This is a genomic window from Streptomyces sp. NPDC034049 (genome assembly GCF_055575575.1).
In genome coordinates, this window is sequence record NZ_JBVISJ010000019.1 from 1 (window position 1) to 112642 (window position 112642).

Below are 112642 nucleotides of genomic sequence, written 5' to 3' on the forward strand. Positions count from 1 at the left end.
ACCGCATCGGGATGCGTCACCGCACGCGGATCCCGGGCGGTGGCATACACCCTGCCCGCACCCCGCGCGAACAGCTCCTCCACCAAAGCCCTGCCAATCCCCCGGCTGCCACCGGTGACGAACACACTCGCGCCCTTCAGAGCGGTCATGACTACCTCCACACACCTCAGAAACCGACCGGTTTCCACCACAGTAAACCGATCGGTTTCCACAGCGCAAGTCGGCAGAAGGGGAGATCGCGTGGGCTGATGTCGGGTGCCGTTCCGCGGGGGAGCGGACGTGCTCACTTCTCGGAGTCGGACCAGGTCGCCACAAGTGCTCGCCGATCCCGAAAGCGAGGGCCGGGGACCATCTCCCGCGTGGGTTCACCGTTGAGCCAGCACACCTGCTCCGGGGCTCCGTCGCCCGTGTCGAACAGGCAGCACACTCCTCCGCTGTCCGCGGTCAGGTCGGTGAACACCTTCCTGATGGTGGCCGAGCGCGCGAACAGGCGGCTCATCGCCGACGTCGCCGCCCAGCAGTCCACCGACGCGTAGCCGGGGTGCGCGGAGGACGCGAACCGGATCGTCGCGTAGATGTATCCGATCTGGAGACGTCCGTCCGCCTGGGGTTCGAGCCCGTGCGTCTGCGCGTACTCACGCAGTGCGTCGTCGGCGTCGAACATGAGGGACGTGTCGAGCTCGACCGTGCCGCTGGTGGAGCAGTCCACCGGCTCGCTCCTGAAGTCGGACGTGAACGGGAGGGCGAGCCGGTCACCGCCGGGGAGGGTGATCTCGAGCGGCTGCACGGCGCGGGCCGGTGGCGCCAGCCCGGCCAGATTGATCAGCGCCCTGGCGACGTTCCGAGGACGCAGATACATCTCGTAGCTGTAGATCAGCCCCATGTCTCCCCCTGTCCGCGTGCGAACCGCACCCTCTCACGTCGCGGGGGTCAGCCCACGGCGACGGGGACCCGCTCGTCGGAGGCGTCATCCGAGGCGTCGTCGGAGGCGTCGTCGGACGTGCCGTGCGAGGCGCCGGCGGCGGGCACGTCGGTCTCCTTGATGCCGAACCGGTCGTAGAAGCGCGCCAGTGGTTCCGGTGCCCACCAGGCAGCCCTGCCCAGCAGTCGCATGACGGCCGTTCCCAGCAGGATGCGCACGATCAGTACGTCCGTCAGGACCGCGAACACCATGCCGACGCCGAACAGCTTGATGGTCAGCACACTGCTCGTCCCGATCGCCGCGAGCGGCACGCACATCAGCACCGCGGCGCTCACGACGAGGCGGCCGATGGACCCGAGCCCGGTCGCCACGGCCTCGGTGCTGTCGCCCAGGTGGTCGTACTGCTCCCGCATCCGGGACACCAGGAACACCTCGTAGTCCATGGAGAGCCCGAAGATCAGGGCGAACAGCGTGATCGGCATGTTGGGCTCGATGTTGCCCGTCGGATCGAAGCCGAGCAGGTGGTGCAGATGGCCGTCCTGGAAGACCCAGACCAGCATGCCGAAGGTCGCGGACAGCGACAGCAGGTTCATCGCTATCGCCTTGAGCGGCAGCAGCACCGAGCCGAACGCGAGGAACAGCAGGATGTACGTCATCACCGCGATGTAGAGCAGCATCCACGGCAGGGTCTCGCCGAGGGCGTCCAGGGTGTCGCTGTAGACCGCCGACTCGCCGCCGAAGTACGCCCGGGCGCCCGGCGGTTCGGGAACGTCCTTGAGCCGCTTCACCAGATCGCGCGCATGGGTCGAGACGGCCTCGCCCTCGAAGGTGACCGACTCGCGAGCCGTGTCGCCCTCGACCCCCGTGATCCTGGCGCTCGTCGCGCCCTCCGTCGCGCCGAGCCGCTCGGCGTACGCCCGCAGCGCCGCCCCCTGTTCCTTCGAGGTGCCGTCGGACTTCAGCACGAGCAGTGAGTCGATCGACTTCACGGCGTCGCTGTCGAAGTCCTTCTCCATGGTGGTGAAGACCTGGCGGCCCTCGGAACTGCTCGGCAGCTGCTGGGCGTTGATGGAACCGAACTCGATCCTGGAGAACGGCAGGGCGAGGACCAGCAGCAGCCCCACCGCGCCCACGACCACGAATCCCCGCCGTCGCATCAGGCCGTGCCCGAAGCGGGACCAGGAACCCGCGCCCGCCGACGCCGGGCGCACGGTCTTCCTGCGGCGGCGCAGTGGGAGGGCGTTGACCTTCGGGCCCAGGACGGCGAGCACCGCGGGCAGCGCGACCAGGGAGAAGAGCACGGACAGCAGGACCGCGGCCACACCGCCGTACGACATCGACTTCAGGAACGTCGACGGGAAGAGAGTCAGGCCGGCCAGCGCCACCGCGACCGTGACGCCGGAGATCACCACGGTGCGCCCGGCCGTGGCGAGCGTGCGCGAGAGCGCCTCCTCGCCCGTGTGCCCGCGCTCCAGCTCCTCGCGGTAGCGGCTCACGATCAGCAGGCCGTAGTCGATGGCGACCGCGAGCCCCAGGATCGTGACCAGGCGCATGGCGAACACGGAGACGTCGGTGATGTTCGAGATGAGCCGCAGGACGGCCATCGAGCCCGCGATGGAGAGCACACCGACGACGAGCGGGAGGGAGGCCGCGGCCAGACCGCCGAACACGAGCAGCAGGAGCACGAAGAGGACGGGGGCCGAGAACATCTCGGCGGCTCTCAGGTCGTGTTCGATCTTCTGTCCGGCCTGATAGCCGGTCGGTACCGTTCCGCCCTGGAGGGTCTCCAGACCCGGCGCGGGGATCTTGTCCTTGATCGCCTTGTACGCGTCCTCCTTGGCCTTCTCGCTGCCTCCGTGGAGGTTCAGGGCGACGTAGGTGGCGTGGCGGTCGTGGCTGACCTGCGCCGGCATCTTCGTCGTCCAGAAGTCCAGGTAGCCGGTCACCTCCGACTCCGGCAGGGACTCCAGCTGCCGGACGACCGCCTGCCGGAAGGACGGGTCGTCGACGGTTCGGTCGTCGTCCCGGTAGACGATCAGGGCGTCCGGTGTCCGCTGCGGGAACGCCTTCTCGGCGAGCTGGGCCGCGCGCACGCTGTCCGAGCCGGGGTCCTAAAAGCCGAGCGGGGTCAGGGAGCCGAAGACTCCGGCACCGTAGGCGCCGGACAGGACGGCGAACAGCATGGTCAGGCCGCGGCCAGGGCCGGCCCCGGCTCATCCAGGGTCGGCTCGGTAGGCGGGGCCCATCGGCTGCCGGCGCCACGAGTCGGCGAGCACACCGGCGTCGAAGGGGGCGAATCCGGTGTCGTGCACGAGGCGCATGGCCACGCGCCGTGCCGCAGCGGAGGCGTCCGGTCGGCTCGCCGCCCCGCTCCGCCGGCGCTCCCGGCGGGTGGCCCGGGGTGGCCCGAGGTGGCTCGGGGCGGCGCGCGACTCGGACTTGCGTGCGGAAACTGGTCAGTTTACGGTGGTGAAACTGATCAGTTTCTTGTCGTCGAGGCGGGCGAGTCCCGACCCCGCCCCCCTCGTGAGGAGCACAGATGACTGCCGCGCGCGACGCCGAGGGACGGCTGCCGAGTCCCAGGCTCCCGGCGAAGCTGGCCGCCCACCCGTCGGTGCAGGCCGTACTCGCCTGGCGCGGAGCCGGTGACGCGGCGCGACCCCCGGCGGTGATCGACGCGGCCTGGCTGCGCGAGCTGTGCCTGGCGGCCGGCGCGGACGACGCGGCCGCGGTGAGCCTGGACCACCCCGACCTGGCGGGCGAGCGCGCGTACGCGCAGTCGGCGCTGCCCGGCACCCGCACCCTGATCGCGATGGCGGTCCGGATGAACCGCGACAACTGCCGCTCCCCGGCCCGCAGCGTGGCCAACCAGGAGTTCCACCAGGCCGACGAACAGGCCAACCATGCCGCGCGGGGCGTCACCCGGGCGCTCCAGGACGCCGGGTACCGCGCACTCAATCCGTCCGTCGGCTTCCCCCAGGAGATGGACCGCTTCCCCCGCGAGCGGATCTGGGTGGTGGCGCACAAGACGGTCGCGGTGGCCGCCGGGCTCGGCGTGATGGGACTGCACCGCAACGTCATCCATCCGAAGTTCGGCAGCTTCGTCCTGCTGGTCACCGTCCTGGTGGACGCGGAGGTGAGCGAGTACGGCAAGCCGCTGGACTACAACCCCTGCATCGACTGCAAGTTGTGCGTCGCCGCCTGCCCGGTCGGCGCCATCACCAAGGACGGCGCTTTCGACGGCCTGGCCTGCACCACGCACAACTACCGCGAGTTCATGAGCGGGTTCACCGACTGGGCGCAGACCGTGGCCGACAGCGAGGACGCCGCCGACTACCGCTCCCGGGTCACCGACTCCGAGAGCGCCTCCATGTGGCAGAGCCTCAGCTCGCCTCCCGGCTACAAGTCCGGCTACTGCCTTGCCGTCTGTCCTGCGGGGGAGGACGTCCTGGGCCCGTACCTGGACGACCGCAAGTCGTTCATGGACACCGTGCTGCGACCGCTCCAGGACAAGAAGGAAACGCTGTACGTCCTGCCTGGGTCGCACGCGCAGGAGTACGCCCGGCGCCGATTCCCCCACAAGCCCGTCAAGGAAGTCACCGGAGGCTGGCAGCCCCCGGCGAAGCGATCCGCGTCCACCGAGCGAGAGCAACGTACGTCATGACTGACATTCACCCCTTCCGCGTCCTGCGCGCCCGACCTCTGTGGATCGCCAACGGCGTCATCACGGGCGTACTCGCGCTGCTGTTCGCCGTGTTCTACGTCGGCGCCAACATCGATCCGGCCGGCCATCTGAGCAAGCTGCCGGTCGGCCTGGTCAACGCCGACAAGGGGGCCGCCGTCGGTGGCGAGCAGGTCAATCTGGGGGCGCGGATCACCGAGTCGATCGAGAAGTCCGACGCGGGGGACGGCAAGGTCGACTGGAAGGTGATGAACGAGAAGGAGATGAAGGAGGAACTCGGCGAGGGCAAGCTGTTCGGCGCGCTCGTCGTCCCCGCCCACTTCACCTCGTCCGTCGCCGCCCTGACGAGCGCCACGAGCGCCGGGGACACCGCGAACGCCGCGAACGCCGCGAGCACCACGAACGCCGGGACTCCGGCCCGTCCGACGCTGACGGTGGTCACCAACCAGTCGGCCGGCAGTCTGGGCTCCGGCCTGGCCCGGACGGTGACCACCCGGGCGGCCGAGAACGCCTCGCTCCAGGTCGGCAGGCAGCTGACCGCCCAGATCGGGCCCGCGCAGGCGGAGTTGCCCCCCGCGGCACGCGTCCTGCTCGCCGACCCGGCCGCCGTCACCGTCGAGGACGGGCATCCGCTCGACCCGCACAGCGGCCTGGGCCTGACGGCGTTCTACTACGCGCTCACCCTCGTCGTCGTCGGCATGCTCTCCGCCAACGTCATCAGCGGCCAGGTCGATCACGCCCTCGGCTACACCCACAACGACATGGGGCCGCTGCGCCTGCACCGCCCGCTGATCGGGGCGACCCGGGTACAGACCCTCGCCATCGGCAGCACCCTCATGGCCGCCCTGTCCCTGCTGATGGGCACCCTGGTCATGGCCGGCGCGGTCGGCATCATGGGCATGGACGCCTCCCATCTGCCGCTGCTGTGGCTGTACTCGGTGTGCGCCATCGCGGTCTCCGGGATCGGCGCGCTCAGTCTCCTCGCGGTGTTCGGGACGCCCGGGATGCTGGTGGCCACGCTGGTCTTCATCGGGATGGCGGTGCCGACGGCAGGAGCCACCACCCCCATCGAGGCGCTGCCCGGCTTCTACCGTTTCCTCGCCGAGTTCGAGCCGCTGAGGCAGATCACCGGTGGCATCCGCTCGATCCTCTACTACGACGCGCAGGGCGACGCGGGTCTGACCCGGGGCTGGCTCATGATGGGCGTCGGCCTCGTGGCGGCCGTGCTGTTCGGCTTCGGCGTGCTGGGCTGGTACGACCGCAAGGGCCTGCACCGCATCCCGGTCGAGACGGCACCCGAGAAGCCGGCGGTCCCGGCCTGACGGAAGCCGCCCTCCGTGCCTGGGTGCGCGTGGCCACCGCCGACACCTGTGAAACCGATCGGTTTCCTTTTGCTTCTCCTTGGGTTAATCTCGTGCTATGACCACCGAAGTGAAGCAAACCCCCAGGGAGCGGCTGCTGGAGGCGGCGGCCACGCTCACCTATAGAGACGGCGTCGGCATCGGCGTCGAGGCGCTCTGCAAGGCGGCGGGAGTGTCCAAGCGCTCCATGTACCAGCTGTTCGAGAGTAAGGACGAACTGCTCGCGGCGAGCCTGGAGCGGCGCACCACCACCTATGTGGCGGCACTCGTGCCCGCGGCGGACGACGGCCGCTCGCCCCGAGAACGGATCCTGCATGTCTTCGAGCGACTGGAATCGCAGTCGGGTGCGCCCGAGTTCTACGGCTGCCCCTATCTGGCCGCGCAGATCGAACTGAAGGACCAGAGTCACCCCGCGAGCCGGGTCGCCCACGGGGTCAAGGAGAACCTGACCGCCTTCTTCCGTGCCGAGGCCGAGCGCGGCGGGGCGGGCGACCCCGACCTGGTGGCCCGGCAGCTCAGCCTGGTCTTCGACGGCGCCAATGCCCGTGCGGGAATCGGGGCGGACAGGCTCTCGGGCCTCGTCGCGCCCACGGTGACCACCCTGCTCGACGCCGCGGCAGTGCGGTGACGTACCGCCCGTCGGCTCCGGGGCGTTCCGAGGCCCGCTTCCCGGCGCGTTGCTCCCGTTTGTGAAGTCCGTTTCGCTGCCTGCGCCTGCCCGCACTTGCCTGCGGAAACCGATCGGTTTCCACGTTGTGCGGGAGTACGTGATGACGGCAGATCGACCGACGGCACTCGTGACGGGTGCGTCGTCCGGCATCGGGAGGGAGACCGCTCGTGCGCTGGTCGCGGCGGGGTTCGACGTGGTCGGCACGAGTCGGGACACCACGCGCGTCACCCCGCTCGCCGGTGTGACGTTCCTCGACCTCGACGTGGCCGACGACGCCTCGGTCGCCGGAGTGGTCCAGGAGGTGAGGGAGCGGTTCGGCCGGATCGACGTCCTGGTCAACAACGCCGGCGTCGGCTCGACGGGAGCCGCGGAGGAGACCCCCGTCGAGCAGGCCAGGGCCGTCTTCGACACCAATGTCTTCGGGGTCATGCGGATGGTGACGGCGGTCCTGCCGTACATGCGTGCCCAGAAGCGCGGCCGCATCATCAACATCTCGTCCGTGCTCGGCTTCATGCCCCAGCCGTACATGGCGGTCTACGCCGCTTCCAAGCACGCGATCGAGGGCTACTCCGAATCCCTGGACCACGAGATCCGCGAGCACGGCGTCCGGTCGCTCCTCGTCGAACCCGCTTACACCAGAACCGGATTCGAGGCCAACAGCGCGAAGCCGGACCTGCCCCTGCACGCCTACGCGCAGCAGCGGCAGACCGTCGACCGCGTGATGGCGGAGGCGATCAGGGACGGTGACGCGCCGGCCGTCGTCGCCGAGGCGATCGTCGCCGCGGCGACCGACCCCAGGCCGAAACTGCGCTACACCGCCGGCCCCACGGCCGGACGCGTGAGCACCCTGCGCCGCCTCGCTCCCGCCCGCGCCTTCGACAGGCAGATCCGCAAGATCAACCGCCTGGCGGGCTGACCCGCGTCCAGCAGCCGGCGGCCGCCTGAGGAGCCGATCGACGACGGCTGTCACGGAGTGGAACGGGACCGGGCACAGGGTGCCTCGGCGGACGGCCGGGGTCACTCGCGGACGGCGGCGGTGACCCCCCGTCCACTCAGCCGACGACCGCCGCGCGCACGCACAGCACGTCCGGCAGGTGCGACAGCAGCTGTCGCCAGCTGTCGCCGTCGTCGGCCGACGCGTACACCTCGCCGTTGCGGTTGCCGAAGTAGACACCCGCCGGGGCCGCGTCGTCCGTGCACATCGCGTCGCGCAGCACCGTGCCGTAGTGGTCCTCCGACGGCAGGCCCGCCGTCAGCGGCTCCCAGCTCTTGCCCGCGTCCGCCGTGCGGAAGACCCGGCAGCGGTGGTCGGCCGGAACGCGGTCCGCGTCGGCGTTGATCGGGAAGACGTAGGCGGTGTCCCCGCGATGCGGATGGGCGACGGCGGCGAAACCGAAGGTGGAGGGCAGGCCGGCGCCGATGTCCTCCCAGTGCGCTCCCGCGTCGTCGCTGCGGTACACGCCCCAGTGGTTCTGGAGGTACAGCCGGTCGGGGGTCGTCGCGTCCCGGGTCACCTTGTGCACGCACTGGCCGAACTCCGGGTCGGGGTCCGGCAGGAACACCGCCGACACACCGGAGTTGGACGGCGACCAGCTCGCCCCGCCGTCCTCGGTGCGGAACACCCCGGCGGCGGAGACGGCCACGGTCATCACGCGCGCGTCGCGTCGGTCGGTGAGGATGGTGTGCAGGCCCTCACCGCCGCCGCCCGGGGCCCACCTGTCGCGCGTCGGGTGCTCCCACAGCGGCCGGACCAGCTCGAAGGTCTCGCCCCGGTCCTCGGAGCGGTACAACGCGGCCGGTTCGGTGCCCGCGTACACCACGTCCGGTTCGGCGGCCGACGGGTGCAGCTGCCACACCCGCTCCAGCGAGGCCCCGGTGTCCTTGGGGAACTTGACCGCGGGCCGGGCGGGTTCGGTCCAGGTGCGGCCGAGGTCGTCCGAGTGGAACACGGAGGGGCCCCAGTGGGCGCTGTCGCCGCCGACCAGCAGCCGGGGAGTCTCCGAACGGGTGTCGATGGCGACCGCGTAGATCGCCTGCGCGTTGAAGTACGGCGTCTCGTCGAACTCCCAGGCGCCTCCCCGCCGCCGCCCGATGAACAGCCCCTTGCGTGTGCCCACGGTGAGCAGTACCTCAGCCATCCCGGCCACCTCCCGGACATCGTCGTCCCAGTCACCGGCCAGTCTGCACCTCACCACTGACAGTCACCCCTAAGAACGGCTCCGCCGCAGGTCAGCCGGTGTGTGAGCGGCTTAGGGGCGGGCCCGGTCCGACCGGGCCGGGCGAGGGTGACCCACATCGCATGAGCAGGGAGGGGGCCGCCACCGTATGGGAGAGCGGTCCGGCAGTCCTGCGTGTGCGAGGGAGGGTGCCCCCGATGGTGGCATTCCGTGGTCCGAAGGTGTGGCTGTGGCGATGGCGGCGCAACCCGCTCAGACGGCGCGGCGACCGGCTGGAGTCCTGGGTCCTGCTCGTCGCCTGGACGCTGACGCTGTTCGGCGGTGTGGCCGCGGGGCTCATGGCCGCCGACTCCGTCGAGTCCGGTCTCGCCCGGCAGCGCGCCGAGTGGCGCCAGGTCGGCGCGGTCCTCACCGAGGACGCGCCCGAACCGGCGGGCACGAGCGGTACGGGCACGGAGAAGGTGTGGGCGAAGGTCCGCTGGACCGCGCCGGACGGCTCCGTGCGCGAGGGACAGGCCCGGGTCGATCCCGCCAGCCTGATGGGAGCGCGGGTCACCGTCTGGACGGACGCCGGGGGCCTGCTGGTCACCAAGCCCGCCAGCGAGTCCCAGGCCCGGCTGCGCGCCGCGCTCGTGGGCGGCCTCGCGGGTCTGTTCGCGGCGGCCGTGCCGTTCGTGGGCGGCCGACTCGTGCGCGGCCGCATGGAACGGCGGCGGATGGACCAGTGGGACGAGGAGTGGGAGCGGATCGGCCCCCTGTGGGAGCGCAAGATCTGGTGAGACGGAGCGGGCGCGCGGGACGGTGAGCGTCCCGCGCGTGACGGCCGGCGGCCGGACGAGGCCCGTGGGGGGAGGCTCCGTCCGGCCGCCGGGGGACTCACCTGCGGGTGACGAGCGGTGTCACCGGTAGGTGATGTCCGAGGTGGCGTACTTGCAGTTGGTGCTGTCGGGGCCCGTACCGACGGCGGTGTTGTTGTTGTACTTCTGGCACGGGATCACCTTGCGGCCGCTGTCGTTGAGGATCGTGATGCCCCGCAGGGTCGCCACGTCGCCCCGGTTGACGTTGATGCCGACCAGGCGCGCGGTGGTGCCCGTCCCCGTCACCTCGATGTTGCTGAGGTTCACCTTGCGGGTGTACTGCGTGGAGCAGTCGCCGCAGGAGCGGTACAGCGTCTTGAAGTCGCTGACCGCGAAGTTGGAGATGTTCAGGGTGCCGGGTCCGTTGTGCTGGAAGACCTTGTCGGCCGCCTTCTTGGCACCGCCGCCGGTCACCGTGTACGTGGAGCCGCCACGGAAGGTCGCCGCGTCCTCGCCGACGTCCTCCCACCAGACGTTCTGCAGGGTGCAGTTGCCCTCGCAGTGGATGCCGTCGGCGCCGGGCGCGCCGATGATGACGTTCTTCAGCGTCGCGCCGGCCGCGAGCTTGAAGATCGGGTCCTGGCCTTCCTCCTGGCCGTCGCCGGCCAACGCGCCGCTGCCGTAGTAGCGCACCATGCCGCCGTCCCGGGTGCCGGACACCGAGATGGTGGAGGACACCGGCTGACTGCCGTTGGCGGACGGCCAGGTCGCGGCGTTCGCCGGCGTGGCTCCACTGGTCATGATCATGCCAAACGAGAGGCTGAACGCGGCGAACGTGCCGGTCAGCGCGCGCGTGCGGGCACGCGGACGTGCTGCAGAAGTCATGTCCCGATTCCTTCTGTTGTCCGAGCGGATGGGGGGTTGGCGGTTCTCAGAGCTTCCCGGCGCCCGCTCCCGAGGTCACCGACGCGACGACCGAGGAGGCGGACTGGGCGGTGTAGCCGTAGGGCGGGGTGGTGAAGCTCCCCACCCGGGAGATCTCGGTGGCGGCCCCACCGAGGTCGTTGCCGCGCAGATTCGCGTAGCCGTCCACGTCACTGCTGCGGTTCGTGGTGACCGCGACTCCCGTGTTGCGGAAGACGTTGTTCTCCACGAGCATCTGGGCGCCCATGCGCGCGTGGCAGGCGGTCTCCGCGCCGTCCACGTAGTTGTTGTAGAAGTGCCCGGTGCCGAAGCGCAGGCTGGGGATGCGCGAGTGCACGTTGCTGAAGTGGTTGTGGTGGTACGTCACCTTCAGGTGCCCGGTGTCCTCGGAGGCGTTCTTGTCACTGTGGCCGACGAGCGAGCCCTTGAAGTGCTCCTTGAAGGTGTTCCAGGACACCGTCACGTTGTCCGAGCCGTGGTTGATGTCCAGCAGGCCGTCGTAGTGGTCCTTGTCGTGGGTGCGGTCCGCCGAGAAGGAGTTGTGGTCGATCCACACCTTCGTGGACTCCTGGACGGTGATCCCGTCTGCGGGCGCGACCGGCTTGCTGATGTTCAGGTTGCGGACGACGACATTGGTCTCCTCCTTGATCCGCAGACCGCCGCCGGTGAACCCGGACGACGAACCCACGCCCAGGACCGTCGTGTTGGAGCCGATGTCGACCTGACCGCTCAGCGAGATCAGGCCGTTCACACGGACGACCTTGGCCGCGTTGCCGGTGACGGCGCTCTGGAAGGCGGCCAGTGTGGAGACCGTGACGGCGGAGGCGCTGCCGCCGCCGGTGGTCCCGGCGCCGTAGCCGATCGGCGAGGTCTCCGCCGCGCCGGCCGAGGGCGGCACGGCCAGGGTGGCGGCCGTCATCAGGGCGGCCGCGGCCGCCACCAGGACTGATCTTTGCGCGTGTGTACGTGGGGGGACGGTACGCATGCGGGTGCGTCCCTTCAGGGAGAGCTGGCGGAACATATACGTGAACTGCATTTACTGTTCTGATCGTCGTAAGCGAGTGGGGAAGCTCGACTCGACGATCGGTTCACATCGCTGAACGGAACGTAGGGGGCAAGCGCTTTCTAGTCAACGCTTTGCGCAAAAGAGATCGGTCGTGCCTGGTGAGGGCGGTCGGTCATGTGCGGGGAGTTGGCCCGGTGGCGCCGCGGGCAAGGAGTGAGCGAATTCTTTCGACGTGTGGGAGCGCTTCCGCGGCTTCCATGTCCATGTCACGATGCCCTTCCCGTCGCCCTGGCCCGGTTCCCCACCCGTCGCACCCGCCCCCGTCACAGGAAGGCACCACGACGTGACCCTCACCCCCCACGACCGCCCGCGCGGACCGCGGCGTCCGGCGCTCGTCGCGCTGCTGGGAGCGCTCGTGGCGTTGCTCGCGGCCACGCTGCTCACCGCGCCCACGGCCGCCGCGGCGCCCACCGAGTCCGAAGCCGCTCCCCGCGCGGCGCTCACCGAGATCACCGGCTTCGGCCCCAACCCCAGCAACCTGCAGATGTACCTCTACGTACCGGACAGTGTCACCGCGAACCCGGCGATCGTGGTCGCCGTGCACTACTGCACCGGCTCGGGGCCGGCGATGTACAACGGCACGGAGTACGCCTCGCTGGCCGACCGCTACGGGTTCATCGTCGTGTACCCGTCCGTCACCCGGAGCAGCAAGTGCTTCGACGTCGCCTCCCCGCAGGCCCTGACCCGCGGTGGCGGCAGTGACCCCGTGGGCATCAAGTCCATGGTCGACTGGACCGTCCGCACCTACGACGCCGACACCGACCGGATCTTCGCCACCGGTATCTCCTCCGGCGCGATGATGACCAACGTCCTCCTCGGCGACTACCCCGACGTGTTCGCCGCCGGCGCCGCCTTCGCGGGCGTGCCGTTCGCCTGCTTCGCCACCACCAACGGCTCCGAGTGGAACAGCGACTGCGCGAACGGCACGATCATCCGTACCCCGCAGGCGTGGGGCGACCTCGTCCGCGGTGCCTACCCGGGCTACACCGGGCCCCGGCCGCGCATGCAGGTCTGGCACGGCACCACGGACGACGTGCTGCGCTACCCCAACTTCGGCGAGGAGATCAAGCAGTGGACCGATGTGCACGGTGTCGGCCAGACACCGGCCGCCACCGACTCGCCCCAGTCCAACTGGACCCGCACCCGCTACGGCGGCACCGGTGACCGTGCCCCCGTCGAGGCGATCAGCCTCCAGGGCACCGGCCACAACCTCTACGCCTGGGGCATGGGCGAGCGCGTCCTCACCTTCTTCGGTCTCAATGGCTCCGGCCCCGCGCCCCAGCCGCCGGCCGGCCCCTGCAAGGTGACCGTCACCACCAACGCGTGGAGCACCGGGCTGACCGCCTCGGTGACCCTCACCAACACCGGCACCACGGCGGTCAACGGCTGGAAGCTGGGCTTCACCCTGCCCTCCGGACAGACCGTCACCAACGGCTGGGGCGCGACGTACAGTCCGGCGAGCGGCGCCGTGACCGCGACCAACGCCACGTACAACGCCGCGATCGCACCCGGCGCGAGCGTCAGCATCGGCTACCAGGCCACCCACACCGGCAACAGCGCGGCACCCGCGTCGTACACGCTCAACGGGACGGCGTGCACCACCGGTTGACGCCGCCCACCGACGGGACGGGTGGCTCGGGCGCCGACACCGCGAACCGAGCCACCCGCCGCCCGCCCCGACGGCCCGCCATCCGGGCGCCCACCGCCCGTGCGTGTCGGGATCACGTGGTCCGGACGGTGTGATCCGTGCGGGGCGTCCGGATGGCGTGGCCCGTACGGGCGTCGAGGCGGCCTGATCCGTACGGGGCGTCGGACGGCCTGATCCGTACGGCGTGGTCCGGACGGTCCGTGTGTCGTCCCGGTCCGCGCGGTCTCGGCCCGCCCCCGTTCCCTTCCGAAGAGAGGCACCGTTCCTTGCACCCGATCGACAGTCCCCGGCCCGCCCCGCCGAACGGCAGGGCGCCGCTCGCGACCGTGCTCGCCGTCTGTGTGCTCGCCCTGGCCCTCGTGGTGGCCTCGTCCGCCCTGGTCGCGCTGGTCCGGAGCCCGCAGCGGACGGGTGGGACCGGCACCGGTGACACGGCGACGGCGGCCCGGCACTGGGTGAACACCTGGTCCGCGATGCCGCAGCTCACCGAGCCGGGCAACATGCCACCGCCGCCGTTCACCGGGGACCGGGCCGTGCTGGTCGACACCACCCTGCGGCAGACCGTGCGCGTCACCACCGGCGGCGACCGCGTCCGGCTGCGCTTCTCCAACGCCTTCGGCGGTGTCGCGCTGCCACTGACCTCCGTGACCGTGGCGCTGCCGCTGGGCGGCCGGGCGGGGGTCGGCGCGATCGAACCCGGCTCGTCGCGTCCGGTCACCTTCAGCGGGAGCGGATCCACCACCGTTCCGGTGGGCGCCCAGGTCGTGTCCGACCCGCTGGACTTCACGCTGCGGCCGGGCACCAACCTGACCGTGACGGCGTATCTGGCGGAGGGGCAGGCTTCTCTCGCCCTCACCTCGCACCCCGGTTCCCGCACCACCTCGTACCTGGCGCACGGCGACCACACCGAGGACGCGGACCTGCCCGGCGCGACCCCGACCAACCACTGGTACCTGCTCAGCGACGTCGAGGTGCTGTCCCGGCCCGCCACGACCGCCGTCGCCGTCCTCGGCGACTCGCTCACCGACGGCCGGGGCTCCACCACCAACGGCAACGACCGCTGGCCCGACCAGCTCTTCGACCGGCTCCAACGGCAGCCCGGCACCCGGCACATCGCCGTGGTCAACCAGGCGGCCGGCGGCAACCGTGTCCTCAACGACGGCCTCGGGCCCAACGCCCTCGCCCGGCTGGACCGCGACGTCCTGGCCCACAGCGCCGTCGAGCAACTGATCGTGTTCGAGGGCGTCAACGACCTGGGCACCGCGGCGGCCACCCCCGCCGCCCAGCAGCGCGTGACCGCCGACCTCGTCGCCGCCTACGAGCAGATCGCCGTCCGCGCCCATGCCCGCGGCATCCGCGTGTACGGCGCGACCCTGCTGCCCTTCGGCGGCAACACCCCCTACGACGACACCGACGGACACCGCGAGGCCGCCCGGCAGGCCGTCAACACCTGGATCCGCACCAGCGGCACCTTCGACGCCGTCCTCGACTTCGACCGCGCGGTCCGTGACCCCGCCGACCCCAGCCGTCTCCTCCCGGGTCTCCACGATGGCGACTGGCTGCACCTCAACCCGGAGGGTTACCGGATCCTGGCCGCGGCGGTCCCGGCCCGTCTGCTCCGGCGCGGCTGACCGGTACGGGCGCGCACACCCGTACCGGGGCCCGACTCCGCCTGGACCGTGCGGTGGTACGGCCACCTGATCAACCGTCAACTCGTCGGGTACCGGTTACCGGGTGCCGTTCATCGAAGGCGAGCGCGCTGGACGCGACCGGCTGCCGGTCGTGAGCGTCCGCGCCGCGCCGTGGGAGACCCTGCGGGCCAACCGGATACGTGAGGTTCTCAGGGTCGATGCCCTGGATCTGCTAATGCCTCGGGGCCTTCTTCGGCTTCTTCCTCTGGGCGTCGTCCACCTGGGTCTGCTGGGTATCGGTGATGACCGATACCACTTCGATGGCTGCGGGTGCGGCGAGGGCGCCGCAGAGCGCGAAGCCGCACACGGCTATGGCGGTGCGCTTACGAACGGCGACTTGCATGGTGCATTACCTGATTTGAATTGAATTGCACCTTCTCTCCCACACTTCTCCTCGTCCCAGGTGACGTCAAGAGGCGGTGTCTCTCGGACAAGGTCGTATGCGTGGAGGGGCTTCCAAGTTGAAGGCTGAACCACCTAGAGGGCCTCTTCCCGGGGCTCCTGAGCACCCTCGTCGACGCCGCCGGCCGGGAGGCCTTCCGCCTCGGCGTCGGCTGAACCGGCCTTCGCCGGGCGGTGGTTGAAGAGCAGGTTCAGCGTGATCGCCGTCAGGCAGCCCGCGCTGATGCCGCTGTTCATCACCGTCCGGAACCACTCCGGGAACTCCGCGTAGACCGACGGCACCCCGACCGGCAGCAGCCCCACCGCCACCGAGACGGCCACGACCGTCAGGTTGTCGTTGCCCCTGAACTCCACCCGGGCCAGCGTGCGCAGGCCGCTCGCGGCGACGGTGCCGAACATGACCAGCCCCGCGCCGCCGAGCACCGGTGCCGGGATCGCGGCCACCACGGCGCCGAGCTTCGGCAGCAGGCCCAGCAGGACGAGGATCCCGCCCGCCGCCGCGACGACCCAGCGGCTGCGCACCCGGGTCATCCCGACCAGGCCGACGTTCTGCGCGTACGCCGTGTACGGGAAGGTGTTGAAGACCCCGCCGAGGACCGTGGAGAAGCCGTCCGCGCGCAGCCCGTCGGCGAGCGACCGGGGCTTCACCTCGCGGCCGGTCAGCTCGCCCACCGCGATCAGGTCACCGGTGGTCTCGGTCATCGTCACCAGCGCCACCACCAGCATGGACAGGATCGCGGAGAGCTGGAACACGGGCGCCCCGAAGTGGAACGGCGTGCTGACGCCCAGCCAGCCCGCGTCCCGCACCGCGCCGAAGTCCGTGAATCCCAGCGGGACGGCGACCGCGAGCCCCACGACGATGCCGACCAGCACCGCGATCCGGCTGAGGAACACCGGGGCGAACCGCTGCACGCCGACCACGACGAGCAGCACGAACGCCGCCAGCGCGAGATTCCGCGGCGCGCCGAAGTCCGACGCGCCCACCCCGCCGGCCGCCCAGTTGCCGGCCACCGGCAGCAACGAGAGGCCGATGATCAGGATGACGGTGCCGGTGACGAGCGGCGGGAAGAAGCGGAGGAGTCTGCCGAACACCGGGGCCAACAGCATGATCGCCAGGCCGGCCACGATCACCGAGCCGTAGATCGCGGGGAGGCCGCCGCCCTCGGTCCCGATCAGCACCATGGGGGACACGGCCGCGAACGTACAGCCCTGCATGATCGGGAGCCGTACGCCGAAGCGCCACACACCGACGCACTGGACCAGGGTGGCTATGCCGCACACGAGCAGGTCGGCGGTGATCAGATACGCCAGGTCCGCGGGTGGCAGCCGCAGCGCGCCGCCGACGATGAGGGGCACGGCGACCGCGCCCGCGTACATCGCGAGCACGTGCTGGAGGCCGAAGGCGAGGAGGTGGCGGATGGGGGGTACGTCGTCCACGGGGTGGGTGGGGGTGGTGGATGCCATGGGCGAGACCTTAGGGGACTTGAACAGTTTGTTGATTTCAGGGGTGTTGCCGGTACGGGATGCGAGGCGCGGGCCGATGGGGCCGATCGCGCACCTTCCCCGCGACGGGGGGCGAAGGTGCTGCGCCGTCGGGGTGCCGCATGCACCCGGCACGCGTGGCTGTACGCAGAGAATGTGATCATGCGTTTACGTTGCATGGGTGCTGGAAGCATCCTTTCTCAATCTCTCCGACCGCCACTGGCAGGACGGCGCGGTGTCCGTGCGGCCCGCGTGGGAAGTGCAGGAGCACGACGGCGCCACGGCCTGGTACAACGCCTGGCTCTCCTTCCCGGACGGCGCGGGGGTCGAGGTCCTCGCCGTGGTCTGCGGGGGCCGGCTGTCGCTGGAGGACGTACGCGCCCAGCCGCCGCTGTCCCTGGACGACCTGGCCGAGCTCGCCGACTGGATCGAGGGGCCGCTGTTCGCGGCCTGCGGCACCAAGCTCGACCTGGTCGAGGGGGAGCCGGAGACCTCGTCCGGGTCCGGGCGGCGGGCCCGGCCCGCATGGCCACGCGGTGAGGAGGGGCGGCGGCTGGTGGCCGAGGAGTATCTCGCCGCGCAGCGGTGCGGCCACGACCCGGTACTCGCCGTGATGTGCGCGACCGGGCACAGCCGCCGCAAGGCGCTCCGGCTGATCGCCGGGGCGCGTGACGAGGGCCTCCTCGGCCCCCGCCACGCCCGCCGCTGAGCCCGGGAGCCGGTTGCTCGGGGAACGAGGTCGGCTACTGCGTCAGGTCGCGCATCCGGCTGATCTCCGTGGTCTGCTGCGCGATCACGTCGTCGGCCATCTCCTCGATGAGGATGTTGTTGCCCTGCGCCTTCACGTCCGTGGCCATGGTGATCGCCCCTTCGTGATGGGTGATCATCAGCTTCAGGAACAACCGGTCGAACTTCTCCCCGTCGAGCGTGCCGAGTTCCTTCAGCTGCGCCGCCGTCGCCATGCCGGGCATCTTCCCGTGATCGTGCGAAGTGCCCCGCTTGTCGGCGTCGTTGGTCTCAAGCCAGCCCTCCATGGCCTCGATCTCGGGCTTCTGGGCGGCCGAGATGCGCTCGGCGATCCGCTTCACCTGGGTCGACTCGGCGTGGTCGGGGGCGAGTTCGGTCATCTCCAGGGCCTGGGTGTGGTGCTGGATCATCATGCGCGCGTAGTCGAAGTCCGCTGAATTCGGCGAGTCGTCCTCCGCTCGCTGCTTCTCGACTTCTTCCGGCGAGAGGGTTTGAGCGGCCTCACCGGGTTTTCCGGGCGCGATCACCGCGGGCCCGCTCGCCTTGCCCGAACCGCCGTCGGGCGCCGCCTCGGACCCCGAGTCGCAGCCCGCGAGCACCAGCAGAGCGACCGTCAGCGAGGCCGTGACCAGCGGCGCGCGGGTGGTGCGGCGAACGAGCACAGTGACCTCCTGGGACACAGCAACGGGCGTACACCTCGTGAGTGTTGACGAACGTTCCTAACACGCTTTCACATGGGGGTGATCAAATTTGTTCGTTACAAGTACATTGCCGTCTGTTGATCTGTGCATGATGAAGACGATACTGCGGTGGTGCTCGAACCGTTCAACCGCGAACGGCCACAAGGGAGGACACAGTGACCCTGTTGAACAACCTTCGGACGCGGCGCAGACGTCTGGGGGTCGCCGCGACTGCGGCCGGACTCCTGGCCGCGTTGCTCACCGCCGGACCGGCGGCCGCGACCCCCGACCCCGGGGACTCGCCCGCGGTGCGGGAGAAGGTCTCCAAGAGCGATGCCGCCGAGGCACGCGAGGCGATAGCCGCCGGTGAGATCCCCGGCCAGGACGAGATCGTCCATTCCGCCAACATCCAGCATCTGGCCAACATCCCCAAGGAGGCGCTGCCGGGCACCAACTCGGACCTCGCCTTCCAGGGCAGGTACGCCTTCGCCGGCAACTACGACGGCTTCCGCGTCTTCGACATCAGCAACCCGAAGGCGCCGAAGACGGTCGCCCAGGTCCTCTGCCCCGGCTCGCAGAACGACATCTCCGTCTCCGGGGACCTGCTCTTCCTGTCCACCGACTCCTCGCGCAGCGACAACTCCTGCAACAGCACCACGCAGCCCGCGACCGAGAAGTCGTCGTGGGAGGGCGTCAAGATCTTCGACATCAGCGACAAGGCGAACCCGAAGTACGTCGCCGCCGTGGAGACGGCCTGCGGCTCGCACACCCACACCCTGGTGCCCGAGCGCAGGAACGTCTACGTCTACGTCTCCTCGTACTCGCCGAACGCCACGTTCCCCGACTGCCAGCCGCCGCACGACGGCATCTCGATCATCAAGGTGCCCCGCAAGTCCCCGGAGAAGGCGGCCGTGGTGGGCTTCCCGGTCCTGTTCCCCGGTGAGGGCCCGGACGGTGGCGGCAACCCGGGTTCGCCCACGAACCCCGGCGTCTCCAAGACCACCGGCTGCCACGACATCACGGTGCTGCCGTCGAAGGACCTGGCCGCCGGTGCGTGCATGGGCGACGGCATCCTGTTCTCCATCAAGGACCCGGAGAACCCGAAGGTCATCGACCAGGTCCAGGACAACGTGAACTTCGCGTTCTGGCACTCGGCCACCTTCAACCAGAAGGCGAACAAGGTCGTCTTCACCGACGAGTTGGGCGGCGGCGGCGCGGCCACCTGCAACGCCGCGATCGGACCGGACCGCGGCGCCGACGGCATCTACGACATCGTCGGCAAGGGCGACAAGCGCAAGCTCGTCTTCAAGAGCTACTACAAGATCCCCCGTCACCAGGCCGACACCGAGAACTGCGTCGCCCACAACGGCTCGCTGATCCCGGTCAAGGGCAAGGACATCATGGTCCAGGCGTGGTACCAGGGCGGTGTCTCCGTCTGGGACTTCACCGACTCCGCCGAGCCCAAGGAGATCGCCTACTTCGAGCGCGGTCCGATCTCCACCACCACCCTGGTGGGCGGCGGCACCTGGTCGGCGTACTACTACAACGGCCACATCTACTCGAACGACATGGTGAAGGGCTTCGACGTCCTGAAGATCAACGACCGGCGGACGGACCCGGCCAAGTGGGTTCACCAGCGTGAACTCAATGTGCAGACGCAGCCGGACTACTTCGACTTCGACTGGTAGAGCCGGCGCGACACCGTCAAGTCACCCGTCCCGCCGGACCCTTCGGGGACCGGCGGGACACCGCGTTCCCCGGCGCTCTCATCGACCGGCGCGCCCGGCGGGGACATCCTGTAACTCCCGCGTCGACCGACGATCGGCGAACTATACTCAGCGCTCCCGGGCGGCCGACCCTGTCTGTGCCCGCCCGGCCGTCTGTTCGTCCCGGGCCGCACGGGGGACGGTCCGGGACGGACGTCCGGCGGCGACGAACGACCCACCGTCGCACGGGCCCTGGGCCCACGGCCCGCTCGGCGAGCGGCTGCCGAGCCGACGCCGGCTCAGTCCAACAGATCCAGCACGGGCCGCAGTCCGTCCGGCCGCTGCGCGACGGGCAGATGGTCCACGAAGTGCACCCCGCACCCCAGCGCCGCCGCACCGCCGTCGGCCCGCCGGTCGTCGCCGACCATCAGGGTGTCCCGCGCGTCGACACCGAGCGCCAGGCAGGCGAGCGCGAACAGCCGCCGGTCCGGCTTCTGCACACCGTGCTCGTACGACAGCGTGTACCCGTCGACGTACGGGGCGAGGCCGTGCGCGCGGAACACCGGCCGCAGGTCCCAGCCGATGTTGCTCACCACACCGACGGCCACCCCGCGGTGCCGCAGGGCCGCGAGCACGTCGACGGCGTCCGGGTAGGGCCTCCACGCCGCCGGTGTCATATGGCGGTCGTACAGCGCGTCATGGAGTGCGGGCGCGGGGAGCGCCACCCGACGGGAGAGCCCGGTGAAGGCCGCCCGGTGCTCCTCGGCGCTCCGGTCCCGCAGCGCCCACAGGCCGGCCAGGTCGCCCGTCGGCGCCTCCACCGGGACGGCGCCGCCCGGCAGGGCCCCGGCCCGCTCCAGTGCCGCGGCCGCCCGGACCAACTCCGGCTCCGGCATGGTCAGCGAGCAGTCGGCGAGGGTGGCGCGGAGCCAGGACTCGGTGGACTCCACGCGGAACAGGGTCCCGGAGAAGTCGAACAGCACTGCCTTGACCGTCATGCCGTCGATCCTTCGTGGCCGCGCGTATCCGGTCAAGTACGCCTCGGCGCACCCCACTTCTCGTACGCGAGCACCGCCAGCGCGATCGTCAGACCGCCCAGCAGCCAGCCGGCCAGCACGTCCGAGGCCCAGTGCACGCCCAGCCAGATCCGGGTCAGCCCGACGCCCACGACGGAGACGGCCGTCACCGCCACCGCCGCGCGGACGACGACACGACCGGCGCCGTACAGGTGGAGCAGCCACACCAGCAGCCCGAGGACCACCGCGGCCGTCATGGCGTGGCCCGACGGGTACGCGGCGTAGTGGGCGGAGTCGACGGGGTCGGGCCACGCGGGCCGTTCCCGTCCGACGGCGGCCTTCAGCGCCTGCTGCAGCGCGGTGCCCGCGGCGCAGGTGACCGCCAGCCAGAGGGCGAGCCACCACTCCCGGTGGCGCCACACCAGCCAGATCGCGACGGCCGCCACCAGCAGACGCATCGTCACCGGGTCCCAGACCCAGTCCGTCAGGATGCGGAACGCGTGGGTGAGGCCCGGGGCGTCGACGGCCCAGCGGTGTGTGGTGTTCGCGATGCTCTCGTCCAGCGACATGAGCGGCGCCCATGAGATCGCGACCAGGACGAGCAGCAGGACGGAGGGCGCCGCGAAGGCCGCGACGGCGCGGACGGTGCGGGTGGTCGACGGCCGGTGGGGCGGCGAGTCGACGGTGGGGGTGTGCATACAGCGATCCTGGCCGACTCCCGGGCCCTCAGGCCAATGCCGAGGCGTGAGATCACTGTCACGCGCCGCGACCGGATCGAAGCCGTCGCGCCGCACGTTGTCCTTGGGCTTGTCTTGGTCCCTTCTTTGCCATGTCACGACCTACCGAGTGCCCGCAACGCGGGAACGAAAGCCACCAACAGCGGTACGACCGGTACCAGGGCGCCGTACGCGGTCAGCCGCAGCCGGTGTGCCGGGGTGAGGCGATCCGGCGGCGCGAGCAGCCGGTCGACCCGCTGCGGCACATGGTCCTCAGGGGTCGGGCAGGGACCGAACACCCCCCGGTCCTCGTTGAGGCCGACGAGGGCGAGGGCGATGGTGAGGCGGCCGTGGCGACGGGAGGCGGTGTCGTCGGCGGCGAGTTCGACCAGCCGGTGCATCTCGTCGCGGAACGCGGCGAACACCGGAACGCGGGGGAACCCGCCCGCGAGCGCCGCCGAACAGTGCAGCAACCAGTGGTGCCGCGCCCGCGCGTGCCCCTGCTCATGTGCGACCACCGCGTCCACCTGCCGCCCCTTCAGTCGGCGCAACGCGGCCGTGGTGATGACCAGTCGGGGTGTGGGGCCGGGCAGCCACCAGGCGTCCGGCCGCTCGCCCTCGACCACCACCAACCGGTCGCCGTCCGGCTCCTCACCGGGCAACAGGGGGGCGCGCAGGCGGAGTTCGGCATGGCGGCGACGGTGCTGCCGCCGGGCCCGCAGGATCTCGCGGGCCAGCATCGTCCCGGTCCACAGCCCGCCGCACGCGAGTGCCACGGCGGTGGCCACGGCCCAGGAGCCCCCGCCGTCCAGCGCGTACGCCTCCACGACCCCCTGCGGCGCGGGCGCGAACACCCGCCCGCGCACCACCGTCCAGGCCGCCGCCGCGCTCAGCGCCATCGACAGCGCACAGCACAGCAGCACCGCCGCCACCACGCACTGCCACACCCACAGGGCGACCACCGGTTCACGGTCCGGCCAGTCGGCGCGGGCCAGCAGTCGCGGGGCGACGACGGCGGTCAGGGCGCCGAGCAGCAACAACGCCGTGGGGACCATCATGAGGCGCAGCCTATGAGCGCGCCGGTGCACGGCGACACGGGCCGAGCCACCGAAGTGACACAGACCACGACCGGGCGCCGCCCGTGGCGGTTCAGACCGTCAGCAGCATGGCGAACATGCCGATGCCCATGGACAGCCGGCAGGCCCGCGCCAGCTCCGGCCGGTCGCCCCAGCCCGTCGCGCCCCCGGCGCGGATCCCCGTCCCCGCAGCGGCCGGTGCGGGCATGAGCCGGAGCCCCGCCCACATCACGTACCCGGCGAAGTACACCAGCAGCGCCCCCGTCACCGGCGGCAGTCCCGCGGCGCCGTGGCCGCCGCCCGGCGCGGCGGCCATGACCGCGGCCATGTAGACCATCGCCAGCGCGCCCACCAGATGGTGCAGATGGTGCGCGCTCGCGCGGGCCGCCCACAGCGCGCGCACCGCGGCCGCGCCGAACACCAGCGCGTAGCAGAGCCAGGCCCAGCGCGGCGGGGTCAGGGCCACGGCGGGCACGGCCATCGCCGCCATGCCGAACCCCATCAGCGCCTCGCCGCCCGCGGAACGCCGCTGTTCCTCCACGGCGCTGCGCATCCGCAGCAGGCAGTACCCCCCGGTCACCGCGCACAGCGCGACCAGCAGCCAGCCGGCCGAAACCGGTCCGTGCACCGCGCACCTCCCCGTTCGACTTCCCGTTCGACGACGTCGGTCGTGCTGAGAGTGAGGTCGGACAGTCGGACAGGGCATGCCCGGGTCCGATGGAGCGCATACGAGCGCAAGGGTGTACGCGGGGGAGCGTGCGGGAGTGCGTCGCGCGGGAGTGCGGGGCCACGCGGGAGTGCGGGGCCACGCGGGCGGCATATCGTTCACGAGTAAAACACCTGCTAAGGTTCCTGTATGCGCAGCGTCCCACGCCCCCGTGCCCACCGGCTCCCGCTCGCCGGTGTCCTCCGGGTGAACCGCCCCTCCGAGATCTGGTTCAAGCCCGCGCTCAGCGTGGTCGTCGCGACGGCACCGCCGAGCCTGACGCTGCTGGCCCTCGACCGCCTCGACCTGGCCATGTACACGATGGCCGGCTCCCTGTGCGCGCTCTACGCCCACCACCGCCCCTACGCGGCCCGCGCCCTGACCCTCGCCCGGGTTGTGCTCGGCATGGTCGCCGGACTGGCGGTCGCCCTCGTCACCGCCTCGCTCACCACGAACGCGGTGGCGCTGGTGACCGTGGGTGCGCTCCTCGCCGCCGCGCAGAAGGCCCTGTGCGACGCGAGCCGGATCGGGCCGCCCGCCAACGTCGTCCTCACCTTCGTCACCTCGGCGGCTCTCTTCGCCCCCCAGAGCCTTGCCCAGGTCCCCGGCCACCTCGCCGTGACCGCCGTCGCGGGCGCCTGGGCCTGGCTCGTCTGCATGGCCCCCGGTCTGCCGCGCCCGTACGGCCCGGAGCGCCGCGCCACCGCCCAGGCGCTGCGCGCGGTGGCCGCCCACGTCGAGGAACCCGAGCGCCCCGGCTCCCGCATGACCGCGGCGGGCGCCGTGCACACCGCCTGGCAGACCCTGCTCACCGCCGGGCCCCGCACCGAGCCCCGCCGCGCCCTCGCGGCGCTCCTGGTCCGCGCCGACACCGCACTCGCCGCGCCCGCCGAGGCGCACCCCGACCGACTGCGGGCGCTCGCGGGGGACGCGCTCGCCGTCGCCCACCTCCGGCGCGCCGCCGCCCCGGCGGGCGCGGCCGACGCACCGCACGACGCGGAACGCCCCCACACGGGCCGCCGGCGCTCCTCCTGGACCGCACGCCCCTCCTGGAACCCGCACGCCCTGCTCACCCCCGTCGCCGTGCGCACCGCCCTCGGGTGCGCCCTCGCCGGATACGCCTCCCTCGCCCTCGGAGTCGGCCGCCCCTACTGGGCCCTGGTCACCGCCGCCTCGCTCTACCAGGCGAACCTCACCCTCACCTGGAGCCGGGGCGTCCAGCGCGTCGTCGGCAACCTCGTCGGGGTGCTGGCCTTCGCCGCCCTGGTCCCGCTCGCCCACCTCGGCCCGGCCGCGCTCGTCCTGTGCTGCCTGGCGCTCGCCTTCGGCGCCGAGGCCCTCATCAGCCGCAACTACTGGCTCGGTACCGTCTGCGTCACCCCCATGGCCCTCCTCGTCACCGAGTTCGTCCGCCTCGCGAACCCCGGCGAGCTGATCACCGACCGGCTCCTGGACACCCTCGTGGGCGCTCTCGTCGGTCTCCTCGCGGCGGTGGTCGTCATGGACCGGCGCGCCGGCGACCGGGTCGCCCACGCCCTCGCCGCCGTGGAGCGCGCGCATGCGCACACGCTCCGTACGGCCGCCGACCCGGACGCCGCCCCCGGCGCGCTGCCCGCCGCCCGCCGCGCCCTGTCCGCCGCACTCGTCGAACTGCGCGCCGTCACCGACACCGCGAGCGGCGAATGGTGGCAACGCGCGCTGCCGACGGAGCGGGTGACACACGTCGAGCGGGCCGGACACCGTACGCTCGCGGCGACGGTACGACAGCACGGGTTCCAGGCAGCGGAGGGCGCACGGGCATGACGGCAGGCAACGGGCGGGCGGGGACGGGCAGTGGCGCGGCTCTCGGGGACACGGTCGCCAAGGTGGTGCGCCAGTGGCAGACGGTGCACCCCGGTCTCGATACCGCCCCGATGGAGATCATCGGCCGGGTCAACCGCTGTGCCGCCCTCCTCCAGCAGGCCGAGGACGCGCCCCTGCGCCACGCCGGGCTCACCCGCCCCGAGTTCGACGTCCTCGGCACCCTGCGCCGCACGGGCCACGAGCTGACGCCCAGTGAGATCGCCCGGGAGACCTTCGCCTCCGGCGCCGCCGTCACCAAACGACTCAAGCTGCTGACCGAGCGCGGTCTCGTCGAGCGTCGGGGAGACGCCCGTGACCGACGCGTCGCCCATGTCCGTCTCACCGACACCGGCCGCGACCTGGTGGACAGCGTCATGCCGGAGCAACTGGCGTACGAGGAGACTGTGCTCTCCGGGGTGGAAACCGGCGACCGGCGTGAACTCGCCGTGCTGCTGGGCGAGTTGCTGATCCAGCTGGAGGGCCGTCTGGGGCTGCCGCGGGCCTGAGGCGAACGTTCGCCCGGGCGAGGGGACTTCGGGCGGGAACCCATGGCGTCCCCCACGGGCCCGCGATGCCGCGCACCGTCCACCGGGATGTGACCGCTCAGATTCCCGGCCGGTAGCGCAGCGGATGGTCCGCCGGAATCTCCACCAGTACGATCTCCGTGCCGTCCGGGTCGGCGATCCACATCTCGACCAGCCCCCAGGGCTCCTTCACCGGCGGACGCCGCACCTCCACCCCGGCCGCCACAAGTTCCGTGTGCGCCGCCGTCACGTCCGCGACCTGCAGCCACAGCTTCAGCGCGGGCGACGGCGGCGTCGGCGAGCGGCCGGCGACCTCCAGGAAACCGCCGCCGAGGAAGTAGACGACACCCCGGTGCTCGCCCGTACCGAACTCCCGGTAGACGGGGAGTCCGAGCTGCTCGCCGTAGAAGACACGGGAGCGTTCCGGGTCGGTGGGGCGAAGGAGGGTGCGGCTGCTCAGTACGTGGATCATGCGATCGAGGGTAGGCGCTCAGCCGGGCGCGGGGGTCGTTACCCTCTTCGGTGTCCGATCCCTGCGGAGAGCTACCAGGAGCAGCCCGTGGACACCGCCGCCACCGACCTGACCTTCCGTGACGCCACCGACGCCGACGTGGACGTCCTCGTCGCGCTGATCGAGTCGGCGTACCGAGGGGACTCCAGCCGGACCGGGTGGACCACGGAGGCGGACATCCTCGAAGGGCAGCGGACCGATCCCGAGGGTGTCCTGGCGGTCATCAAGGCCCCCGACAGCCGGCTGCTCACGGTCGAGCGGGAGGGCGCGGTCGTCGCCTGCTGCCAGCTCGAACACCGCGGCGCGCACGCCTACTTCGGGATGTTCGCGGTGAGCCCGGCCCTCCAGGGCGGGGGCCTCGGCAAGGTGATCATCGCCGAGGCCGAGCGGATCGCGCGCGCGTCCTGGGGTGTGGGGGAGATGCACATGACCGTGATCTCCGTACGGGACGACCTCATCGCCTGGTACGAGCGGCGGGGCTACCGCCGTACGGGACGGATGACCCCCTTCCCGTACGGCGACGAGCGATTCGGCATCCCGCAGCGGGACGACCTGCGGTTCGAGCTGCTGGTGAAGGAGCTGGCGTAGCGGCAGGGCGTGGGGATCAGGCGGTGAAGCGGCCCGTGCGTTTGATGTCCGGGTAGTCGGTCGTCGCGCCGTCCAGCTGGAGGGCGCGGACCAGGCGCAGATGGTCCTGGGTGTTCACCACCCAGCCGATGATCCGCAGATTCGCCTTGCGGGCCTTCTCGACGACCTCCAGCGTCAGCCGCCGGATGTTCAGCACCAGGGTGGTGGCGCCCACCGCCACCGCCCGGTCCACGACGTCGGTGCCGTAGCGGCTGGCGACCAGCGCGGTGCGCACGCCCGGCACGAGACGGGCGATCTCGGCGACCGCCTCGTCGTGGAAGGACAGCACCTCGACCCGTCCCACCAGGTCGCGCCGGTGCATGATCTCGGCGAGGGCGTGGGCCGCCGCCGTGTCCTTGATCTCGGCCTGGAGCGGTGCCCGTACCGCGTCCAGGACCTCCTCGAAGGTGGGCACCCGCTCGCCGCGGCCCGCGTCCAGGGCGCGCAGCTCGGCGAGGGTCTTGTCGGCGATCGGGCCCGTGCCGTCCGTCGTCCGGTCCACATCCGCGTCGTGCATGACGACGAGCGCGCCGTCCTTGCTCAGATGCAGATCGAGTTCGATGACGTCGAGGCCCGCGCGATCGGCGGCCACGAAGGAACGGAGGGTGTTCTCGGGTTCGACACCCATGACTCCGCGGTGACCGATGGTGAGGAAGTTCAAGGTGGACTCGCTTCCGTCGACGGCGGCTCGGCCCGCGTGACCGGGGGAGGGGCGGCACGCGGCTGGGGCGCAGCGTAGTCCTCCCGACGTGCGATGCATCCGCGTGTGCACGGGGCCTTTCGGGGCGTGTCACCCCGTGCCACGTCGGAGAACAGGACCCTTTCCGCACCTGGCCGCACCGATCAGGTCATCCCTGAGTGGGCGAGTCCGGCGCGCGTTGACCCCGGGTGCCGTGCGCGCGGAGAGCGCGGCGCACGAAGTGTGATCTATGACGCGTGTGACAGGAGATTCAGCGGTTAGGTGCCGGGAGTGGCGGGAAGATTTCCGGCTGAGCCGCTCAAGATCGGTCTTGCGGTGGGGAACCCTCGCTACATACGGTGTCCTTACGAAAGGTTCTCCCGTGGAGGATGGGGTCATGACGGAAATTCTTGTGCAGACGGGTGCGGAGGGCGTTGTTCCTTCGGTCAGTAGGGTGGTGGAGCACCCGGCTTGGCCCGTGCTCAAGGACGCCGTGGAGCGGATCCGGCCATGGCAGTCGAAGGACGGCTCCATCGACCTCGACGCGGAGGGGGCCCCCGCTCCGGCCGCCGCCGAGCAGGCCGTGCGGGAGATCGTCGGTGCCGTCGAGGCGCTGTCCCCGCTGCTGCCGCACGACGCCGCCTACCACGAGGCGCTGGTCGGGGACCTCGGGCGCTGGGCCGACGACGGCTTCGGGGTGCCCGACTTCCTCGACTCGCTGCTGGCCTTCCAGCCCGCCGCGAACCGCGCGGACGGCCTGCAACACCTGGTCGTCTTCCCGATGTACACGCAGAACGGCAACCCCGACCGCAACCTCGAGGCGGTCGTGCTGCGCATGGTCTGGCCCGACTGGCTGGCGGAGCTGGAGCGCACCCGCTACGACAACCCGCTGTTCTGCGGCATCAAGTTCGAGGACTTCACGGCCGGTTACGACACCAACTCCGCCGTCCTCTTCCCGGAGACGATCGCCGTGCGCGAGGCGCCGGAACGATTCTCCTGGGGTGGCATCTTCTGCGACCGCGAGGCCGCCCGGTTCCGCCGGGTGACCGACGCCGCCGTCGACATCCTCGGCCTGGAGCTGCCCGAGGACATCGCCGCGATGGTCCACGACCAGAAGCGCTGCGAGGAGGCCTTCGTCCTGTGGGACATGGTCCACGACCGCACCCATAGCCACGGCGACCTGCCCTTCGACCCCTTCATGATCAAGCAGCGCCAGCCGTTCTGGATGTACGGCCTGGAGGAGCTGCGCTGCGACCTCACCGCCTTCAAGGAGGCCGTGAAGCTGGAGGCCGACGGCGTCCCGCAGGCCCGTGACGTGCAGTACGCCGTGCTCTTCGACCGTATGTTCCGCTTCCCTGTCACCGGCGAGCGGGTCCGCAACTACGACGGTCTCGGCGGCCAGCTCCTCTTCGCCTACCTCCACAAGCACGACGTCGTCCGCTGGACGGACAACAAGCTGCACATCGACTGGCAGCGCGCCCCGCAGGTCACCAACCAGCTCTGCGCCGACATCGAGCAGCTCTACCGCGAGGGCATCGACCGCCCGAAGCTCGTCCACTGGTTCGCCGGCTACGAGCTGGTCTCCACCTACCTCGCCCCGCACCCCGGCTCCCGCTGGGCCAAGGGCCCGGACGCCCTGGATCTGACGCAGCCGCCGCGGAAACTCGTCGACGACGTGCTTCCGGACGAGTTTCCGCTCAGCATGTTCTATGAGGCGCTCGCCAAGAAGCTGAAGACCGTGATCGCCTCCACCAAGGGCATCACGGCGGCGGACACCGAGCGGATCGCCGCGTGACCGCCCGGCTCGCAGACGTCACAGTCGCTGCCCAGGAGGCGAAGACCATGCAGAACGGCAACGGTGCACTGAGCGGCGCGGTGATCGCGGTGGCCGGCGCGGGCGGACCCGCCGGCCGGGCGGCCCTGCTGCGGCTGGCCGACGCGGGGGCGATCGTCGTCGGCTCCGACAACGACCCCGAGCGGCTCTCCGAGGCCGTGGACGCGGCCCGCTACGCGCACGGTGGCGCCACCGTCGTCGGCGACACGGTCGACCTCCTGGACCTGCAGTCGACCCGGGACTGGGCCACCCGCATCGAGAAGGACTTCGGCCGGGTCGACGGCCTCGTCCACCTCGTCGGCGGCTGGCGCGGCAGCGAGACCTTCACCCGGACCAGCCTCGACGACTGGGACTTCCTGGAGATGCTGCTGATCCGCACCGTGCAGCACACCTCCCTGGCCTTCCACGAGGCCCTTCAGCGCAGCGAGCGCGGCCGGTACGTCCTGATCAGCGCGGCCGGCGCCAGCAAGCCCACCGCCGGCAACGCGGCGTACGCCGCCGCCAAGGCCGCCGCCGAGGCGTGGACGCTCGCCGCGGCCGACTACTTCCGCAAGGCGGGCGGGCCCGAAGGGCCGACCTCCGCGGCTGCGATCCTGGTGGTGAAGGCATTGGTGCACGACGCGATGCGCGCCGACCGCCCCAACGCGAAGTTCGCGGGTTTCACCGACGTCAAGGAGCTGGCCGAGGCCATCGCCGGGGTCTGGGACAAGCCCGCCGCCGAAGTGAACGGACACCGTCTGTGGCTGACCGACAAGCCGTGAACCCTCCGAAGACCGACGCCCGACGCCATCACGACCCGGAGATCCGCGGCTTCGCCAGCGACAACTACGCGGGGGTCCACCCCGAGGTGCTCGCCGCCCTGGCCCTGGCCAACGGCGGGCACCAGGTCGCCTACGGCGAGGACGACTACACCGAGAACCTCCAGCGGATCGTCCGCAGCCACTTCGGCGCCACCGCCGAGGCGTTCCCCGTCTTCAACGGCACGGGTGCCAACGTCGTCGCGCTCCAGGCGGTCACCGACCGCTGGGGCGCGGTGATCTGCGCCGAGAGCGCGCACATCCACGTCGACGAGTGCGGGGCGCCCGAGCGGGTCGGCGGACTGAAGCTGCTCACCGTGCCCACTCCCGACGGCAAGCTCACCCCGGAGCTGATCGACCGGCAGGCGTACGGCTGGGACGACGAGCACCGCGCCATGCCGCAGGTCGTCTCGATCACCCAGAGCACCGAACTCGGCACCCTCTACACGCCCGAGGAGATCCGCGCGATCTGCGACCACGCCCACGCGCACGGCATGAAGGTGCACCTGGACGGCTCCCGGATAGCGAACGCCGCCGCCTCCCTGGACGTGCCGATGCGGACGTTCACCAACGCGGCCGGCGTCGACCTGCTCTCGCTGGGCGGCACCAAGAACGGCGCGATGTTCGGCGAGGCGGTCGTCGTCATCAACCAGGACGCCGTCCGCCGGATGAGGCATCTGCGCAAGCTGTCCATGCAGCTCGCCTCCAAGATGCGTTTCGTGTCGGTGCAGTTGGAGGCCCTGCTGTCGAAGGACCTCTGGCTGCGCAACGCCCGGCACTCCAACGAGATGGCGCAACGGCTCGCCGAGGGCGTCCGCGCGGTCCACGGCGTCGAGATCCTGTACCCGGTGCAGGCCAACGCCGTCTTCGCCCGCCTCCCGCACGACGTGAGCGAACGCCTCCAGAAGCGCTTCCGGTTCTACTTCTGGGACGAGGCGGCCGGCGACGTCCGCTGGATGTGCTCCTTCGACACCACGGAGGAGGACGTGGACGGCTTCGTCGCGGCGCTCAAGGAGGAGATGGCGCGCTGACGCACTGACCATGCCTGCATAAATATACGGTCACCTGAAAAGTCATTGACTCTCGGGTGATCGTTTTCCTATGCTCCGCAGGCATGGAGCTGATCCAGCAAACCCCTGACCTGTCCGCCTATCTCCAGGCCGACGAGGTCATCGACCATGACCATCCGCAGGTGCGGCTGACGGCCGCGCACCTCGCCGAGCAGGTGGCGGACTCGTATGGCTATGCGCAAGCGGCGTACGAGTACGTGCGCGACGCCATCCCGCACTCCCAGGACGTCGGCGATCCGCGCGTCACCTGGCGGGCGTCCGACGTCCTCGCGCGCCGCACCGGGATCTGCTACGCCAAGGCCCACGCGCTCGCCGCGCTGCTGCGTGCCGAGGACATCCCGACCGCGCTCTGCTACCAGCGGCTGGCGTCCGACGACGGGGACGGACACGTCGTCCACGGGCTGGTCGCCGTGCGCTTCAACGGGGCCTGGCACCGCCAGGACCCCCGGGGGAACAAGCCGGGGGTGGACGCCCGTTTCTCACTGACCGGGGAACGGCTGGCCTGGGTGCCCGACCCGGCCGCGGGCGAGGCGGACTATCCGACGCTCCACGCCGCACCGCACCCGGCCGTGATCGGCGCCCTCCGGGCGGCCCGGGACAGGCCGCACCTGTGGAGGACGCTGCCCGCGGCGCTGTAGGACCGGGTCAGCGGGCCTCGGCCTCGCGGACCTGTTCCGGGGTCGGGGCCGTGCCGCCGAGGTGGGCCGGCATCCACCAGGTGTCGTCCGGGCCCTTGGGGCGGACCGGGTAGGCGCGCTGGGCCGCCTCCAGCAACTCCTGCACGCGCTCGCGGAGTTGGCGGGTGATGGCGCCCGCGTACTTGTCCTTGGAGGCCTCTATCGCCTCGCCGACCCGGATGGTGATCGGGATGTGGCTGCGCTTGAAGTTGCGCGGGTGGCCCTTGGTCCACAGCCGCTGCGTACCCCACACGGCCATCGGGATCAGCGGGACACCGGCCTCCTGCGCCAGCCGCGCGGCACCCGACTTGAAGCTCTTCAGCGTGAACGACTGCGAGATGGTGGCCTCGGGGAAGACGCCGATGATCTCGCCGGAGCGCAGCGAGTCCAGCGCGTGCGTGTAGGCCGCCTCACCCTGCTTGCGGTCCACCGGGATGTGCCGCATGTTGCGCATCAGCGGACCGGAGACCTTGTGCCGGAACACCGACTCCTTGGCCATGAAACGCACCAGGCGCTTCTGCGGCAGTGCCGCCAGGCCGTCGAAGATGAAGTCCAGGTAGCCGATGTGATTGCTCACCAGCACCGCGCCGCCCGAGCGCGGAATGTTTTCCGTCCCCTTGAGATCGATCTTCAGGTCCCAGACCTTGAACAGGGTTTGGGCGAGACCGATCGCGGGGCGGTAGACAAGCTCTGCCATGGGCGGAGTGGACCCTTCTCTCTGCCTGGGAATGGGTCTCCCGGCGGGAAGTTACGCAGCCGTAGGTTTACGGCATCTCGCAGATCGTGCCCCAAGAACGCACGAGTAGCCAGTCTTGGTGCCGGCCAGGGGCGAGATTCTCGTCACGTCGGACACGCGATCGACCCCCGAACGTTCACCCCGAGGTCACCGGGCCCGTACGGTCACCCGCCGGACCAGCACATACATCTCGCATCCCAGGCAGTACCCGAACGCCGCGTTCAGGAAGGCCGCGGCGAGCGCGGCGCCGGTCGCCACGAGGCCCAGCCACCCGGGCCCCACCGTGAACCCGACCAGGCCCACCAGCGCGAAGACCAGCCCGACCGCCTGCGCGAACCGCGGCGGCTCCGGCGGCTCGAACTCCGTCGGCGGGCCGAGGCGCGGCCGGACGAGCGTGCGGAACACCCAGCCGTACGGCGACCGCCCCACCCCGCCCGCCGCGCCCAGCGCGAACGCGAACGTCTGCCAGGCCAGCAGCCAGGCGCTGCCGGTGATCAGCGCGACCGCCAGCACCACGGTCGTCACGGCCGCCCCGAAGCGGGGTCCCCTCACATCGATGTCCATGCGTCAAGCATTCCGCAAGCCAATCTCCGTGGGGAGTGGGGAATCTTTGCGGTCTCGTGAACGCTGAAGCACGCTGTGACCGGACTTGTGGTGTGTGGGCTGGTGCTCGCGGCGGCGAGCGCCTACGGAGTGCTGCATCGGCGGCGGAGCGGGAGAGTCAGGGTGCGCGGGCGGGACGGCGACAAGCGGGTCGGCGCGGCGGAGTTGGGGGAGGGGCTCGGCGAACGGGCCACGCTGGTGCAGTTCTCCAGCGCCTTCTGCGCTCCCTGCCGGGCGACCCGCAGGGTCCTCGCCGACGTGGCCGGAATGGTTCCGGGCGTCGCCCATGTGGAGATCGACGCCGAGGAACACCTGGACCTCGTGCGCCGGCTCGACATCCTCAAGACGCCGACCGTGCTCGTGCTCGACGCCGACGGCCGGATCGTGCGCAGGGCAACCGGTCAGCCGCGCAAGGCGGATGTGATCGCCGCACTGGGCGAGGCCGTGTGACGCCGCATTCCGGAACGCACTTGACTGTACGCGTCACCCATCGTCAGCCTGGCCGTATGTCCCGAGAACTCCTTCTCCTCCCGCGCGACGACATGCCCAGGGCGTTCCCGGCCCGTACGGCCGGTGCGCGCTGTCCGGGTCCGTGAGCAGCCACGCACGAGTCCGTCGACCCCAGCAGAAGGACAGTTCCATGACGGCCACCTCCGGCCTCGGTTCGCCCCAGCTCGCCTCCCCCGATCTCCTGCGCTCGGTCTTCCGCCGCCATGCCGCCGGTGTGGCGGTGATCACGGCCCGGGGAGCGGCCGGCCCGGTGGGCTTCACCGCCACCTCGCTCAGCTCGGTCTCCGCCGACCCCCCACTGCTCTCGTTCGGCATCGGCACCGGCGCCTCCAGCTGGCCGGCGGTCTCCGAGGCGGAGCACATCGGCGTGCACATACTCGGGGAGCACCAGCGGGAGCTGGCGGCCACCTTCGCCCGCAGCGGCGCCGACCGGTTCGGGGCGCCCACCGGATGGCGTAGCGGTCCGGAGGGAGTTCCCGTGCTCGACGACGTGCTCGCCTGGCTGGTCTGCCAGGTGGTGGCACGCGTCCCGGCCGGGGAGCACCGCATCGTCCTCGCCGAGGTCGTCGTGGGGGACCCCTCGGGTGCCGGCCGGCCGCTGCTGTACCACCAGGGCCGCTTCAACGGTCTGCGAGACTGATTCCCGCCCGATTACGCAGGGTTGCCTAACTCACAGTTCAAAGCGCTTGCTTAGCGGGCACGCAATGCGGGAACGTAGACGTCGTACTGGCGAGTAATATTTCGATCGGAGCGCGGGTCGCCCCGGTCGGGATCGGCCGCTTCAGGCGCCTATGCTGCCTGGAAGAAGGCAGCCCAGAAATGACGATGCAGTAGGAGAGCCGGCGTGAGCTTGAGGATCGTTGTCACTGTGAAGTACGTGCCCGACGCCACTGGCGACCGGCACTTCGCCGATGACCTGACCGTCGACCGTGACGACGTGGACGGTCTGCTCTCCGAGCTGGACGAGTACGCGGTGGAGCAGGCGCTGCAGATCGCCGACGAGGCCGACGACGCCGAGATCACCGTGCTGACCGTGGGTCCGGAGGACGCCAAGGACGCGCTGCGCAAGGCGCTGTCGATGGGTGCGGACAAGGCGATCCACGTCGAGGACGACGATGTGCACGGCACCGACGCGATCGGTACCTCGCTGGTGCTGGCGAAGGCGATCGAGAAGGCCGGCTACGACCTGGTGATCTCCGGTATGGCCTCCACCGACGGCACGATGGGTGTCGTCCCGGCGCTGCTGGCGGAGCGTCTGGGTGTGCCGCAGGTGACGCTGCTGTCCGAGGTCTCCGTCGAGGACGGCGTCGTCACGGGCCGCCGTGACGGTGACGCGGCGAGCGAGCAGCTTCAGGCGTCGCTTCCGGCGGTGGTGTCGGTGACCGACCAGTCGGGCGAGGCGCGTTACCCCTCCTTCAAGGGCATCATGGCGGCGAAGAAGAAGCCGGTTCAGTCCTGGGACCTGTCCGACCTGGACATCGAGGCCGAGGAAGTCGGTCTGGAGGGCGCCTGGACGGCTGTCGACTCCGCGGCCGCGCGCCCGGCGCGTACCGCCGGCACGATCGTCAAGGACGAGGGCGAGGGCGGCAAGCAGCTCGCTGAGTTCCTCGCGGGCCAGAAGTTCATCTAAAGGCCCCCTCTCTTACCGCCCCGTACGCCTTCGCAATCCGCAGGAGAGCAATCCCATGGCTGAAGTTCTCGTCTACGTCGACCACGTGGACGGTGCCGTCCGCAAGCCCACGCTGGAGCTGCTGACGCTGGCCCGCCGTATCGGTGAGCCCGTCGCCGTCGCGCTCGGTGCCGGCGCCGGTGACACCGCCGCCGCGCTCGCCGAGCACGGCGCCGTCAAGGTCCTCACCCACGACGCCGCCGAGTACGCCGACTACCTGGTCGTGCCGAAGGTCGACGCGCTGCAGGCCGCCGTCGCAGCCGTCTCCCCGGCCGCCGTGCTGGTCCCCTCCTCCGCCGAGGGCAAGGAGATCGCCGCCCGTCTGGCGCTGCGCATCGGCTCCGGCATCATCACCGACGCCGTCGACCTCGAGGCCGGCGACGAGGGTCCGGTCGCGACGCAGTCGGTGTTCGCCGCCTCCTTCACCACCAAGTCCCGTGTCTCCAAGGGCACTCCGGTCATCACGGTCAAGCCCAACTCGGCAGCCGTCGAGGCCGCCCCGGCCGCCGGCAGCGTCGAGGCGCTGGAGGTCACCTTCGGTGCGCTGGCCACCGGCACCAAGGTCACCGGCCGCACCCCGCGTGAGTCGACCGGGCGTCCGGAGCTGACCGAGGCCGCGATCGTGGTCTCCGGTGGCCGCGGTGTCAACGGCACCGAGAACTTCGCCATCATCGAGGCGCTCGCCGACTCCCTCGGCGCGGCTGTCGGCGCCTCGCGCGCCGCGGTGGACGCCGGCTGGTACCCGCACACCAACCAGGTCGGCCAGACCGGCAAGAGCGTCTCCCCGCAGCTCTACATCGCCAACGGCATCTCCGGCGCCATCCAGCACCGCGCCGGCATGCAGACCTCGAAGACCATCGTGGCCGTCAACAAGGACGCCGAGGCCCCGATCTTCGACCTCGTCGACTACGGCGTCGTCGGCGACCTCTTCGACGTCGTCCCCCAGCTCACCGAGGAGATCAAGACCCGCAAGGGCTGAGCCTTCACGAGCCCGCCGAGGCCCCCACGACCGTCCGCGCGGTCGTGGGGGCCTCGGCTCATCCCAGGGTCAACGAGGCCTGCACCGGCAGATGGTCGCTCGGGTACATCCCGTCCATCGAGAAGGTGTTCATCGCCGCCCAGTGCGTGGTGACCCCGGGCGAGGTGAGGATCCAGTCGATGCGTCTGCCGTCGGGCTTGGGCGCCCGGTAGCCGTGATAGGTCCCGTACGCCTCGGTGCGCGAGGCGGCCGCGTCCCAGGCGTCCACGAGGCCGTTGCCCAGCATCAGGTCGTAGACCCTGTTGTCGTGGGCGGCGGCGTTGAAGTCGCCGGTGACGACGACCGGCGCCGCGCGGTCCCAGCCGGCGATCGTCTCGCCGATCAGCCCCGCCGAGCGCTCCCGGGCGTACTGGCTGACGCTGTCCAGATGGGTGTTCAGGACGTAGAACTCCCGGCCCCCGTCGGCGAGATCGGCGAACTTCACCCAGGTCACCATGCGCAGCCAGTCTGCGCCCCAGGTGTTGGAGGCGATCGTGTACGGGGTGTCGGACAGCCAGAAGTGGTCGAACTCGATCGGGTCGAGTCTGCGGGTGTCGTAGAAGATCGCCATGAACTCGTCCTTGCTGCCGCCGCCCCGGCCGGTGCCGATCCAGTCGTAGTGCGCGCCCAGATCCCGCTCGATCATGCGCAACTGCTGGTAGAGCCCCTCCTGGGTGCCGATGACATGCGGCCGTTCGCGACGCAGCAGCTCCCGCATGACCGGCCGACGCACGGCCCAGCGCGGTGTGCTGTCGACGACGGTCGCGAAGCGCACGTTGAACGTCATCACGTTCAGCGCGCCCCCGTACTCACCCGCGGACGCCGGCTGTGACGAGCCCGCCGTCGTCAGCAGTGGCACGGCGATGGCGGCGGCCGCCGCGGACCTGAGTCCTTGGCGACGCGTCACTCCGACCTCGTTCGGCACGCGATCTCCTCCCCTTGCGAGTCACCATGAAGCTTGCCTACTGATACGGAAGAAGACGCCGGATCTGCGGTGACCAGGCCACGTGCTTGGGGAATCCCACGTCCGAGAGGTGTTGACCGGGGTGAAGATCGACAGTTAGCTTCGTTATACGGATTGTTGATTCCGTACTGCGGAATACGGAGGGTGTGGAATGGGGCAGGGCCGACAGGAGAACGTGGCGACGAGTCTCGCGGGCGCCGTCAGCGAGGAGATCAGCGCCTCCCTCGCCCCCGTCGACGCGGAACTGGAGCGGCGCTACCCGGGCGACCCCGGCACCCGCCAGCCCGTGCACACCGTCTACGTCCCCGGCGACCACTTCGCCGCCGACACCCTGCGCACCTGGGGCGACCGGGCCCTCGCCGCCCTCGACGAGCACGCCCCCGACGCGGCCTCCTTCGCCGCCGTCCTCGGCCTCGGCGACGACCTCGCCGAACCCGTGTACGACCGCGTCCGCGCCAAGCTGGAGCGCGAGCCGATCGAGGACCTCCGCGTCGACTTCGAGGACGGCTACGGCGCCCGCCCCGACGCCGAGGAGGACGAGGCCGCCGCCCGCGCCGCCCGGCTGATCGCCCGGGCCTACGCCGACGGCACGGCCGCCCCGTACATGGGCATCCGCATGAAGTGCATGGAGGCGCCCGTGCGCGACCGGGGCATCCGCACCCTCGACATCTTCCTCACGGGTCTGACGGAGGCCGGCGGTCTGCCCGACGGGCTGGTCCTGACCCTGCCCAAGGTCACGTACGCCGAGCAGGTCACCGCCATGGTCCGGCTCCTGGAGGCCTTCGAGAAGGCGCGCGGCCTGGAGCCCGGCCGGATCGGCTTCGAGATCCAGATCGAGACCAGCCAGTCCATCCTCGCCGCCGACGGCACCGCCACCGTCGCCCGGATGATCGGAGCCGCCGAGGGCCGCGCCACCGGCCTGCACTACGGCACCTTCGACTACAGCGCCTGCCTGGGCGTCTCCGCCGCCCACCAGGCCAGCGACCACCCGGCCGCCGACCACGCCAAGGCGATCATGCAGGTCGCCGCGGCCGGCACCGGCGTACGCGTCTCGGACGGCTCGACGAACGTCCTGCCCGTCGGCCCGACCACCCAGGTCCACGACGCCTGGAGGCTGCACTACGGCCTCACCCGCCGCGCCCTCGCCCGCGCCTACTACCAGGGCTGGGACATGCACCCCGGCCACATCCCGACCCGCTACGCGGCCGTCTTCGCCTTCTACCGCGAGGGGTACGCCCAGGCCGCCGCCCGTCTGTCCCGGTACGCCGACCGCGCGGGCGGCGACGTGATGGACGAGCCCGCGACCGCAAAGGCCCTCGCCGGCTATCTGCTGCGCGGCCTGGACTGCGGCGCCCTCGACATCGACGAGGTCTCCGGGGCGAGCGGACTGACCCGCGCCGGCCTGGAGGGCTTCGCGGCGCCGAGGCGGGCGGATCTGACGGTCTCCGGCCGGTAGGGGCCGGTACGGGCGGGTACGGACGGGTGGGCCGGCGGCGGGGTGCGTAGCGGTCCTGTGACAGCCGCCGCCGACGGTCCGAAGCGCCCCCGACCACCGCTTAGGCTTACGCCCGTTCATCGGTGTGTCACAGGAACGGGGCGCGGGTGTCTTCGGGGGCGAACGGACAGACGGACGGTGCCGGGCGGATCCTCGCCGGTCGGTACCGGATCGTGGAGCAGCTCGGACGCGGCGGCATGGGCGTCGTCTGGCGGGCCGTGGACGAGGTGCTCCACCGCGAGGTCGCCCTCAAGGAGTTGCGCACCTACACGGACGCGGGCGCGCCCGAACTGGCCGACCTGGGGCTGCGCATGCAGCGCGAGGCCCGGGCCGCCGCCCGCGTCCGGCACCCCGGGGTCGTGGCCGTGCACGACGTGGCCGAGGTCGACGGGCGCCCGCTGATCGTCATGGAGCTGGTCGACGGCCCGTCCCTGGACGACGTGCTGAACGACCGGGGCCTGCTCGACCCGCGCGAGGCCGCCGCGATCGGCGCCAAGGTGATGGACGCCCTCGCCGCCGCCCACCGGGTCGGTGTGCTGCACCGCGACGTCAAGCCCGGCAACATCCTCCTGGACCGCACGGGCCGCGTCGTCCTCACCGACTTCGGCATCGCCACCATGGAGAACCCGGGCGACGGCTCCGCCACCCACCTCACCCGCAGCGGCGAACTCGTCGGCTCCCTCGACTACCTGGCCCCCGAACGAGCCCAGGGCAACGACCCCGGCCCCGCCTCCGACGTCTGGGCCCTCGGCGCCACCCTGTACGCGGCCGTGGAAGGCTCGTCCCCGTTCCGGCGTACGTCCACCTGGTCCACGCTCACCGCGATCGTGAGCGACGCGCTGCCCGAACCGCGGCGGGCGGGACCCCTCGGTCCGGTCCTGCGGCAACTGATGGACAAGCGCCCGGAGTTCCGTCCGGACGCGGACCGGGCCCGCGAGCTGCTGGAGGCCGTGGCCGCCGGGGACCCGCTCGGCTCCCCGACGACGGCGACGGCCGGCGGTCCGGCGCCGCAGCCGAGGGCGGAGACCGAACGCAGCCTTCCCTCGGTGCCGCCCGGCTTCGGGCCGGCGACGGCGGGCGGAGGCTTCGACGGCACGGGCGCGGGGGCCGCGTTCGGCGGGACGGGTGCGACCCCCGGTTTCGGGCCGCCGCAGCCGCTCCCGGGGCCCGGTACGGGGGCGTCCGCGACGGTCGGCGGGCTCGGTGCGGCCGCCCCGCAGCCGCCCGTACCCGCCTCCGGCGCCGCCACCACCGTGTCCTCGACCGGCGGCGGGCGTCCGCGCAAGGGCCGCGCCCTGCTCGCCGCCGTGGCCGTCACCGTCGTGCTCGCGGCCACGGGCGTCACGGTCGCCCTGCTGAACGGAGACGACGGCAAGCAGACAGGTGCCCGGTCCTCCGCCGACGACGGGTCGAGCGGTGGCACGCCCTCACCGGGCCGCAGCCGGGGCACGGTCGACCTCACCGACGACTCCTCCCCGAAGGAGAAGGACGACAAGAAGTCCGCGAGCCCCGGCGAGCGGACAGAGAAGGACGAGAAGGACGACGAGAAGCAGCCCGAGGCCTCCACCACGCCGTCGAAGAACGCGAGCGGCGGCACGACCGGCGGCGGCACGGGAGGCTCCGACACCTCCGGCGGCACCACCACCGGCGGGGGCACGACCGGGGGCGGGACCACCGAGGAACCGGTCTGCCACCCCATCGGCGGCGGCAAGTACAACTGCACGGTCTGGACCACCGCCAAGTCCTACACGGCCGCGGGCACCGAGGTCGGCGTCCTCAACCAGGGCACCAACTACTTCTACTGCCAGGCGAACCTGGGCCGCCGGGAGACCTCCGGCGAGTGGACCAACGTCTGGTGGGCCAAGACCGACGACGACAGCGGCAACACCGACGTCTACGTCAGCGACGTCTACATCCAGGGCGGCGACAACGACGCCCCGGTGCCCGGCCTTCCCGTCTGCTGAGGCCGGGGCCCGGCCTTCCCGCCCTGGGGTCGCGCCCTGCCGTCACGGCCGGCCCCGGGCCCCCGGATGCGGCCGTACGTAACCCTCCAGACCCGACACCGTGGTCCACCGCCGCGCGGCGAACAACTCCCTGCCCCGGGCGCACAGTTCCCGGTTGCCGCGCGCCCGGGCGGAGAACTCGTCGGGCGTGGTGCCGAACAGTTCGCGCAACTCGGCTGACTCGGCGAGGAGTTCGGTGAGCAGCGGGCGCTGACGGCCGGGGTGGGGGCGAGGGTCGGGGCCGCCGTCGCGCAGCACGCCCCAGCGGTTGACGTAGATCCAGGCGTGGTCGAGGACCTGACCCGACTCCAGCTCGACGGGGAAGTCGGCGGCGGGCAGGGCGGCCCGCTGGAAGTTGCCGGTCGGCGAGTCGACGCCCTCGCTGGCGTCGACCACGGCGAGCTGGACCTCGTCGAGCCAGGTGAGGAACAGGTCGGCGGTGGAGCCGGGGGAGTGGTACGGCGACGCCGAGAGGTAGCCGAGCAGGCTCACATGGGCGGAGACGCCGATCCCGATGCCCGTGACCCTGGCCCTGACCATGGGGATCCGGCACTCGACGCCGCGCTCAGCCATCTTGTGGACCAGCTGCGCCGGGCAGGCGTTGGAGCCGACGGAGAGCACGGGCGAGCGGTCCTCGAAGACGAGCGTGTCCAGGGGCAGCAGCCGGTTGCCGTCCAGCAGGGCGGACTCGGAGGGCCACGCGCCGGGGTAGCTCAGCGGCTCCTCGCGCGGCGCGACGGCCAGGCCGAGGGCTTCGAGGGTACGGGGGTCGGGGGCGTCCAAGGGTCAGTCCGCGGGCGGGAGTTCGCCCGAGCCGCGGGCGATCAGCCGGGTCGGCAGCTCGATGCGCTCGGGGGTGACGAGGGAGCCGTCCAACTGCTGGAAGAGGCGTTCGGCGGCGGTACGGCCGAGCCGGGCGGGGTCCTGGGCGACGACGGTGATGCCCGGCCGGAGCAGATCGGCCAGCTCGAAGTCGTCGAAACCGACGAGGGCGACCGCACGCGGGTGCTCGGCGAGGACCCGTACGACCGTGACCGTCACCCGGTTGTTGCCCGCGAAGACCGCCGTGACGGGGTCCGGGCCCGACAGCATGTCCTCGGCCGCCCTGCGGACCCGCTCGGGATCGGTGACGCCCAGCGACATCCACGCGTCCTCGACGGGTATGCCCGCGTCCTCCATGGCCGCCCGGTAGCCGCGCAGCCGCTCGGCGGCGGTGTGGATGCGGGGCATGTCGCCGATGAAACCGATCCGGCGGTGGCCGTGGACGATGAGGTGGGCGACACCGTCACGGGCTCCGCCGAAGCTGTCCGAGAGCACCACGTCGGCGTCGATCCGTCCGGCGGGACGGTCCACGAACACCGTGGCGACCCCCGCCCTGATCTCGGGCTCCAGATACCGGTGGTCGTCACCGGCCGGAATGATCACCAGCCCGTCCACGCGGCGGGCGCACAGCGCCAGCGCCAACTCCTGCTCGCGGTCCGGGTCCTCCGCGCTGGAGCCGTTGATCAGCAGTGAGCCGTGGGCGCGGGAGACCTCCTCCACCGCCCGGCTGAGCGGGCCGTAGAACGGGTCGGCGAGGTCCTCCAGGACCAGGCCGATGCTCGCCGTACGGCCCTTGCGCAGCACCCGCGCGCTGTCGTTGCGCCGGAAGCCGAGCGCCTCGATCGCCTCCTGGACCCGGCGCTCGGTGTCCGGGGTGACGCCCGGCTCGCCGTTCACCACCCGCGAGACCGTCTTCAGGCCCACCCCGGCCCGGGCGGCGACGTCCTTCATCGTGGGACGGTTGCCGTAGCGGTTCTCGGGGCGGCGGGCGAAGCCGGCGGCGGTCTCGGGCACGGTGCGGTGTCCTGTCCTGTCGTCCATGAACGCGGTCGGGGTCGGGGTCGCGGTAGCGGGTGCTGTGGGTGGTGCGGGGTGTGTGCTGTGGGGAAATGCTGCGACTGTTGAGGATGTGCCGTCGAGCATAGAGCCTGGACAACGTTGTCACAGCCGGGAGAGACTGTCTGTCGCATTCTCCGGCCGGCGCCCCCCACCAGGCGAGCGTCGTGCTGCCGGTTTCCGGTCGGAGATCCGGGTGTCGCGGGATTCGGGCGCCCGGTAGGAGACTCGCAGCGGGAGAACTGACACTGATGCAGACCGACCTCGTGGCCGCGCTCGACATAGGCGGCACCAAGATCGCCGGGGCGCTGGTGGACGGCCACGGCCGGATCCTGGTGCGCGCGCAGCGCCCGACGCCCGCGCGGGAGGACGGGGAGACCGTGATGCGGGCCGTCGAGGAGGTGTTCGGCGAACTGGGCGCCGACCCGCTGTGGAGCGGGGCCACGGCCGTCGGGATCGGCAGCGCGGGGCCGGTGGACGCCTCCGCCGGCACGGTGAGCCCGGTGAACATCCACGGCTGGCGCGGCTTTCCCCTCGTCGAGCGGGTCCGGGCCGTGACCGGCGGTCTGCCCGTCGATCTGATAGGCGACGGCGTGGCCATCACGGCGGCCGAGCACTGGCAGGGCGCCGCGCGCGGCCATGACAACGCGCTGTGCATGGTCGTGTCGACGGGCGTCGGCGGTGGCCTCGTCCTCGGCGGGAGGCTGCACGCGGGGCCCACCGGGAACGCCGGACACATCGGCCACATCAGTGTCGACCTCGACGGGGACGCGTGCCCGTGCGGTGCCCGCGGCTGTGTCGAGCGCATCGCCAGTGGGCCCAACATCGCCCGCCGCGCCCTGGAGAACGGCTGGCGGCCCGGGTCCGACGGGGACACCTCCGCGGCGGCGGTCGCCGCCGCCGCGCGGTCCGGTGACCCGATCGCCGTGGCCTCCTTCGAACGCGCCGCGCAGGCCCTCGCGGCCGGGATCGCGGCGACCGCCACCCTCGTGGAGATCGACCTCGCGGTCATCGGCGGCGGCGTCGCGAACGCCGGCGACGTCCTCTTCGCCCCCCTCCGCACCGCCCTCAAGAACTACGCCACGCTCTCCTTCGTCCAGGACCTGACCGTCGCCGCCGCCGAAATGGGCACCGACGCGGGCCTGGTCGGGGCGGCCGCGGCGGCGCTGAGGGGGCGGGGCTGACGACAGGGCGGGGCCGAGGAGGCGGGGGCTGACGGGTGGGGGCGCCTGTGGGATGACGCGGCGGCGGGGCGGCGGGGCGTGCCGTACCGCCCTCGCCGCGCCGCCCTCGCTCCGGCGCGGCTCACGTTCGGCCGCTTCGGGCCGTGCCGCTTCGGGCCGGACCGGGGCGTCGGTCGTGCCGCGTGCCGGTTGTGGCGTGGGTGTGGGAGGGCGGTCCGCTCGTCGAGGGCCGTGAAAACCGGGCGTGACCCCCGAGGGGCTTCCGCAGTTGAGGGGGGCATGAAGAAGCGCAGCATGCTCGCCATCGCCTCCCTCGCCACCGGTTTCGTCGTCGCGGCCATCACGCCGTCGCACGGGCTCGAAGCCGCCGACGCCCTCGGGAAGGCCGACGGACTGAGCAAACTGGATGTCGAGGGCACGCTCGGCGAGGTCGGCAAGACGGTCGCCAGCGACAGCCTGGCGGTCGACGACGACGCCCTGGGGGGCCTGGCGGACCAGGAGGGCAAGAGCGGCAAGAGCGGCAAGAGCGGCAAGGAAGGCTGACGGCCTCGTGGCGTGAGGCGGACTCTCGGTCCGTCCTCCCGCCTGCCACCGACGGCGGGCCCCATTCCGTGGGGGCCCGCCGTCGGCGTATTTCGGCTCCTCATCAGCGGCTGGTTTCCGTGGCGGAGTGGAGGGCAAGCCTCAGGGGGCCAACAGAAGAGGGGGAACCGTGATCGTCTGGATCAACGGTGCGTTCGGTGCGGGGAAGACCACCACCGCACGGGAACTGATCGAACTGATCCCGAACAGCACGCTCTTCGACCCCGAGGTCATCGGCGGCGCACTGACACACATGCTGCCGGCCAAACGCCTCGCCGAGGTCGGCGACTTCCAGGACCTGCCGAGCTGGCGACGGCTGGTGGTGGACACCGCCGCCGCGCTGCTCGCCGAGCTGGGCGGCACCCTCGTGGTCCCCATGACCCTGCTCCGCCAGGAGTACCGCGACGAGATCTTCGGCGGCCTCGCCTCCCGCCGCATCCCCGTACGGCATCTGCTCCTGGCCCCGGCCGAAACGATACTGCGCGAGCGAATAGCCGAGCGGGAGATTCCGCCCGACCTCCCCGACGGCGAGATGCGGCTGCGTCAATGGGCGTACGACCACATCGCGCCGTACCGCGCGGCGCTGAGCGGCTGGCTCACCACGGACGCCCACCTCGTCGACACCGGTGCCCTCACCCCGTACGAGACCGCGCGGCGTATCGCCGACGCCGTGGCCACCGACGGCGTACCCGTGTGCGACATCGTGCAGACCCCCGAGCCGACCGCCGAGACGGTCGCCGCGGGGGTCCTGTTGTTCGACGAGGAGGACCGGGTCCTGCTCGTCGATCCGACCTACAAGCCCGGGTGGGAGTTCCCCGGAGGGGTCGTCGAGCCCGGGGAGGCACCGGCGCGGGCGGGTGTGCGGGAGGTGCTGGAGGAGATCGGGATACGGCTCGGTGAGGTGCCCCGGCTGCTGGTCGTCGACTGGGAGGCGCCGGTGTCGCCGCGGTACGGCGGGCTGCGGCTGCTGTTCGACGGGGGCCGGCTGGACGTCACCGGTGCGCAGCGGCCCGTGCTGCCCGGGCCCGAGCTGCGTGACTGGAGGTTCGTCACGGAGGAGGAGGCCGCGGATCTGCTGCCGCCGGTGCGGTACGAGCGGTTGCGGTGGGCGTTGCGGGCTCGGGAGCGGGGCGCCGCGCTGTACCTGGAGGCCGGGGTTCCTGTGTAGGGGGTGACTCTTCGCGCCGCCGCCGTTTCGGGGTCGGTTGTGAGGCGGGTGCGGGTGGGCTGTGATTGCCCGCGCAGTTCCCCGCGCCCCTTTCGGGGCGCGGGTTCGCTCAGCTGCTTGCGTAGTTCCGCAGGAACAACGCCTCCGTCACCGACATGCGCTCCAACTCCTCCGGGGACACGCTCTCGTTGACCGCGTGGATCCGGGCCTCGGGCTCGCTGAGGCCGATGAGGAGGATCTCGGCCTCGGGGTAGAGCGCGGCGAGGGCGTTGCAGAGGGGGATGGAGCCGCCGTGGCCCGCGTACTGCATCTCCTGGCCCGGATAGGCGACGGCCATCGCCGCGGCCATCGCCTCGTACGCCGGGCTGGAGGTGTCGGCGCGGAACGCCTGCCCGTGGCCGATGAGTTCGCAGCTCACCCGCGCGCCCCACGGGGTGTGCGCCACGACGTGGGCCTCGAGCAGCTTGATCGCCTGCTGGACGTCCACGCCCGGCGGGACGCGCAGCCCGATCAGGGCGCGGGCGCTCGCCTGGATCGACGGGGTCGCGCCGACCACGGGCGGGGCGTCGATGCCCAGCACGGTGGCGGCGGGACGGGCCCAGATGCGGTCGGCGACCGTGTCGGCGCCGACGAGTTCCACCCCGTCGAGCACCTTGGCGTCCTCGCGGAACTGGGCGTCTGCGTACTGCAGGCCGTCCCACGTCCCGTCACTCGCGAGTCCGTCGACGGTCGTCGTACCGTCCTCGTCGCGCAGGGAGTCCAGGACGCGGATCAGCGCGGCCAGCGCGTCGGGGGCCGCGCCGCCGAACTGGCCCGAGTGCAGATTGCCTTCGAGGGCGTCGACCCGCACCCGCATGAGGATCATGCCGCGCAGGGAGGAGGTGACCGTGGGCAGGCCCACGCGGAAGTTGCCCGCGTCGCCGATGACGACGGTGTCGGCGGCGAGCAGGTCGGGGTGCGCCTCGGCGTACTGCTGGAGGCCGCCGGTGCCCATCTCCTCGGAGCCCTCGACGATCACCTTGACGGTGACCGGCACCCCACCGTTCGCCTTGAGGGCCCGCAGTGCCAGCAGGTGCATGATCACGCCGCCCTTGCAGTCGGCCGCGCCCCGCCCGTACCAGCGGCCGTCGCGCTCGGTCAGCTCGAACGGCGGCGACCCCCACGCGGCCTCGTCGAGCGGCGGCTGGACGTCGTAGTGGGCGTACAGGAGGACCGTCTTCGCGCCCTCGGGTCCCGGGAGGCAGCCGTACACGGACTGCGTGCCGTCGGGGGTGTCCAGCAGGGCCACGTCCTCGAAGCCCTCGGCGCGCAGCGCGTCGGCGATCCAGCGCGCGGCGCCCTCGCTCTCGCTCCTCGGGAACTGGTCGAAGTCCGCCACCGACTTGAAGGCCACCAGTTCGGTGAGCTCCTCCTTCGCCCGGGGAAGCAGCGAGGCGACGGTCTCGGCGACCGGGTTCGACGGCATGGGCACGCTCCTGGTGGGTGCGACGTTGTCCTTCTGGGTACGGGGTCGCACACGCCTCTGCCCGGTGTGTCGGTGTAGGGCGCATGCGCTGCCGATCCTCCCACAGCGGACTCGGAAGGGCCCTGGCCGTCACCCGCCGTAGGATGCGTGGGACAGGTGCGGCAGGCGGCTGGATCGGGAGCAGTAGACCATCGTGAGCAGCGAGAACTCTTCGGCGGACGACGAGCAGCGGGTGTGGGACGTCGTCGTGGTGGGCGCGGGCCCCGCAGGGGCTTCGGCCGCCTACGCGGCGGCGGTCGCGGGACGCAGCGTCCTGCTGCTGGAGAAGGCGGAGCTGCCGCGCTACAAGACGTGCGGCGGCGGCATCATCGGCCCCTCGCGCGACGCGCTGCCGCCCGGCTTCGAACTGCCCTTCAAGGACCGGGTGCACGCGGTCACCTTCTCCCTCGACGGCCGCTACGCCCGGACGCGCAAGTCGAAACAGATGCTGTTCGGGCTGATCAACCGGCCCGAGTTCGACCAGCAACTCGTCGAGCACGCGCAGAAGGCGGGCGCCGAACTGCGCACCGGCGTCACGGTCACCCGCGTCGAGCAGCACGGCTCGGCGGTGCCCGACCGGCGTACGGTCGCCGTCGTCCTCCAGGGCGGGGAGACGCTGTTCGCGCGGGCGGTCGTCGGCGCGGACGGCAGCGCCAGCCGCATAGGGGCGCATGTCGGGGTGAAGCTCGAACAGGTCGACCTCGGCCTGGAGGCGGAGATCCCCGTCCCGGAGACGGTCGCCGAGGACTGGAAGGGGCGCGTCCTCATCGACTGGGGCCCCATGCCCGGCAGTTACGGGTGGGTGTTCCCCAAGGGCGACACGCTCACCGTGGGGGTCATCTCCGCGCGCGGCGAAGGCGCCGCCACCAAGCGGTACCTGGAGGACTTCATCGGGCGGCTCGGCCTCGCCGGCTTCGAACCGAGCGTCTCCTCCGGGCACTTGACGCGCTGCCGTGCCGACGACTCGCCACTCTCCCGGGGCCGGGTGCTGGTCTGCGGGGACGCGGCAGGCCTGTTGGAGCCGTGGACCCGGGAGGGCATCTCCTTCGCGCTGCGCTCGGGGCGGCTCGCGGGGGAGTGGGCGGTGCGGATCGCCGAGGCGCACGACGCGGTGGACACCCGCCGCCAGGCCCTGAACTACGCGTTCGCCGTGAAGGCGGGGCTCGGGGTCGAGATGAGCGTCGGCAAGCGGCTGCTCATCGCCTTCGAGCGGCGGCCGGGGCTCTTCCACGCGGCGCTCACCGGATTCCGGCCCGCCTGGCGGGCCTTCGTGGACATCACGCGCGGGTCGACCTCCCTGGGCGAGATCGTCCGCAACCACCCGATCGCCCAGCGCGCGCTGACCGCGTTCGACAAGTAGGCGCGCGCCTTCGGTGAACAGGCCCTCGCCTTCGGCGAGGAGGCCCGCGCCGCTGCCGGCACCCCGCCGGTCACCGCTGGACGGTGATCCGGAAGACGGGGTGCTTCGGTGCGGCGGCGAGCAGTTCGGCGTCGGTGGAGTCGGCGGTGATGTCGAAGAACCGGCCCACCTCCCAGCCCCACTTCTTCAGGTAGGTGCGCAGCACGACGGGCTTCTCCTCGTCGGGCAGCTCGACCGCCGTGAACTCCTGCACCCGGCGGCCCACCCGCAGCCGTCCACCGCCCGCCGCCCGCATGTTGCGCACCCACTCGGAGTGGCCGCGCGCCGAGACCAGGTAGGGACCGCCCTCGAACGGCAGCGGGTTGACCGGCAGCCGACGCCATTCGCCGCTGCGGCGGCCGCGCACCGAGAGTTCGGCCGTGCCGAGGAGGCTGACGCCCCGCCGGGCGAGCCAGCCGACGAAGCCGTTGAACACGCGGTCGACGGGGTTGGTCCTGATGTAGTGCGACGACGACATGGGGTTCCTCCCGTGGGTGGGGGAGCGCGGCTTGGCGCGATCCCTTCAGAGAGCGGTGCTCTCGTTCGTGAGCAGTCTGCATGAGAACGGTGCTCCATGGCAAGAGCAGTGCTCTCGTTTGTGTGCAGTGCTCTGCCTCTGTGGCACACTGCTGGAATGAGCACCGCACGAGGGGTTCGCGCCCGCGCCCGGATCGAGGTCACCGCCGCCATCAAGGACGAGGCACGCAGACAGCTCGCCGCCGAGGGCGCCGCCAAGCTGTCGCTGCGGGCCGTGGCACGTGAGCTCGGCATGGTCTCCTCCGCGCTCTACCGCTACTTCCCGAGCCGGGACGACCTGCTCACCGCGCTGATCATCGACGCGTTCGACTCGCTGGGGGAGGCGGCCGAGGCCGCGCATGCGAGGGCCGCCGGGGAGAGCCCGGCCGGGCAGTGGGTCGCGGTGTGCGAGGGGGTGCGGGAGTGGGCGCTGGCGCGACCGCACGAGTACGCGTTGATCTACGGCTCTCCCGTGCCGGGGTACACCGCGCCCGACGCGACGGTGCCGGCAGCCTCCCGGGCGGGGTTGGTGCTCGTTCGGATCGTGCGAGAGGCGCATCGGGCCGACGGGGTGACCGGGTGGGAGCTGCCGGCCGAGCTGCGGCCCGAGGCCCTGCGGATGGCCGAGGACTTCGCGCCCGATCTGCCGCCGGAGGCGGTCGCGGGACTGGTCGCGGCGTGGGCCCAGTTGTTCGGACTGGTCAACTTCGAGGTGTTCGGGCAGTTCAACAGGGTGGTCGAGAACCGCGAGGTGTTCTTCCGCCACGCAGCGCACGGGCTCGCCCACCACGTGGGACTGACGGGCGTACTTCGCGGGGAGTAGCCGGGACCACCTCGCTCGGCCGACGTCGTGCCCGGTGGGCGGCGTCTAGCGTGGCCGGTATGGCGGCGCAGGGTGTGGACACGGCCGGCCTCGGGTCGGCACGGCGACGGTGGTACGGGGGCGGGCCCCCGTGGTGGAACCGGGCGGACGGCGACGAGACGCGCTCCCGCCTGCCATGGCGCTCCACCCTCGCGCTCACCGTCGTCGTCATGGTCGGCTCCGCCGCGGCCGCCGAGCTCCAGCAGGGCGAACGCGCCGCGCTCGACCCCTTCGCGCACGTCCTGCTGCTGCTGGGCACCGTGATGCTGCTGTGGCGGTGGCGGCACCCGGTGCTCGTCGCGTTCGGGACGGCCGCGACCGCCATGGTGTACCTGGGCGCCGGGTATCCGTACGGGCCGGTGTTCCTCACCGTGGCCGTCGGCTGCTTCAGCGCGATCGTGGCCGGGCACCGCCGGGCCGCCTGGACGGCGATGGGCGCGCTCTGGGCCGGGCACGTCCTGGTGGCGCACCGGCTGTACCGGTGGCTGCCGCCCGACGGGGACGACGCCGCGAGCTGGGGACAGGAGATCGTCGTCGTGGCCTGGGGCGTGGCGATCGTCGCGCTCTCCGAGCTGGCCCGGACCCGGCGCGAGCAGTGGGTCCGGGAGCGGGCCGAACGCGTCCGGGCCGCCCGGCGGCGGGCCGACGAGGAACGGCTGCGGATCGCCCGTGAACTGCACGACGTCCTCGCCCACAGCATCTCGGTGATCAACGTCCAGGCGGGCGTGGGGCTGGCGCTCCTCGACTCCGACCCGGAGCAGGCCCGCACCGCCCTCGGCACCATCAAGGCGGCGAGCAAGGAGGCCCTGGGGGAGGTCCGCCAGGTGCTCGACACGCTCCGGACACCCGGCGACGCCCCGCGCGCCCCGGCCCCGGGCCTCGACCGGCTCACCGAACTCGTCGAGCAGGCGGCCGGCGCGGGCCTGACCGTCGCGGTCGAGGGCGAGCGGCCGGACCTGCCGCCGGGCACCGATCTCGCCGCCTTCCGCATCGTCCAGGAGGCCCTCACCAACGTCGTACGGCACTCGGGATCGCGGCATGCGCGGGTGGTCCTCGACCTCGACCGTGACCGTCGCGCACTGCGGCTGCGGATCGACGACGACGGGCCCGCGACCTCCGCGGAGGCGGGCGGCGGTGGCAACGGACTCGTCGGGATGCGGGAGCGGGCCGCCGCGCTCGGTGGCACGATCGAGGCGGGCCCGCGCGCCGACGGGGGGTTCCGGGTGCTCGCCGTACTGCCGGTGCGGGCGTCCCGTGAGGTCGAGGAGGACCGGTGATCCGCGTACTGCTGGCCGACGACCAGGCTCTGGTGAGGGCCGGGTTCAGGGCGTTGCTCGACGCGCAGCCCGACATCGAGGTGGCCGGGGAGGCCGCCGACGGCGAGGAGGCACTGCGCGGCGTGCGTGAACTGCGCCCCGACGTCGTCCTGATGGACATCCGCATGCCCCTGCTCGACGGGCTCGCCGCGACGCGGCGCATCACCGACGCCCCCGGCCTCGCCGGGGTGAAGGTCGTCATGCTGACCACCTTCGAACTCGACGAGTACGTCTTCGAGGCCATCCGTTCCGGCGCGTCCGGGTTCCTGGTCAAGGACACCGAACCCGAGGAACTCGTGCGCGCGGTACGGGCGGTGGTCGAGGGCGACGCGCTGCTGTCGCCCGGTGTGACCCGGCGGCTGATCGCCGAGTTCGCCGCCCGCTCCAAGGAGCCCTCGGCCCTCTCCTCGCTCGACGGACTGACCGAGCGGGAACGGGAGGTGATGGCTCTGGTCGGTATCGGTCTCACCAACGAGGAGATCGCCCGCCGGCTCGTCGTCAGTCCGCTCACGGCCAAGACGCACGTCAGCCGCACGATGGTGAAGCTGGGCGCCCGCGACCGCGCCCAACTCGTCGTCCTCGCCTACGAGTCCGGGTTGGTGCGGCCGGGCTGGCTGGGCTGAGCCGCTGCCGGTTCGCCGGGCGGCTCGGGAGCCTGCCGACCCGCTCGCAGGGCACGCCTGAAGCGGGTCAGCACGATCGAGACGACCACGACGAACACCACCACGGTGGTGGAGGCCGCGAGGTGGCGGAGCAGGTCCGCCCGGCCGCGCAGGGAGCCGACGACGTCCGGTAGGAACTCGGTCACGCCGAAATAGGCCGCGCCCGCCATCGCCGCCCCCGCGAAGAGCGCGAACCCGATCTCCGTCGTCATCGCGTCCCGTTCGGCCTGCGTCCGTCTCCCCATGGACCGAGTGTGGGGGCGTAGGGCCTCTCGGACAAGAAGGACGGCGCGCCCGCCGGCCCCGTCTCAGATGCCCGAGGTCTCCCGCCACAGCTCGGCGAGGGCGGGGTCGCCGGTGACGGCGGGGAACGGGAGCCGGTTCCACAGGGCCAGGTACAACTGGGGCGCCGGGCCCGTGATCTCGCAGTCGGCGTCCGGAGCCTGTGCCGGGTCCGCGCGTTCCGCCGCCGGGGGTTCGGCCGACAGCCGTACGGTCCAGGCGGCGTCCGTGTCGGTCGCGCGGACCCGCAGGACACGTGGCGTCGCGGTGCGCACCCGGCTTCTGGGGCGGGAGTGGAAGCCGAGCAGCAGTTCGTCGATGCCGTCGACGGCGAAGTCAGGGGCGAAGTCAGGGGCGAAGTCAGGGGCGAAATCCGAGGCGAGGCCCGTGGTGAGGGTGCCGGACGCGGCGCCGAGCGCGGACTCCGCGTCGGCGCGGTGCACGGCCGTCTCGTGGGCCTGGCGGCGGGCCCAGAAGGCCCGGGGGGAGGGGGCGGGCAAAAAGCTCCAGCAGTCGAGGTCGGCGGGGGCGGCGCGCAGGGTGTCGAGGAGGCGCCGGTGACCGTCCTCGAACCAGGTCAGCAGGGCGTCACCGTCCAGTTCTTCCGGCACGTCCGCGGGCGGCCGGGGCGAGCGGTGTCCCTCGGCGACGAAGGCCGTGGCCCAGCGGTGCACCGCTCCCGTGTGGCGTACCAGGTCTCGCACCCGCCACGACGGACAGGTCGGCACCTCGGCGTCCGTACCGGCCTTCCTGGCGGCCGTGGCGAGCAGCCGGCCTTCCTCGTCCAGGGCTCTGATGTGCTCAGCGATCTCCATGGGAAGAGTCTGCCGGACAGGGCGTGCCGGGGGCGCCCGTACGGGCGGACGCATCCGGCCGACCCGAGCGCCGTACGCGGATACGCCCGCGCCCGCCCCGGTCGGGCGGGCGCTCCGGGCGCGGCGAAGCCACCGGTGGCGTCAGGGGGCCGCGCGGATCCGGTCGGGGCGGCGCGCGCCGGCCCCCGGTTCCCCCGCGGCCAGCCACTCGGCGACGCTGTGGGCGATCGGCTGGCCGGTGTCCATCTCCACGAACCCGAACTGACCGGACTGGTTGCACTCCAGGAACCACCACGTCCCGTCCGCGTCCTCCGCGAAGTCGAAGGCACCGTAGGCGAGTTCGGCGTCCCGCAGATAGGCGCGCACCGCGGCGGCGGTGCGTGCCGGGACCTCCACCGGCTGCCAGGGCGCGGTGGAGGGGGCGAAGCGGACATCGACCTCGTCGGGGTGCGCGTCCGGGGCGACCGCCTTGCGGGCGGCCAGCATGCGGTCACCGACGGCGGTGAGCCGGATGTCCGCCGCCTTGGCGATCCGGCGCTGCAGCAGCGTCGGCCCGAAGGCCACGGCGGTGAAGTCGGTGCCGGGCGCGACACGGCTCGTGGGGACCGTGCGGGCCGGCTCCTGCGGATGGGTGCCGGAGACCGGCTTCACCACCAGATCCGGGAAGCGCTCGGCGAACTCCCGGGCGGCCTGCGGGAACGTGGTGATGAGCGTGGCCGGTACGGGGAGCCCGCAGCGTTGGGCGTGCCGGAGCTGCCACGGCTTGTGGCGGGCCCGCCGGGCCGCGTCCGGGTCGTTCATCCAGCGGGCGCCCGTGCCGCGCAGCATGCCGTACAGCGCCTGCGAGGACTCCTCGGTCAGCCAGGCGGACGGCTCGCCCACGCGGCTGGCCGGAATCCCCGGCCGCCGCAGCCACACGGAGCGCAGTCCGCTCATGCTCACCAGGCGCCCGCCGGCGGACAGGTGGCCGCGGAAGGCACCGTGGACGTACTCCCCGGAGAGAGACACCCCGCCGGGCAGGTCGGCGGGGTCCAGGCGGACCACCGGGACACCGGTCCTGTTCAGTTGAGCCACCACCAGGTCCGCCGTCACATCCTGTTCACTGGTGAGGATCAGCACCGTCATCGTCGCCGGTCCGCGTTCAGTCGTCGAAATGGGTCTTCGAACCGGCGGTGGACGTCGTCGCCCCCAATTCCCGCATAAGGCCCTGGTCGTGAGCGGCTATCCGACCATCGGCGAGCACGTTCAACTGCAGCCCGGAGTCGTAGGTGTACGGAGCGCTGAACTCCAACTGCTCAGCGGAGCGAGCGTAGTTGAGCACGAACAGTCGCATCGTTTCTCCTTGTTCGGGACCATCCGGAAAAACGGATGGTGACGCTCCGGCCGCACTCTGTTCGGCCGGGTCGCAGTGTCTCCAGGGAGTTATACGAATCGAACGACTGATTGGTTGCCTCATGTTCTCGGAGGGCTGACTTCCTGCACCGCGAGGGGTCAAGAGGCAACGGTGAGTGGTCATTTGGCGGCTGAGTGACGGGTGGCGAAGGCGATGACGGAGGCGAACGCGGCGAGTACCGCGACGCTGGTGAGCGCGGTGGGCAGGGAGAACCACTCGGCCATGAAACCGATCGCGGGCGGGCCGAGGAGCATGCCGAGATAGCCGAGTGTGGAGGCGGTCGCGACACCGCCCGGACCGGCCAGGGCGCCGGCCCGTTCGATGGCCACCGGGAAGATGTTGGCGAGGCCGAGACCGGTGATCGCGAAGCCGAGCAGGGTCGCCCAGACCGAGGGGGCGAGGGAGCCGAGCAGCATGCCGGCCGTCGCGGTGGCCCCGCCGGCCACGAGCACCGTGGTCCTGCCCAGGCGTTCGAGCAGGGTCGTTCCGGTCAGCCGGCCGACCGTCATGGCGAGCGCGAAACACGAGTAACCGATCGCCGCGATGCCGGGTGAGGCGTCCAGGTCCGCCTCCAGGTGCAGGGCGCCCCAGTCGGCCAGCGCCCCCTCGCCGTACGCCGTGCAGCCGGCGATCAGGCCGAGGACGACCACCAGAGCGCGTGTACGGCTGTCCAGGCGGCCGGGTGCGGGTGCGGTTGCGGGGCCGGAGGTGGGCGCGGGGGCGGAATCGGGGTCGGCGTCGGTGGCGGCGGGGGATCGCGGGCCGCCGGTCTCCGGGGTGGGCCCGGGGGCGCGGTCGAGGGGCGGCGGGGGTCCGTGGCGCAGCAGGGCGGGCGCGGCGAGGGCGGTCACCAGGAGGCCGATCAAGGTGATGCCGAGCAGATGGCGGGTCGGGGAGAGCGAGCCCGCGACGAGGCTGCCGAGCCCCGCCCCGACCATGCCGCCGAGGCTGAACGCGGCATGGAAACCGGGCATGATGGGCCGCCCCAGCGCGGCGACCAGGTCCACCGCGGCGCTGTTGAAGGCGACGTTGATCCCGCCGAAGGCCGCGCCGAACACCAGGAGTACCGCGCCCAGGGCGAGCGCGGAGTGGGTGAGCGGCGGCAGGGCCACGCTGAGGCACAGCAGCACGGCGCAGGCGACCGTCACCGGGTGGCTGCCGAAGCGGCGGCAGAGGCGGCCGGTGAGCATCATCGTGACCACCGCTCCGGCGGACACACCCAGCAGGGCGAGCCCCAGGGCGCCGGGCGAGGCGCCGGTCTGCTCCTTGATCGCGGGGATCCTGACCACCCAGCCGGCGAAGACGAAGCCGTCGAGGGCGAAGAAGGCGGTGATGGCGATACGGAGGGTTCGGAGGTGCGAGGGGTCGGCGGGGTGGCCCGGCACGACGGTGTGCGATCGGGTTTTGTTTATTCGCGGCACAAAACCAGGCTAAGTGGGGGCCGAGGCGGGGGCAAGGTTCCGCCGCTCGGGGCGGGAGCCGCAGGTGGCGGGAGTCGCAGGTGGGGGGAGGGCAGCCGTCACGCAGGGCCGACGGCTGGACTCGCGGCGCGCGGCGCGGGGCGGCGGCTCCCGCGTGAGAAGCCCGGATCTGGGGGCGCCCTGTCGTTCGAGACGCGCCGAGGCCGACCGGCGTCCTGTCGTTCGAGAGGCGCCGAGGCGGGCCGGCGTCCTGCCGTACGAGAGCCCGGCGCCGGGCCGTGCCATGCCGGCTCGTGGGGAGGCGTGGGGACTCGACCGGGCGCATGCCCTGCGCCGTGCGGGCGAATGCCCGGCCATGACTCCCGTCGACGTCGGCGGACGCGCCGTCATGGTCGTGTGGCGCCGCCATGGCCGGTGGTGCCGCCATGGCCGGTGGCGTCGCCCCCGCGGCGTCCAGGCCCCCTGCCCGAGGAGAGATCGATGCCCCGTCTTCGCCCGTCGCCCGTCGCCCGTCGCCCGTCGCCCGTCGCCCGTCGCCCGTCGCCCGTCGTCGCGGCGGTCACCGCCGCCGTCGCCCTGCTCGCCGCGGCACCCCCGCCGGACGGCGAACCGACCGTGTCCCGTCCGCGTGTCGTCGCCCACTTCGACGTCACCCGGGGCCAGACACCGGAGAACATCGCCCTCGAACCCGACGGCTCCGCCGACCTGACCTTCTCTGCCGCCCGCCAGGTCGTCCACATCACCAAGCAGGGGCACACCCGTGTCCTCGCCACCCCGCCCGCCGAGCCGAACCCGCAGCTCCAACTCGGACCGGCAGACGCCGCTGCGCGTCCCCGCCCGCCGGGACGGCTCGGCGGGCAGGATCAGACCAGGGCGACGGGACTCGGCGGAGTCGACGACTTCGCCTTCGCCGGGCACGGCGACACCGTTCTCGCCGCCCTGATCTTCAGCAACGAGGTCGCCCTCGTCCGCCCGGACGGCACCCACACCGTCGTCCTCACCCAGGACGACGGACTCTCCAACCGTTCCTGTGGGCTGAGCGGGAGTGAGTCCGTTCAGCCGTGCGCCCCGAACGGTCTTGGGCGAGCTGGCCCCCGGCGTACTCGACCCCGGGTGGCGACACGCATCCTGTGCGTGGTCCTGGCCCGGGAGGCCGGTTCCCTACGCGACCTGGCCAGGTGGACACGGCCAGAGGCGACGGGGAGGCCCTGCTCCATCCTCTGGTGGAACAGGGCCTCCGCACGCTGACGCCGTACCCGGTGTCCCAGGTCGCACAATCGCGCTAATCCAAACAGCCCAACGCACCGCAAGCCCGAAAGCCGACCCTCGCACGATCGAGCTAATTCGACCTCGCACCCACTCCATGCCGAGCAGCTCCAACCCCACCTCCGTGGTCGTACGCCACCGGACGGCCTACGTCCCGAGCGGCGCCTTCTTCACCCTGCGGGACCCGAACCTGCTGCTCGCCCGGCTCGACGGCCGTCACGCTCAGTGATCGTCCGCGTCGAATTCGATCAACGTTCCTGACGGCTTTCCGACGACCGGAGTCGGGAATTCGCCAAGGGCGCCGGTATTCAAAAGCGATCGCCCGAGCGCGGCCTCTGTGATTTACGGCACAGTTCCGGGATGTCCGGCCCCGATGAACTGGAACCGGCAATTCGCCGGTGTTTTCGTCGAACGACCGCGGGCGGTGGGGCGAATCGCTCCGCCGCCCCGCTGGGCCCGGCTTCGGTGAATTGGCGAAGGTCACCAATTCACCGAGGCCGGGGCCCGGTGGGGAACGGCCCCGCGACCCGGGCCGGTTGATTCAGTAGGCCGCCCGGAACGTCCGCAGCCGCAGGGAGTTGCCGACGACGAAGACCGAGGAGAAGGCCATGGCGGCCCCCGCGATCATCGGATTGAGCAGGCCGGCCGCCGCGAGCGGCAGGGCGGCCACGTTGTAGGCGAAGGCCCAGAACAGGTTGGACCGGATCGTGCCGAGGGTGCGGCGGGCGAGACGGACGGCGTCGGCCGCCGCGCGCAGATCTCCTCGTACGAGAGTCAGGTCTCCGGCCTCGATGGCGGCGTCCGTGCCCGTGCCCATGGCCAGCCCCAGGTCGGCCTGGGCCAGGGCCGCCGCGTCGTTGACACCGTCACCGACCATCGCCACCGAACGCCCCTCGGCCTGCAGCCGCTCGACGACGGCGACCTTGTGCTGCGGCAGCACCTCCGCGATCACGTCCTCGGCCGCGATCCCGACCTCGCGGGCGACGGACTCGGCCACGGCCCGGTTGTCGCCGGTCAGCAGGATCGGGGTGAGACCGAGCGCGCGCAGCCGTACGATCGCCTCGGCGCTGGTCTCCTTCACCGCGTCGGCGACTTCGAGGACGGCGCGGGCCTCGCCGTCCCAGGCGACCACGACGGCCGTGCGGCCGGCCGCCTCGGCCCGGTCCCGCGCCCGCCGCAGGTCCGCCGACAGTTCCATGGCCCGGTCGGCGAGGAGCCGTTCGCGGCCGACGAGCACCGCGTGACCGTCCACGACACCCCACACGCCGAGACCGGGCACGTTCGCGAAGTCCTCCGGTGCGGGCAGCGAGCCGAGCCGGGCCAGGGCACCCTCGGCGACGGCACGGGCGACCGGGTGCTCGGAGGCGTGCTCCAACGCGCCTGCCAGGCGCAGCACTTCGGTCTCGTCGGTGCCGTCGGCGGGACGCACGGCCAGCAGGGTCATCCGGCCGGTGGTGACGGTGCCGGTCTTGTCGAGGACGACGGTGTCGACCGCGCGCGTGGACTCCAGCACCTCCGGGCCCTTGATCAGGATGCCCAGCTGGGCGCCGCGCCCGGTGCCGACCAGCAGTGCGGTCGGCGTGGCGAGCCCCAGGGCGCAGGGGCAGGCGATGATCAGGACGGCGACCGCCGCGGTGAACGCGGCCGTGAGCCCGGCGCCGTTGCCGAGCCAGAAGCCGAGGGTGCCGAGGGCGAGGGCGATCACGATCGGCACGAACACGGCGGAGATCCGGTCCGCGAGCCGCTGGGCGGACGCCTTGCCGTTCTGCGCGTCCTCCACCAGCTGTGCCATCCGGGCCAGTTGGGTGTCGGCGCCGATCCTGGTGGCCTCGACGACGAGACGCCCGCCCGCGTTCACGGTGGCGCCGGTGACCGTGTCGCCGACCGTGACCTCCACGGGCACGGACTCGCCGGTCAGCATGGACGCGTCCACGGCGGACGAGCCCTCGACGACGGCCCCGTCGGTGGCGAACTTCTCGCCGGGACGCACCAGGAAGCGGTCGCCGACCCGCAACTCGGCGACGGGAACCGTGCGTTCGCCGCCCGCCTCAGGGAGCACGGTGACGTCCTTCGCGCCCAGCTCCAGCAGTGCCCGCAGGGCCGCGCCCGCCTTCCGCTTGGAGCGTGCCTCGAAGTAGCGCCCGGCGAGGATGAAGGCGGTCACCCCGGCCGCCGCCTCCAGATAGATCGAGCCGGCGCCGTCACCCCGGACGACGGTCAGCTCGAAGGGGTGCGTCATGCCCGGCGTGCCCGCCGTGCCGAGGAACAGCGCCCACAGCGACCAGCCGAACGCGGCCAGGGTGCCGATGGAGATGAGCGTGTCCATGGTGGCGGCGCCGTGCCGGGCGTTCGTCCAGGCGGCGCGGTGGAAGGGCCACCCCGCGTACGTCACCACGGGCGCCGCAAGCGTCAGGGACAGCCACTGCCAGTACTGGAACTGCAGCGCGGGGATCATGGCCATCGCGACGACGGGGACGGCCAGGACCACGGCGGTGGTCAGGCGCTGCCGGAGCGGCCGCAGCTCGTCGTCCGCCGCCTCGTCGGAACCGTCGGAACCGTCGGAACCGTCGGAACCGTCGGGGCCGTCGGGCACGGCCCGGGCGGGCGGGGTGGGCGGAGCGGGCTCGCGTGCCGTGTAGCCGGTCGCCTCCACGGTGGCGATCAGGTCCCGCACCGAGACCTCGTCGGTGTAGCTGACCTTGGCCTTCTCGGTGGCGTAGTTGACCGTCGCGGTGACGCCCTCCATGCGGTTCAGCTTCTTCTCGACGCGGGCGGCACAGGAGGCGCAGGTCATACCGCCGATGGCCAGCTCCACCTCCGCGGCGGTTCCGGTTCCGGTCCTGGTGACGGTCATGGCTGCTCCCTCGTCGATCGTTCGCGGCGATCTTCACGGATACAGGGCGGGGGTATCCTTGCGCACTACTGCCTGTATACCCCTCGGGGGTACCTATGGCAAGTCGTTCGCAGTGCTTGACTAGATACCCCCTGGGGGTATGGTGAGCTGTATGAAGACCCGGACCGCGAAGGAGACGGCCATGAACACCGGACTGAGGATCACCGCGTTCGCCGCCGCGCTGGCCGCGACGTTCGGCGCCGCCTACGGCGTGGGCAAGGGCGTCGAACCCGTCGTCGCGTCGGACACCTCCGGCAGCGAGCCCGCGCGCCACGACGACCACACCGAGGAGCCACCGGACCCCGACAAGGACTCCGGCGCACACGCGTCCGCCCCGGCCGGCGGACTGCAGATCTCCGAGGGCGGCTACACCCTCGACCTGCGCACCCCGAGCGTCACCGCCGGAGACCGCGCCGACCTGCGCTTCGTCATCCGGGACGCGCGGGGACGCGCCGTCACCGCCTACCAGCGCGAGCACGACAAGGAACTCCACCTCATCCTCGCCTCACGCGACCTGCTCACCTACCGCCATCTGCACCCCACCCGTGCCGCCGACGGCACCTGGAGCACCCCCGTCGACCTGCCCGAGGCAGGCGATTACCGCGTCTTCGCCGACTTCACCCCCGCCGGTGAGGACGCCGAGAACCTCACCCTCGGCGCCGACCTCGCGGCCTCGGGGACGTACAAGCCGCACAAGCTCCCGGCACCGGACACCACCGCCGAGGTCAACGGCTACGACGTCGAACTGGACGGCGGCCTGCGCCCGGGCGCCGCGAGTGAACTGAAACTGAAGGTCTCCCGCGACGGCAGGCCCGTCACCGACCTCCAGCCCTACCTGGGCGCGTACGGCCACCTGGTCGCCCTGCGCTCCGGCGACCTCGCCTACCTGCACGTCCATCCGAACGGCGAGCCCGGCGACGGCACGACCGAGCCCGGCCCGGACATCTCCTTCACGGCCACCGCCCCCAGCGCCGGCACCTACCGTCTCTTCCTCGACTTCAAGCACGACGGCAAGGTCCACACGGCGACGTTCACGGTCCATGCCGGGGAGGCGGCGCCGGGCCAGGCGGAGGAGCCGCCGGCCGAGCACACGCACTGACGGCGGCAGTCGGGCACTCAGCCGGCGCCCGTCACGACCGGCGGCCGCCGCTCGCCGACCCGCGTCGCCCGCTCGAAGGCGTACCCGGCCTTCAGCACCGACCAGTCCCGCCGGTGCGGGCCGACGAGCTGCAGCCCGACGGGCAGTCCCTCCGGAGTGAACCCGGCCGGGACGGACAGGGCGGGACAGCCCGTGACGGAGATCAGATACGCCGAGCGCATCCAGTCGAGATAGGTCTCCATCGGCGTGCCGTCCACGACCGTCGGGTAGGCCAGGTCGATGTCGAAGGGCGCGACCTGGCTGACCGGCAGCAGCAACAGGTCGTACCGCTCGAAGAACTCGCGGACCCGGTGGAAGAGCGCGCCGTGCAGTACCTGGGCCCGCCCGAGGTCGGGGCCGCCGAGCCTGCGGCCCTCCTCGATGTTCCAGACGACGTCCGGGGCCAGGAGGTCGCGGTGCTCGTCCAGCAGCGCCCCGTAGGACAGCTCCACCTGCCAGGCGCGCTGGGCGAGGAACACCTCGTCCGCGCCGCCGAGGTCCGGGCAGGCCTCCTCGACCTCGCAGCCCAGCGCGGCGAACACCTCCGGCGCCTGCCGCAGCGCCTCCCGCACCTCCGGGTCGACGGGCACGGCCCCACCGAGGTCGGGCGAGAAGGCGACCCGCAACCCCCGCAGATCGCCGTCGAGCTGCCAGGCGAAGGTGGAGCCGGGTGTCTGCAGGGAGCGCGGATCGCGCGGATCGGGGCCCGCCAGCACCGACAGGGTCAGCGCGACGTCCGCCACGGTCCGGGCCATCGGCCCCTTCACCGACAGCTGCCCCCAGGGCGCCTTGTCGGGCCAGGACGGCACCCGGCCCGGCGACGGGCGCAACCCGACCACGTTGTTGAAGGAGGCGGGGTTGCGCAGCGAGCCGCCGGTGTCGCTGCCGTCGGCGACGGGCTGCATCCCGCACGCCAGGGCCGCCGCCGCCCCACCACTGCTGCCACCCGCGCTGCGGGAGAGGTCGTAGGGGTTGCGGGTGGCGCCGAAGACGGGGTTGACGGTGTGCGAACCCAGGCCCAGTTCGGGGACGTTGGTCTTCCCGAGTGTGATCGCGCCCGCCTTCCGCAGCCGCTCGACGACCAGATGGTCACGGTCGGGCACCCGCTCGGCGAAGACCGGTGAACCGGACGTCGTCCGGATGCCGGCCGTGTCGTGCAGGTCCTTGTGGGCGACCGGCAGCCCGTGCAGCGGACCGACGGGCTCCCCGGCCGCCATCCGGTCGTCCGCCGCGGCCGCCTGCTCCAGCGCCCGGTCGGCGACCAGCGTCACGATCGCGTTCACCGCCGGATCGACGCGTTCGATCCGCTCCAGATGGGCCGTCATCACCTCCCGCGCCGAGATCTCGCGCCGTGCCAGGGCGACGGCGAGTTCGTACGCGGTCCGAAAGCACAGGTCGTCCGACGGGTCCGCGTCGCCCGTCGGGTTCACGGGGTACTTGGCGGGCCGGTCGACGAGTTGACGCACGAGGTGGTTCACGCCCCTCCCAGGGACTCCTTGAGCTGGACGACCGCGAGCACTCCGAAGAGCACGAAGGAACCGCCCAGCAGCGTGTTCGAGATGGTCCGGTTGCGCAGCGCCGGTGCCACGCACCGGCGGTTGAGCAGCACCAGCAGCGCGCCGGAGAGCAACGGCAGGATCAGTGAGCCGACGGCCGCGTAGGTGAGCACCAGGGGCACCGGCCGGCCCAGGAAGACGACGGCGACCGAGGTGGCGGCGCAGTACAGGAGGAACAGCCGGAACGGGCGGCCGTTCTGCGCGATGTGCGGCTCCGCCTCGGCGTCCGGGACGCCGCGCAGCGTCCGCAACGAGTCGGCCAGCAGGTAGCACAGACCGTTGAAGCCACCGACCAGCGCGCTCAGCGTCACCAGGAAGAAGGTGCTCAGGAACAGCACCCGGGCCACCGACCCCAGGTCGGCGCCGAGCGGATCGGCGAGCGCGGCCAGCCCGTCGCCGCCGGTGATGCTGCTGCCCGTGCCGTACAGCAGGCCCGTGCCCACCACCGTCGTGCACAGCACGAACAGCAGGGTGACGCCGTAACTCACCGCCGAGTCCGTACGCATCAGCCGCAGCCGGCTCCGGCCCGCCCAGCCCTTCTCCCGCACCCAGTAGCCGTACGAGGCGATGCCGGCCGTGCCGCCCACGCCGCCGACGAGCGCCAGCACCGTCACCACGTCGCCCTCCGGCAGCCTCGGGCGCAGGGTGCCGAGCAGGCCGGACAGATCGTCGGCCCTGGCGAGGGTGATCACCGCCAGGACGGCCATGCCGAGGAACTTGGCGATCATGAAGACGCTCATCACCCGCTCGAACACCGCGTACCGCCCGAGGTGCACGATCGCCGCCGCCGCGAGCGCGACGGCGACGGCCACGGGCCTGACGGGCAGCGCGGGGAAGAGCGTGGACAGTGCCAGGGACGCCACCGAGCCGAGCGCCGCCCCGTACAGCAGCCCGATGACCAGGACGAAGAGCATGAACGCCGCCGGGAGCCAGCGGGCGGCCGACTTCAGGCCGGCGATCACGGTCTGCCCGGTGGCCAGGTACAGCCGTCCCACCGCCTCGGTGAGCGCGTACTTCAGGATGACGCCGATGACGAGGGCCCACATCAGCGCCATCCCGTACCCGGCCGAGCCCGCGAGCGACGTCACCATGTCCCCGGCACCCACACTGGCGGCCGCCAGCACCAGCCCGGGGCCCAGGAGAGCCGGCCGGCCCCGCCGCGCACCCGACGGGCGGAGCGGCACCGGCGTGGCGGTGCCGGCGGCCGGAGGACGCGGGGGACTGCCGGGAGTCACGGTCACGTCGACCATCTCCGTAGATCGGGGAGTCACGGGGGTCATGGGGGCGTGCGGCTCGAGCGGGCGGAGGGGGACGGGGGCGCGGTCGGCACGGCGGGGAGACCGTGCGGGACCGTGCGATTCATCTTCACGGCAGGCTGGGCCACGGCGACGGAAGGGAACAAGAAGCCCTGCGGAGTTGACGGAATCCGCCATACTCTGGGGCCGATGGACGCACAGCGGACCGGCCCCGTGACGGATTCACTGGACCGGCGCATCATCAGCGCGCTGCAGATCGACGGCCGGGCCGCCTGGCACCGCATCGCGGCGGCCCTCGGCGAGCCCGAACGCACCGTCGTCCGCCGCGGCACCCGCCTCCTGGAGTCCGGCCTCGTACGGATCGGGGCGATGGCGATGCGCGGCCGCAGTGTGGTGGTCGGCGTCCGCTGCTCCCCCGGCCGCGCCCGGATCACCGCCACCGCGCTGGCCCGCAGGCCCGACTGCGTGTTCGCCCACGTCCTCACCGGCACCCCGGACTGTCTCGCGGAACTGCGCTGGCCCCGGGAACGGCTGGCGGGACTGGTGCTGGACGAACTCGCCGGTCTGCCGGGCGTGGAGGAGACCCGCACGCTGCCCGTCCTGCGCCACGTCCGCACCATCCGGGAGTGGCACGCGGGCCTCCTCACCGAGGCCGAGATCGCCGCCCTGAAGGGCTCCGACCATGCCGACGCCGGGTCGGCCCCGGTCACCGATCCGCTGCCGGCCGGCGAGACACCCCCCGAACTCTCGCGCGCCGACCGCCTGTTGCTGCACGCCCTCGCCGACGACGGGCGCCGCACCTACGACGAACTCGCGCGTGTCTCGGGCGTGTCGGAGGCCACGGCGCGTCGACGCCTCGGCGCGCTGCGGCGCGAGGGCAAGGTCCGCATCCGTGCCGTGATCGAGCCCGCGGTGCTCGGACTGCCCGTCGAGGCCGTCCTCTGGGTGCGCACCCCACCGGCCCGGGTCGACACCGTGACCGCTGCCCTCGCCGAGTCCGCCCACGTCCGCTACGCCAGCTTCGTCACCGGTGCACGCCAACTCCTCGTCCTCACCGCGTTCCCCGACGAGAACGCCCTGCACGACTTCGTCACCCGCTCCCCATGGCTCCCCGACGTGGCCTCGATCGACGTCTCCCTCGTCCTCACCACCCTGAAGCGCGGAGGTATGCCGGCGCCCTGGCTCCAGGACTGACCGGCACCCCGCCGACTCGGGCCGGCGGCCCTCAGACGGCGACGACCCGCACTCCGGTCTCCTCGAACCGCCGCACCGTCTCGGGTGTGGCGGCCGCGTCCGTGACCAGCGTGTCCACCGCCTCCGTCGCGCAGATCCAGGCGAAGGCCCGCCGGCCCAGCTTGCTGGAGTCGGCCGCGACGACGACCCGCTCGGCCCGCTCGCACAGCAGCCGGTTGACGGCGGCCTCCGCCTCGTCGTGCGCGGCGGCGCCGTGCGTGACGTCGAGCGCGACGACACCGAGCACGGCCACGTCCAGGGTGATCCGGTCCAGCACCCCGTCGGCGAGCGGACCGACCAGCTCGTACGACTGGGCGCGTGCCACCCCGCCCGTCACCACGATCTTGAACTGGGGGCGCACCGCCAGCTCGCTCGCGATGTTCAGCGCGTTCGTGACGACCGTCAGCGCGGGCGCGCCGGAGGCCAGATCCTCCCGCACGGCCAGCGCCCGAGCCACCTCCGTGGTCGTCGTGCCGCCGGTCAGCCCCACCGCCTCGCCGGGCGCGACGAGCTCCGCCACCGCCGTCGCGATGCGCTGCTTCTCCGTGGCCCGGCGAGCCGTCTTGTAGCGCAGCGGCAGCTCGTACGAGACACCGTGCACGACCGCCCCGCCCCGGGTGCGGACGAGCATCTGCTGTTCCGCGAGCCGGTCGAGGTCACGCCGGATCGTCGCGGCGGACACCCCCAGCTCGACCGCCACCTCCTCGACGTCCAGCCGACCCCGTTCGACGAGCAGTTCGAGCAGGGTCTGCCAGCGTTCGTCGCGGGACATCGGTCTCCTCGTGCTTGAAGATGCGCGAAAGGTGACTCTATCTTGCAGGAATAAGCATGATCCTTGCGTATCCCGGGGAGGGTTCCCGCATGACCCACGTCGAGGACGAGCTGAACAGCCAGCCCGCGTGCTGGGCCCGCGTCGCCGCCGCCGTGCCGGAGCACGCCGGGGTCCTGCCGAGGCCGGGGGAGCGGGTGGCGCTCGTCGGCTGCGGAACGTCGTACTTCATGGCGCTGGCCGCCGCCGGCCTGCGCGAGCGGGCCGGGCAGGGGGAGACCGACGCCTTCGCGGCCTCGGAGTTCCCCCATGGGCGCGCCTACGACCGGGTCGTCGCCCTCACCCGCTCCGGTACCACCACCGAGGTGCTGGACCTGCTGGGCGCGCTGCGCGGCCGTACCCGGACGACGGCGATCACCGCCGACCCGGACACCCCCGTCATGACGGCCGCGGACGACCTCGTGGTGCTGGACTTCGCCGACGAGAAGTCCGTCGTCCAGACGCGCTTCGCCACCACCGCCCTCACCCTCCTGAGCGCCCACCTCGGTCTGCCCCCCGAGACCGCCGTCGCCGACGCGCGCGCCGCGTTGGAGGCGCCCCTGCCCGAAGGGCTCGTCGCGAGCACCCAGTTCACCTTTCTCGGCCGTGGCTGGACCGTGGGCCTCGCCCAGGAGGCCGCACTGAAGATGCGCGAGGCCGCCCTGGCGTGGAGCGAGGCCTATCCGGCGATGGAGTACCGGCACGGTCCGATCAGCGTCACCACCCGGGGCACGGCGACCTGGATGCTCGGCGAGGCACCGGAAGGTCTGGCCGAGCAGGTACGGGAGACCGGCGCGACCTGGGTGCCCGGCCTGCTCCACCCGCTCGCCGAACTGGTCCGCGCCCAGCGCCTCGCCGTCGCCGTGGCCGCCGCCCGCGGCCTCGACCCCGACCGCCCCCGCCACCTGACACGCTCGGTGATCCTCGACGCCGACGACCGCCGAACCGCCCCGAGCCACGACGACCGCTGAAGCAGGAGGAGCCGTGCCCCTCACGACGACCGGTGCGCTGATCACCGAGGCCGCCGCCGCGCGCTCCGCCGTGGCCGCCTTCAACGTCATCACCCTGGAACACGTCGAGGCGATCGTCGCCGGCGCCGAGGCCGCCGCCGCGCCGGTGGTCCTCCAGGTCAGCGAGAACGCCGTCGGGTACCACGACGGGGACCTGCTTCCGCTGGCCCGCGCCGCGTCCGCCGCCGCCGAGGGGGCCGGTGTGCCCGTCGCGCTCCACCTCGACCACATCCGCGACGACGACCTGCTGCGCCGGGCGGCCGACGCCGGCTTCAGCTCCGTGATGTACGACGCCTCGCGCCTGCCCTACCTGGACAACCTCGCCGCGACCCACGCCGCCGTTCAGTGGGCGCACGGCCAAGGGCTGTGGATCGAGGCCGAGTTGGGGCAGGTCGGCGGCAAGGACGGCGCGCCTGTGCTCGACGCGCACGCGCCCGGCGCCCGTACCGACCCCGAGGAGGCACGGGCCTTCGTGGCGGACTCGGGCGTGGACGCGCTCGCCGTCGCCATCGGCAGCTCCCACGCGATGACCACCCGCACCGCCGCCCTCGACCACGTCCTGCTGAAGCGGCTGGCGGCCGCCCTGGACGTCCCCCTCGTCCTGCACGGCTCCTCCGGAGTGCCGGACGACGAACTGCGCGCGGCCGTGGCGGGCGGCGTCGCCAAGGTCAACATCGGCACCGCGCTCAACATCGCCCTGACCGGCGCGGTCCGGGAGCACCTCGCCGCCCGCCCCGACGCGGTGGACCCGCGCACCTATCTCGCGGCCGGCCGGACGGCGATGGCGGGGACGGTGGCCCGGCTGATCGGCGTCCTGCGCGCGGAAGAGCCCCTTCCGCCCCCGTAGGAGGCCCGTACGCGCCCGTCCCCCGTGGGTATGTGACCGTCTCGCCGAGCACGGCCCCCGGGAGCGGAGTGTGACGCCCGTCACTGATACGTTTCGGTCATGCGGGAGACGGAGATCCACCTCGGTGAGCCGCCGTACGTCGCCCTCATCGGCGTCGGCGTGCACGGCGTCGCGAGCCGCACGGACGTGTTCCGGCTGCCGGAGCTGTGGCAGCTGCACCTCTACCAGTACGAGGCCGAACTGACCGTCGACGGCACCACCCACACCATCCGCCCCGGCCGGGTCAGCCTCGTCCCGCCCGGCACCACCGTCCGCTACCGCTACCGGGGCCGCTCCGAACACCTCTTCGCCCATCTGCGCATCGCCCCGTCCGGACCGCCCCGCACGGTTCCGGTGGTCCAGGACACCGGCCCCGAACTGCCCGCGCTCACCGGCCTGTTGCTCCAGGCGGTGGCCGCCGCGCCCAGCGAGCCGGACCGCACCCGGGCCGAACTGTGGACCGCCCTGTGGCGGGTGGCCCAGCTGACCCCGCCGGTCGCGGCCGCCCCTGGACCGCACCCGGCGGTCACCGCCGCCATCGCCCACATCGAGGCCCACCTGGCCGCACCCCTCACCATCCCGGAGGTGGCGCGCGTGGCCGGCGTCTCCCACAACCATCTGACCCGGCTGTTCCACACCGAGACCGGTGGCACGGTCGTCGCCTACATCCGGCGCCGCAGACTCGAACGCGCCCACCATCTGCTCCGCGCCACGACCCTCTCCATCCCCGCCGTGGCCGCCTCCGTCGGCATCCCCGACCTCCAGGCCTTCAACAAGGCCTGCCGCCGGGAACTGGGCGCCTCCCCGCGCGCCCTGCGCGGGGCCGGCCTCCCGGCCGGCGTCGCTAACTCCGCCTGACCGCCCTCAGCACCACGAACTTGGCGTCGCTCGCGACGAGTTCGCTGTTGCCGAAGATCCGCCGCAGCGTCACGTGATAGCCGAGATGACGGTTCCCGACCACCCACAGCTCACCACCGGGCCGCAACGCCCGCCGCGCGCCGGTGAACATCCGCCGCGCCGTGGCGTCGGTCGTCGCCTGGTGGGAGTGGAACGGCGGATTGTTCAGGACGAGATCGACGCTCCCGGGCGCGAACCCCTCCAGCCCGTCACCGACCCGGAACTCGGCCGCACCGGCCGCCGTCCCGCGCGCCGCTCCACCGTCCGTCCCGTCGGCCGCCGGGCGGTTCGCGCGGTACGTGGCCTCCGCCGACGCCACCGCCTGGTACGACTCGTCGACGAACACCACCTCGGCGTCCGGATCGGCCAGCGCGACCGCCGTGCCGACCACGCCGTTGCCGCACCCCAGATCGACGACCCGCCCGCCGCGCGGGACCTTCGGCAGCTGCCGCAGGAAGAACCGGGTCCCGATGTCGAGCCGGTCGGCACAGAACACGCCCGCGTGGTTGACGACGGTCCGACCGGCCGCCACGCCGATGTCGTCCGGCAGCCGGTAGGTGTACGGCCACGGATCGTCCCCCCTGGCCTTGAGGGTCCCCGCGTCCGGGGTGCAGTGGATCAGCCGTGCCTTCTGCCGGGCGAGCGAGGTGCGGGTCGGGCCGAGGATCCGCTCGAAGAGCCTCAGCGTCGAGGTGTGGATCTCCTTGACCATCCCGGTGCCGATCACGACCGTGCCCTCGTGCACGGCGGGCGCGACCCGGTGCAGCTGGTCCTCCAGGAGCGCGAGGCTCTTGGGGACCCGCACCAGGAGTACGTCGACACGGTCCGGGGGTGTGTCCCGGGTGGTGAGCAGCCGTACGGTGCCCGCCTCGACGCCGTTGCGCTCCAGGTTGGCCCGCGTCGCCTCCCGGCTCAGGAAGGAGTCGGTGATCTGCGTCGGCCGGTGCGCGGCGAGCGCGGTGGTCAGCGCGCCCCAGCGGTCCCCGACGACCACGAGCGTCCCGTCCAGCGGTGTCCCGCTCTCCGCGAGGTGGCGCAGCAGATACACGTCGGACGCGTCCCAGGCGCGCAGCAGGTCACGGGGGTCCTCGGGAAAACGGGTCAGGGCGTACTCGCCCCCGGGCACGGTCATACGGTCGCTCATCGTGCGCCCAGGCTAACCGAGCACGGCCCCGCCCCCGTCCGCAGAGCGGCCGCGCGGGACGGGTCCCCCGCGGACACCGGGCCGCCGTGCGGGACGATGGGGTCATGGACGCCGAGCTGTTCCCCCGGGACCGGACGGAGATCGCGCCCGGCGCGGTCCACGTACCGGACTGGCTGGACGCGGAGCGGCAGCGACAGCTCCTGGACGCCTGTCGTGCGTGGGCGAGGCCCCCCGCCGGGCTCCGCACGGTCCGCACCCCGGGCGGCGGCACGATGACCGCCCGGCAGGTCTGCCTCGGCCGGCACTGGTACCCGTACGCCTACGCCCGCACCGCCGTCGACGGCGACGGCGCGCCCGTGAAGCCGTTCCCGCACTGGCTGGGGGAGCTGGGCCGGCGCGCGGTCGCGGACACCCTCGGCGCGGAGGCGGCGGCCGCCCCGTACGACATCGCCCTCGTCAACTTCTACGACGGCGACGCGCGCATGGGGATGCACCGCGACGCCGACGAGAAGTCGGACGCGCCGGTGGTGTCGCTGAGCCTCGGCGACAGCTGTGTCTTCCGCTTCGGCAACACACGGACCCGGACGCGGCCGTACACGGACGTGGAGCTGCGCAGTGGTGATCTCTTCGTGTTCGGCGGCCCGGCACGCTCCGCCCACCACGGGGTGCCCCGGGTGCACCCGGGGACCGCGCCGCCCTGGCTGGGGCTGACCGGGCGGCTGAACATCACCCTGCGGGTCGGCGGCTTCGACGACGGCTGAGGCCCCTCGTGCGGGGTTCGGCACCGAGCGGATCATGGGAGACTCGCCCTCATGGACGGGAAGGCGGCCCCCAAGGCGGCGGGCGAAGGGACGACGGCGCGGGCTCGGCTGGACCGGGGGAGGGGCGCGCTCGGTCCGGCGCTGGAACTGGTGCACACCGGCCGCGCGCCGACGAGGGCCGTGCTCACCGCCGAACTGGGCGTCACCCGCGCCACGGCCGGTGCCGTGGCCGCCGAACTGGAGGCGCTGGGGCTGATCCGGGTCGACGCGCACCCGGGGGCAGCCGCCGGCTCCCAGGGCCGGCCCTCCCACCGCCTGGACGTCGCCGAGGAGGGACCCGTCGCGCTCGCCGCCCAGGTGCACTCCGACGGCTGGCGGGCCGCGCTGGTCGGGTTGGGCGGGCGGATCGTCGCCACCACGCCCGCCTGCGAGATCGTGGACGCCGACCCGGCGAAGGTGCTCGGCTCGGTCGTCGACGCGGGCGCCGAGCTGCTGGCGCGGACCGGGCGGCGGTGTGTCGGGTCGGGCCTGGCCGTGCCGTCGGCCGTCGCCGAACCGGCGGGGCTGGCGCTGAACCCGCTGCACCTGGCCTGGCCCGCCGGGGCGCCGGTCCGGGAGATCTTCGCCGAGCGGGTCCGCGCGGTCGGGATCGCGGGGCCGGCCTTCGCGGCGAACGACGTCAACCTCGCCGCCCTCGCCGAGCACCGGCACGGCGCCGGGCGCGGCTCCCGCGATCTGCTGTGCGTGGCGACCGGCCACCGGGGTGTCGGTGGCGCGCTGGTCCTCGACGGGCGGCTGCACATGGGCAGTTCGGGCCTGGCCCTGGAGGTCGGCCATCTGACCGTGAACCCCGAGGGCCGCCCCTGCCACTGCGGCAGCCGCGGCTGTCTCGACGTCGAGGCCGACCCGCGGGCCTTCCTCGCCGCAGTGGGCCGCGACCCGGGTCCCGAGGGTTCGCTGCTGCAACAGGCGAACGAACTGATCCGCACCCAGTACGACGACCCGGGCGTCCGCACCGCCGCCGAGGCCATCATCGACCGCCTCGGCCTCGGGCTCGCGGGCCTGGTGAACATCCTCAACCCGGACCGCATCATCCTCGGCGGTATGCACCGCGCCCTGCTCGACGCCGACCCCGACCGGCTGCGGGCCGTCGTCGCCGATCGCGGTCTGTGGGGCCGGCAGAGCGGGGTCGCCCCGATCCTGGCCTGCACGCTGGACCACAACAGCCTGGTGGGAGCGGCCGAGCTGGCCTGGCAGCCGGTGCTCGACGACCCGCTGGGCGCGCTGGCCTGACAAGGCTCACCCGGTCCGGGAACCCCGCAGCATGATCGCGCGGGACACCAGGAACGTCACCGGGATCGCCGCCCCCGACACCAGCAGGGGCGCGAACCGGTTGCCCGCGTGCAGCACGTCCACGACGACGTACACACCCGCCGTCGTGACCAGGAAATTGGTGGCGTTCGTCAGCGGGAACAGCAGGAATTTACGCCAGGTCGGACGGATGCGATAAGTGAAGCGCGCGTTCAGGAAAAACGAGCCCGTCATACTCAGGGCGAACGCGAGAATATGCGCGGCGAGATAAGGAAGCACCTGGAGGAACAACAGGTAAAGGCCGTAATACACCCCGGTGTTGACCGCTCCGACCAGGGCGAAATTGATGAGCTGTCCCGATATGCGCCGCTCCGGCGCCGGGCGTGCCGCGGGGCGCGGCTCGGTACGCGTCGCCGTCCCCATCAGCGCATGAGGTCCTTCGTCGTGCCGCACGCGGCGTGCCCCTCCGTCCGTTCCGCATTGGTCGCCTGCACCAGGAAGTGCGGGCGGCCCTTCACCTCGTAGTAGATCCGGCCGGTGTACTCCCCGATCACCCCGAGCATGATCATCTGTACTCCGGCGAGGGCGGTGACGGCCATGACGATGGTGACATAGCCCGGTGTCTCCACGCCGTTGACGAGTGCGTCGCCCACGATCCAGGCCGTGTGGAGCCCCGCGCACACCAGCAGGCACAGACCGAGGTGGAGGGCGGCCCGCAGCGGACGGTTGTTGGAGGAGAGGAGCTCGTCCAGCCCGTAGTCGAGCAGCGACCGGAAACTCCAGGAGCTGCGGCCGTGTTGGCGCACGGCGTTCTCGTACTCGAAGGTCGTACCGGGGAAACCGACCCAGGCGAAGAGCCCCTTGGAGAAGCGATTGTACTCCGTCAGGTCCAGGACCGCGTCGACGACCCGGCGCGACAGCAGCCTGAAGTCCCCGACACCGTAGATGAGTTCCACGTCGACGAGCCGGTTGACCAGTCGGTAGTACAGGCGGGCGGTGGCCGTGCGCAGCAGGCCGTCGCCGGTCCGGGTGCGGCGGGCGACGACCTGGTCGTAGCCCTGTTCGCGCAGGTCGACCATGCGGCGGATCAGTTCCGGCGGGTGCTGCAGGTCGGCGTCCATGACGATCACGGCGTCGCCCGAGGCGTGCCGCAGACCCGCGAGCAGCGCCGCCTCCTTGCCGAAGTTGCGGCTGAACGACACGTACCGGACGCGTGCGTCGAACTCCGCCGGCTGCTTCAGGACGGCGGGCGTACGGTCCCGGCTGCCGTCGTCGACGTACACGAACTCCATGTCGTGGCCGAGCGGCAGCAGTTCCTCCGCGACCTTTCGCTGGAGACCAGTGAAAACACGGTGGGACAAGGCCGGGCGGGCCCGGTAGTGCGTCACAACAACACCAACTCGCGCGGCCTTCTCCACGTCCCCGACCGCTGGAACCGGCATTGCCGGTACTCGTCAGCCTTGGCGCCGACGCCGCCGCAGAACACCAACGGTGCCGCTAAGGGCCACAAACAGAGAGCCGCCCACCACCCAAGGCAGGTTCGAGGTGACAGATGCCGCGGGGTGGTGCTCGAAGACAATCCGCGACACTGCTTCCCCGAGCAGCCCGCCTGTCAGCGTGACCCCCCAGATCATCAGAAGGATCGTCCAACCGTTCCGGGCACGCATCCAGTCATTCTTGCGGTCATCATGTGCCCAGCGTCCCATCGGTCACAAGCCAGCCCGCTGAAAGGCGAAGAACGCCGGTACCAAGATCACGACGCCCCACCCGCAATCGAGCACAACCTCGTAAGGTTCGCCGTCGGCTCGTTCTGTCGTCTCGGCCGCGAGTTCGGAGCGTTCCTGGCTTACCGCGCCAGCGGGTCCGCAGTAGGCCGCCATGGGCGGCACAGGGCGAGGAAGCAGCCCGACGCGGCCAGCGCGAGGCCGAGGACCGATGTGGCCATGGGGAGGGCTGTGCCCTGGCCACCGAGACCGGCCAGGGCCGGTGCGAGGGCGCCCATGAGGAACTGGGTGGTGCCCAGCAGTGCGGAGGCGCTGCCCGCCGCATGCGGGGCGCGCTGGAGGCACAGGGCCGTGGTGGTGGGCAGGATCATGCCGACGGGGCAGGCCGTGAAGAACAGCGCGGTGGCGATCCAGGGCAGACCTGCGTGTGTGGTGGTGACCAGGAGGAGCAGGGCGGTGCCGGCGGCTCCGAGCACGGCCAGGCCCGTTGCCAAAACGCGGTGCGAGGGGAAGCGGCCGAGCAGCAGCTTGCCGTTGAGCTGGCCCGTGGTGACCATGCCGATCGAGTTGAGGGCGAAGAGCAGGCTGTAGGTCTGCGGGGAGGCGCCGTAGATGCGTTGCAGGGTGAAGGACGAGCCGGCGATGTAGGCGAACAGGGCGGCGAAGCCGAGGCTTCCGGTGAGCAGGTAGCCGGTGAAGCGGCGGTCGCGGAGCAGGTCGCGCATGGTGCGCAAGGTGGTGGTCAGCCCGCCGTGCCGTCGATGCGTGGTCGGCAGGGTCTCGGTGAGCAGGGTGGCCGCGGCGGCGAGGATGGCGAGGCCCAGCAGGGTGAGGGTGACGAAGACGCCGCGCCATGAGGTGAGGCGCAGCAGTTGGGCGCCGAGCACGGGGGCGAGAACCGGTGCCGTGCCGGAGACCAGCATCAGCGAGGACAACAGGCGGGCGGCGGCGAGCCCGTCATACAGGTCGCGCACGACGGCCCGGGCGATGACGATGCCCGCTGCGCCGGCCAGCCCCTGGACCAGGCGCATGCCGATGAGCACCGCCGGATCCGGGGCGAGGGCACACACGGCGCTCGCCACGACGTACACCGTCAGCCCCGCGAGCAGGGGCCGCCGTCGGCCCAGGGTGTCGCTGAGCGGGCCGAGGACCAACTGACCGACCGCTATGCCGATCATGAACGCGGTCAGGGTGAGCTGGGTGACGGCCTGTGAGACGTACAGGTCTGCGCTGACCTGGGGGAGGGCCGGCAGGTAGAGGTCGATGGTGAGCGGACCGAGTGCGGTCAGGGAGCCCAGGACCAGGACGAGTGACAGACGGCGGGGCGCCGGAAGGCGGGGCGCGTCTTCCGAGATGGCGGCGCCGGCCTGAGGGGTTTCGGGCATGTCCGTTTCCAGGGCTTCGGGGGCGAGTGGAGCGTGCGCGTCAGCGATCGAAGTGCGCGACGAGGAGGTTGGGGTCCTTGTTCGTGAGGTAGGCGGCGCTGGGCACGTACACCGTGTGGCCGTGGACGGCGACGGACGTGGGGGTCTGCAGGCCGTCGGCCGCGGTGAGCACGGTGGTGTGGGTGCCGTCGGGGCGGACCAGGTCGACCTGGTTGTCATTACGGGCGGCGAGGAGGGTGTCGCCGTGGCCGGTGAACGCGAAGTCGTCGATGGACGGCATACCGGTGGCGCGGACCTGGACCGGGCCGGCCGTTCCGCGGGCATTGACGGGGATGCGCAGGACGGTGCCCTTGTCGAGGTTGGTGGCCCAGACGGCCCCGTGGTGCAGCTTGATGCCGTTGGCACCGGCGAAGGCGCTCGGCTCAAGGGCCTCGTCCTCGGCCCACACGACGGCCTTGCCTCCTCGTACGGGAACGCGGTAGATGACGCCGTGCACGGAGTCGGTGACGTACAGCCTGCCGGTGCGCTGGTCCAGGGCGAGGCCGTTGGGCAGGCCGTCGGCGGGCAGGGCGGCGATGCGGTGCGGGCGGCCGCCGGGGCGGATGGCCCAGATGCCGGTGAGGTCGGCGGTGCCGGTGGCGTAGGTGACGTAGAGGGTGCTGTCGTCCGCGCGGGCGATGCCGCCGATGAACGCCTTGCCCAGGTTGGGTGTGCTCGCCTTGGCCGGGGCCGGGAGTGTGGCCAGGACGTGGGCCCGGCCGCCGGGAGCGACCCGGACGACCTGCCGGGCGAAGGAGAAGGTCAGATACGCCGTTCCGGCGCGGTCGACGTTGATGTTCTCGGGCTGCTGCGAGGCCGCCAGGTCGAAGTGGTTGGCGATGCGGGGCGTCGAGACGGGTGGGGTCGCCGCGGTGGCGGTGGTCGCGGAGGTCAGCAGGGCCGTGGCGGCAGCGAGCGTGGTCAGGGAGGCGCGGAGGCGCATGGGGTGGTGCTCCTGGTGGGATCGGTGACGGTTCACTGCCGGCCCGTGGGGGTTGCGGGCTGGCAGCGGGCTACGAGGGGGCCGTGCCCGCGTGGCTCAGGGGGCGACGATCTTGATCGTGCTGGCCCAGCCGTGGCCGCCTTCTCGGGTCTGAAGGGCCATGTGCAGCAGCTGGAAGCCCTCCAGCTCGCGGGCGTGTTTGAGCGCGCCGACGTCGACCGGGTTCAGCCCGCCGGAGGTGACCAGATCGGCGACCTGCTTGCGGGCGGCCTCGTCGTCGCCGGCGATGAAGACGTCGAGCGGAGTTCCGTTCACCTCTCCGGCGACCAGGGTGGTGGCGAACGTGGTGTTGAACGCCTTCACGACCCGGGTGCCCGGCGCGACGGCCTCGGCGATCTCCTCAGCGGCGGAGGTGCCCGGGGCGACGACGAGCGCGTCGAGGGAGGCGTCGACGGGGTTGCTGATGTCGATCAGCACCTTGCCGCTCAGCCGTGCTCCGTAGGACGCGGCGAGTTGCTTGGCGGCGCCGAAGGAGACCGCGAGGACCACGATGTCCGCGGCATGCACGGCGGATTCGTCGCCGGCACCGATCCGGTCGCCGCCGTGATCCTGCCCGCGCAGCTCGTCGACGAGTTCTTCGGCCTTGCCGGGGTCCTTGGCGGTGATGGTGACCGTGTGGCCGCCCATCAGGGCGCGGGTTGAGATGCCGCGGGCCATGTTGCCCGCACCCACGATGGCGATCTGCATGGTGTTGTGGTCCTTCCTTGCGAGGTGCTTGGCCGCTAATGGGCGTGGACTCGCACCACGTTGAATGGCAGCTTCGGGTTGGCGATCTGGAACTGGAAGTTGACGACCAGCAGGTCACGCCCGTCGAACGCCGCCGTGGAGGGGCTGTGCATGCCGTGTCCGTGGACTGTGCGCACGAGCTTGGCCCGGGTGTAGTCGTGGCTCAGCTTCAGGACGCTGATCTGGCCCTCGGGGTGGTCGAGTTCGGTGACGGCGGTGAGAGTGTGGCCCCGCAGCAGCAGACCGTCGCCTGAGACGCCCTTGGCGCCGCCGAGGTCGATCGGGCGGACCTGGTGGGTGCGGAGGTCGATGCGGTAGAAGGCGTAGTCGTTGTAGTCGGCGAGCAGGACGTAGCGGCCGTTCTCGGTGACCACCAGGCCGTTGCCGTTGAAACCGTCGTTGTAGACCATCGGGGAACGGCTGAGGTCCACGCCCACGCGCAGGGGTTGCTGCACGGTCCCGCTCGTGAGCTGCGCGGCGGTGATGTGCCAGAGCGCGGGGTGGATGGAGTCGGAGATGTAGGCGTCGCCGTTGGGGGCGAGGGCCACGTCGTTGAGGAAGACGTCGCTGCGGCCGGTGCCGAACACGTGCAGCAGGGCGCGGGTGCGGGTGTCGTAGACGAAGACCTTGCCGGTGGCCCCGCCGGCGACGATGAGCCGCCCCGCGCGGTCGGTCTTCATCCCGGCGACGGAGACGCGCCCGTCCTGTCCGCCGGGCAGGAACACCTGGGTCGCGTTCTGGTGGACGTCGCCGCGGTAGATGGTGCCGTCGCTGGTGCTGCCGACGTAGAAGTAGGGCGTGCCGTGCTGGCGGGCGATGCCCTCGGGATAGGTCCTGTCGCCGGGGATCGTGTAGCTGGTGGGCAGGTGACCTCGGTGGTGCGGGACGGTGGTGTGGGAGAGGTCGGCGCCGGGGGCGGCGAGGGCCTGGGGGGCGCCGCCCAGGACGAGAAGCGAGGCCACGGCGACGGCTGCGGCGCGGGTACGGCGAAGACGAAGTGACATGACAAGTCTTCCTGAGGGGCGGGAGTTGCGGGGGAGTCGGAGGCTCAGTGACCGGTGCCGAACAGGGACCGGTTGGCGATGTCGATGATGAACGGGCCGACATGGGCGGGGTAGCGGTCCACGATCGCCTTCTTGTACGCCTCGCCGTCGTCGCCGAGCAGTTCGCGGGCGTCGGCGAGGTACTGGCGGATCCCGGCGTAGACCTCCGGCCCGGCGGGCAGGCCGTGGCCCGCGAGGACGGTGTCGTAGCCGGACTCGGCGGCCAGCGCGTCGACGGCCTGCTGCCAGCCGGTGATGTCGTTGTTGCCCAGGTAGAGGTGGACGTCGTGGTAGACGAGGTCCTGGGCGACCAGGACGCCCTGGTCGGGCAGCTTGACGAGGAGTTGGTCCGCGGCCTCACCGCCGGAGACGGCCTCGAAGACGAACGGGACGCCGTCGATGACCTCGGTGCCCGGGGTGATGTCCACACTGGAGGCCAGGTCGGTGGCCGGGACGGCCAGGCCGCTCGGCAGCTGGGCGGCGGGGCGCGCGGCGACCTGCTCGCGCACCTGGGGCAGCACATGGACCGGGACGCCGAAGCGGTCGGCGCCGTTGTAGTGGTCGGGGTGGGCGTGGGTGATGATCAGGCGGTCCAGTGGCTTGCCCAGGCCCTTGGCGTAGGCGACGGCCTCGTCGGCGTAGGCGGGGTTCAGCTGGGCGTCGATCACGACGATCCGGGCCGGGGTCTCGATCAGCTGCGTGGTGGCGTGGAAGGTGTCCGCCGGGGACATGTAGCTGTGGACGCGGACCGCGCCCTTGTCGAGGACCGTGACCGTGCCGTTCATGGGAAGACTCCTTGCGGTGGAGGCGGCCTTGCGTCGCCTTGACGACCTCCACTCTCGCCGCGAAACCGCAGGCAGACGAGATACGCTGAAGACCCTGCATGGTAAATCGAGGACATCTGGAGACTGTGATGGTTCCCCCGGGCCTGTACGGCGGTGATCCCTCCCGGGGAGGTGCGATCCCCCGGCTCGACTTCAATCCGCCCGAGGAGCGCGTCCCCGGCTTCGAGATCGTCGACCTGGCGACCCTGCACGAACGGCGCCGACGACGAAACAGCCGGCCCGACGCGGTCCATCGTGTGGACTTCCACACCCTGACCCTGATCACCGAGGGCAGCGGAGAGCACGCGATCGACTTCGTGACCCATCCCTGCCGCCCAGGAACACTGATGTGGATCCGGCCCGGGCAGGTCCAGTGCTTCGCCGACCCCGGAACCACCAACGGCACGCACCTCCTCTTCACGCCCGCCTTTCCGCCGCGCTTCAGCAGCGCCGAGAGGCTGGTGAACGAGTGGTACGGCCCCGTGTGCTGGCAACTGGGCACCGACCCTTCGTACGCCGTCCTGTCCGCTCTGCTGGGCCAGCTGCGCGCCGAGTACGATCGCGCCGCGCAGGCCGTGTCGGCGGAGATCCTCCAACTCCTGCTGGCCACCGTGCTGTTGCAGATCGACCGGCTACCCCACCCCGACGGCGGCACCGACCCCCACGCCGGCGGCGAGGTGTACGCCCGCTTCCGCGCCGAACTGGAACACTCCTACGCCACCACCCGCCGCGCCGCCGACTACGCCCACCGCCTCGGCTACACCGTCAAGACCCTCACTCGCGCCTGCGCGGCCGCCACCGGACAGCCCGTCAAACAGGTCATCGACGGCCGCGTCGCCCTGGAGGCCAGGCGGCTGCTCGCGCACACCGACGAGCCGGTGGCGACCATCGCCCGGCGCCTGGGCTTCCCCGAGCCCACCAACTTCGGCAAGTTCTTCACCCGTCACACCGGTGCGACCCCCGGCGCGTTCAGGGTCGCCCACCAGGGCCGGTAGCCAAGTCGGCAGACCCGCCGCCCAGCCGGTGCGGCATGATCGGTGGCCGGGGTGGAAGCAGAAATGGGAAGGGGCGTCAGGACCGTGGACGAGCATGCGGAGATCTCGACATCGAGCGACGCCGCGAACAACGCACTGATCCTGGCCTTCGGGCGCTTGCAAGGGGCCGCGAACCGGCTGGAGTACATCCTGGGGCGGGCCTTGGAGCTGGAGTGCGGTATCAGCCATCTGATGTTCGAGGTGCTGCTCATCCTGGGCCGGGCGGGGGACCCCGGGTCGTCCATGCGGGCCGTCGCCCAGGAGCAGGTCCTCACGACAGGTGGCGCCACGCGTCTGGTGGACCGTATGGAGGCGGCCGGCCTGGTCGAACGCGTCGAGGATCCAGCTGACCGGCGCGGAAGGCTGGTGCGCCTGACGCCGCTCGGGGAGGAGACCACGGTCTTCGCGTCCCGGATCCATGTGGAGAACATCAGGCGCTACTTCCTGGCGCCCCTGCCCGCCGAGGACCGGGACCGGTTCGCCGAGAACCTGCGCATCCTGAGTCACAGCGCACGGGACACACTGCCCCGGCTTCCCTGAGGCTGCGCGGCCCGTTCCCGGTGGGCCGCTTCCACTCGCGCCGCTGGACCGGCGACGGCCTCGACACCACGGCACTCCATCGACCTGACCTGTGTCCCTGCGACCGGGCGGACCTCAACCCCGCCGGGGGCGCCCCTGGCGCTGCCGCCCGCGGTACAGGAACAGTGGGCCGCGCGTGCCGCCCACAGTGTTCGTGTTCCCTCCGGGCACTCCCCGCACCTGTCGCATGCCGACGAGGTAGCCGACGTTCTCGTCAAGGCCGTCGCGCGGGCCTCGTCCAACAGGTCCTAGCGTCCGCACGGCTGGCTCCTGGCGTTCACCCACGCCAGGAGCCAGCCTTTCGTCACGAGACCGACAGCGCTGTGTGCTGACCACTCCGGAGCACGAACGGCGGCTGCGGGACCTCGTCCTGGCCGAGACCGGCAGCCTCGGAGTCCGCCGCGTCACCGCCACCCGCACCACGCTGCCGCGCGGCTTCGAGACCGCCGACGCCGACGGACATCCGGTACGGATCAAACTCGGTCCCATAGTGCCAAGCCCGAGCACGAGGACGTCGTGGCCGCCGCCAAGGAACTCGGCCTGCCGCTGCGGGCCGTCGCTGCCCGCGCCCTGCGCCTGCGCCTGACCGGCGACCGCCGCCCCCAACGACAGCACGAGGAGTTGGGTGAGTGACGACACCGTGGAGCAGAGTCTCCTGAACCGTATGCGGACCATCGGACCGGTCGCCGTCGCCTATTCCGGCGCTGTCGACTCCGCCCCTCGTCCTGGCCGCCGCCGTACGCGCCCTCGGCCCGGAACGCGTCCTTGCCCTCACAGCCGTGTCGGAGGGCCTGGCGGCTGGTGAACTGCCACGCGCCCGACGGCTCGCCGCCGACGTCGGGGTCACCCACCTGACGCCGCTCACCGGCGGACTGGGCCGTCCCGGATACCGGGCCAACGGCCGCGACCGCTGCTACTTCTGCAAGTCCGAGGTCCTGGACACCATCACCACCCTCGCCCACCATCGCGGCTTCCGCTACCACCGGGAGACAGACGCCGAGCGCGATTGTTGAACGATGCTACGATTCTGGCTGCCAGGTGCTGCGGCATTCGGACAGTGAGGGGAAAGCCCGTGACCAGCGACGAGGACTACCGAGCACCGGCCTCCTTGGAGGTCGTGCGTGCCTGCGCCGTCCGAGCCAAGCAGGGTGGTATCGCTCTCATGGGTGCCTCGGACGCTGAGATCGACTCGGCGCTGCGTGGCATGGCGGAGCGTCTGGGATCGGCGCAGTCGGCTCTTATGGCCGCCAACGAGAAGGACCTCGCGGCTGCCGTCTCCGCAGGTATGTCGCCCGCGTTGCAGGATCGCTTGCGACTGACCTCAGCGCGGTTGGAGGCCATGGCAGCGGAGCTGCGCACGCTGGCGGACACCGCGCACGAGCCGAGGGACAGGGTCGTGGAGGTGCGCCCGGACGGCCTCACGCTGCTGGAGCGCAGGCGTCCGGTCGGGGTCATCGGCGCCAACTTCGAGGCTCGTCCGAACGTCACGCTCGACATCGCCTCCCAGCTCCTCAAGTCACGCAACGCGGGTGTGCTGCGCACCGGATCGGCTGCGCTCGGCTCGTCCCGGGCCCTGGTGGATCTGGTGATCGTGCCGGCGCTCGCCGAGGCGGGGCTGGATCCGGACGCCATCCAGCTGGTGCCCAGCGAAGACCGCTCGGCGGCTTACGCGCTGGTGGCCCTGCCCGGGCTCATCCCGCTGGTCATCCTGCGCGGGAGCGGTGACAGCACCCGCGACCTCGGCCGTGAAGGCGCACGTCACGGTGTGCGGACCCTCGCCCATGCCGACGGCGGCGGCGTGTTGTACGTGGACTCGGCCGCCACCGAGGAAACCGCGCACCAGCTGATCATCGACAGTCTCGACCGCCTGGGCGTGTGCAACCGCCTCAATCTGCTGCTCATCGACCGGCCTGTGTATGAAGAGCGGCTGCCGGGCATTCTTCAGCTCCTGCACCGCCTGGGCATCGCCGCTTCGCTTCCCCCGCACACCCATCCGCGCGGATACGAGTGGTCACTCGACTCGGAGCGTGCGGCAACCGTGACGATCGATGCCGCCGACGGCCCGTCGGACGCGGCGCGGATTGCGAACGAGGAGACGTCTGGGCTGGCCGCTGCCATCGTGACCGACGACCAGGCCGCCGCAACCCGGTTCATCGATGCTTACGGCGGCTCCGGGGTCTTCTGGAATTCCCCCACGCGACTTCTCGACGGCTTCAAGCTGCTGCGACTGCCGGAGACCGGTATCAACATCGACCGGGTGCCCGGTCCGCGTGGGCCGGTGAGCTTCCGCGATCTGTACTTGCGGCAGTACGTGGTCGTGCCCAGCGCAGAGACTCTCGGCTAAAACCCCGGCTGAGGGTTCGTCGGGTCTATCGGGTTTCCCGTCCTTCTCATGCCCGGGCGTCCTGCCCAGTGGTGCCCGCGTCCTGGTCCAGGGATACCGGCCGCTGACGTCGTAGTGCCTCGGCCAGCGTCTGGTGTCCGGACTGCTCGGCGTGCGCGACTCGCTCGCTGGGCAGGGCGCGCTGCCACCACTCGCCGGCTGCGGTGTCGGCCGAGGCGCGCAGTTCGACCAGCACGGCGCCGAGACGACGTCGGGAGGCGTTCAGCGCGCTGGGCACGGGATCCGGCTCGGCGAGGAGGGCCGCCGTGTGTTCGCGGGCGTGCTCGGCGGCGGTGAGCGCATGCTCGAGGCGGTCGCCTGCGCGCCGGTTGGTGACTGCCAGGGCTGCGGCGAAGCCGACGAGCGTGCCGACGAGAGTGTCCGTGATCCGTCCGGTGATCAGTTGAACGGAGTCCTGGATCGAGGCGAACTCGGTGATGAGCAGGGCCATCGGGGTGACGCAGACGGTATGGAGCCAGTAGTTGGGGCCGATCAGTGCTGCGGCGGCGAAGCAGAAGGTGAGGAAGCACAGCACGAGGGTCGCCGGATGTAGGTGGGCGAACGGGACGATCGCGGCGAAGGCGAGGACGCCGATGAGGTTGCCGACGACCCGCTCAACTGCTCGTCGCCGGGTGAGCGTGAGGTTGGCCTGGTACAGGGAGGCAGCGGTGACGATGGCCCAGTACGGGCGCCCGATCCCGAGGGCGAGGGAGGCGTATCCGGCAAGCGCGCAGCCGATCGCGGTGCGCACCGCGATGGGGGCGAGCATGTGCCGGCTCCACCACGCCGCCCGGGGCGACGCGGTCATCTCGGCGTCGACGCCGAGGACTTCCTCGACGTCCGGCACCGGGTGGCCGATGCGCGGAACCGGGCCCGAGCCGAGCAGCTTGCGTGCCCACGCCTGCAGACGCTCCGGGTCCGCGTCCCCGGGGGCGGTGACGGCGGCCTCGGCGCAGGCGACGAGCCGTATGAGGGAGCGGCGTGTGAGGTCGCTTCGGGCGTCGGCGGCCAGCAGGCATTGCCAGGCGGCCTGCACAGCTGCGGCAGCGGCAGCGCGGGCCTTGGCCTGGACCTCGGCTGTGCCGCTCGCGGCGGCGTACGCGGCGGCCATGTCGAGTGCGTGGGCGGTGGCGCGACGCTCGGGTCCGTGAGGGCGCAGCAGGCCGGGGGCCATGCAGACCAGCCAGGCCCAGACACCCCCCAGCAGGGCCAGCCCGATATGGCCGGGGACCTGAGCGGGAGTCTGAGGCAGGAACAGAGTGGTCGAGCTGATGAAAGTGAGGACCACACTCGCGGGCGGGCCGATGCGGGTGGCGTCGCAGACGGCCTTCTGTACGGCGGCCATGAGAGCGCCGACAGCGACCAGGACAGCTGCGTTGGTGGTGAGCGCCGCAGTGAGCAGCGCGACGGCGAGGCCACCGACCATGCCGAGCACCACCCAAGCCAGGGCCCGATACCGGGCAGCGTAGGGGCGGTTGTGGCAGTACAGCGCGGACATGGCGCCGGCCACCGGGTACATCGCCAGGTCGAGCCTGCCCAGCACGAGCAGAGACAGAGCAGGCAGGGCGGTAGCGGCGAGCACGCTCAGCGCGGGCTTGAACCAGATGTGGGAGGGCGGGCCGAACCGCAGTATCCCGGGGAGGGCCAGGCGGCGCAGGGCCGCACTCGTACTCATCGATTCTCTCCGTGAGATTCACCGTCACCCGTAACGGGGTTCGGCGCTCGGGGGTGTCGTGCCGCGCGGTGAATGTGAGCCGAGACGGGGGGCGAACACCGCCGACTGTGAGCCTTCGCGCCGGGGGAAGCACCAAGAGCGGAACAATTCGCAGACGGTGGCGCACGAGCACGACCCGGCGGGCGAGGGCGTCCGCGGCAGAGAGGCGTCCCTCGACCGACGGGTCGGTCGTCGAGCGGAGGCGTTATCGCCCGGCAGAGGCCAGAGCGCGCTCCGCGATCCGGCTGGCGGCTGCCAGGGTGGTCATCCCCTCTTCGGTACTCCGCCGCAGGATCTCAGCGGTCGTCGACTGAATCGACCTCAGCCGGTCCCGGGACTGCTCGGGGCTCAGGTGGTGCAGTTCGACCCCGGTCCCGTACATCACTCCGCCGGCGTTGGCCACGAAGTCAGGGGCCCAGACGATTCCTGCCTTGGCGAGATCGGCGGCCACCTCGTCGGTGGCCAGCTGATTGTTGGCCGAGCCGACCACTGCGCGGCAGCGCAGCGCGGCCGCCAGCTCACTGGTGAACACTCCGCCCAATGCACACGGCGCCAGGATCTCCGTCTCCAGTGTGTAGGCGCCGTCGAGTTCCACCCACTGCGCCCCAGCCCTCTCCGCGGCTGCGCGACGGGTGAGATCGATGTCAGTTGCCCTGACCTGGGCCCCTGCGGCCACCAGGCGCCGGGTGAGTTCCTCCCCCACGGCCCCGAAGCCGACGACCACGACGTCCCGGCCGTGCAGATCGGCGGCACCCCACAGATGCTCGGCAGTGGCCAGCATCGCGTGCTCCACGCCCGCAGCCGTGCCGAACGTCGTGGCACCCAGTCCGTTCTCGGTGGTCGAGTAGCCGCCGACGTACGGTGTGCGACGACGGATGCGGAGCATGTCGGCGGTGCTGCTGCCGACGTCCGGCGCCACGTGGTACGCGCCGCCGAGTTCGTGCACCACTTCGGCCAGGTCCAGCAGCAGCCCGTCGCGCAGCGCCTCGTCCAGCTGCTGCGGGCCGCCGGGAAGCAGCGGTACGACAGCCTTGCCACCGCCCGTGCCGTTGCCGACGGCGGCGGCCTTGTACGTCATGCCCCGGCTCAGCCGAAGGCAGTCGACGAACGCGTCGCCCGGGGACGCGTAGCGGGTTATGCGTACACCGCCCACCGCGGGCCCAAGGCGGGTCGAGTGGACCGCGATGATCACAGGAAGACCGGTCCGGCGGCCTGACCGGACCACCACCTGCTCGTGATCGAGAGTTGCTTCCAGAGCTGCAGCTGACATGGAAAACCTCCATAGGTGGGCGCGACGGCTGACTTAAGGTACCTTAAGTCAGCGTCCTCGTAGAGTGGAGTGGTGACGTCATCCCTGATTGGCCTGCTGGCCGACCGCGACAGCTGGCGGTCCGAGCGCTGTTCCGCCGCTCGTGCCCTGGAGGTGCTCGGCACCCCGGCGAACCTGCTGGTGCTGCGCGAGGCGTTCTACGGCACGACGTACTTCCAGGACTTCGTGCGGGAAACCCCGCTCAGCGAGCCCGCGATGTCCAAGCGGCTCAAAGAACTCGTGGACGTCGGGCTCCTGACCCGGGTGCCTTACCAGGAAGCCGGCCAGCGCACACGGCACCGCTACGAACTCACCCCGCCCGGCGAAGAGCTCATGGTCGCCTTCTTCGCCCTCATGGAGTGGGGCGACCGGCATGCCGCCCCCGACGGCGGTCCGGTACGCCTGCGGCACCGGGAATGCGGGGCACCCGTTCACCCACGGCTTTCCTGCGCCGAGGGCCACATCCTGCCGCCGGGCGAGGTCGAAGTGGTCGCGGCACCCACCCTGCTGAGCACCGTGGCAGCCGACGACTGACCGATGCCACGAGCACCCTGCCCCCTGCCGCCAGCTATCTGTCCTGGTCAGGGCCAGTCGATGCGAGCCACCGTCGCCGGTGAAGGGGGCAAGAACCGGCATTGAGGTCGGGCGGCCCCGGGTGTGGGGTGCCTTTGATCCTCGGGTGTGGCAGTACCCGAACCACGCTGGCACCTGCGGACAACTGTCGGTGCAGCAGTCGGTTTTCCATCATCGACTGGTGCAGGGCGCCGATTTCCATCATCGACTGGTGCAGGGCGCCGACCAGCGCCTCTACGTCACCTTTGAGCTGGGTGATCTCTTCGACGTCCGCGGCCCGTAGTTCCTTCAGCCGCCGGACCTGCTGGCGCAGGCGTTTCTCGCTGTCGGGTGTCTGTCCGCGGGCGCGGACCTTGTCGTAGAAGTCGTTCTTCAGGTCGGTGTGGCGCTGAGTGAGCGCGTTGCGGGGGACTTGGGCCTCGAGAGCGAGGGCGACGATGGTCAGTGTGCCGTTGGAGTGCTCGGGGTGGTGACCGTACGCATCAGGACCGGGTTCGCCGGCACGTACTCGCGCTGTACCGCCCACTCATACAGCCGCGCGAGCGCGGCCAGTCCCCGGTTCCACCGCGCCCCGCGACCCCACAGGAAATCGAAGAACAGGCAGTAGTCGTCCGTGTAGTTGCGCTGAACAGACACCCTGTCCACCGCCACTTGGCGATCTGTCGGCACCCAGAACGTACGCCAAGCCAACACTCATCCACCCCTGCTCGATCCGCTCCAACACGCCGATCCAACAGGGAAGACGACCCGCCCGAGCAGCAGCAGACCGCCCAGCGCGCCGACGGCGGCGAGCAGGGCGAGCGGCAGGGGGAGGCACGGGTGGTCCGCTCACTGCCGCTCGCAACCACGATCACCAGCGCGAGCAGCACCCCCGCGCGCCCAGCGCGCGCGGGCCCGGAACGCCGTACGACAGGGTGTGCCGGGCGGCGATCACCAGCAGCGCGCAGAGCACGAAGGCCTGACGGTAGGAGCTGCCCTGCGGGGTGGCGAAGGCGTGCCAGAGCAGATGCGTCGGCCCCCACTGCATCGACAGGGCCACTGCCACGACCAGCAGCGTCCACCCGGCGCGCACCCGTGTCGGGGCCGCCCGGTGGAAGGGCAGGGCGAGCGCCGGCAGCAGCGCGGTGGTGCCCACGAAGACGGCCGGTTTCGACGGCCCCCTTTTTCGGTTCGCCGAATTGGAGGCCCGTGGCTCGTTGATTCCTAATGCCGTTCGTCAAGCCGCGGGGTATGCACGAGGCGGGGGCAAGGAGGTGTCGGAGCGCGGTAGTGTCCGTTTCTCCGACTGGGGAGGGCTCATGGCGACCAAGTGGAGCTTGACGATCGACTGCGCGTACCCGGGGAAGCTGGCCGCGTTCTGGGCGCTGGCGCTGGGCTATGCGGAGAAGCCCGCGCCCGCAGGGTTCGGGAGCTGGGAGGAGTGGTTCTCACATCATGAGGTTCCGGAGGACGAGTGGGATGACGGGGCGTACCTCTCGGATCCGGACGGCGCAGGCCCCACCTTGTCCTTCTTGAAGGTGCCGGAGCCGAAGGTGGTAAAGAACCGGCTGCACATTGACGTGCAAGTCGGTGGCGGCCGCGAAACACCGTGGGAGGTGCGCTGGCCGCGCGTGGTCGAAGCGGTGGAGCGGTTGACTGCCGCGGGCGCGACCGTGGTCCGCGAGGACGAGTTGCAGGGCAGGCCGGATCACGTGGTGATGGCAGACCCGGAAGGTAACGAGTTTTGCCTGGTCTGACGGGGGCCGTCAGACTGGCTGGCCCGCGTGCAGCGGGTCGCGTTCTTTCCTACACGCGGCAGCCCTTGCCAGTGGAGCTGGCTCGTAGCACCGGCGGTCGCGCAGGAGGGCCCACAGGACATTGACGTGCCGACGAGCGAGGGCCAGAACGGCCTGGGTATGGCGCTTGCCTTCGGCGCGTTTGCGATCGTAGAAACGACGGGATTCCTCGCAGTGGCGGATGCTGAACAATGCCGAGGTGTAGAAGACCCGTTGGAGTCGGCGGTTGTATCGCTGCGGGCGCCGCAGGTTCCCGCTGATCTTCCCGGAGTCCCGTGGTGCTGGGGCGACACCGCCGAAGCCAGCGAGCCGGTCGGGAGTGCCGAAGGCGCTCATGTCGCCGCCGGTGGCGGCCAGGAACTCGGCGCCGAGGATGATGCCCAGACCCGGCATGCTGGTGATCACGTCGAAGTGGTGGTGCTCGCGAAAACGGGCCTCGATGAGCTTGTCGATCTCGGCAACCTGCTGGTTGAGGTCCATCACCTCCTTCGCCAGGGTGTGCACCATCCGGGCGGTCAGCTTCTCGCCCGGCAGGCTGGTGTGCTGGCGCTCGGCGGCCTCGAAGGCACTCTCGGCCAGCTGGTCGGCGCGGTGGACCTTTCGGTTGCGGAGCCACGTCTCCAGCCTCTTGCGGCCGATCCGGCGGAAGGCAGCCGGCGTTTGATAGCCGGTCAGCAAGACGAGCGGGCCGGTGTTGGTGACGTCGAGCGCACGCTCCAGGTGAGGTGAGCACGGAGCCGGTTGATGGTGCGGGTGCGGTCGGCGACCAGGTCCATGCGCCGACCGGTGGGGATCTTCAGATCGATGACAGTCTCGTCGCCAGCCCGTAAAGGATGCAGATCACGGCGGATACGAGCCTGATCGGCAATAACAGCGGCGTCCTTGGCGTCGGTCTTGCCTTCGCCGCGGTAGCCCTCGGATGCACGGTGAATGGCCCGGCCGGAGAGATGGAGGGCCGACTGATCGTGGTTGAGGAGGATCGCGATCGCGAGGGCGGCTCCGCCGTCGGCCAGGTCGATGCCCCAGGTCACGTTGTCGCCCAGGGCGGCCAGGACGTCGGTGAGGAGTTGGAGGAGTTCGGGTTCGTCGTTGGCGACGCGTCGCGACAGCAGCCGGCGGCCGCTCTCGTCGATGGCCACACAGTGGTGATGGGTCTTACCTGCGTCGATGCCGGCCCAGATCGCGGCCGTGTGGTGCCTCCGTGCGGTGGGGTGCTGGTGCCTCCCGACGGACGACCTCGCTGTCGATTCCCTACGGAGCGATCATTGAAGGTTGTGCCGCCCACTGGAAATGAAAGCGCCAATTCCGAATGGCGCGGGAGAAGGCGAAGAGTCAACTGCCGGGGTGGTACGGAAGTCGACCTCAGGGTGATCGGAAGGTGAACCCCGCCGTCAGGCTCCACAGGGCCGCCACATGAGGTCGCCGCAGATCCGCCCTGCGCACGCACAGCCCGATCGGGAACGGCGCCGGCGGGTGCTCGGTGGGGATCACCGTGAGCCGGTCGCGGACGGCGCTGTGGTCGAGGACCAGCCGGGGGACCACCCCCGTGCCGCAGCCCAGTGCGACGAGGGCCAGCAGCGCCTCGTGGCCCTCCGGTTCGGCCGCCGGGTCGGGACAGACGCCGTGGGAGCGGAACCAACGGTCGGCGGCGTCACGGACCAGGCCCCGGTGGGGGAGGACGAAGGGGCCGTCGAGCCCGGGGTCCGGGCGTTCGCGGGCGGTGACGAACACCAGGTCCGTGGTGGCCACCGTCCGGCTGACCAGCGACTCCGGCAGCCGTGCCGGGACGCCCGCCACCGCCACGTCCGCCTCGCCCTCGTCCAGCCGGGCCAGCGCGGCCGCCGCGTCACCGGTGCGCAGATCGATGCGGACCTGGGGGTGGGCCGCACGCAACGGCGCCAGCAGCGTGGGCAGCAGCGCCTGACACGCGGTCACAGTCGCGAACACGGCCAGCCGCCCGGTGAGTTCGGCCGGGTCCGGATGCTCCTCGCGGTAGGCCTGCCACAGCTCCAGGGCCTCGGAGGCATAGGCACGGAAGCGGTGCCCCTCGGCCGTCAGGGCCACGCCCCGGGGCCCGCGGTCGAGCAGTCGATGCCCCAGCTCAGCCTCCAGCCGCTGCACCGTCCGCGTCAGGGTCGCGGGGCTGACATGACAGTCCAGGCTGGTCCGGCCGAAGTTCAGCGTCCCGGCCAGATGGAGAAACAGCCGCAGGTCGCGGTGATCGTCCCGCATGGTTGCCCACCAGGGCCTTTCTGATCCTGCAACGCTCCGCTGCAAAGGTTGCGCTTGTCGCAACGCTCGCCCGGACCCTACAACTCCTCCATGACCACCACCTCCACGTCCACCGCCGCCTCCACCGTCTTCGCCCTCGAACCCCTGGACATGCCCGGCGGCACCGAGACCGTCCTGCGCGGCGGCCGCCATCTCTTCCCGCTGCTCCCCGAGGCCTTCGCCGGGGTGCGTCGCATCGGGGTCGTCGGCTGGGGACCGCAGGGCCGGGCCCAGGCCCGCAACCTGCGCGACTCCCTCGCCGGCACCGGCATCACGGTCGCCGTCGGACTGCGGCCCGGCTCCGCCTCGGCGGCCGACGCCCGTGCCCACGGCTTCACCGAGGCGGACGGCACCCTCGGCGACTGGCTCGCCGTCACCGCCGAGAGCGACCTCGTCATCCTCCTGATCGCCGACGCGGCCCTCGCCGCCCACCACCGGGAGATCTTCGCCGCCCTGAAGCCCGGCGCCACCATCGGTCTCTCCCACGGCTTCCTCCTCGGCCATCTCCGGGAGACCGGCGGCGACTTCCCGCCCGGCCACGGTGTCATCGCCGTCTGCCCGAAGGGGATGGGCGACTCGGTCCGCCGCCTCTACGAACAGGGCGCCGAGATCAACGGCGCCGGGATCAACAGCAGTTACGCCGTCCACGCCGACCCCGACGGCCACGCCACCGACCGTGCTCTCGCCTGGTCGGTCGCCCTCGGCTCCCCGTACACCTTCCGCACCACTCTGCGCGGCGAGTACCTCTCCGACATCGTCGGCGAGCGCGCCATCCTGCTCGGCGCGGTCCACGGCATCGTCGAGAGCCTCCACACCCGCCACCGGCTCGCCGGTGACGACGAGGTGACCGCGTACGAGCGGTCCTGCGAGAACATCACCGGTCCGATCGCCCGCACCGTCTCCCGCGCCGGACTCCGCGCGGTCCGTGAGGAACTGGACGCGGCGGGGCGGGACGTCTTCGACCGCGCCTACACGGCCACCTACGCACCCGCCCGTGAGATCGTCGCGGAGATCTACGACGAGGTCGCCGACGGCACCGAACTGCGCAGCGTCGTCCTGGCCGAACGCCGTCTGGGCGCCCGCCCGATGAGCGGCATCGGCGGCTCGCCGATGTGGTCGGTCAGCGCCCGTGCGCACGCCCGCCGGGGCGCCCGCGACCTGCCCGTCGACCCGTTCGCGGCGGGGGTCTTCGTCGCCACCATGACCGCGCAGATCGACGAGTTCGTCGAGCGCGGTCACCCCTGGTCGGAGATCGTCAACGAGTCCGTCATCGAGGCCGTCGACTCCCTCCTGCCCTACATGCACGCCCGGGACGTCGCGTACATGGTCGACAACTGCTCCCGCACGGCACGCCTCGGCGCCCGCCGTTGGGGCCCCCGTTTCCAGGCCGCGTACGAGCAGATCGCCTACCCGGCCGCCGAACGCCCGGCCGACCGGGAGCTGTTGGCGTCCTTCGCCGCCCACCCCGTGCACGAGGCCCTGGCAGCGGCGGCGAAGCTGCGGCCGCCGGTGGACATCTCGGTGGGCTGACCCCGCGGGCGTTCGTCCGGGGCGGGCCCGGTGGGAGGGTCACCGCCCGGTCAGCCTGCGACGGCGGACCGGGCGGGAGCGTGTTCGGACCTGCGCCCGCGCGCGGCGGGCCTGCGTCCGGTGTCGTACGGCTGTGCGGTGTCGAGCGTCAGGCCGGTGTCGTACGGCGAGATCTTCGGTACCGCGGCCGAGGAGGCGGGCAGGGTGAACCACACGACCTTCCCGGTCTCGCCGTGCGGCCGCACACCCCAGCTCTCGCTGACCGCGGCGACCATCGCGAGCCCTCGGCCGCAGGTGGCGAAGGGGTCCGCGTCCTGGACGACCGGGAGACGGGGGTCGTGGTCGTGCACCGAGACCGTGAGCCGGCCGAGGAGCAACTCCATCTCCACGGTGCACAGCTTGTCCGGTTCCGCGTGCCGGTGGACGTTGGACAGCAGCTCGGTCACCCCGAGTGCGGCCCGCTCTATCAAGGGATCCAGATGCCAGTAGCGCAATTGCGCAGATACGATTCTGCGGACCTGGCCGATCCGCGACGGCAGGGCTTGGAGCTCCACCGTGCAGTGCCTGCTTTGCTGGCTGATCACGGCTGCGACTCCCCGAAGTTGAGTCCGGAAGAAGATCGGAGTACGGATCCAGCGAGGTGGCTGGGCGAAAAACGCCGCCTGCTGTGGTGCGGCCGCCTACGACTGCCGCCTGTGGGCGGAGGCCGGAGCCGCCGCCTGCTCGTGGGGTGGCTGTCGGCGACCGCCGCCCGCTGACGTGGCCGGCGGGCTGGTTCGCAGCGTTATCGCCGGTAAACCCAGAGTGACGTGAGACCAGAGTGACCCAGGGGGCCCGGTCCCGCAACTCGCGGTTCGTCAGCCGCCGCGACCGGCCGCCCTGCGCACCGCCTCTATGAACCGCCGCGCGGAGGGTGGACCGGGCTTCCCCGGAGCGGGGTCGTGCTCGTTCAGTGTGAGCGTGTAACGGGTGCCGTTGACATCGGCCAACGCCCGGTCGTCGTTGGCGAACCAGGGCCTGGAGGCCCGGACCGCCTGGACCGGCGCGCTGTCGATCTCGCTGCCGTAACTGGTGAGCAACTGCAGGCGGCCGTCCTCGATCCGGACCTGCCCCGCCCGGGTGAGCTGCCGCAACCTCTTCCCGATCCGCACGCCCGTGGCCGTGAACTCCGGCTCGGCCATGTACCCCGCCCCCCTAGTGCGCTTCGGCTGTGCCTGTCGTCTGATCCGTCGCGGACCGTGATCCAGTGTGCCCGAGGTCGCCTCCCCCTGGACGGCCCCGGCGGCGTCGACTCGGCCCGTGCCGTGAAGTCTGCCCGTCCCCCGCGTCGAGCACCAGTGCGCACGGTGGACCGGGGGCGGGGTTCCGGCGCATGCGCGGCATGCGCCCCCCATGCGCCCCGCGCATCCTCGCCACAGGAGAGTCTTTGAGGGGCCCAAAGGCATGTTTATGCAGGTGAGAAGCGTGCGGAAGGTGTCTATCATCGGGACGTCCGACGCCGCGATCCGCCGTCGGCGCGATGCGTGAGGAGCACGCCGTGAGCACCGCCCACCCCACCCGTCCTGGCGCCACCCTCGACGTCGATCACAGCGACACCGAGTACCGCCGCTGGCTCAAGGAAGCCGTGCGCAAGGTCCAGGCCGACGCCAACCGCTCCGCGGACACCCATCTGCTGCGCTTCCCGCTGCCCGAGAGCTGGGGCATCGACCTGTATCTGAAGGACGAGTCGACCCATCCGACCGGCAGTCTGAAGCACCGTCTGGCCCGCTCCCTCTTCCTCTACGGCCTGTGCAACGGCTGGATCCGGCCGGACCGCCCCGTCATCGAGGCCTCCAGCGGTTCCACGGCCGTCTCCGAGGCGTATTTCGCCAAGCTGATCGGCGTCCCCTTCATCGCCGTCATGCCCCGCACGACCAGTGCCGAGAAGATCCGCCTGATCGAGTTCCACGGCGGCAGCTGCCACTTCGTCGACGACTCACGGAAGATGTACGAGGAGTCGGCCCGGCTGGCGGTGGAGACCGGCGGCCACTACATGGATCAGTTCACCTACGCCGAGCGGGCCACGGACTGGCGCGGCAACAACAACATCGCCGAGTCCGTCTTCCGCCAACTCCGCCTGGAGCGCTTCCCCGAGCCGGCCTGGATCGTCGCCACCGCCGGCACCGGCGGCACCTCCGCGACCATCGCCCGCTACGTCCACTACATGCAGTACGACACCCGTATCTGTGTCGCCGACCCGGAGAACTCCTGCTTCTTCGAGGGCTGGACCACCGGCGACCCCGACGTCACCTGCGACTGCGGCTCCCGCATCGAGGGCATCGGCCGCCCCCGTATGGAGCCCAGCTTCGTCCCCGGGGCCGTCGACCGGATGATGAAGGTCCCGGACGCCGCCAGCGTCGCCGCCGTCAGAGCCCTGGAGAAGGCGATCGGCCGCAAGGCCGGCGGCTCCACCGGCACGGGCCTGTGGAGCGCCCTCAAGATCGTCGCCGAGCTGGTCGCCGAGGGACGCCAGGGCAGCGTGGTCACCCTGCTGTGCGACCCGGGCGACCGCTACCTCGACAAGTACTACTCGGACGAGTGGCTGAGCCGACAGGGCCTGGACATCGAGCCGTACGCGGCGGCGATCGAGAGGCTGCTGACGACGGGCGAGTGGACGGACTGAGAGCGCGTTCCCACCGCTGGGCTCCGCAGCGTCCCTTCAGGGGCGCGGGGAACTGCGCGACCAGCCACAATCAACCCGCAGCCGAAAGCCGTCCCCGCACACAACGGCGCTCAGTCGTCCGAGCCGTCGTCGAAGTCTTCCCCCGCCACCACCAACCGCCGCAGATGCTCGGAGATCTCGGCCCGCGCCTGCGCGGGCAACCCCGCGTCGGTCACCAACGTGTCCACCTGCTCCAGCGCGGCGAACGAACTCAGACCCACCGTCCCCCACTTGGTGTGGTCGGCCACCACCACGACCCGTCGCGCCGACTGCACGAGGCGCCGGTTCGTCTCGGCCTCCGCCAGGTTCGGCGTGGACAGACCCGCCTCGACCGATATCCCGTGCACACCCAGGAAGAGCACATCGAAGTGGAGCGCCGCGATCGCCTGGTCGGCCACCGGCCCCACCAGCGAGTCGGACGGCGTCCGCACCCCACCGGTGAGCACGACGGTCGCCGCACCCTGCCGGGGGCCCGTCGTGCGCTGAGCGGCATGGAAGACGTCGGCGACCCGCACCGAGTTGGTGACCACGGTCAGATCCGGCACGTCCACGAGACGGTGCGCCAGCGCGTACGTCGTCGTACCGCCCGACAGCGCGATCGCCGAGCCCGGCGCCACCAGCTCGGCGGCCGCCCGCGCGATGTCCTCCTTGGCGGTCAGCTCCAGCCCGGACTTCGCCTCGAAACCCGGCTCGTGCGTGCTCGCCTCGGCCACCGGCACCGCGCCGCCGTGCACCTTCTCCACCGCGCCCTGCCGGGCCAGCGCGTCCAGATCGCGACGCACGGTCATGTCCGACACGCCGAGTTTGCGCGTCAGCTCGTTGACCCGGACCCCGCCCCGTCGTCGTACCTCGTCGAGGATCAGGGCTCGGCGCTGCTCCGCGAGGAGGTTCTGGTTCTCACTCACGCTCGCTCCGGTCCTCTTGCCCCATCACGCCCGACACGCCTTCCTACCCCCTCCGACAAGGACATTCCCCCGTCCCCGGTCCCGGGGACGCCCCATATTCGCACGCCCCGCCACCGGCGACGCCATTCCCCGCACAGTCGCGCGCACGTCACGCTCCGTTCCTCGCGCCCGCCACTATCACACGGATCGCGGAGATTCGGTGATCACAGGTGTATGACGTCCGATCAGGGGCGATCATCTCTGCCTGCACATCACATCTGCCTTGCGGCACGTCTCGGGGGAAGCGGAACAGTGGATCGTGCGAGGGAACATACGACACATACGGAACCCAGGGAACAGCCGGCGCCGCGCGACGGCGGCCCGCCCCCTGATTCCGGCCGTACCACGACCGACGCGCCCGCCCTCGAACTCCTGGTCCATGGCGTCGGCGGCACCACCCCCGAACGTATGCTCGATGATCCGCGTACGGTCCGTGTCACCGGCGACGACACCGCCGCGGTCTTCCGGCGCATCGACGACGCCGACGCGGAGAAGCGTCCAGCCGACTACCGGGGCAAGCCCGTCCCCGAGGCCTACGTCTGGTGCAACCTCACGTCCGGGAACAGCTCGCGCGCCCTGTGGCTGTTGCTGCTGCCGTTCATGGTCGTCAACCTCGCGCACTGGATGCGTCCCCCCGCCCGCGGTCGCCGCGGCACGGTACGTCTCTACGGACTCCTCGTCCGCCTGGCCGGACTGACCCTGACCGTGCTGCTCGTCGCGGCGGCCTGCGAGGTCGCGCTCGACCTGACCGCCTGGCAGTGCGCCGGCGCACGCGCGTGCGCGGAGGCGCACACCTGGCTCGGTTTCCTCTCCCCGGCCGTCTCCGACGGCGGCTGGTGGAGCCAGCCCGGCCGCCGCCTCGCCGTGGCGGCCGTGGTGCCCACCGCGCTGACCGGCCTCCTGTGGTACCTCTCCCACCGCACCTGGAGCGAGTACGAGTCCCAGCGCCCCATGGACCGCGACGACGGCCGTTCCGACGACGGGCGTCCCGACGACGAGAAGGCGACACCCGATGCACCCGGCGCATCCAGCGTTGGCGCATCCGGCAGTGGTGCCGCGTCGCGCCACGCGCCCGACGTCGAGGACACGGCCCGTGTCGCCCTCGGCCGGCCCGGCTTCTGGTACGGCCGTCGGCTCGTCGCCAGGCTCCGCGCCGCCCACGCGGCGGCCGGGTTCCTCACCGCCGCGGCGGCCGTCGGCACCTCGGCGGCCCGCCACGACCGCCGGGCGGGCGGACCGGCCCTCCTGGAGCTCCTGGGCTGGCTGCTGAACTCCGCCCTCGTGCTGCTGGCGGTGACCGTGGTCTGGGTGGTCTGCCGCCGAGGCCGCAGCGAGCGCCGCCTCGACAAGGGCCTCGACGAGAACCTGGTCCGCCGCCTGCCCGCCTGCGCCATCGCCGTGCTCGTCCTGGCCGTGGTGTACGCGGGGTGGTCGCGCCCCGGCTGGCGGTCGACGGGCCGGCTCCCCGGCGACCTGACCTTCGGCGGGATCACCCTGGTGCAGGGCCTGCTCGTGGTCGCGCTCGGTGTGGTCGCCCACATCCTCCACCGCTCCCGCCCCGACTCACGCACGGCCATGTACGGTCTGGCCGGCCCCGCCGTCGCGATGCTCGCCTGCGCCCTCGGGGGCGTGATGTCCGCCGGTGTCGCCCAGCGGGTCGCCGACTGGTTGGGCGGCACCGACGACGCCCTCTCCGGCCCGCCCGTCCTCCTGACCTGGCAGGCCTCCGTCATCCCGCCCCTCCTCCTGGTCCTCCTCGGGCTCCTCGGCTGGCTCACCCGCCGCACCTTGGCGCTGCGCCGGGTGGAGACGGAGGCGGTGGAGCGGGAGTACGGCCTGGTGGGAGAACGGCCGCAGGAGCAGGACAGGAGACCGCCGGGCCCGGACGAGGAGCCGGAGCGGGACAGCGTGCCGCCGGACGAGGAGCGCGAGGCGCAGGACGTCGGGCGTACCCGCCGTATCGCGCGGACCCGTGCCATGGCGGCCCTCACCGACCGGGCGCCCCGCATCGTCGCCGTCACCTCCACCGTGACGCTGCTGCTCGGTGCCGCCGCCCTCACCGGCGCCCTGGTGACGGGCGAGACTCCGGCGCGGGCGGCGCAGGGCTCCTACGGCTTCGTCGAGGGAGCCGCCCAGACCGCGCAGGCGCTGGGGTCCTGGCTGATCGGCGTGGGCTTCCTGCTGTTCGTCACCTGGGGCCGACGGGCCTACAAGGACGCCTCCGCGCGGCGCACGATCGGCATCCTCTGGGACGTGGGCACCTTCTGGCCCCGCGCCGCACACCCGTTCGCACCGCCCTGCTACGCCGAGCGGGCCGTCCCCGACCTGACCTGGCGCATGGCCACCTGGACCCGCACCACCGGCGGCCGGCTCGTCCTCTCCGGCCACTCCCAGGGCAGCGTCCTCGCGGCGGCCGCCGCCTGGCAGCTGACCCCGTCGGTCCGCAGCCGCGTCGCGCTGCTCACCTACGGCTCACCGCTGGAGCGGCTGTACGGCCGCTGGTTCCCCGCCCACTTCGGCCCCGAGCCGCTCGCCGCCCTGCACCACGAGGTCGACTGCTGGCGCAATCTGTACCGCCGCACCGATCCCATCGGCGGCCCCGTACGGCTGACGAGCCGGCACGGACCGCAGGTCGACGCCGAGCCCTTCAGTGACCCCCTCGCCTACGGCCGCACCGGCGCCCACCCCCTGCCCGCCCCGATCCTCGGCCACTCCGACTACCAGGCGGACCCGGCCTTCGTGGCCGAACGCAGACACCTGCTGGACCGGCTCGGCACCGAGCTGCCGGGCCCTCGGGCCGCGCCCTAGTCCGGACACGTGACATCCCGCGCGGGGCGCTCGCCCGTGGTCAGGAACGCGGTCACGGCGCGGTCGCCGCAGGCGTTGCCCGTGCCCAGGTAGACGCCGTGCCCGCCCCGTTCGACCGTGACGAGCCGCGCCCGGTCACCGAAGGCGCGACGCATCCGCAACGCGCCGACGTACGGGGTGGCCGGGTCGCGCCGGTTCTGGACCATCAGGATGTTGGACGGGCCCCGGTCGGTGAGCCTGGTCGGCTTGTCGGCGGGGGTGTCCTTCCAGAAGGCGCAGGGGAAGACGTTCCCCGGCAGGCCGGCTGTGAGCGGATAGCGCGCCCGGTTCGCGGCCACCGCCCGCTCGTACCCGGCCACCGACCGCGGCCAGCGCACGTCGTTGCAGATCACGGCCATCGTGACGGCTGCGTCCTCGTCGCCGAGCGGCCCGGCGACCTCCGGCGGCAGCACCGGGGGCGCGCCCGGCGTCATGGCCGCCCGCATCAGCCCCGCCAGCCGGGGGAAGGCGGCGTCGTTGTAGAGGGAGTCGTACATGACCTGCCTCAGCAGATTGCCGCTGAGCGGCACGCCCGGTGTCGTCGACTCCCTCGGCGCGCGGTCCAGCTCCGCCGCCAGGGAGAGGAACAGCGGCCGGATCTCCTCGGCCCGCCGGGCGAGCCGGAGGCCGTCCCGGTCCCGGGCCGGGTCGGCGGCCCACGCCGCGAAGTCCGGGAACCGGTCCTCCGCGCCGACCGCCATGTTCGCCACCCAGGCCCGCTCCACCCGCCGGGGATCGGGGTCGTCGTTGCTGTCCAGCACCCAGCGGTCGGTGCGCTCCGGGTACTTCTGCGCGTACACGGCACCGACGTAGGACCCGTACGAGATGCCGTACGCCGACAGCTTCTCCTCGCCCAGGGCCTGCCGCAGACGGTCGATGTCGCGTACCTCGTTGGCGGTGCTGAAGCTGCGCAGCACCGCACCGCCGTCGCGGGCGCACGACTCGGCGGTGCGGCGAGAGCGGGCGACGTTCTCCGCGATACCGCCGTCCGGTGCGGGCCAGGGCCGAAGGGTCACCAAGTGCCGGTCGGCAGCGGGTAGTTCACAGGACGCCCGGGTGCTGGCGCCGACGCCGCGCGGGTCGAGGCTCACGATGTCATAGGTGGCACCGAGCTCCCGGCGCAGTGCCTCGCCCTGCCGGGTGAGCCGGGCGATGCCGGAGCCGCCGGGCCCGCCGGGGAGCACGAGCAGGGTGCCCCGCCGGGCCTCGGGGCGCTCACTGGGCAGCCGGGACACCGCGATACTCAACCGGGGGCCGTCGGGGGCCCGGTAGTCGACCGGTACAGCCAACTCGGCGCACTCCTGCCCGGCCGGACCGCCCGGCAGGACGCAGGGGCGCCAGGTGAGCGCGGGCGGGGACGGGGAGGCGAGGGCCGGAGTCGTGGCCGTCAGCGCGATGCCGACGACCGAGGCGGTCAGTGCGAGGACCAGGACGTTTCGTGTGCGAACTGTCATGGCCCCATCGTGTCCAAGGGGCCACTGCCGCCCCATCCGGCAGCCCGGTCACCCGGGGGTGGGGATTGCCCCCGGCCCGCACGCCTGCCGGCCCCCGGACCTCGCCTACGGCAGCTGCGGCAAGTCCTCCGCGAACAGCAACGTCAGGTCGTCCGTGCTCGGTTCGTCGACCTGGGCGACCCGGCTCGCGTGCCGCTCGACCATCGCCTCGAAGGTCTGCCGCGCGGTCCGGCCGTTGCCGAAGGCCGGGCCCTTGGGGAGGGCGGTGAAGTACGTCAGCAGGGCGTCGCCCGCGCCGGGCGCCAGCCGGTACTCGTGCTCCTCGGCCTGCTGCTCCACGATCCGCAACAGCTCGTCGGGGACGTAGTCGTCGAAGGTGATGGTTCGTGAGAAGCGGGACGCCACACCGGGGTTGACGGTGAGGAAGCGCTCCATCTCGGCCGTGTAGCCCGCGACGATCACGACCACCGAATCCCGGTGGTCCTCCATCAGCTTCACCAACGTGTCGATGGCCTCCTTGCCGAAGTCCCTCCCGGAGTCCTCCGGCGACAGCGCGTACGCCTCGTCGATGAACAGCACACCGCCATGGGCCCGTTGGAAGGCCTCCTGGGTGCGGATCGCGGTGGAGCCGATGTGCTCGCCGACCAGGTCCACCCGGGACACCTCGACGAGATGTCCTTTCTCCAGGACGCCGAGCGAGGCCAGGATCTCGCCGTAGAGGCGGGCGACCGTGGTCTTGCCGGTGCCGGGGGAGCCCGTGAACACCAGGTGCCGTTTGACCGAGGCGGCCTTGAGGCCGGCCTGCTGGCGGCGACGGCCCACCTCGATCATGTCGGTGAGGGCGCGGACCTCCCGCTTGACGCTGTCCAGGCCGACCAGCGCGTCGAGTTCGCCGAGGACGGCCTTCGAGGTCCGCGTCGAGGGCTCGGGCTCGGCGGCGGGAACGGCGGTCGGCGGCTGTTCGGTGGTGCGCTGCCCGGGGATCGAGCCCAGCAGACCGGGCGACGGGGCCGTGGTCTGGGTGGCCGTCTCCCGGGAGACCGGGGGACGTACGCCCGCGCTCTCGTCGCTCGCGCAGTCCTCGACCACCGGGCCGCCGCCGACGGCGCCGGGGCCGCCGTCCGCGAACTCGTAACCACCGCGCGCGCAGCGCTCCGTACGGCATTTGCGCAAGGTCGCCCGGCAGCCGTCGATGATGTGGAAGCCGTAGCCGCCGCTGCCCGTGACCCGGCAGTCGAGGAAGCTGCCGCGGCCCTCGGCGGAGACGTAGAAGCCCGCCTCGGCGGGCGAGGTCACCGTGCAGCGCTCGATGGTCGGGTCGGCGCCCTTGGTGACGATCACGCCGGTCTGGGTGCCGTCCACCGTGCAGCCGCTGAGGGTGCCGCCGCTGCCGTGGTCGCGGAACCAGGCGCCCGTGGCGGCGTCCCTGATGCGGCAGTCGTCGAGCTGCGCGGTGGCGCCGTCGCTCACGGACACCGCCGTGTTGCGCACCTGCGACAGGTCGCTGTCGACGACGTCCGCGCGCGAGCCCCGGTCCAGGACGAACAGCGCGTCCGGCACGTCGTGCACCCGGCAGGACTCCAGCACCGCCGTCGCGCCGTCGCTGACCCAGACCGCCGGGTAGTCGCCGGTGCTGTCGAAGATCTCGCACTGGTTGGCGTCCACCCGGGTGCCCGGGTCCCACACCGACAGGCCGTTGCGCCCGAACTGCCGGACCGAGGTGCGGGTCAGGGTGAGGACGGAACGCGAGCGGAGGTCGACCGCGTTCTCCGGAATGTCGTGGATGCGGCAGTCCGCGAGGGTGAGCACGGCGTCCGTGTCGAGGGTGACCCCGTCGGCGGTGGTCCGGTGCACGTCGCAGTCGGTGAGATGGGCCGTGGCACGCCCGGTGATCTGCACGCCGCTGCCGCGGACCTCGTAGACCTCGCAACCGACCGCCTCCAGCGAGGAGTTCTCCCCGGTCGCCGTCAGGCCCGAGCCGGAGGTGTGGTGCACCCGGCACCGCTCCAGCCGCGGATGGCCGCCGCCGCGCACCGCGACACCGGCCTGGCCGGCCGCGACGACCTCGCACTCCTCGAACACACCGCCACCGCCGTCGACCACGGCGATGCCGATGCCGGCCGGGTTGTCGACGGTGCAGCGGCGGACCGTGGGGCGGGCGCCGCCGCGCACCTCGATACCGGCCGCGGAGCGGGTGACGATCCGCAGGTCCAGCAGCTCGGGGGTGCCGTCCTCGACGAGCAGCGCGGGCGCCGCCGCGTCCTGCCCCTCCACATGCAGGTCCTGCACGACGGCCGAGGCGGCTACGGTCAGCGGTACGCCGTCGGCGGGCGCGATGCGCACCGAGCCGGGCGAGCCCTCCGGGCCGCGCAGCGTGACCCCGCGCCGCACCACGAGGTTCTCCCGGTACGTGCCCGGAGCGACGATGAGCACGTCGCCGTCGCTCGCGGCCTCCAGGGCCGCGGCGAGCGACGAGTACTCACCCGTGCGGCGCCGCCACCGCGATGTACCGGTGTGCGTCACCTGGACCGTGCCCTGTGCCATGGCGTTGCTGTGCCCCCACCTCGTGGAACGCGGGTCGATGCCGAACAGTTCGGCTGGTCGGTCCACCGTAGCGTGCGCGGGCAGGGGGAGTTGACCGGAGTGGGAAGGCGGTCAGCTGCCCGTGCCCGTCCTGCCCCAGTCCGGCCCGGCCTTGTCCCATGCCTGGTCCCAACGGGTGTAGCGGTGGCGGACCATGCGCCAGACGATCACGCGTCTGATGCCCTCGACGAGTCCCGCGGCGAGCACGGTGGCGCCGAATCCGGCCAGCACCGCGTGGGTCGTGGCGGTGGCGGTGTCCAGGGGGCGTCCCACCGTCCGGCCCTGGTCGTCCGTCCACAGGGTGAAGTGGTCGCCGGGCTGCGGGGTCTTGAGGTTCGCCATGACCGTGCCGTGGCGCGGGGTGCCGTCCGGGCCGGTCCAGTCGGCGACGACACGGCTCTGCCGGTCGCGGGTCGTCGCGGTCTCCGGATCAGGGTCCAGGGGGGAGCCGTCGACCTTCTTGACGACCGTGGCCGTGACCCGGTGGCGGCTGTGCTGCTGGTCGCGCACGGCCTGCTGCAGGGCGTTCTGGGCGGTGCCGCCGACGACGGCGCCGATCAGCGGCGCGGCGACGAGGATCAGCACGAGGGCCGCGAACGCCAGCCAGGCCTCGACCAGATCGGTCGTCCGCCGCAGCGGGTTGTGACGCCAGCGCCACAGGCCGCCGAACGCCCGCAGTCCACCGATTGCCCGCACCGCCCCACACCCCCTTACGCGTCCGTGATAGCCCCGGGCGGAACCGTCCACGCGCAGTTCCGGTCGAGAGAGAGGGAAATCACCCTCCCGCCGGCCTTCTCATGAAGTTCTCACAAAGACCCAACGGTCGGACCCGGGGCGTGTGTTCCCTGGACACGGACCGAATCGTAGGAGATTGAATTTTCAAGGGCGAGCGTGGGGTTCTCCCAGGACCACTCAGAACTCGTCGAGATCGAACTCGCTATTCGAGCACCCGGACCGGATCGCCGACCCGTACCGTGCCCGCGGATTCCGGGACGAGGTTCTGTCCGAAGACCAGCTTGTCGCCGAAACGGCGGTGGCGCGCGAGGGTGCGCAGTGGCTCACGACCGCGCTCGGCGGTGTCCTGGTCGGTGGTGGTCACCACGCACCGGCCGCACATCTTGGCCACCCGGAAGCTCACTTCGCCGATGGCGACGCGCCGCCAGCCGTCCTCGGCCCAGGCGTCCGTGCCGTCGACGACCACGTTCGGCCGGAAGCGGCTCATGGGCAGGGGGCTCTCCTCGGCGTGGTCACCCCGCGCGACGAGGTCGTTGAGCGCGGCCAGTGAGGCGAGTGTGGTGAGCAGCAGCGGATAGCCGTCGGCGAAGCTGACGGTCTCGCCGGGGCGGGCGTACTCGGGGTCGATCGGGCGTCGGGTCCCCGGGTCGTCGAGATGTACCAGGCGCACAGGAAGGCCCAGGTAGTCACTGAACCAGGTGTGCGCCGCGGCGTCGGCGGGGACCGCCTCCACCTTGTCCCGCCAGATCTCCACGGTGGTCGTGCCGGTGGGCGCGGGCACCGGGACGGTGAGCGGCTCGCGACCGGGCGCGGACAGCAAGAGACCGCCGCCGGGCAGCAGCCCGGCGGCGGCCAACGCCATACGCGGATGCGGACGTTGAGTGATGACCTTGCCCGAGTCGTCGACCAGCACCCAACGGCGGTCGCCCGCCAGCCCCCAGGGCTCCACGACGGCCTCGTCGGGGGCGAAGCCCCGGGCCGCCTTCAGCGGGTGGACGTGGATCGAGTGCAGTGACGGATTCCCCATGGGGTCATCCTGCCAGCAGGCTGTGACAACCCCACGCGAAACGTTCCAGAAGCCTCAGTACCCGCGGTACTGCTGGCCGTTGTACGGGTCCTGCTGGTACGGGGCCGCGGGGGCCGGGCGGGGTGCCGCCGGGCGCATGGCCTCGTAGCCCGCCATGGGGCGTTGCTGTTGCTGCTGCGGCTGGACGCCCGGGTAGCCGCGCGGACCCGCGGACTGCTGCGGGATGTACGCGTTCGGCGCCTGCTGGAGCGGCGAAGGCTGTTGGGCCTGCGGATAGCCGTAGGCGGGCTGGGAGGGGCCGGCCGGCAGCGCGGGCAGCGCCGACGGGAGCGCGGGCAGGTTGCTGCCCGGGGTGTCGTACGCGGCGGGTACCCGGATCGGGGCGATCTGAGGGGTGCCCCGCTCGGCGACGAGAGAGTCGTAGATCGGGGTGTCCGCGAAGGACGAGGCGGAGTAGTAACCGCCGCCGTAGGTGGAGCGGGGGGAGGTCATGGCACATAAGTTAAGCCCACGATGTGCTGGTTGGGGAGACCGATAAGAGGGTTGTTTTCCGTGTCGGCCGTGACGCTGGATCCCCAATGCGAGCGAACTCGGCGAAAAAGGGCAGCAAAGAGCCTTCTGATCGTGTAAAGCCCGAGTTCCTGGCGGGTTACCGGCGGTCGGCCGAGGATCTTTCGGTACGGGTTCTGGGGGTTCGGGGGGCCGGGGGAATAGGTTGGGCCGACAACGGACCCGGCCGGATCCGACGGACCGCGCGGGACACGGCCCGGTGACGACCTTCTGGATGACCTTCTGATGGGGGCGGACATGTCAATGCCGAAAGGATCGAACACCGCGGTACCGACGACCGCGCTGCGCGTCGAACTGGGCTGGCGCTCCGGACCGGGCGTGCCCGACGCGGACGCCTCGGCGCTGCTGCTCGTCGGCGGAAAGGTGCGCTCGGACGCCGACTTCGTCTTCTACAACCAGCCCGCGCACTCCTCCGGCGCGGTCCGCCACGAGGGCAAGCGGGACACCGCGGGACAGGTCACCGACTCGCTCCTCGTCGACCTCGCGCGCGTGGAGCCCGCCATCGAGACCGTCGTGGTGGTCGCCTCGGCGGACGGCGGCACCTTCGGGCAGGTGCCCGGACTCTACATCCGGGTGCTCGACGAGCGGGCGGGCACCGAGGTCGCCCGCTACGACAGCGCGGACGCCGGCGTCGAAACCGCTTTCGTCCTCGGTGAGTTCTACCGCCGCCAGGGCGCCTGGAAGTTCCGCGCCGTCGGCCAGGGCTACAGCACCGGCCTCGAAGGCCTCGCCACCGACTACGGCATCACCGTGGACGAGCCCCAGCAGGCGGCGGCACCGACGCCCGCGCCGGTGGCCGCGCCCGCCCCCGTCGCCCCGCCCGTCACCGTGCCGCCGCCGGTGACGACCGCCCCGCCCCCGCCTCCCGCCCCGCCCGCGGCGGCCCCGGCCCCCGTCCGCCTCACCAAGGTGACGCTCACCAAGGAGGCCCCGGCGGTCTCCCTGACCAAACAGGGCGGCACCTCCGGCGCCATGCGCGTGAACCTCAACTGGGAGGTGCGCAAGCAGTTCAAGGGATGGGGCAGCAAACTGGGCCGGGCCGTCGCCATGCACGCGGACCTCGACCTCGACCTGTGCGCCCTGTTCGAACTCTCCGACGGCAGCAAGGGTGTCGTCCAGGCACTCGGCAACGCCTTCGGCTCACTGGGTCAGCCGCCGTTCATCCATCTCGACGGCGACGACCGCACCGGCGCCGTCAGCAGCGGCGAGAACCTCACCATCAACCTCGACCACAAGCAGTACTTCAGGCGCATCCTCATCTTCGTCACCATCTACGAGGGCGCCCGCTCCTTCGCCGACCTGCACGCCACGGTCACCCTCCAGCCGCAGCACGGCGCACCCATCGACTTCTCGCTCGACGAGTGCACGGTCCCCTCCACCGTCTGCGCCCTCGCCCTCATCACCAACCAGGGAGGCGACCTCATCGTCCAGCGCGAGGCCCGCTACCTCGTCCCCGAGCGCGGAGTGAGCCCCCAGCGCACGGTCGACTACGCCTACGGGTGGGGCATGAACTGGACCCCCGGCCGGAAATAGCCGGCCCCGCGGACCCTAGCTCTCGTCCGGGACCGCGTCCGGGCGGGCGTAGGTGCGGCCCTTCCAGGCCGCGCCGCGCCCCCGGTGGTGCCGCACCGCCGAGTCGACCGTCATCAGGAGGTACAGCGACGCGGTGAACGGCAGCAGGGGAGCGAGGCCCGGCGGCAGACCGTAGTAGCGGAGCATCGGCACGTACGTCGCCGCCATCAGCAGCCAGGCGAGCCCGCCGAGCAGCGCCGCCGCCGGGTCGGCCGTGACCAGGCCCGCGACGAGCGCGACCGGCGGGACCAGGTAGACCAGGGCCAGGCCGAGGACCGTGCCGACGAGCAGCAGCGGGTTGTGCAGCAACTGGGCGTAGGCGCTGCGGGCGACCATGTGCCACAGGTCGCCCAGCCGGGGGTAGGGCCGCACACTGTCCACGCGCTCCGCCAGCCCGAGCCAGATGTGGCCGCCGCTCCTCTTGACCGCCCCGGCCAGTGCCACGTCGTCGATGACGGACTGCCGGATCGCGTCCGGGACCCGCGCCCGCTCGGCGGCCTCGACTCGCAGCAGCACACAGCCGCCCGCCGCTGCCGCCGTGCGCGCACCCCGTACGCCGATCCGCCGGAACGGATAGAGCTGGGCGAAGAAGTACACGAAGGCGGGCACGACCAGCTTCTCCCACCCGCTCTCCACCCGCAGCCGCGCCATCTGGGAGACCAGGTCGAAGCCGCCGGTGCGCGCGGCCGCCACCAGCGCGCGCAGGCTGTCGTGGCGATGCGCGATGTCCGCGTCCGTCAGCAGCAGGAACTCGGGTCCACGCGCGCGTGCCAGCGTCATGCCGTGCCGCACGGCCCAGAGCTTGCCCGTCCAGCCCGCGGGCGGCTCCCCGGGCGAGGACACGGTGAGGGGCAGGCCGCCGAACCGGCGGGACAGCTCACGGGCCAGATCACCGGTCCCGTCCGAGCTGCCGTCGTCGACCAGGAAGACCTCGGCCCGCCCCGGATAGTCCTGGGCCAGCAGCGACGGCAGGCTCTCCGGCAGTACGGCGGCCTCGTCACGGGCGGGGACGACGACACAGACGTCCGGCCAGTCCGCGGGATCCCGGCGGGGCGGCAGGCGCACATCCGTGCGCCAGAAGAAGCCCTGGCCGAGCAGCAGCCACAACCAGGCGGCGAGTGATCCGGCGGCGGTCCACGCGATGGCGCTCACGCCCGCAGTCTGCCCCACCGGAGCGGCCCTACCGAGCCCATCGTCTATCGTGGCCGGGTGAAGATCGCGCTCATGGACTCCGGTATCGGTCTGCTCCCCGCAGCCGCCGCGGTACGGCGGCTGCGGCCCGACGCGGATCTCGTGATCTCCTCGGACCCCGACGGCATGCCCTGGGGCCCGCGCACCCCCCAGGACCTGACCGAGCGTGCTCTCGCCGTCGCCGAGGCGGCGGCCGCCCACTCGCCCGACGCGCTGATCGTCGGCTGCAACACCGCCTCCGTGCACGCCCTGCCCGCCCTGCGGGCCCTCCTCGAACCGGGCCTGCCGGTGATCGGCACGGTCCCGGCGATCAAGCCGGCCGCGTCCGGTGGCGGCCCCTTCACCATCTGGGCGACACCCGCCACCACCGGCAGCCCCTACCAGCGCGGCCTCATCGAGGAGTTCGCCGACGGTGTCCCGGTCACCGAGGTGCCCTGCTGGGGACTGGCCGAAGCGGTGGAGCACGCCGACGACGCGGCGATCGACGCCGCCATCGCCGCGGCCGCCGCGCTGACGCCCGAGGACGTGACGACCGTCGTCCTGGGCTGCACCCACTACGAACTCGTCGCCGAACGCATCCGCGCGGCCGTTCAGCAGCCGGGCCGCCCGCCCCTCGTCCTGCACGGCTCCGCCGGTGCCGTGGCCGCGCAGGCGCTGCGCCGCATCGGTGAACTGCCGAAGCCCGAGGCCGACTGGACCGGGTCGACGCTGACCGTCCTGCTCAGCGGCCGCGAGGGCGCGCTGCCCGCCCCGGCCCTGGCCTACGAGGAGGGCCGACTGCTCGCGACGGCCGGCGCCGCACCGGCCGTCAGGGCGGACCGGTAACGCTGCGCGACCAGGTGCCCGCGCAGTGGAACCTGAGTAGTCTCGAAGCCATGAGGGACCACCCCCACGGCGAGACGGGCACCCCCGAAGGCCCGCACCCCGAGGTATGGACCGGCCGCGCGACCAATCGCGGCCAGTGGCTGCTCGCCCTCGGCGGCGCCGCCTGCATGGCACTGGGCATCGAACTCGCGGTCGACTCCGCGTGGACGTCCGGTGTCGCCCCGCTCGTCATGTCCGTCGTCGGCTGCATCGCGGCCGGGCTGCTCGTCCTCTTCGGCACGCTCGCGTTCGTGCATGTCTCGGTGAAGGTCGACGAGGACTGCCTGGAGGTCCGCTGCGGCCACATCGGTGTGCCGCGCCGCCGCATCCCCCTGTCCCAGGTCGCCGACGCCGCCTTCGCCCCGTGCGTCACACCCCACCAATGGGGCGGCTGGGGCTACCGCTGGCGGCCCGAGAAGGGCACCGCCGTCGTCGTACGCCGGGGCGAGGCGGTGGTGCTGCGCCTCTGGGACGGGCACACCTTCACGATCACCGTGGACAACGCCGAGACGGCCGTGAGCGTCATCCGCGCCCGGCTCACCCCGAAGGCGTCCGACGCCGCGCACTGACGCCCTCCGCGCGGCCGGTCCCGCCCGGCCGACCGCGCGGACAGGCCCTGGCTAGCGATCGCCGAGGTCCGGCGCCGTCCCGCTCTCGTTCTCCGTCAGGGGCCATGCCGTCGCCATCCCCGCGAGCAGGCCAGCGCCCGCCGTCACCGCGGTGAAGCTCAGCGCGTTGCCCACGGCGGCGATCGCGGCCATCGCGGTCACGGCCGCGCCCGCGGTGAGGACCACCGGCGTGGAGCGCGGGGTCCGCCACAGGACATAGAGGACCCAGCCGAACACGGCGGCGAGCAGGGCGACACCGACGAGGCCCTGTTCGGCGGCCAGCTGCAGCGGCGCCGAGTGGGGACGGTCGTCGGCCGACAGCGACTCGGCGACCGTCGGGCTCAGCTCCCCGAAGCGGCCCGGTCCCGCGCCGAGCAGCGGTTCGTCGTGGACCAGACCGAGCGCGTCGTGCCACAGCAGGATCCGGTGCGGGGTGAGCTGCCCCTCCAGCGAGTCGGTCAGCCCGGTCGGCAGGGCGTTCTCGGCGACCGCCCAGACCGTCGTCGTCACCAGGGCCGTGGCGAGGGCCAGTCCCACGAGGCCCGGGCCCCGGCGCATCCGGGCCGCCGCGAGCGAGCACAGCAGCACCCCGGCGCACGCGGCGAAGCCGGTGATCGAGCCGAGCGCCGCCGCGGTCACGGCGATCCCGCAGGCCAGCAGCCGCAGGGCCAGCCTCAGGCCGGGCGCACGGGCCGCCCAGGCGGCACAGCAGGCGGCGCCGGCGGACAGCACCAGCAGCGCGGCGGTCGCACCGGTGTGCCCGAGCGGCGAGACCAGCGGCGAGCCCGTCATGGTGTGCGGGTCGGTGACCGCCAGACCCAGACCGGCCAGTGCTCCGGCGGACGGTGCCACCACCGGCAGCACGGCCCCGCAGATCCGGCCCGCCGCGTAACCGGCCGCCACCGCGAGCACCGCCAGCAGCACACCCTCCGGACGGCCGCCGCGCGCCGCCGCCGTGATCAACGACCAGGCCGCGCACGCCCCGAGCAGGAGCACTCCCGTGACATCGGAGACGTTCCGTCTCTCGTGCGAGGCCGACGCTCCGGCCGCGGACTCCGTCCCCGTGGACCCCAAGGTGTCGCCCCCCGACTGTGCCGGGCCTCGACCGCCCGGACGACATCTCGCCGCACGTCAGAGGCTCGCGCACACCGTAACGGGTGATGCGCCGGTTTGTGGACGAGTTATGCAGGAACGATGCGTCAGGTGTGCGACAAAAGCCTCACCCGGGACGCGTGGACCGCGCTGTCGGCGCCGGGGTGACGCGCCGTACACTCCCGGAGTGACCGTCACCGCCACTCCCGTAGACGAGCCGGAACAGCTCGAACCCCAGGCCGCGCCCGTGTCCCGGGCGTCCCGATGGGTCGCTCGACTACTGCCGGCCGCCGCCGCGGCCCTGTCCGGGGTGCTGCTCTACGTCAGCTTCCCGCCCCGCACCCTGTGGTGGCTGGCCCTGCCGGCCTTCGCGGTCTTCGGCTGGGTGCTGCGCGGACGCGGCTGGAAGGCGGGCCTCGGCCTCGGCTACCTGTTCGGCCTCGGATTCCTGCTGCCGCTGCTGGTGTGGACCGGCGTGGAGGTCGGTCCCGCCCCGTGGCTCGCGCTCGTCGCGATCGAGGCGGTGTTCGTGGCACTCGTCGGCGCGGGCGTCGCCGCCGTCTCCAAGCTGCCCGGCTGGCCCGTATGGGCCGCCGCCCTGTGGATCGCCGGCGAGGCCGCACGCGCGCGTGCCCCGTTCAGCGGTTTCCCCTGGGGCAAGATCGCCTTCGGCCAGGCGGACGGTGTCTTCCTGCCGCTGGCCGCTCTCGGCGGCACACCCGTCCTCGGCTTCGCGGTCGTCCTGTGCGGCTTCGGGCTGTACGAGGTGGTCCGGCTGCTCGTGGCGAACCGACGCACCGGCGAGGCCGTACGCCGGGGCACCGCGGCCGTGGCCGCGCTCTCCGTGGCCGTCCCCCTAGTGGGCGCGTTCGCGTCCCGCGCGCTGGTGAGCGACGAGGCCGAGGCCGGCACCGCCACCGTGGCCGTCATCCAGGGCAACGTTCCCCGCCTGGGGCTCGACTTCAACGCCCAGCGGAGGGCCGTGCTCGACTACCACGCCAGGGAGACCGAGCGGCTGGCCGCCGAGGTCGCGGTCGGCAAGGTCGCCCGGCCCGACCTCGTGCTCTGGCCGGAGAACTCCTCCGACATCGACCCCTTCGCCAACGCCGACGCCCGTACGGTGATCGAGGAGGCGGCCACCGCCATCGGTGCCCCCGTCTCCGTCGGCGGCGTGGTGGAGCGGGACGGCAAGCTCTACAACGAGCAGATCCTGTGGGACCCCGAGAAGGGGCCCGTCGACACCTACGACAAGCGGCAGATCCAGCCGTTCGGCGAGTACCTGCCGCTGCGGTCGCTGATCGGGGCCATCAACAGCGAGTGGACCTCCATGGTCCGCCAGGACTTCAGCCGGGGCACCGAGCCCGGCGTGTTCACCATGGCCGGGGCGAAGGTCGGACTCGTCACCTGCTACGAGGCGGCCTTCGACTGGGCCGTGCGCTCGGAGGTCACCGACGGCGCGCAGCTGATCTCGGTGCCGAGCAACAACGCCACCTTCGACCGCAGCGAGATGACCTACCAGCAGCTCGCCATGTCCCGGGTCCGCGCCGTCGAACACAGTCGCACCGTCACCGTCCCGGTGACGAGCGGCGTCAGTGCGATCATCATGCCGGACGGCAGGATCACCCAGAAGACCGGAATGTTCGTCCCGGACTCGCTGGTGCAGAAGGTGCCGCTGCGCACCTCCGAGACGCCCGCCACCCGGGTCGGTATCGCGCCCGAGATGCTGTTGGTGCTGGTCGCGGCAGGTGGGCTCGGCTGGGCGATCGCGGCCGGTGTGCGCGGGAGGCGCGCCGGTGGCGTGTAGCCGTACGCCTCGCGTGCGCGCCCTGGATGAGGTGGGGTGAGGAGACCGGCCCGTTAGGGTCGGCTCCATGGCTACCCCTGATTTCATTCGCACACTCCGTGCGACCGCCGGCAACCAGCTCCTCTGGCTCCCCGGAGTCACCGCCCTCGTCTTCGACGACGAGGGCAGAGTGCTGCTGGGCCGTCGTTCCGACAACGGCAAGTGGTCGCTGATCGGCGGCATCCCGGACCCGGGGGAGCAGCCGGCGGCCTGTGCCGTGCGCGAGGTCGAGGAGGAGACGGCGGTCCGTTGCGTGGCCGAACGGGTCGTCCTCGTACAGGCGTTGGAACCGGTCCGGTACGACAACGGGGACGTGTGCCAGTACATGGACATCACGTTCTACTGCCGGGCCGTGGGCGGAGAGGCCCGGGTCAACGACGACGAGTCCCTGGACGTCGGCTGGTTCTCGCTGGACGCCCTGCCGGACCTGAGCGAGTTCGCGCTGTTCCGCATCAAGCAGGCCATGTCCGACTCGGTGACGTGGTTCGACCCGACGGTCTGAGAACCGGGAGGGGCGGCGGAGCCCGGAT

At 71.9% G+C, this 112642-nt stretch carries 104 protein-coding genes and 5 pseudogenes; 54 read left to right on the top strand and 55 right to left on the bottom strand.

From position 1 onward, the window contains the following. The 4 genes and pseudogenes from ACZ52C_RS36620 to ACZ52C_RS36635 all read right to left on the bottom strand — a co-directional run. Positions 1-149 (bottom strand): annotated as a pseudogene (locus ACZ52C_RS36620) (short-chain dehydrogenase); the annotation flags it as partial. 134 nt (positions 150-283) lie between these two features. Next, positions 284-883: a hypothetical protein gene (locus ACZ52C_RS36625; RefSeq protein WP_469078852.1), complete on the bottom strand. Its 600-nt coding sequence runs from the start codon at positions 881-883 to the stop codon at positions 284-286. 47 nt (positions 884-930) lie between these two features. Further along, the gene (locus tag ACZ52C_RS36630; protein WP_469078978.1) at positions 931-2079 is read right to left on the bottom strand and encodes an MMPL family transporter; all 1149 of its coding nucleotides are present in this window, start codon (positions 2077-2079) and stop codon (positions 931-933) included. 18 nt (positions 2080-2097) lie between these two features. Next, a pseudogene (locus ACZ52C_RS36635) lies at positions 2098-3018 on the bottom strand (MMPL family transporter); the annotation flags it as partial. 443 nt (positions 3019-3461) lie between these two features. Between ACZ52C_RS36635 and ACZ52C_RS36640 the strand changes: the two are divergent. From ACZ52C_RS36640 to ACZ52C_RS36655, 4 genes are all read left to right on the top strand, one after another. Further along, positions 3462-4586: a 4Fe-4S binding protein gene (locus ACZ52C_RS36640; RefSeq protein WP_469078853.1), complete on the top strand. Its 1125-nt coding sequence runs from the start codon at positions 3462-3464 to the stop codon at positions 4584-4586. Then, positions 4583-5926 carry an SNG1 family protein gene (locus ACZ52C_RS36645; protein ID WP_469078854.1) on the top strand — a complete coding sequence of 448 codons (1344 nt, stop codon included), beginning with the start codon at positions 4583-4585 and terminating at the stop codon, positions 5924-5926. The genes ACZ52C_RS36640 and ACZ52C_RS36645 overlap by 4 nt, the downstream gene beginning before the upstream one ends. A gap of 97 nt (positions 5927-6023) precedes the next feature. Next, positions 6024-6593: a TetR/AcrR family transcriptional regulator gene (locus tag ACZ52C_RS36650; RefSeq protein WP_469078855.1), complete on the top strand. Its 570-nt coding sequence runs from the start codon at positions 6024-6026 to the stop codon at positions 6591-6593. A 142-nt stretch (positions 6594-6735) separates the two neighbouring features. Then, on the top strand, positions 6736-7551 hold the full coding sequence (locus tag ACZ52C_RS36655; RefSeq protein WP_469078856.1) for an oxidoreductase: 816 nt from the start codon (positions 6736-6738) through the stop codon (positions 7549-7551). A 136-nt stretch (positions 7552-7687) separates the two neighbouring features. Here the strand turns inward: ACZ52C_RS36655 and ACZ52C_RS36660 are convergent, their stop codons facing one another. Further along, positions 7688-8773 (bottom strand): WD40/YVTN/BNR-like repeat-containing protein, encoded by a 1086-nt coding sequence (locus ACZ52C_RS36660; RefSeq protein WP_469078857.1) that lies wholly within the window; start codon positions 8771-8773, stop codon positions 7688-7690. 236 nt (positions 8774-9009) lie between these two features. Here ACZ52C_RS36660 and ACZ52C_RS36665 point away from each other — a divergent pair, with 236 nt between their 5' ends. Next, entirely contained in the window at positions 9010-9591 is a 582-nt protein-coding gene (locus ACZ52C_RS36665; RefSeq protein ID WP_469078858.1) for an Rv1733c family protein, read from the top strand. Positions 9592-9711: 120 nt separating this feature from the next. Here the strand turns inward: ACZ52C_RS36665 and ACZ52C_RS36670 are convergent, their stop codons facing one another. Both ACZ52C_RS36670 and ACZ52C_RS36675 read right to left on the bottom strand, forming a co-directional pair. Beyond that, positions 9712-10494, bottom strand: coding sequence for a pectate lyase (locus ACZ52C_RS36670; RefSeq protein WP_469078859.1), 783 nt, complete (start codon positions 10492-10494; stop codon positions 9712-9714). A gap of 46 nt (positions 10495-10540) precedes the next feature. Further along, positions 10541-11518, bottom strand: coding sequence for a pectate lyase family protein (locus ACZ52C_RS36675; RefSeq protein ID WP_469078979.1), 978 nt, complete (start codon positions 11516-11518; stop codon positions 10541-10543). A 364-nt stretch (positions 11519-11882) separates the two neighbouring features. Here ACZ52C_RS36675 and ACZ52C_RS36680 point away from each other — a divergent pair, with 364 nt between their 5' ends. From ACZ52C_RS36680 to ACZ52C_RS36690, 3 genes are all read left to right on the top strand, one after another. Beyond that, positions 11883-13208, top strand: coding sequence for an extracellular catalytic domain type 1 short-chain-length polyhydroxyalkanoate depolymerase (locus tag ACZ52C_RS36680; protein ID WP_469078860.1), 1326 nt, complete (start codon positions 11883-11885; stop codon positions 13206-13208). A 365-nt stretch (positions 13209-13573) separates the two neighbouring features. Then, positions 13574-14878: an SGNH/GDSL hydrolase family protein gene (locus ACZ52C_RS36685; protein ID WP_469078980.1), complete on the top strand. Its 1305-nt coding sequence runs from the start codon at positions 13574-13576 to the stop codon at positions 14876-14878. Between the two features lie 103 nt (positions 14879-14981). Beyond that, positions 14982-15305, top strand: coding sequence for a hypothetical protein (locus ACZ52C_RS36690; protein ID WP_469078861.1), 324 nt, complete (start codon positions 14982-14984; stop codon positions 15303-15305). 110 nt (positions 15306-15415) lie between these two features. Here the strand turns inward: ACZ52C_RS36690 and ACZ52C_RS36695 are convergent, their stop codons facing one another. After that, on the bottom strand, positions 15416-16804 hold the full coding sequence (locus ACZ52C_RS36695; protein ID WP_469078862.1) for a nucleobase:cation symporter-2 family protein: 1389 nt from the start codon (positions 16802-16804) through the stop codon (positions 15416-15418). 253 nt (positions 16805-17057) lie between these two features. Between ACZ52C_RS36695 and ACZ52C_RS36700 the strand changes: the two genes are divergently transcribed. After that, positions 17058-17531: a DUF6214 family protein gene (locus tag ACZ52C_RS36700; RefSeq protein ID WP_469078981.1), complete on the top strand. Its 474-nt coding sequence runs from the start codon at positions 17058-17060 to the stop codon at positions 17529-17531. 34 nt (positions 17532-17565) lie between these two features. On the opposite strand, the gene ACZ52C_RS36705 is transcribed toward ACZ52C_RS36700, so the two are convergent. Continuing rightward, positions 17566-18231 carry a DUF305 domain-containing protein gene (locus ACZ52C_RS36705; protein ID WP_469078863.1) on the bottom strand — a complete coding sequence of 222 codons (666 nt, stop codon included), beginning with the start codon at positions 18229-18231 and terminating at the stop codon, positions 17566-17568. Positions 18232-18425: 194 nt separating this feature from the next. Here ACZ52C_RS36705 and ACZ52C_RS36710 point away from each other — a divergent pair, with 194 nt between their 5' ends. Next, positions 18426-19937 carry an LVIVD repeat-containing protein gene (locus ACZ52C_RS36710; protein WP_469078864.1) on the top strand — a complete coding sequence of 504 codons (1512 nt, stop codon included), beginning with the start codon at positions 18426-18428 and terminating at the stop codon, positions 19935-19937. Between the two features lie 317 nt (positions 19938-20254). Here the strand turns inward: ACZ52C_RS36710 and ACZ52C_RS36715 are convergent, their stop codons facing one another. The 4 genes from ACZ52C_RS36715 to ACZ52C_RS36730 all read right to left on the bottom strand — a co-directional run bounded on the left by ACZ52C_RS36715 (position 20255) and on the right by ACZ52C_RS36730 (position 23391). Beyond that, positions 20255-20953, bottom strand: coding sequence for an HAD family hydrolase (locus ACZ52C_RS36715; protein ID WP_469078865.1), 699 nt, complete (start codon positions 20951-20953; stop codon positions 20255-20257). Positions 20954-20985: 32 nt separating this feature from the next. Beyond that, positions 20986-21669 (bottom strand): phosphatase PAP2 family protein, encoded by a 684-nt coding sequence (locus ACZ52C_RS36720; protein ID WP_469078866.1) that lies wholly within the window; start codon positions 21667-21669, stop codon positions 20986-20988. 134 nt (positions 21670-21803) lie between these two features. Next, positions 21804-22745: a M56 family metallopeptidase gene (locus tag ACZ52C_RS36725; protein ID WP_469078867.1), complete on the bottom strand. Its 942-nt coding sequence runs from the start codon at positions 22743-22745 to the stop codon at positions 21804-21806. Positions 22746-22836: 91 nt separating this feature from the next. Continuing rightward, entirely contained in the window at positions 22837-23391 is a 555-nt protein-coding gene (locus ACZ52C_RS36730) for a DUF5134 domain-containing protein (protein ID WP_469078868.1), read from the bottom strand. A 228-nt stretch (positions 23392-23619) separates the two neighbouring features. On the opposite strand from ACZ52C_RS36730, the gene ACZ52C_RS36735 reads away from it, so the two are divergent. Together ACZ52C_RS36735 and ACZ52C_RS36740 are read left to right on the top strand one after the other, a co-directional pair. Further along, complete coding sequence (locus tag ACZ52C_RS36735; protein ID WP_469078869.1) at positions 23620-25272, top strand: FUSC family protein; 1653 nt, start codon at positions 23620-23622, stop codon at positions 25270-25272. Beyond that, positions 25269-25817 (top strand): MarR family winged helix-turn-helix transcriptional regulator, encoded by a 549-nt coding sequence (locus tag ACZ52C_RS36740; protein ID WP_086802779.1) that lies wholly within the window; start codon positions 25269-25271, stop codon positions 25815-25817. The genes ACZ52C_RS36735 and ACZ52C_RS36740 overlap by 4 nt, the downstream gene beginning before the upstream one ends. A 97-nt stretch (positions 25818-25914) precedes the next feature. Here the strand turns inward: ACZ52C_RS36740 and ACZ52C_RS36745 are convergent, their stop codons facing one another. After that, a complete protein-coding gene (locus ACZ52C_RS36745; RefSeq protein ID WP_469078870.1) occupies positions 25915-26307 on the bottom strand; it encodes a VOC family protein in 393 nt (130 codons plus the stop codon). A gap of 87 nt (positions 26308-26394) precedes the next feature. On the opposite strand from ACZ52C_RS36745, the gene ACZ52C_RS36750 reads away from it, so the two are divergent. Next, the gene (locus ACZ52C_RS36750; RefSeq protein ID WP_469078871.1) at positions 26395-26934 is read left to right on the top strand and encodes a GNAT family N-acetyltransferase; all 540 of its coding nucleotides are present in this window, start codon (positions 26395-26397) and stop codon (positions 26932-26934) included. Positions 26935-26950: 16 nt separating this feature from the next. Here ACZ52C_RS36750 and ACZ52C_RS36755 read toward each other — a convergent pair whose 3' ends face one another. Further along, on the bottom strand, positions 26951-27634 hold the full coding sequence (locus ACZ52C_RS36755; RefSeq protein WP_469078872.1) for a glycerophosphodiester phosphodiesterase: 684 nt from the start codon (positions 27632-27634) through the stop codon (positions 26951-26953). Positions 27635-28049: 415 nt separating this feature from the next. Between ACZ52C_RS36755 and ACZ52C_RS36760 the strand changes: the two genes are divergently transcribed. The 4 genes from ACZ52C_RS36760 (at position 28050) to ACZ52C_RS36775 (ending at position 31991) form a co-directional block, all read left to right on the top strand. Then, on the top strand, positions 28050-29447 hold the full coding sequence (locus ACZ52C_RS36760) for a DUF6421 family protein (RefSeq protein WP_469078873.1): 1398 nt from the start codon (positions 28050-28052) through the stop codon (positions 29445-29447). Positions 29448-29494: 47 nt separating this feature from the next. Beyond that, positions 29495-30247: an SDR family NAD(P)-dependent oxidoreductase gene (locus ACZ52C_RS36765; protein ID WP_045561731.1), complete on the top strand. Its 753-nt coding sequence runs from the start codon at positions 29495-29497 to the stop codon at positions 30245-30247. Continuing rightward, positions 30244-31314, top strand: a complete 1071-nt coding sequence (locus ACZ52C_RS36770) for a threonine aldolase family protein (protein ID WP_086802775.1) — start codon at positions 30244-30246, stop codon at positions 31312-31314. The genes ACZ52C_RS36765 and ACZ52C_RS36770 overlap by 4 nt, the downstream gene beginning before the upstream one ends. Positions 31315-31397: 83 nt before the next feature. Further along, a complete protein-coding gene (locus ACZ52C_RS36775; RefSeq protein ID WP_469078874.1) occupies positions 31398-31991 on the top strand; it encodes a transglutaminase domain-containing protein in 594 nt (197 codons plus the stop codon). A gap of 7 nt (positions 31992-31998) precedes the next feature. Here ACZ52C_RS36775 and ACZ52C_RS36780 read toward each other — a convergent pair whose 3' ends face one another. Both ACZ52C_RS36780 and ACZ52C_RS36785 read right to left on the bottom strand, forming a co-directional pair. After that, on the bottom strand, positions 31999-32727 hold the full coding sequence (locus ACZ52C_RS36780) for a lysophospholipid acyltransferase family protein (RefSeq protein WP_469078875.1): 729 nt from the start codon (positions 32725-32727) through the stop codon (positions 31999-32001). A 186-nt stretch (positions 32728-32913) separates the two neighbouring features. Beyond that, positions 32914-33330, bottom strand: coding sequence for a DUF4395 domain-containing protein (locus tag ACZ52C_RS36785; RefSeq protein WP_469078876.1), 417 nt, complete (start codon positions 33328-33330; stop codon positions 32914-32916). 75 nt (positions 33331-33405) lie between these two features. On the opposite strand from ACZ52C_RS36785, the gene ACZ52C_RS36790 reads away from it, so the two are divergent. The 4 genes from ACZ52C_RS36790 to ACZ52C_RS36805 all read left to right on the top strand — a co-directional run bounded on the left by ACZ52C_RS36790 (position 33406) and on the right by ACZ52C_RS36805 (position 36527). Then, the gene (locus ACZ52C_RS36790) at positions 33406-33819 is read left to right on the top strand and encodes a thioredoxin family protein (RefSeq protein ID WP_469078877.1); all 414 of its coding nucleotides are present in this window, start codon (positions 33406-33408) and stop codon (positions 33817-33819) included. Positions 33820-34009: 190 nt separating this feature from the next. Then, positions 34010-34519 carry a flavin reductase family protein gene (locus tag ACZ52C_RS36795; RefSeq protein WP_469078878.1) on the top strand — a complete coding sequence of 170 codons (510 nt, stop codon included), beginning with the start codon at positions 34010-34012 and terminating at the stop codon, positions 34517-34519. A gap of 204 nt (positions 34520-34723) precedes the next feature. Then, positions 34724-35509, top strand: a complete 786-nt coding sequence (locus ACZ52C_RS36800) for an electron transfer flavoprotein subunit beta/FixA family protein (RefSeq protein WP_469078879.1) — start codon at positions 34724-34726, stop codon at positions 35507-35509. 55 nt (positions 35510-35564) lie between these two features. Beyond that, positions 35565-36527: an electron transfer flavoprotein subunit alpha/FixB family protein gene (locus ACZ52C_RS36805; protein ID WP_469078880.1), complete on the top strand. Its 963-nt coding sequence runs from the start codon at positions 35565-35567 to the stop codon at positions 36525-36527. Between the two features lie 58 nt (positions 36528-36585). On the opposite strand, the gene ACZ52C_RS36810 is transcribed toward ACZ52C_RS36805, so the two are convergent. Next, positions 36586-37491 carry an endonuclease/exonuclease/phosphatase family protein gene (locus ACZ52C_RS36810; protein ID WP_469078881.1) on the bottom strand — a complete coding sequence of 302 codons (906 nt, stop codon included), beginning with the start codon at positions 37489-37491 and terminating at the stop codon, positions 36586-36588. 190 nt (positions 37492-37681) lie between these two features. Between ACZ52C_RS36810 and ACZ52C_RS36815 the strand changes: the two genes are divergently transcribed. Then, positions 37682-38986: a DUF6986 family protein gene (locus ACZ52C_RS36815; RefSeq protein ID WP_469078882.1), complete on the top strand. Its 1305-nt coding sequence runs from the start codon at positions 37682-37684 to the stop codon at positions 38984-38986. Positions 38987-39132: 146 nt separating this feature from the next. Then, positions 39133-40989: a serine/threonine-protein kinase gene (locus ACZ52C_RS36820; protein ID WP_469078883.1), complete on the top strand. Its 1857-nt coding sequence runs from the start codon at positions 39133-39135 to the stop codon at positions 40987-40989. 42 nt (positions 40990-41031) lie between these two features. Here ACZ52C_RS36820 and ACZ52C_RS36825 read toward each other — a convergent pair whose 3' ends face one another. Both ACZ52C_RS36825 and ACZ52C_RS36830 read right to left on the bottom strand, forming a co-directional pair. Beyond that, positions 41032-41811, bottom strand: a complete 780-nt coding sequence (locus tag ACZ52C_RS36825; protein ID WP_469078884.1) for a hypothetical protein — start codon at positions 41809-41811, stop codon at positions 41032-41034. 3 nt (positions 41812-41814) lie between these two features. After that, positions 41815-42891, bottom strand: coding sequence for a LacI family DNA-binding transcriptional regulator (locus ACZ52C_RS36830; RefSeq protein ID WP_469078885.1), 1077 nt, complete (start codon positions 42889-42891; stop codon positions 41815-41817). Between the two features lie 266 nt (positions 42892-43157). Here ACZ52C_RS36830 and ACZ52C_RS36835 point away from each other — a divergent pair, with 266 nt between their 5' ends. The 3 genes from ACZ52C_RS36835 to ACZ52C_RS36845 all read left to right on the top strand — a co-directional run bounded on the left by ACZ52C_RS36835 (position 43158) and on the right by ACZ52C_RS36845 (position 45840). Next, the gene (locus ACZ52C_RS36835; protein ID WP_469078886.1) at positions 43158-44090 is read left to right on the top strand and encodes an ROK family protein; all 933 of its coding nucleotides are present in this window, start codon (positions 43158-43160) and stop codon (positions 44088-44090) included. Positions 44091-44369: 279 nt separating this feature from the next. Next, positions 44370-44633, top strand: a complete 264-nt coding sequence (locus ACZ52C_RS36840) for a hypothetical protein (protein ID WP_469078887.1) — start codon at positions 44370-44372, stop codon at positions 44631-44633. A 169-nt stretch (positions 44634-44802) separates the two neighbouring features. Then, positions 44803-45840 (top strand): NUDIX hydrolase, encoded by a 1038-nt coding sequence (locus ACZ52C_RS36845; RefSeq protein WP_086784317.1) that lies wholly within the window; start codon positions 44803-44805, stop codon positions 45838-45840. Between the two features lie 109 nt (positions 45841-45949). On the opposite strand, the gene ACZ52C_RS36850 is transcribed toward ACZ52C_RS36845, so the two are convergent. Beyond that, a complete protein-coding gene (locus ACZ52C_RS36850; protein ID WP_469078888.1) occupies positions 45950-47305 on the bottom strand; it encodes a M20/M25/M40 family metallo-hydrolase in 1356 nt (451 codons plus the stop codon). Between the two features lie 193 nt (positions 47306-47498). Between ACZ52C_RS36850 and ACZ52C_RS36855 the strand changes: the two genes are divergently transcribed. Next, positions 47499-48704: a geranylgeranyl reductase family protein gene (locus ACZ52C_RS36855; protein WP_469078889.1), complete on the top strand. Its 1206-nt coding sequence runs from the start codon at positions 47499-47501 to the stop codon at positions 48702-48704. A 70-nt stretch (positions 48705-48774) separates the two neighbouring features. Here ACZ52C_RS36855 and ACZ52C_RS36860 read toward each other — a convergent pair whose 3' ends face one another. Further along, entirely contained in the window at positions 48775-49221 is a 447-nt protein-coding gene (locus tag ACZ52C_RS36860; RefSeq protein WP_469078890.1) for a nitroreductase family deazaflavin-dependent oxidoreductase, read from the bottom strand. Between the two features lie 156 nt (positions 49222-49377). Between ACZ52C_RS36860 and ACZ52C_RS36865 the strand changes: the two genes are divergently transcribed. Genes ACZ52C_RS36865 through ACZ52C_RS36875 form a run of 3 tightly spaced genes read left to right on the top strand, consistent with a single transcriptional unit; the run spans position 49378 to position 52060 of the window. Next, complete coding sequence (locus ACZ52C_RS36865; RefSeq protein ID WP_469078891.1) at positions 49378-50082, top strand: TetR/AcrR family transcriptional regulator; 705 nt, start codon at positions 49378-49380, stop codon at positions 50080-50082. Positions 50083-50141: 59 nt separating this feature from the next. Beyond that, complete coding sequence (locus tag ACZ52C_RS36870) at positions 50142-51398, top strand: sensor histidine kinase (RefSeq protein WP_469078892.1); 1257 nt, start codon at positions 50142-50144, stop codon at positions 51396-51398. Next, a complete protein-coding gene (locus ACZ52C_RS36875) occupies positions 51395-52060 on the top strand; it encodes a response regulator (RefSeq protein WP_469078893.1) in 666 nt (221 codons plus the stop codon). Before ACZ52C_RS36870 ends, ACZ52C_RS36875 begins: the two co-directional genes overlap by 4 nt. Here ACZ52C_RS36875 and ACZ52C_RS36880 read toward each other — a convergent pair. From ACZ52C_RS36880 to ACZ52C_RS36900, 5 genes are all read right to left on the bottom strand, one after another. Continuing rightward, positions 52021-52344, bottom strand: coding sequence for a DUF6332 family protein (locus ACZ52C_RS36880; protein ID WP_469078894.1), 324 nt, complete (start codon positions 52342-52344; stop codon positions 52021-52023). The two genes, ACZ52C_RS36875 and ACZ52C_RS36880, sit on opposite strands and share 40 nt — an antisense overlap. A gap of 63 nt (positions 52345-52407) precedes the next feature. Then, positions 52408-53196 (bottom strand): maleylpyruvate isomerase family mycothiol-dependent enzyme, encoded by a 789-nt coding sequence (locus ACZ52C_RS36885; RefSeq protein WP_469078895.1) that lies wholly within the window; start codon positions 53194-53196, stop codon positions 52408-52410. A 141-nt stretch (positions 53197-53337) separates the two neighbouring features. Beyond that, a complete protein-coding gene (gene tgmB / locus ACZ52C_RS36890; RefSeq protein WP_469078896.1) occupies positions 53338-54321 on the bottom strand; it encodes an ATP-grasp ribosomal peptide maturase in 984 nt (327 codons plus the stop codon). Positions 54322-54337: 16 nt separating this feature from the next. Further along, the gene (gene tgmA / locus ACZ52C_RS36895; protein ID WP_033525738.1) at positions 54338-54529 is read right to left on the bottom strand and encodes a putative ATP-grasp-modified RiPP; all 192 of its coding nucleotides are present in this window, start codon (positions 54527-54529) and stop codon (positions 54338-54340) included. A 179-nt stretch (positions 54530-54708) separates the two neighbouring features. After that, the gene (locus ACZ52C_RS36900; RefSeq protein WP_469078897.1) at positions 54709-55974 is read right to left on the bottom strand and encodes an MFS transporter; all 1266 of its coding nucleotides are present in this window, start codon (positions 55972-55974) and stop codon (positions 54709-54711) included. A 516-nt stretch (positions 55975-56490) separates the two neighbouring features. On the opposite strand from ACZ52C_RS36900, the gene ACZ52C_RS36905 reads away from it, so the two are divergent. Together ACZ52C_RS36905 and ACZ52C_RS36910 are read left to right on the top strand one after the other, a co-directional pair. After that, positions 56491-57258 (top strand): hypothetical protein, encoded by a 768-nt coding sequence (locus ACZ52C_RS36905; protein WP_469078898.1) that lies wholly within the window; start codon positions 56491-56493, stop codon positions 57256-57258. Positions 57259-57373: 115 nt separating this feature from the next. Beyond that, complete coding sequence (locus ACZ52C_RS36910) at positions 57374-57505, top strand: hypothetical protein (RefSeq protein WP_469078899.1); 132 nt, start codon at positions 57374-57376, stop codon at positions 57503-57505. 312 nt (positions 57506-57817) lie between these two features. Here the strand turns inward: ACZ52C_RS36910 and ACZ52C_RS36915 are convergent, their stop codons facing one another. Next, the gene (locus tag ACZ52C_RS36915; protein WP_469078900.1) at positions 57818-60130 is read right to left on the bottom strand and encodes a heavy metal translocating P-type ATPase; all 2313 of its coding nucleotides are present in this window, start codon (positions 60128-60130) and stop codon (positions 57818-57820) included. Positions 60131-60311: 181 nt separating this feature from the next. Here ACZ52C_RS36915 and ACZ52C_RS36920 point away from each other — a divergent pair, with 181 nt between their 5' ends. Further along, entirely contained in the window at positions 60312-61268 is a 957-nt protein-coding gene (locus ACZ52C_RS36920) for a hypothetical protein (RefSeq protein WP_469078982.1), read from the top strand. Positions 61269-61285: 17 nt separating this feature from the next. Here the strand turns inward: ACZ52C_RS36920 and ACZ52C_RS36925 are convergent, their stop codons facing one another. Next, positions 61286-62785 (bottom strand): amidase, encoded by a 1500-nt coding sequence (locus ACZ52C_RS36925; protein WP_469078901.1) that lies wholly within the window; start codon positions 62783-62785, stop codon positions 61286-61288. Beyond that, positions 62782-64113, bottom strand: coding sequence for an Nramp family divalent metal transporter (locus ACZ52C_RS36930; RefSeq protein WP_469078983.1), 1332 nt, complete (start codon positions 64111-64113; stop codon positions 62782-62784). Before ACZ52C_RS36930 ends, ACZ52C_RS36925 begins: the two co-directional genes overlap by 4 nt. Before the next feature lie 195 nt (positions 64114-64308). Here ACZ52C_RS36930 and ACZ52C_RS36935 point away from each other — a divergent pair, with 195 nt between their 5' ends. Further along, entirely contained in the window at positions 64309-65313 is a 1005-nt protein-coding gene (locus tag ACZ52C_RS36935; RefSeq protein ID WP_469078902.1) for an Lrp/AsnC family transcriptional regulator, read from the top strand. 31 nt (positions 65314-65344) lie between these two features. On the opposite strand, the gene ACZ52C_RS36940 is transcribed toward ACZ52C_RS36935, so the two are convergent. Then, on the bottom strand, positions 65345-66124 hold the full coding sequence (locus tag ACZ52C_RS36940; RefSeq protein WP_469078903.1) for a DeoR/GlpR family DNA-binding transcription regulator: 780 nt from the start codon (positions 66122-66124) through the stop codon (positions 65345-65347). 89 nt (positions 66125-66213) lie between these two features. Here ACZ52C_RS36940 and ACZ52C_RS36945 point away from each other — a divergent pair, with 89 nt between their 5' ends. From ACZ52C_RS36945 to ACZ52C_RS36955, 3 genes are all read left to right on the top strand, one after another. Then, positions 66214-67131: an SIS domain-containing protein gene (locus ACZ52C_RS36945; RefSeq protein WP_469078904.1), complete on the top strand. Its 918-nt coding sequence runs from the start codon at positions 66214-66216 to the stop codon at positions 67129-67131. A 13-nt stretch (positions 67132-67144) separates the two neighbouring features. Continuing rightward, positions 67145-68017, top strand: coding sequence for a class II fructose-bisphosphate aldolase (locus tag ACZ52C_RS36950; protein ID WP_469078905.1), 873 nt, complete (start codon positions 67145-67147; stop codon positions 68015-68017). Positions 68018-68116: 99 nt separating this feature from the next. Then, positions 68117-68914: an AraC family transcriptional regulator gene (locus ACZ52C_RS36955; RefSeq protein WP_469078906.1), complete on the top strand. Its 798-nt coding sequence runs from the start codon at positions 68117-68119 to the stop codon at positions 68912-68914. Here ACZ52C_RS36955 and ACZ52C_RS36960 read toward each other — a convergent pair. Further along, entirely contained in the window at positions 68901-70097 is a 1197-nt protein-coding gene (locus tag ACZ52C_RS36960; RefSeq protein ID WP_469078907.1) for a methyltransferase, read from the bottom strand. The genes ACZ52C_RS36955 and ACZ52C_RS36960 overlap by 14 nt on opposite strands. A gap of 104 nt (positions 70098-70201) precedes the next feature. Here ACZ52C_RS36960 and ACZ52C_RS36965 point away from each other — a divergent pair, with 104 nt between their 5' ends. Together ACZ52C_RS36965 and ACZ52C_RS36970 are read left to right on the top strand one after the other, a co-directional pair. Further along, positions 70202-70858, top strand: a complete 657-nt coding sequence (locus tag ACZ52C_RS36965) for an alpha-ketoglutarate-dependent dioxygenase AlkB family protein (RefSeq protein ID WP_469078908.1) — start codon at positions 70202-70204, stop codon at positions 70856-70858. A 51-nt stretch (positions 70859-70909) separates the two neighbouring features. Continuing rightward, the gene (locus tag ACZ52C_RS36970; RefSeq protein WP_469078909.1) at positions 70910-72151 is read left to right on the top strand and encodes an ROK family protein; all 1242 of its coding nucleotides are present in this window, start codon (positions 70910-70912) and stop codon (positions 72149-72151) included. Positions 72152-72157: 6 nt separating this feature from the next. Here ACZ52C_RS36970 and ACZ52C_RS36975 read toward each other — a convergent pair whose 3' ends face one another. From ACZ52C_RS36975 to ACZ52C_RS37005, 7 genes are all read right to left on the bottom strand, one after another. After that, positions 72158-72592, bottom strand: a complete 435-nt coding sequence (locus ACZ52C_RS36975; protein WP_469078910.1) for a GtrA family protein — start codon at positions 72590-72592, stop codon at positions 72158-72160. Next, positions 72592-73530, bottom strand: a complete 939-nt coding sequence (locus tag ACZ52C_RS36980; protein WP_469078911.1) for a glycosyltransferase family 2 protein — start codon at positions 73528-73530, stop codon at positions 72592-72594. Before ACZ52C_RS36980 ends, ACZ52C_RS36975 begins: the two co-directional genes overlap by 1 nt. A gap of 485 nt (positions 73531-74015) precedes the next feature. Further along, entirely contained in the window at positions 74016-75278 is a 1263-nt protein-coding gene (locus ACZ52C_RS36985) for a multidrug effflux MFS transporter (RefSeq protein WP_469078912.1), read from the bottom strand. Between the two features lie 40 nt (positions 75279-75318). Next, a complete protein-coding gene (locus ACZ52C_RS36990; protein ID WP_469078913.1) occupies positions 75319-76260 on the bottom strand; it encodes an SMP-30/gluconolactonase/LRE family protein in 942 nt (313 codons plus the stop codon). Positions 76261-76356: 96 nt separating this feature from the next. Next, entirely contained in the window at positions 76357-77073 is a 717-nt protein-coding gene (locus tag ACZ52C_RS36995) for an NADPH-dependent F420 reductase (RefSeq protein WP_469078984.1), read from the bottom strand. Continuing rightward, positions 77043-78050 (bottom strand): SMP-30/gluconolactonase/LRE family protein, encoded by a 1008-nt coding sequence (locus tag ACZ52C_RS37000; protein ID WP_469078914.1) that lies wholly within the window; start codon positions 78048-78050, stop codon positions 77043-77045. Before ACZ52C_RS37000 ends, ACZ52C_RS36995 begins: the two co-directional genes overlap by 31 nt. A gap of 44 nt (positions 78051-78094) precedes the next feature. Then, the gene (locus tag ACZ52C_RS37005; RefSeq protein WP_469078915.1) at positions 78095-78874 is read right to left on the bottom strand and encodes an MBL fold metallo-hydrolase; all 780 of its coding nucleotides are present in this window, start codon (positions 78872-78874) and stop codon (positions 78095-78097) included. A gap of 128 nt (positions 78875-79002) precedes the next feature. Here ACZ52C_RS37005 and ACZ52C_RS37010 point away from each other — a divergent pair, with 128 nt between their 5' ends. The 5 genes and pseudogenes from ACZ52C_RS37010 to ACZ52C_RS37030 all read left to right on the top strand — a co-directional run bounded on the left by ACZ52C_RS37010 (position 79003) and on the right by ACZ52C_RS37030 (position 82870). Beyond that, positions 79003-79908, top strand: a complete 906-nt coding sequence (locus ACZ52C_RS37010) for a helix-turn-helix domain-containing protein (protein WP_469078916.1) — start codon at positions 79003-79005, stop codon at positions 79906-79908. An 84-nt stretch (positions 79909-79992) separates the two neighbouring features. Further along, the gene (locus ACZ52C_RS37015) at positions 79993-80487 is read left to right on the top strand and encodes a MarR family winged helix-turn-helix transcriptional regulator (protein WP_469078917.1); all 495 of its coding nucleotides are present in this window, start codon (positions 79993-79995) and stop codon (positions 80485-80487) included. A gap of 364 nt (positions 80488-80851) precedes the next feature. Next, positions 80852-80950, top strand: a pseudogene (locus ACZ52C_RS37020) (hypothetical protein); the annotation flags it as partial. 355 nt (positions 80951-81305) lie between these two features. Continuing rightward, a complete protein-coding gene (locus tag ACZ52C_RS37025) occupies positions 81306-81539 on the top strand; it encodes a hypothetical protein (RefSeq protein WP_469078918.1) in 234 nt (77 codons plus the stop codon). A 59-nt stretch (positions 81540-81598) separates the two neighbouring features. Continuing rightward, entirely contained in the window at positions 81599-82870 is a 1272-nt protein-coding gene (locus tag ACZ52C_RS37030) for an aldehyde dehydrogenase family protein (RefSeq protein ID WP_469078919.1), read from the top strand. Between the two features lie 46 nt (positions 82871-82916). Here ACZ52C_RS37030 and ACZ52C_RS37035 read toward each other — a convergent pair whose 3' ends face one another. Continuing rightward, positions 82917-84584 carry an FUSC family protein gene (locus ACZ52C_RS37035; protein ID WP_469078920.1) on the bottom strand — a complete coding sequence of 556 codons (1668 nt, stop codon included), beginning with the start codon at positions 84582-84584 and terminating at the stop codon, positions 82917-82919. 244 nt (positions 84585-84828) lie between these two features. Further along, a complete protein-coding gene (locus ACZ52C_RS37040) occupies positions 84829-85893 on the bottom strand; it encodes a Glu/Leu/Phe/Val dehydrogenase dimerization domain-containing protein (RefSeq protein WP_469078921.1) in 1065 nt (354 codons plus the stop codon). A gap of 72 nt (positions 85894-85965) precedes the next feature. Between ACZ52C_RS37040 and ACZ52C_RS37045 the strand changes: the two genes are divergently transcribed. Beyond that, the gene (locus ACZ52C_RS37045) at positions 85966-86466 is read left to right on the top strand and encodes a winged helix-turn-helix transcriptional regulator (RefSeq protein ID WP_469078922.1); all 501 of its coding nucleotides are present in this window, start codon (positions 85966-85968) and stop codon (positions 86464-86466) included. A 34-nt stretch (positions 86467-86500) separates the two neighbouring features. Here the strand turns inward: ACZ52C_RS37045 and ACZ52C_RS37050 are convergent, their stop codons facing one another. Together ACZ52C_RS37050 and ACZ52C_RS37055 are read right to left on the bottom strand one after the other, a co-directional pair. Next, positions 86501-87031, bottom strand: a complete 531-nt coding sequence (locus ACZ52C_RS37050) for a hypothetical protein (protein ID WP_469078923.1) — start codon at positions 87029-87031, stop codon at positions 86501-86503. Positions 87032-87252: 221 nt separating this feature from the next. After that, a pseudogene (locus ACZ52C_RS37055) lies at positions 87253-87664 on the bottom strand (YfhO family protein); the annotation flags it as partial. Positions 87665-87803: 139 nt separating this feature from the next. Here ACZ52C_RS37055 and ACZ52C_RS37060 point away from each other — a divergent pair. Beyond that, positions 87804-88241 (top strand): VOC family protein, encoded by a 438-nt coding sequence (locus ACZ52C_RS37060; protein ID WP_037744795.1) that lies wholly within the window; start codon positions 87804-87806, stop codon positions 88239-88241. 9 nt (positions 88242-88250) lie between these two features. Here ACZ52C_RS37060 and ACZ52C_RS37065 read toward each other — a convergent pair. Together ACZ52C_RS37065 and ilvY are read right to left on the bottom strand one after the other, a co-directional pair. After that, positions 88251-89461, bottom strand: a pseudogene (locus ACZ52C_RS37065) (IS110 family RNA-guided transposase). Positions 89462-89642: 181 nt separating this feature from the next. Then, the gene (gene ilvY, locus ACZ52C_RS37070) at positions 89643-90512 is read right to left on the bottom strand and encodes an HTH-type transcriptional activator IlvY (protein WP_469078924.1); all 870 of its coding nucleotides are present in this window, start codon (positions 90510-90512) and stop codon (positions 89643-89645) included. 90 nt (positions 90513-90602) lie between these two features. On the opposite strand from ilvY, the gene ACZ52C_RS37075 reads away from it, so the two are divergent. Beyond that, positions 90603-92081, top strand: a complete 1479-nt coding sequence (locus tag ACZ52C_RS37075; RefSeq protein WP_469078925.1) for a ketol-acid reductoisomerase — start codon at positions 90603-90605, stop codon at positions 92079-92081. Positions 92082-92131: 50 nt separating this feature from the next. Here ACZ52C_RS37075 and ACZ52C_RS37080 read toward each other — a convergent pair whose 3' ends face one another. Together ACZ52C_RS37080 and ACZ52C_RS37085 are read right to left on the bottom strand one after the other, a co-directional pair. Next, the gene (locus tag ACZ52C_RS37080) at positions 92132-92665 is read right to left on the bottom strand and encodes an ATP-binding protein (protein ID WP_469078926.1); all 534 of its coding nucleotides are present in this window, start codon (positions 92663-92665) and stop codon (positions 92132-92134) included. A gap of 273 nt (positions 92666-92938) precedes the next feature. Beyond that, the gene (locus tag ACZ52C_RS37085; protein ID WP_086798651.1) at positions 92939-93262 is read right to left on the bottom strand and encodes a hypothetical protein; all 324 of its coding nucleotides are present in this window, start codon (positions 93260-93262) and stop codon (positions 92939-92941) included. 338 nt (positions 93263-93600) lie between these two features. Here ACZ52C_RS37085 and cds1 point away from each other — a divergent pair, with 338 nt between their 5' ends. Next, entirely contained in the window at positions 93601-94743 is a 1143-nt protein-coding gene (gene cds1, locus ACZ52C_RS37090; protein ID WP_469078927.1) for an L-cysteine desulfhydrase Cds1, read from the top strand. Between the two features lie 110 nt (positions 94744-94853). On the opposite strand, the gene ACZ52C_RS37095 is transcribed toward cds1, so the two are convergent. Next, positions 94854-95687 carry a DeoR/GlpR family DNA-binding transcription regulator gene (locus ACZ52C_RS37095; RefSeq protein ID WP_045561776.1) on the bottom strand — a complete coding sequence of 278 codons (834 nt, stop codon included), beginning with the start codon at positions 95685-95687 and terminating at the stop codon, positions 94854-94856. Positions 95688-95978: 291 nt separating this feature from the next. On the opposite strand from ACZ52C_RS37095, the gene ACZ52C_RS37100 reads away from it, so the two are divergent. Further along, a complete protein-coding gene (locus ACZ52C_RS37100) occupies positions 95979-98534 on the top strand; it encodes a hypothetical protein (protein WP_469078928.1) in 2556 nt (851 codons plus the stop codon). On the opposite strand, the gene ACZ52C_RS37105 is transcribed toward ACZ52C_RS37100, so the two are convergent. From ACZ52C_RS37105 to ACZ52C_RS37125, 5 genes are all read right to left on the bottom strand, one after another. Continuing rightward, a complete protein-coding gene (locus ACZ52C_RS37105; RefSeq protein ID WP_469078929.1) occupies positions 98531-100027 on the bottom strand; it encodes an alpha/beta hydrolase in 1497 nt (498 codons plus the stop codon). The genes ACZ52C_RS37100 and ACZ52C_RS37105 overlap by 4 nt on opposite strands. 105 nt (positions 100028-100132) lie before the next feature. Next, entirely contained in the window at positions 100133-102571 is a 2439-nt protein-coding gene (locus ACZ52C_RS37110; protein WP_469078930.1) for a right-handed parallel beta-helix repeat-containing protein, read from the bottom strand. A 111-nt stretch (positions 102572-102682) separates the two neighbouring features. Further along, positions 102683-103306, bottom strand: a complete 624-nt coding sequence (locus ACZ52C_RS37115) for an Rv1733c family protein (RefSeq protein WP_469078931.1) — start codon at positions 103304-103306, stop codon at positions 102683-102685. Positions 103307-103547: 241 nt separating this feature from the next. After that, positions 103548-104372 carry an MOSC domain-containing protein gene (locus tag ACZ52C_RS37120; RefSeq protein ID WP_469078932.1) on the bottom strand — a complete coding sequence of 275 codons (825 nt, stop codon included), beginning with the start codon at positions 104370-104372 and terminating at the stop codon, positions 103548-103550. Between the two features lie 54 nt (positions 104373-104426). After that, positions 104427-104864: a DUF6643 family protein gene (locus tag ACZ52C_RS37125; RefSeq protein WP_469078933.1), complete on the bottom strand. Its 438-nt coding sequence runs from the start codon at positions 104862-104864 to the stop codon at positions 104427-104429. A gap of 321 nt (positions 104865-105185) precedes the next feature. On the opposite strand from ACZ52C_RS37125, the gene ACZ52C_RS37130 reads away from it, so the two are divergent. Beyond that, entirely contained in the window at positions 105186-106475 is a 1290-nt protein-coding gene (locus ACZ52C_RS37130) for a TerD family protein (protein ID WP_469078985.1), read from the top strand. A gap of 15 nt (positions 106476-106490) precedes the next feature. Here the strand turns inward: ACZ52C_RS37130 and ACZ52C_RS37135 are convergent, their stop codons facing one another. Continuing rightward, positions 106491-107684 carry a glycosyltransferase gene (locus tag ACZ52C_RS37135; protein ID WP_469078934.1) on the bottom strand — a complete coding sequence of 398 codons (1194 nt, stop codon included), beginning with the start codon at positions 107682-107684 and terminating at the stop codon, positions 106491-106493. A 39-nt stretch (positions 107685-107723) separates the two neighbouring features. On the opposite strand from ACZ52C_RS37135, the gene ACZ52C_RS37140 reads away from it, so the two are divergent. Further along, positions 107724-108530 (top strand): glutamate racemase, encoded by an 807-nt coding sequence (locus ACZ52C_RS37140; protein WP_469078935.1) that lies wholly within the window; start codon positions 107724-107726, stop codon positions 108528-108530. 50 nt (positions 108531-108580) lie between these two features. Continuing rightward, positions 108581-109138: a hypothetical protein gene (locus ACZ52C_RS37145; RefSeq protein WP_469078936.1), complete on the top strand. Its 558-nt coding sequence runs from the start codon at positions 108581-108583 to the stop codon at positions 109136-109138. Positions 109139-109189: 51 nt separating this feature from the next. Here ACZ52C_RS37145 and ACZ52C_RS37150 read toward each other — a convergent pair whose 3' ends face one another. Then, complete coding sequence (locus ACZ52C_RS37150) at positions 109190-110173, bottom strand: O-antigen ligase family protein (protein WP_469078986.1); 984 nt, start codon at positions 110171-110173, stop codon at positions 109190-109192. A gap of 283 nt (positions 110174-110456) precedes the next feature. Between ACZ52C_RS37150 and lnt the strand changes: the two genes are divergently transcribed. Together lnt and ACZ52C_RS37160 are read left to right on the top strand one after the other, a co-directional pair. After that, complete coding sequence (gene lnt / locus ACZ52C_RS37155) at positions 110457-112073, top strand: apolipoprotein N-acyltransferase (RefSeq protein WP_469078937.1); 1617 nt, start codon at positions 110457-110459, stop codon at positions 112071-112073. A gap of 67 nt (positions 112074-112140) precedes the next feature. Then, complete coding sequence (locus ACZ52C_RS37160; protein ID WP_469078938.1) at positions 112141-112614, top strand: NUDIX hydrolase; 474 nt, start codon at positions 112141-112143, stop codon at positions 112612-112614. Positions 112615-112642 lie beyond the last annotated feature (28 nt).

Excerpts from the sequence above, each read along its gene's own strand:
- ACZ52C_RS36625 (WP_469078852.1), bottom strand. The coding sequence starts at position 883 with ATGGGGCTGATCTACAGCTACGAGATGTATCTGCGTCCTCGGAACGTC.
- ACZ52C_RS36630 (WP_469078978.1), bottom strand. The coding sequence starts at position 2,079 with ATGCGACGGCGGGGATTCGTGGTCGTGGGCGCGGTGGGGCTGCTGCTG.
- ACZ52C_RS36640 (WP_469078853.1), top strand. The coding sequence starts at position 3,462 with ATGACTGCCGCGCGCGACGCCGAGGGACGGCTGCCGAGTCCCAGGCTC.
- ACZ52C_RS36645 (WP_469078854.1), top strand. The coding sequence starts at position 4,583 with ATGACTGACATTCACCCCTTCCGCGTCCTGCGCGCCCGACCTCTGTGG.
- ACZ52C_RS36650 (WP_469078855.1), top strand. The coding sequence starts at position 6,024 with ATGACCACCGAAGTGAAGCAAACCCCCAGGGAGCGGCTGCTGGAGGCG.
- ACZ52C_RS36655 (WP_469078856.1), top strand. The coding sequence starts at position 6,736 with ATGACGGCAGATCGACCGACGGCACTCGTGACGGGTGCGTCGTCCGGC.
- ACZ52C_RS36660 (WP_469078857.1), bottom strand. The coding sequence starts at position 8,773 with ATGGCTGAGGTACTGCTCACCGTGGGCACACGCAAGGGGCTGTTCATC.
- ACZ52C_RS36665 (WP_469078858.1), top strand. The coding sequence starts at position 9,010 with ATGGTGGCATTCCGTGGTCCGAAGGTGTGGCTGTGGCGATGGCGGCGC.
- ACZ52C_RS36670 (WP_469078859.1), bottom strand. The coding sequence starts at position 10,494 with ATGACTTCTGCAGCACGTCCGCGTGCCCGCACGCGCGCGCTGACCGGC.
- ACZ52C_RS36675 (WP_469078979.1), bottom strand. The coding sequence starts at position 11,518 with ATGCGTACCGTCCCCCCACGTACACACGCGCAAAGATCAGTCCTGGTG.
- ACZ52C_RS36695 (WP_469078862.1), bottom strand. The coding sequence starts at position 16,804 with ATGGCATCCACCACCCCCACCCACCCCGTGGACGACGTACCCCCCATC.
- ACZ52C_RS36715 (WP_469078865.1), bottom strand. The coding sequence starts at position 20,953 with ATGACGGTCAAGGCAGTGCTGTTCGACTTCTCCGGGACCCTGTTCCGC.
- ACZ52C_RS36720 (WP_469078866.1), bottom strand. The coding sequence starts at position 21,669 with ATGCACACCCCCACCGTCGACTCGCCGCCCCACCGGCCGTCGACCACC.
- ACZ52C_RS36725 (WP_469078867.1), bottom strand. The coding sequence starts at position 22,745 with ATGATGGTCCCCACGGCGTTGTTGCTGCTCGGCGCCCTGACCGCCGTC.
- ACZ52C_RS36735 (WP_469078869.1), top strand. The coding sequence starts at position 23,620 with ATGCGCAGCGTCCCACGCCCCCGTGCCCACCGGCTCCCGCTCGCCGGT.
- ACZ52C_RS36740 (WP_086802779.1), top strand. The coding sequence starts at position 25,269 with ATGACGGCAGGCAACGGGCGGGCGGGGACGGGCAGTGGCGCGGCTCTC.
- ACZ52C_RS36745 (WP_469078870.1), bottom strand. The coding sequence starts at position 26,307 with ATGATCCACGTACTGAGCAGCCGCACCCTCCTTCGCCCCACCGACCCG.
- ACZ52C_RS36760 (WP_469078873.1), top strand. The coding sequence starts at position 28,050 with ATGACGGAAATTCTTGTGCAGACGGGTGCGGAGGGCGTTGTTCCTTCG.
- ACZ52C_RS36765 (WP_045561731.1), top strand. The coding sequence starts at position 29,495 with ATGCAGAACGGCAACGGTGCACTGAGCGGCGCGGTGATCGCGGTGGCC.
- ACZ52C_RS36775 (WP_469078874.1), top strand. The coding sequence starts at position 31,398 with ATGGAGCTGATCCAGCAAACCCCTGACCTGTCCGCCTATCTCCAGGCC.
- ACZ52C_RS36780 (WP_469078875.1), bottom strand. The coding sequence starts at position 32,727 with ATGGCAGAGCTTGTCTACCGCCCCGCGATCGGTCTCGCCCAAACCCTG.
- ACZ52C_RS36785 (WP_469078876.1), bottom strand. The coding sequence starts at position 33,330 with ATGGACATCGATGTGAGGGGACCCCGCTTCGGGGCGGCCGTGACGACC.
- ACZ52C_RS36795 (WP_469078878.1), top strand. The coding sequence starts at position 34,010 with ATGACGGCCACCTCCGGCCTCGGTTCGCCCCAGCTCGCCTCCCCCGAT.
- ACZ52C_RS36805 (WP_469078880.1), top strand. The coding sequence starts at position 35,565 with ATGGCTGAAGTTCTCGTCTACGTCGACCACGTGGACGGTGCCGTCCGC.
- ACZ52C_RS36815 (WP_469078882.1), top strand. The coding sequence starts at position 37,682 with ATGGGGCAGGGCCGACAGGAGAACGTGGCGACGAGTCTCGCGGGCGCC.
- ACZ52C_RS36830 (WP_469078885.1), bottom strand. The coding sequence starts at position 42,891 with ATGGACGACAGGACAGGACACCGCACCGTGCCCGAGACCGCCGCCGGC.
- ACZ52C_RS36835 (WP_469078886.1), top strand. The coding sequence starts at position 43,158 with ATGCAGACCGACCTCGTGGCCGCGCTCGACATAGGCGGCACCAAGATC.
- ACZ52C_RS36840 (WP_469078887.1), top strand. The coding sequence starts at position 44,370 with ATGAAGAAGCGCAGCATGCTCGCCATCGCCTCCCTCGCCACCGGTTTC.
- ACZ52C_RS36850 (WP_469078888.1), bottom strand. The coding sequence starts at position 47,305 with ATGCCGTCGAACCCGGTCGCCGAGACCGTCGCCTCGCTGCTTCCCCGG.
- ACZ52C_RS36860 (WP_469078890.1), bottom strand. The coding sequence starts at position 49,221 with ATGTCGTCGTCGCACTACATCAGGACCAACCCCGTCGACCGCGTGTTC.
- ACZ52C_RS36865 (WP_469078891.1), top strand. The coding sequence starts at position 49,378 with ATGAGCACCGCACGAGGGGTTCGCGCCCGCGCCCGGATCGAGGTCACC.
- ACZ52C_RS36870 (WP_469078892.1), top strand. The coding sequence starts at position 50,142 with ATGGCGGCGCAGGGTGTGGACACGGCCGGCCTCGGGTCGGCACGGCGA.
- ACZ52C_RS36880 (WP_469078894.1), bottom strand. The coding sequence starts at position 52,344 with ATGGGGAGACGGACGCAGGCCGAACGGGACGCGATGACGACGGAGATC.
- ACZ52C_RS36885 (WP_469078895.1), bottom strand. The coding sequence starts at position 53,196 with ATGGAGATCGCTGAGCACATCAGAGCCCTGGACGAGGAAGGCCGGCTG.
- tgmB (WP_469078896.1), bottom strand. The coding sequence starts at position 54,321 with ATGACGGTGCTGATCCTCACCAGTGAACAGGATGTGACGGCGGACCTG.
- tgmA (WP_033525738.1), bottom strand. The coding sequence starts at position 54,529 with ATGCGACTGTTCGTGCTCAACTACGCTCGCTCCGCTGAGCAGTTGGAG.
- ACZ52C_RS36905 (WP_469078898.1), top strand. The coding sequence starts at position 56,491 with ATGCCCCGTCTTCGCCCGTCGCCCGTCGCCCGTCGCCCGTCGCCCGTC.
- ACZ52C_RS36910 (WP_469078899.1), top strand. The coding sequence starts at position 57,374 with ATGCCGAGCAGCTCCAACCCCACCTCCGTGGTCGTACGCCACCGGACG.
- ACZ52C_RS36915 (WP_469078900.1), bottom strand. The coding sequence starts at position 60,130 with ATGACCGTCACCAGGACCGGAACCGGAACCGCCGCGGAGGTGGAGCTG.
- ACZ52C_RS36920 (WP_469078982.1), top strand. The coding sequence starts at position 60,312 with ATGAACACCGGACTGAGGATCACCGCGTTCGCCGCCGCGCTGGCCGCG.
- ACZ52C_RS36930 (WP_469078983.1), bottom strand. The coding sequence starts at position 64,113 with ATGGTCGACGTGACCGTGACTCCCGGCAGTCCCCCGCGTCCTCCGGCC.
- ACZ52C_RS36935 (WP_469078902.1), top strand. The coding sequence starts at position 64,309 with ATGGACGCACAGCGGACCGGCCCCGTGACGGATTCACTGGACCGGCGC.
- ACZ52C_RS36940 (WP_469078903.1), bottom strand. The coding sequence starts at position 66,124 with ATGTCCCGCGACGAACGCTGGCAGACCCTGCTCGAACTGCTCGTCGAA.
- ACZ52C_RS36945 (WP_469078904.1), top strand. The coding sequence starts at position 66,214 with ATGACCCACGTCGAGGACGAGCTGAACAGCCAGCCCGCGTGCTGGGCC.
- ACZ52C_RS36955 (WP_469078906.1), top strand. The coding sequence starts at position 68,117 with ATGCGGGAGACGGAGATCCACCTCGGTGAGCCGCCGTACGTCGCCCTC.
- ACZ52C_RS36960 (WP_469078907.1), bottom strand. The coding sequence starts at position 70,097 with ATGAGCGACCGTATGACCGTGCCCGGGGGCGAGTACGCCCTGACCCGT.
- ACZ52C_RS36965 (WP_469078908.1), top strand. The coding sequence starts at position 70,202 with ATGGACGCCGAGCTGTTCCCCCGGGACCGGACGGAGATCGCGCCCGGC.
- ACZ52C_RS36970 (WP_469078909.1), top strand. The coding sequence starts at position 70,910 with ATGGACGGGAAGGCGGCCCCCAAGGCGGCGGGCGAAGGGACGACGGCG.
- ACZ52C_RS36975 (WP_469078910.1), bottom strand. The coding sequence starts at position 72,592 with ATGGGGACGGCGACGCGTACCGAGCCGCGCCCCGCGGCACGCCCGGCG.
- ACZ52C_RS36985 (WP_469078912.1), bottom strand. The coding sequence starts at position 75,278 with ATGCCCGAAACCCCTCAGGCCGGCGCCGCCATCTCGGAAGACGCGCCC.
- ACZ52C_RS36990 (WP_469078913.1), bottom strand. The coding sequence starts at position 76,260 with ATGCGCCTCCGCGCCTCCCTGACCACGCTCGCTGCCGCCACGGCCCTG.
- ACZ52C_RS37000 (WP_469078914.1), bottom strand. The coding sequence starts at position 78,050 with ATGTCACTTCGTCTTCGCCGTACCCGCGCCGCAGCCGTCGCCGTGGCC.
- ACZ52C_RS37005 (WP_469078915.1), bottom strand. The coding sequence starts at position 78,874 with ATGAACGGCACGGTCACGGTCCTCGACAAGGGCGCGGTCCGCGTCCAC.
- ACZ52C_RS37010 (WP_469078916.1), top strand. The coding sequence starts at position 79,003 with ATGGTTCCCCCGGGCCTGTACGGCGGTGATCCCTCCCGGGGAGGTGCG.
- ACZ52C_RS37035 (WP_469078920.1), bottom strand. The coding sequence starts at position 84,584 with ATGAGTACGAGTGCGGCCCTGCGCCGCCTGGCCCTCCCCGGGATACTG.
- ACZ52C_RS37040 (WP_469078921.1), bottom strand. The coding sequence starts at position 85,893 with ATGTCAGCTGCAGCTCTGGAAGCAACTCTCGATCACGAGCAGGTGGTG.
- ACZ52C_RS37060 (WP_037744795.1), top strand. The coding sequence starts at position 87,804 with ATGGCGACCAAGTGGAGCTTGACGATCGACTGCGCGTACCCGGGGAAG.
- ilvY (WP_469078924.1), bottom strand. The coding sequence starts at position 90,512 with ATGCGGGACGATCACCGCGACCTGCGGCTGTTTCTCCATCTGGCCGGG.
- ACZ52C_RS37075 (WP_469078925.1), top strand. The coding sequence starts at position 90,603 with ATGACCACCACCTCCACGTCCACCGCCGCCTCCACCGTCTTCGCCCTC.
- ACZ52C_RS37085 (WP_086798651.1), bottom strand. The coding sequence starts at position 93,262 with ATGGCCGAGCCGGAGTTCACGGCCACGGGCGTGCGGATCGGGAAGAGG.
- cds1 (WP_469078927.1), top strand. The coding sequence starts at position 93,601 with ATGCGTGAGGAGCACGCCGTGAGCACCGCCCACCCCACCCGTCCTGGC.
- ACZ52C_RS37105 (WP_469078929.1), bottom strand. The coding sequence starts at position 100,027 with ATGACAGTTCGCACACGAAACGTCCTGGTCCTCGCACTGACCGCCTCG.
- ACZ52C_RS37110 (WP_469078930.1), bottom strand. The coding sequence starts at position 102,571 with ATGGCACAGGGCACGGTCCAGGTGACGCACACCGGTACATCGCGGTGG.
- ACZ52C_RS37120 (WP_469078932.1), bottom strand. The coding sequence starts at position 104,372 with ATGGGGAATCCGTCACTGCACTCGATCCACGTCCACCCGCTGAAGGCG.
- ACZ52C_RS37125 (WP_469078933.1), bottom strand. The coding sequence starts at position 104,864 with ATGACCTCCCCCCGCTCCACCTACGGCGGCGGTTACTACTCCGCCTCG.
- ACZ52C_RS37130 (WP_469078985.1), top strand. The coding sequence starts at position 105,186 with ATGCCGAAAGGATCGAACACCGCGGTACCGACGACCGCGCTGCGCGTC.
- ACZ52C_RS37145 (WP_469078936.1), top strand. The coding sequence starts at position 108,581 with ATGAGGGACCACCCCCACGGCGAGACGGGCACCCCCGAAGGCCCGCAC.
- ACZ52C_RS37160 (WP_469078938.1), top strand. The coding sequence starts at position 112,141 with ATGGCTACCCCTGATTTCATTCGCACACTCCGTGCGACCGCCGGCAAC.